Source organism: Pseudomonas sp. P5_109 (assembly GCF_034009455.1).
GTDB lineage: Bacteria > Pseudomonadota > Gammaproteobacteria > Pseudomonadales > Pseudomonadaceae > Aquipseudomonas.
This window is the reverse complement of the sequence record NZ_CP125380.1, coordinates 5,606,655-5,721,003: the sequence shown is the minus strand read 5'-3', so window position 1 is coordinate 5,721,003 and position 114,349 is coordinate 5,606,655. Positions and strand designations below refer to the sequence as shown.

At 60.0% G+C, this 114,349-nt stretch carries 101 protein-coding genes and 1 pseudogene (2 of these 102 only partly in view); 49 read left to right on the top strand and 53 right to left on the bottom strand.

What is annotated here, in order from left to right; translation table 11 throughout:
• Window positions 1-132, top strand: the final stretch of a protein-coding gene (locus tag QMK54_RS25360; RefSeq protein WP_110660662.1) for an argininosuccinate synthase. 1,086 nt of this gene lie to the left of the window's left edge; 132 of the gene's 1,218 nt are visible here — the last part of the coding sequence; its start codon lies off the left edge, out of view; it ends in the stop codon at window positions 130-132.
• A 149-nt stretch (window positions 133-281) separates the two neighbouring features.
• On the opposite strand, the gene QMK54_RS25355 is transcribed toward QMK54_RS25360, so the two are convergent.
• Window positions 282-992 (bottom strand): hypothetical protein, encoded by a 711-nt coding sequence (locus QMK54_RS25355; RefSeq protein ID WP_110660663.1) that lies wholly within the window; start codon window positions 990-992, stop codon window positions 282-284.
• Between the two features lie 526 nt (window positions 993-1,518).
• On the opposite strand from QMK54_RS25355, the gene QMK54_RS25350 reads away from it, so the two are divergent.
• Window positions 1,519-2,145 carry a response regulator transcription factor gene (locus QMK54_RS25350; RefSeq protein WP_110660664.1) on the top strand — a complete coding sequence of 209 codons (627 nt, stop codon included), beginning with the start codon at window positions 1,519-1,521 and terminating at the stop codon, window positions 2,143-2,145.
• Window positions 2,146-2,227: 82 nt separating this feature from the next.
• Here QMK54_RS25350 and QMK54_RS25345 read toward each other — a convergent pair whose 3' ends face one another.
• The 8 genes from QMK54_RS25345 to metG all read right to left on the bottom strand — a co-directional run bounded on the left by QMK54_RS25345 (window position 2,228) and on the right by metG (window position 9,190).
• Window positions 2,228-2,407: a PA3496 family putative envelope integrity protein gene (locus tag QMK54_RS25345; RefSeq protein WP_110660665.1), complete on the bottom strand. Its 180-nt coding sequence runs from the start codon at window positions 2,405-2,407 to the stop codon at window positions 2,228-2,230.
• 106 nt (window positions 2,408-2,513) lie between these two features.
• A complete protein-coding gene (nth, locus tag QMK54_RS25340; protein WP_223591682.1) occupies window positions 2,514-3,152 on the bottom strand; it encodes an endonuclease III in 639 nt (212 codons plus the stop codon).
• A 25-nt stretch (window positions 3,153-3,177) separates the two neighbouring features.
• Window positions 3,178-3,762 carry an Rnf-Nqr domain containing protein gene (locus QMK54_RS25335; RefSeq protein ID WP_110662581.1) on the bottom strand — a complete coding sequence of 195 codons (585 nt, stop codon included), beginning with the start codon at window positions 3,760-3,762 and terminating at the stop codon, window positions 3,178-3,180.
• Window positions 3,755-4,366, bottom strand: coding sequence for an RnfABCDGE type electron transport complex subunit G (locus tag QMK54_RS25330; protein WP_110662579.1), 612 nt, complete (start codon window positions 4,364-4,366; stop codon window positions 3,755-3,757). Before QMK54_RS25330 ends, QMK54_RS25335 begins: the two co-directional genes overlap by 8 nt.
• The gene (locus tag QMK54_RS25325; RefSeq protein WP_110662580.1) at window positions 4,363-5,349 is read right to left on the bottom strand and encodes an RnfABCDGE type electron transport complex subunit D; all 987 of its coding nucleotides are present in this window, start codon (window positions 5,347-5,349) and stop codon (window positions 4,363-4,365) included. Before QMK54_RS25325 ends, QMK54_RS25330 begins: the two co-directional genes overlap by 4 nt.
• Complete coding sequence (gene rsxB, locus QMK54_RS25320) at window positions 5,336-6,349, bottom strand: electron transport complex subunit RsxB (protein WP_320401524.1); 1,014 nt, start codon at window positions 6,347-6,349, stop codon at window positions 5,336-5,338. The genes QMK54_RS25325 and rsxB overlap by 14 nt, the downstream gene beginning before the upstream one ends.
• Window positions 6,346-6,915 (bottom strand): electron transport complex protein RnfA, encoded by a 570-nt coding sequence (locus QMK54_RS25315; protein ID WP_110660412.1) that lies wholly within the window; start codon window positions 6,913-6,915, stop codon window positions 6,346-6,348. Before QMK54_RS25315 ends, rsxB begins: the two co-directional genes overlap by 4 nt.
• Before the next feature lie 223 nt (window positions 6,916-7,138).
• On the bottom strand, window positions 7,139-9,190 hold the full coding sequence (gene metG, locus QMK54_RS25310) for a methionine--tRNA ligase (protein ID WP_110660411.1): 2,052 nt from the start codon (window positions 9,188-9,190) through the stop codon (window positions 7,139-7,141).
• A 333-nt stretch (window positions 9,191-9,523) separates the two neighbouring features.
• Between metG and apbC the strand changes: the two genes are divergently transcribed.
• Window positions 9,524-10,618 (top strand): iron-sulfur cluster carrier protein ApbC, encoded by a 1,095-nt coding sequence (gene apbC / locus QMK54_RS25305; protein ID WP_110660410.1) that lies wholly within the window; start codon window positions 9,524-9,526, stop codon window positions 10,616-10,618.
• 133 nt (window positions 10,619-10,751) lie between these two features.
• Here the strand turns inward: apbC and QMK54_RS25300 are convergent, their stop codons facing one another.
• Window positions 10,752-11,510 (bottom strand): SDR family oxidoreductase, encoded by a 759-nt coding sequence (locus QMK54_RS25300; RefSeq protein WP_320401523.1) that lies wholly within the window; start codon window positions 11,508-11,510, stop codon window positions 10,752-10,754.
• A gap of 152 nt (window positions 11,511-11,662) precedes the next feature.
• On the opposite strand from QMK54_RS25300, the gene QMK54_RS25295 reads away from it, so the two are divergent.
• From QMK54_RS25295 to groL, 4 genes are all read left to right on the top strand, one after another.
• Window positions 11,663-12,394: a HugZ family protein gene (locus QMK54_RS25295; protein WP_320401522.1), complete on the top strand. Its 732-nt coding sequence runs from the start codon at window positions 11,663-11,665 to the stop codon at window positions 12,392-12,394.
• 66 nt (window positions 12,395-12,460) lie between these two features.
• Window positions 12,461-12,937, top strand: coding sequence for an FxsA family protein (locus tag QMK54_RS25290; protein WP_320401521.1), 477 nt, complete (start codon window positions 12,461-12,463; stop codon window positions 12,935-12,937).
• A 248-nt stretch (window positions 12,938-13,185) separates the two neighbouring features.
• The gene (locus QMK54_RS25285) at window positions 13,186-13,479 is read left to right on the top strand and encodes a co-chaperone GroES (protein WP_007985847.1); all 294 of its coding nucleotides are present in this window, start codon (window positions 13,186-13,188) and stop codon (window positions 13,477-13,479) included.
• Window positions 13,480-13,528: 49 nt separating this feature from the next.
• A complete protein-coding gene (groL, locus tag QMK54_RS25280; RefSeq protein ID WP_008053540.1) occupies window positions 13,529-15,175 on the top strand; it encodes a chaperonin GroEL in 1,647 nt (548 codons plus the stop codon).
• Window positions 15,176-15,403: 228 nt separating this feature from the next.
• On the opposite strand, the gene QMK54_RS25275 is transcribed toward groL, so the two are convergent.
• Together QMK54_RS25275 and QMK54_RS25270 are read right to left on the bottom strand one after the other, a co-directional pair.
• The gene (locus QMK54_RS25275; protein ID WP_110662839.1) at window positions 15,404-16,147 is read right to left on the bottom strand and encodes a phosphatase PAP2 family protein; all 744 of its coding nucleotides are present in this window, start codon (window positions 16,145-16,147) and stop codon (window positions 15,404-15,406) included.
• Window positions 16,148-16,200: 53 nt separating this feature from the next.
• Window positions 16,201-18,150 carry an LTA synthase family protein gene (locus QMK54_RS25270; protein WP_223591692.1) on the bottom strand — a complete coding sequence of 650 codons (1,950 nt, stop codon included), beginning with the start codon at window positions 18,148-18,150 and terminating at the stop codon, window positions 16,201-16,203.
• A 202-nt stretch (window positions 18,151-18,352) separates the two neighbouring features.
• On the opposite strand from QMK54_RS25270, the gene colR reads away from it, so the two are divergent.
• From colR to QMK54_RS25245, 5 genes are all read left to right on the top strand, one after another.
• Window positions 18,353-19,036: a two-component system response regulator ColR gene (gene colR, locus QMK54_RS25265; RefSeq protein WP_110663084.1), complete on the top strand. Its 684-nt coding sequence runs from the start codon at window positions 18,353-18,355 to the stop codon at window positions 19,034-19,036.
• Window positions 19,026-20,300 carry a HAMP domain-containing sensor histidine kinase gene (locus QMK54_RS25260; protein WP_320401520.1) on the top strand — a complete coding sequence of 425 codons (1,275 nt, stop codon included), beginning with the start codon at window positions 19,026-19,028 and terminating at the stop codon, window positions 20,298-20,300. Before colR ends, QMK54_RS25260 begins: the two co-directional genes overlap by 11 nt.
• A gap of 154 nt (window positions 20,301-20,454) precedes the next feature.
• Window positions 20,455-21,123: a class I SAM-dependent methyltransferase gene (locus QMK54_RS25255; protein ID WP_110661179.1), complete on the top strand. Its 669-nt coding sequence runs from the start codon at window positions 20,455-20,457 to the stop codon at window positions 21,121-21,123.
• 4 nt (window positions 21,124-21,127) lie between these two features.
• The gene (locus QMK54_RS25250) at window positions 21,128-21,841 is read left to right on the top strand and encodes a lipopolysaccharide kinase InaA family protein (protein WP_110661175.1); all 714 of its coding nucleotides are present in this window, start codon (window positions 21,128-21,130) and stop codon (window positions 21,839-21,841) included.
• Between the two features lie 2 nt (window positions 21,842-21,843).
• The gene (locus QMK54_RS25245; RefSeq protein WP_110661176.1) at window positions 21,844-22,071 is read left to right on the top strand and encodes a hypothetical protein; all 228 of its coding nucleotides are present in this window, start codon (window positions 21,844-21,846) and stop codon (window positions 22,069-22,071) included.
• 189 nt (window positions 22,072-22,260) lie between these two features.
• Here QMK54_RS25245 and QMK54_RS25240 read toward each other — a convergent pair whose 3' ends face one another.
• The 7 genes from QMK54_RS25240 to QMK54_RS25210 all read right to left on the bottom strand — a co-directional run bounded on the left by QMK54_RS25240 (window position 22,261) and on the right by QMK54_RS25210 (window position 34,226).
• A complete protein-coding gene (locus tag QMK54_RS25240; protein ID WP_320401519.1) occupies window positions 22,261-25,296 on the bottom strand; it encodes a multidrug efflux RND transporter permease subunit in 3,036 nt (1,011 codons plus the stop codon).
• Between the two features lie 13 nt (window positions 25,297-25,309).
• Entirely contained in the window at window positions 25,310-26,458 is a 1,149-nt protein-coding gene (locus QMK54_RS25235; RefSeq protein WP_320401518.1) for an efflux RND transporter periplasmic adaptor subunit, read from the bottom strand.
• Window positions 26,459-26,659: 201 nt separating this feature from the next.
• On the bottom strand, window positions 26,660-27,760 hold the full coding sequence (locus QMK54_RS25230; RefSeq protein ID WP_223591700.1) for a DUF1513 domain-containing protein: 1,101 nt from the start codon (window positions 27,758-27,760) through the stop codon (window positions 26,660-26,662).
• 14 nt (window positions 27,761-27,774) lie between these two features.
• Window positions 27,775-28,839: an imelysin family protein gene (locus tag QMK54_RS25225; RefSeq protein ID WP_110660831.1), complete on the bottom strand. Its 1,065-nt coding sequence runs from the start codon at window positions 28,837-28,839 to the stop codon at window positions 27,775-27,777.
• A gap of 27 nt (window positions 28,840-28,866) precedes the next feature.
• Entirely contained in the window at window positions 28,867-30,294 is a 1,428-nt protein-coding gene (locus QMK54_RS25220) for a di-heme oxidoredictase family protein (RefSeq protein WP_223591705.1), read from the bottom strand.
• Between the two features lie 280 nt (window positions 30,295-30,574).
• Entirely contained in the window at window positions 30,575-31,921 is a 1,347-nt protein-coding gene (locus QMK54_RS25215; RefSeq protein ID WP_110660833.1) for an imelysin family protein, read from the bottom strand.
• Window positions 31,922-32,174: 253 nt separating this feature from the next.
• Window positions 32,175-34,226 (bottom strand): putative bifunctional diguanylate cyclase/phosphodiesterase, encoded by a 2,052-nt coding sequence (locus QMK54_RS25210; protein ID WP_110660835.1) that lies wholly within the window; start codon window positions 34,224-34,226, stop codon window positions 32,175-32,177.
• A 1,512-nt stretch (window positions 34,227-35,738) separates the two neighbouring features.
• Between QMK54_RS25210 and QMK54_RS25205 the strand changes: the two genes are divergently transcribed.
• On the top strand, window positions 35,739-36,002 hold the full coding sequence (locus QMK54_RS25205; RefSeq protein WP_110660838.1) for a DUF6124 family protein: 264 nt from the start codon (window positions 35,739-35,741) through the stop codon (window positions 36,000-36,002).
• Between the two features lie 175 nt (window positions 36,003-36,177).
• Here QMK54_RS25205 and QMK54_RS25200 read toward each other — a convergent pair whose 3' ends face one another.
• From QMK54_RS25200 to QMK54_RS25190, 3 genes are all read right to left on the bottom strand, one after another.
• Window positions 36,178-36,774 (bottom strand): superoxide dismutase, encoded by a 597-nt coding sequence (locus QMK54_RS25200; protein WP_103396359.1) that lies wholly within the window; start codon window positions 36,772-36,774, stop codon window positions 36,178-36,180.
• 164 nt (window positions 36,775-36,938) lie between these two features.
• Window positions 36,939-37,541, bottom strand: coding sequence for a LysE/ArgO family amino acid transporter (locus tag QMK54_RS25195; protein WP_110660839.1), 603 nt, complete (start codon window positions 37,539-37,541; stop codon window positions 36,939-36,941).
• A gap of 6 nt (window positions 37,542-37,547) precedes the next feature.
• Complete coding sequence (locus tag QMK54_RS25190) at window positions 37,548-37,949, bottom strand: ACT domain-containing protein (RefSeq protein ID WP_320401517.1); 402 nt, start codon at window positions 37,947-37,949, stop codon at window positions 37,548-37,550.
• A 96-nt stretch (window positions 37,950-38,045) separates the two neighbouring features.
• On the opposite strand from QMK54_RS25190, the gene QMK54_RS25185 reads away from it, so the two are divergent.
• From QMK54_RS25185 to QMK54_RS25170, 4 genes are all read left to right on the top strand, one after another.
• A complete protein-coding gene (locus QMK54_RS25185; protein ID WP_103396362.1) occupies window positions 38,046-38,945 on the top strand; it encodes a LysR family transcriptional regulator ArgP in 900 nt (299 codons plus the stop codon).
• Window positions 38,946-39,041: 96 nt separating this feature from the next.
• Window positions 39,042-40,034, top strand: coding sequence for an NAD(P)-dependent oxidoreductase (locus QMK54_RS25180; RefSeq protein ID WP_320401516.1), 993 nt, complete (start codon window positions 39,042-39,044; stop codon window positions 40,032-40,034).
• A gap of 119 nt (window positions 40,035-40,153) precedes the next feature.
• Window positions 40,154-41,026, top strand: a complete 873-nt coding sequence (locus QMK54_RS25175; protein ID WP_110660842.1) for an ATPase — start codon at window positions 40,154-40,156, stop codon at window positions 41,024-41,026.
• A 248-nt stretch (window positions 41,027-41,274) separates the two neighbouring features.
• Complete coding sequence (locus tag QMK54_RS25170; protein ID WP_320401515.1) at window positions 41,275-42,123, top strand: cache domain-containing protein; 849 nt, start codon at window positions 41,275-41,277, stop codon at window positions 42,121-42,123.
• A 123-nt stretch (window positions 42,124-42,246) separates the two neighbouring features.
• On the opposite strand, the gene QMK54_RS25165 is transcribed toward QMK54_RS25170, so the two are convergent.
• Entirely contained in the window at window positions 42,247-43,764 is a 1,518-nt protein-coding gene (locus QMK54_RS25165; protein ID WP_110661617.1) for an MDR family MFS transporter, read from the bottom strand.
• Window positions 43,765-43,842: 78 nt separating this feature from the next.
• A complete protein-coding gene (pobA, locus tag QMK54_RS25160; protein ID WP_320402947.1) occupies window positions 43,843-45,027 on the bottom strand; it encodes a 4-hydroxybenzoate 3-monooxygenase in 1,185 nt (394 codons plus the stop codon).
• A gap of 190 nt (window positions 45,028-45,217) precedes the next feature.
• Between pobA and QMK54_RS25155 the strand changes: the two genes are divergently transcribed.
• The gene (locus tag QMK54_RS25155) at window positions 45,218-46,114 is read left to right on the top strand and encodes a helix-turn-helix domain-containing protein (protein ID WP_110661613.1); all 897 of its coding nucleotides are present in this window, start codon (window positions 45,218-45,220) and stop codon (window positions 46,112-46,114) included.
• 9 nt (window positions 46,115-46,123) lie between these two features.
• Here QMK54_RS25155 and QMK54_RS25150 read toward each other — a convergent pair whose 3' ends face one another.
• Window positions 46,124-46,300, bottom strand: a complete 177-nt coding sequence (locus QMK54_RS25150; protein ID WP_007986083.1) for a hypothetical protein — start codon at window positions 46,298-46,300, stop codon at window positions 46,124-46,126.
• Window positions 46,301-46,509: 209 nt separating this feature from the next.
• Window positions 46,510-47,415, bottom strand: a complete 906-nt coding sequence (locus QMK54_RS25145) for a LysR family transcriptional regulator (protein WP_206606793.1) — start codon at window positions 47,413-47,415, stop codon at window positions 46,510-46,512.
• Between the two features lie 214 nt (window positions 47,416-47,629).
• Between QMK54_RS25145 and QMK54_RS25140 the strand changes: the two genes are divergently transcribed.
• Both QMK54_RS25140 and QMK54_RS25135 read left to right on the top strand, forming a co-directional pair.
• Window positions 47,630-48,514 carry an MBL fold metallo-hydrolase gene (locus QMK54_RS25140; RefSeq protein ID WP_223596011.1) on the top strand — a complete coding sequence of 295 codons (885 nt, stop codon included), beginning with the start codon at window positions 47,630-47,632 and terminating at the stop codon, window positions 48,512-48,514.
• Between the two features lie 209 nt (window positions 48,515-48,723).
• Entirely contained in the window at window positions 48,724-49,338 is a 615-nt protein-coding gene (locus QMK54_RS25135; protein ID WP_110662166.1) for an NAD(P)-dependent oxidoreductase, read from the top strand.
• A 97-nt stretch (window positions 49,339-49,435) separates the two neighbouring features.
• Here QMK54_RS25135 and QMK54_RS25130 read toward each other — a convergent pair whose 3' ends face one another.
• Window positions 49,436-50,317: a LysR substrate-binding domain-containing protein gene (locus QMK54_RS25130; protein WP_110662167.1), complete on the bottom strand. Its 882-nt coding sequence runs from the start codon at window positions 50,315-50,317 to the stop codon at window positions 49,436-49,438.
• Between the two features lie 159 nt (window positions 50,318-50,476).
• On the opposite strand from QMK54_RS25130, the gene QMK54_RS25125 reads away from it, so the two are divergent.
• From QMK54_RS25125 to QMK54_RS25100, 6 genes are all read left to right on the top strand, one after another.
• Window positions 50,477-52,114, top strand: a complete 1,638-nt coding sequence (locus QMK54_RS25125; RefSeq protein ID WP_320401514.1) for a 5-guanidino-2-oxopentanoate decarboxylase — start codon at window positions 50,477-50,479, stop codon at window positions 52,112-52,114.
• Window positions 52,111-53,559, top strand: a complete 1,449-nt coding sequence (locus QMK54_RS25120; RefSeq protein ID WP_320401513.1) for an aldehyde dehydrogenase family protein — start codon at window positions 52,111-52,113, stop codon at window positions 53,557-53,559. Before QMK54_RS25125 ends, QMK54_RS25120 begins: the two co-directional genes overlap by 4 nt.
• A 296-nt stretch (window positions 53,560-53,855) precedes the next feature.
• Window positions 53,856-54,959 carry an extracellular solute-binding protein gene (locus QMK54_RS25115; protein ID WP_095942819.1) on the top strand — a complete coding sequence of 368 codons (1,104 nt, stop codon included), beginning with the start codon at window positions 53,856-53,858 and terminating at the stop codon, window positions 54,957-54,959.
• 194 nt (window positions 54,960-55,153) lie between these two features.
• Entirely contained in the window at window positions 55,154-56,062 is a 909-nt protein-coding gene (locus tag QMK54_RS25110) for an ABC transporter permease (RefSeq protein WP_103396376.1), read from the top strand.
• Complete coding sequence (locus QMK54_RS25105; RefSeq protein ID WP_110661886.1) at window positions 56,059-56,907, top strand: ABC transporter permease; 849 nt, start codon at window positions 56,059-56,061, stop codon at window positions 56,905-56,907. The genes QMK54_RS25110 and QMK54_RS25105 overlap by 4 nt, the downstream gene beginning before the upstream one ends.
• Before the next feature lie 18 nt (window positions 56,908-56,925).
• Window positions 56,926-57,981 carry an ABC transporter ATP-binding protein gene (locus QMK54_RS25100; RefSeq protein ID WP_110661887.1) on the top strand — a complete coding sequence of 352 codons (1,056 nt, stop codon included), beginning with the start codon at window positions 56,926-56,928 and terminating at the stop codon, window positions 57,979-57,981.
• Between the two features lie 135 nt (window positions 57,982-58,116).
• Here the strand turns inward: QMK54_RS25100 and QMK54_RS25095 are convergent, their stop codons facing one another.
• Window positions 58,117-59,046 (bottom strand): AraC family transcriptional regulator, encoded by a 930-nt coding sequence (locus QMK54_RS25095; RefSeq protein ID WP_110661888.1) that lies wholly within the window; start codon window positions 59,044-59,046, stop codon window positions 58,117-58,119.
• Window positions 59,047-59,385: 339 nt separating this feature from the next.
• Between QMK54_RS25095 and QMK54_RS25090 the strand changes: the two genes are divergently transcribed.
• Together QMK54_RS25090 and QMK54_RS25085 are read left to right on the top strand one after the other, a co-directional pair.
• The gene (locus QMK54_RS25090) at window positions 59,386-59,739 is read left to right on the top strand and encodes a putative quinol monooxygenase (protein WP_110661889.1); all 354 of its coding nucleotides are present in this window, start codon (window positions 59,386-59,388) and stop codon (window positions 59,737-59,739) included.
• A gap of 41 nt (window positions 59,740-59,780) precedes the next feature.
• Window positions 59,781-60,011 (top strand): hypothetical protein, encoded by a 231-nt coding sequence (locus QMK54_RS25085; protein ID WP_110661890.1) that lies wholly within the window; start codon window positions 59,781-59,783, stop codon window positions 60,009-60,011.
• Window positions 60,012-60,014: 3 nt separating this feature from the next.
• On the opposite strand, the gene QMK54_RS25080 is transcribed toward QMK54_RS25085, so the two are convergent.
• The 7 genes from QMK54_RS25080 to QMK54_RS25050 all read right to left on the bottom strand — a co-directional run bounded on the left by QMK54_RS25080 (window position 60,015) and on the right by QMK54_RS25050 (window position 72,491).
• Window positions 60,015-60,638, bottom strand: a complete 624-nt coding sequence (locus QMK54_RS25080) for a flavin reductase family protein (RefSeq protein WP_320401512.1) — start codon at window positions 60,636-60,638, stop codon at window positions 60,015-60,017.
• A 185-nt stretch (window positions 60,639-60,823) separates the two neighbouring features.
• Window positions 60,824-61,015, bottom strand: a complete 192-nt coding sequence (locus QMK54_RS25075) for a hypothetical protein (protein WP_110663357.1) — start codon at window positions 61,013-61,015, stop codon at window positions 60,824-60,826.
• A 260-nt stretch (window positions 61,016-61,275) separates the two neighbouring features.
• Complete coding sequence (locus QMK54_RS25070; RefSeq protein WP_223592561.1) at window positions 61,276-62,595, bottom strand: MFS transporter; 1,320 nt, start codon at window positions 62,593-62,595, stop codon at window positions 61,276-61,278.
• A 291-nt stretch (window positions 62,596-62,886) separates the two neighbouring features.
• The gene (locus QMK54_RS25065) at window positions 62,887-64,212 is read right to left on the bottom strand and encodes a sigma-54-dependent transcriptional regulator (RefSeq protein ID WP_223592563.1); all 1,326 of its coding nucleotides are present in this window, start codon (window positions 64,210-64,212) and stop codon (window positions 62,887-62,889) included.
• The gene (locus QMK54_RS25060) at window positions 64,206-65,972 is read right to left on the bottom strand and encodes a sensor histidine kinase (protein ID WP_320401511.1); all 1,767 of its coding nucleotides are present in this window, start codon (window positions 65,970-65,972) and stop codon (window positions 64,206-64,208) included. The genes QMK54_RS25065 and QMK54_RS25060 overlap by 7 nt, the downstream gene beginning before the upstream one ends.
• A gap of 152 nt (window positions 65,973-66,124) precedes the next feature.
• Complete coding sequence (locus QMK54_RS25055) at window positions 66,125-70,759, bottom strand: SpvB/TcaC N-terminal domain-containing protein (protein WP_223592567.1); 4,635 nt, start codon at window positions 70,757-70,759, stop codon at window positions 66,125-66,127.
• Window positions 70,760-70,967: 208 nt separating this feature from the next.
• Window positions 70,968-72,491 carry a fumarate hydratase gene (locus QMK54_RS25050; protein WP_160389258.1) on the bottom strand — a complete coding sequence of 508 codons (1,524 nt, stop codon included), beginning with the start codon at window positions 72,489-72,491 and terminating at the stop codon, window positions 70,968-70,970.
• 508 nt (window positions 72,492-72,999) lie between these two features.
• Between QMK54_RS25050 and QMK54_RS25045 the strand changes: the two genes are divergently transcribed.
• From QMK54_RS25045 to QMK54_RS25035, 3 genes are all read left to right on the top strand, one after another.
• On the top strand, window positions 73,000-74,106 hold the full coding sequence (locus tag QMK54_RS25045) for a GGDEF domain-containing protein (protein WP_320401510.1): 1,107 nt from the start codon (window positions 73,000-73,002) through the stop codon (window positions 74,104-74,106).
• On the top strand, window positions 74,099-75,034 hold the full coding sequence (locus tag QMK54_RS25040) for an iron-sulfur-binding ferredoxin reductase (protein ID WP_110662205.1): 936 nt from the start codon (window positions 74,099-74,101) through the stop codon (window positions 75,032-75,034). Before QMK54_RS25045 ends, QMK54_RS25040 begins: the two co-directional genes overlap by 8 nt.
• Window positions 75,035-75,180: 146 nt before the next feature.
• Window positions 75,181-75,930, top strand: a complete 750-nt coding sequence (locus QMK54_RS25035) for an enoyl-CoA hydratase-related protein (RefSeq protein ID WP_223592571.1) — start codon at window positions 75,181-75,183, stop codon at window positions 75,928-75,930.
• A 208-nt stretch (window positions 75,931-76,138) separates the two neighbouring features.
• Here the strand turns inward: QMK54_RS25035 and pyk are convergent, their stop codons facing one another.
• On the bottom strand, window positions 76,139-77,590 hold the full coding sequence (gene pyk / locus QMK54_RS25030; RefSeq protein WP_056726085.1) for a pyruvate kinase: 1,452 nt from the start codon (window positions 77,588-77,590) through the stop codon (window positions 76,139-76,141).
• A gap of 205 nt (window positions 77,591-77,795) precedes the next feature.
• Between pyk and QMK54_RS25025 the strand changes: the two genes are divergently transcribed.
• Window positions 77,796-78,179 (top strand): tetratricopeptide repeat protein, encoded by a 384-nt coding sequence (locus QMK54_RS25025; RefSeq protein ID WP_110660910.1) that lies wholly within the window; start codon window positions 77,796-77,798, stop codon window positions 78,177-78,179.
• 232 nt (window positions 78,180-78,411) lie between these two features.
• The gene (locus tag QMK54_RS25020) at window positions 78,412-78,771 is read left to right on the top strand and encodes a PilZ domain-containing protein (protein WP_110660911.1); all 360 of its coding nucleotides are present in this window, start codon (window positions 78,412-78,414) and stop codon (window positions 78,769-78,771) included.
• Window positions 78,772-78,808: 37 nt separating this feature from the next.
• Here QMK54_RS25020 and QMK54_RS25015 read toward each other — a convergent pair whose 3' ends face one another.
• The 6 genes from QMK54_RS25015 to QMK54_RS24990 are packed head-to-tail and all read right to left on the bottom strand — an operon-like array spanning window position 78,809 to window position 85,522.
• Entirely contained in the window at window positions 78,809-80,137 is a 1,329-nt protein-coding gene (locus QMK54_RS25015; RefSeq protein WP_320401509.1) for a DUF58 domain-containing protein, read from the bottom strand.
• Window positions 80,134-81,135 (bottom strand): MoxR family ATPase, encoded by a 1,002-nt coding sequence (locus tag QMK54_RS25010; RefSeq protein WP_320401508.1) that lies wholly within the window; start codon window positions 81,133-81,135, stop codon window positions 80,134-80,136. Before QMK54_RS25010 ends, QMK54_RS25015 begins: the two co-directional genes overlap by 4 nt.
• On the bottom strand, window positions 81,132-82,274 hold the full coding sequence (locus QMK54_RS25005; RefSeq protein WP_181432084.1) for a DUF4350 domain-containing protein: 1,143 nt from the start codon (window positions 82,272-82,274) through the stop codon (window positions 81,132-81,134). The genes QMK54_RS25010 and QMK54_RS25005 overlap by 4 nt, the downstream gene beginning before the upstream one ends.
• Window positions 82,275-82,291: 17 nt before the next feature.
• Window positions 82,292-83,836 (bottom strand): DUF4129 domain-containing protein, encoded by a 1,545-nt coding sequence (locus QMK54_RS25000; protein ID WP_110660906.1) that lies wholly within the window; start codon window positions 83,834-83,836, stop codon window positions 82,292-82,294.
• Window positions 83,823-84,800 carry a stage II sporulation protein M gene (locus QMK54_RS24995; protein WP_223592590.1) on the bottom strand — a complete coding sequence of 326 codons (978 nt, stop codon included), beginning with the start codon at window positions 84,798-84,800 and terminating at the stop codon, window positions 83,823-83,825. The genes QMK54_RS25000 and QMK54_RS24995 overlap by 14 nt, the downstream gene beginning before the upstream one ends.
• The gene (locus tag QMK54_RS24990) at window positions 84,797-85,522 is read right to left on the bottom strand and encodes an RDD family protein (protein WP_223592592.1); all 726 of its coding nucleotides are present in this window, start codon (window positions 85,520-85,522) and stop codon (window positions 84,797-84,799) included. Before QMK54_RS24990 ends, QMK54_RS24995 begins: the two co-directional genes overlap by 4 nt.
• 187 nt (window positions 85,523-85,709) lie before the next feature.
• Here QMK54_RS24990 and sbcB point away from each other — a divergent pair, with 187 nt between their 5' ends.
• A complete protein-coding gene (gene sbcB, locus QMK54_RS24985) occupies window positions 85,710-87,140 on the top strand; it encodes an exodeoxyribonuclease I (RefSeq protein WP_223592603.1) in 1,431 nt (476 codons plus the stop codon).
• A gap of 100 nt (window positions 87,141-87,240) precedes the next feature.
• Here the strand turns inward: sbcB and mvaT are convergent, their stop codons facing one another.
• Entirely contained in the window at window positions 87,241-87,618 is a 378-nt protein-coding gene (gene mvaT, locus QMK54_RS24980; protein ID WP_007933316.1) for a histone-like nucleoid-structuring protein MvaT, read from the bottom strand.
• A 324-nt stretch (window positions 87,619-87,942) separates the two neighbouring features.
• Here mvaT and purU point away from each other — a divergent pair, with 324 nt between their 5' ends.
• Window positions 87,943-88,791: a formyltetrahydrofolate deformylase gene (gene purU / locus QMK54_RS24975; RefSeq protein ID WP_223592605.1), complete on the top strand. Its 849-nt coding sequence runs from the start codon at window positions 87,943-87,945 to the stop codon at window positions 88,789-88,791.
• A gap of 86 nt (window positions 88,792-88,877) precedes the next feature.
• Window positions 88,878-89,117: a hypothetical protein gene (locus QMK54_RS24970; RefSeq protein WP_223592657.1), complete on the top strand. Its 240-nt coding sequence runs from the start codon at window positions 88,878-88,880 to the stop codon at window positions 89,115-89,117.
• Here QMK54_RS24970 and QMK54_RS24965 read toward each other — a convergent pair.
• The 4 genes from QMK54_RS24965 to QMK54_RS24950 form a co-directional block, all read right to left on the bottom strand.
• On the bottom strand, window positions 89,098-90,093 hold the full coding sequence (locus QMK54_RS24965; protein WP_110660426.1) for a lysylphosphatidylglycerol synthase transmembrane domain-containing protein: 996 nt from the start codon (window positions 90,091-90,093) through the stop codon (window positions 89,098-89,100). The two genes, QMK54_RS24970 and QMK54_RS24965, sit on opposite strands and share 20 nt — an antisense overlap.
• A complete protein-coding gene (locus QMK54_RS24960; protein ID WP_320401507.1) occupies window positions 90,090-90,866 on the bottom strand; it encodes a polysaccharide deacetylase family protein in 777 nt (258 codons plus the stop codon). Before QMK54_RS24960 ends, QMK54_RS24965 begins: the two co-directional genes overlap by 4 nt.
• Window positions 90,859-91,971 (bottom strand): glycosyltransferase family 4 protein, encoded by a 1,113-nt coding sequence (locus QMK54_RS24955; protein ID WP_223592617.1) that lies wholly within the window; start codon window positions 91,969-91,971, stop codon window positions 90,859-90,861. The genes QMK54_RS24960 and QMK54_RS24955 overlap by 8 nt, the downstream gene beginning before the upstream one ends.
• A 162-nt stretch (window positions 91,972-92,133) precedes the next feature.
• Window positions 92,134-94,023: a methyl-accepting chemotaxis protein gene (locus QMK54_RS24950; protein WP_110660429.1), complete on the bottom strand. Its 1,890-nt coding sequence runs from the start codon at window positions 94,021-94,023 to the stop codon at window positions 92,134-92,136.
• Window positions 94,024-94,211: 188 nt separating this feature from the next.
• Between QMK54_RS24950 and QMK54_RS24945 the strand changes: the two genes are divergently transcribed.
• Window positions 94,212-95,699 (top strand): helicase HerA-like domain-containing protein, encoded by a 1,488-nt coding sequence (locus QMK54_RS24945; protein ID WP_110660433.1) that lies wholly within the window; start codon window positions 94,212-94,214, stop codon window positions 95,697-95,699.
• Window positions 95,700-95,820: 121 nt separating this feature from the next.
• Here QMK54_RS24945 and QMK54_RS24940 read toward each other — a convergent pair whose 3' ends face one another.
• Window positions 95,821-96,276: a DUF721 domain-containing protein gene (locus QMK54_RS24940; protein ID WP_110660430.1), complete on the bottom strand. Its 456-nt coding sequence runs from the start codon at window positions 96,274-96,276 to the stop codon at window positions 95,821-95,823.
• A 307-nt stretch (window positions 96,277-96,583) separates the two neighbouring features.
• Here QMK54_RS24940 and secA point away from each other — a divergent pair, with 307 nt between their 5' ends.
• The 4 genes from secA (at window position 96,584) to QMK54_RS24920 (ending at window position 102,406) form a co-directional block, all read left to right on the top strand.
• Window positions 96,584-99,319 carry a preprotein translocase subunit SecA gene (gene secA, locus QMK54_RS24935; protein WP_320401506.1) on the top strand — a complete coding sequence of 912 codons (2,736 nt, stop codon included), beginning with the start codon at window positions 96,584-96,586 and terminating at the stop codon, window positions 99,317-99,319.
• 122 nt (window positions 99,320-99,441) lie between these two features.
• The gene (argJ, locus tag QMK54_RS24930; protein ID WP_223592624.1) at window positions 99,442-100,659 is read left to right on the top strand and encodes a bifunctional glutamate N-acetyltransferase/amino-acid acetyltransferase ArgJ; all 1,218 of its coding nucleotides are present in this window, start codon (window positions 99,442-99,444) and stop codon (window positions 100,657-100,659) included.
• Between the two features lie 173 nt (window positions 100,660-100,832).
• Window positions 100,833-101,465, top strand: a complete 633-nt coding sequence (locus tag QMK54_RS24925) for a glutathione S-transferase (protein WP_320401505.1) — start codon at window positions 100,833-100,835, stop codon at window positions 101,463-101,465.
• Window positions 101,462-102,406 carry a Nudix family hydrolase gene (locus tag QMK54_RS24920; RefSeq protein WP_110662882.1) on the top strand — a complete coding sequence of 315 codons (945 nt, stop codon included), beginning with the start codon at window positions 101,462-101,464 and terminating at the stop codon, window positions 102,404-102,406. Before QMK54_RS24925 ends, QMK54_RS24920 begins: the two co-directional genes overlap by 4 nt.
• 116 nt (window positions 102,407-102,522) lie before the next feature.
• Here the strand turns inward: QMK54_RS24920 and QMK54_RS24915 are convergent, their stop codons facing one another.
• From QMK54_RS24915 to QMK54_RS24905, 3 genes are read right to left on the bottom strand one after another with little or no spacing between them, the layout of a single operon-like run.
• Entirely contained in the window at window positions 102,523-103,104 is a 582-nt protein-coding gene (locus QMK54_RS24915; protein ID WP_223592637.1) for a cob(I)yrinic acid a,c-diamide adenosyltransferase, read from the bottom strand.
• 2 nt (window positions 103,105-103,106) lie between these two features.
• Window positions 103,107-105,143, bottom strand: coding sequence for a HAMP domain-containing sensor histidine kinase (locus QMK54_RS24910; protein ID WP_223592655.1), 2,037 nt, complete (start codon window positions 105,141-105,143; stop codon window positions 103,107-103,109).
• 45 nt (window positions 105,144-105,188) lie between these two features.
• Window positions 105,189-106,106 (bottom strand): putative 2-dehydropantoate 2-reductase, encoded by a 918-nt coding sequence (locus QMK54_RS24905; RefSeq protein ID WP_320401504.1) that lies wholly within the window; start codon window positions 106,104-106,106, stop codon window positions 105,189-105,191.
• Between the two features lie 134 nt (window positions 106,107-106,240).
• Between QMK54_RS24905 and QMK54_RS24900 the strand changes: the two genes are divergently transcribed.
• Window positions 106,241-106,726 (top strand): YajQ family cyclic di-GMP-binding protein, encoded by a 486-nt coding sequence (locus QMK54_RS24900; RefSeq protein ID WP_053155306.1) that lies wholly within the window; start codon window positions 106,241-106,243, stop codon window positions 106,724-106,726.
• Window positions 106,727-106,863: 137 nt separating this feature from the next.
• On the top strand, window positions 106,864-107,706 hold the full coding sequence (locus QMK54_RS24895) for a mechanosensitive ion channel family protein (RefSeq protein WP_320401503.1): 843 nt from the start codon (window positions 106,864-106,866) through the stop codon (window positions 107,704-107,706).
• Between the two features lie 141 nt (window positions 107,707-107,847).
• On the opposite strand, the gene QMK54_RS24890 is transcribed toward QMK54_RS24895, so the two are convergent.
• On the bottom strand, window positions 107,848-109,176 hold the full coding sequence (locus QMK54_RS24890; protein WP_110662386.1) for an OprD family porin: 1,329 nt from the start codon (window positions 109,174-109,176) through the stop codon (window positions 107,848-107,850).
• A gap of 912 nt (window positions 109,177-110,088) precedes the next feature.
• Between QMK54_RS24890 and QMK54_RS24885 the strand changes: the two genes are divergently transcribed.
• Both QMK54_RS24885 and QMK54_RS24880 read left to right on the top strand, forming a co-directional pair.
• Window positions 110,089-110,514 (top strand): HIT domain-containing protein, encoded by a 426-nt coding sequence (locus tag QMK54_RS24885; protein ID WP_110662385.1) that lies wholly within the window; start codon window positions 110,089-110,091, stop codon window positions 110,512-110,514.
• 3 nt (window positions 110,515-110,517) lie between these two features.
• Window positions 110,518-110,724, top strand: a complete 207-nt coding sequence (locus QMK54_RS24880; RefSeq protein WP_007977339.1) for a SlyX family protein — start codon at window positions 110,518-110,520, stop codon at window positions 110,722-110,724.
• A 64-nt stretch (window positions 110,725-110,788) separates the two neighbouring features.
• Here QMK54_RS24880 and QMK54_RS24875 read toward each other — a convergent pair whose 3' ends face one another.
• A complete protein-coding gene (locus QMK54_RS24875; RefSeq protein ID WP_317851671.1) occupies window positions 110,789-111,391 on the bottom strand; it encodes a cold-shock protein in 603 nt (200 codons plus the stop codon).
• 352 nt (window positions 111,392-111,743) lie between these two features.
• Between QMK54_RS24875 and QMK54_RS24870 the strand changes: the two are divergent.
• The 4 genes and pseudogenes from QMK54_RS24870 to aspS all read left to right on the top strand — a co-directional run.
• Window positions 111,744-112,167 (top strand): annotated as a pseudogene (locus QMK54_RS24870) (Dps family protein).
• Between the two features lie 266 nt (window positions 112,168-112,433).
• On the top strand, window positions 112,434-112,769 hold the full coding sequence (locus QMK54_RS24865) for a ribbon-helix-helix domain-containing protein (RefSeq protein WP_223592644.1): 336 nt from the start codon (window positions 112,434-112,436) through the stop codon (window positions 112,767-112,769).
• 136 nt (window positions 112,770-112,905) lie between these two features.
• The gene (locus QMK54_RS24860) at window positions 112,906-113,127 is read left to right on the top strand and encodes an FmdB family zinc ribbon protein (RefSeq protein ID WP_007977333.1); all 222 of its coding nucleotides are present in this window, start codon (window positions 112,906-112,908) and stop codon (window positions 113,125-113,127) included.
• 108 nt (window positions 113,128-113,235) lie between these two features.
• Window positions 113,236-114,349 carry the 5' portion of an aspartate--tRNA ligase gene (gene aspS / locus QMK54_RS24855; RefSeq protein ID WP_110661921.1) on the top strand. Its footprint extends 662 nt past the window's final position, so the window shows 1,114 of its 1,776 coding nt (coding positions 1-1,114); its start codon is at window positions 113,236-113,238; its stop codon lies off the right edge, out of view.

Here is a 114,349-nt window from a genome sequence, read left to right as displayed (position 1 = left end):
TTGTTCGATGCCAACATTGCCACTTTCGAAGAAGATGGCGGCGCGTACAACCAGGCGGATGCCGGGGGCTTCATCAAGCTCAACGCCTTGCGCATGCGCATTGCGGCGAACAAAGGTCGTAAGCTGTTCTGAAACCTTTGAGGTCGTGATGGATGCCTGATCTCGTCCTGGACGAGGTCAGGCACCTGAAAACGGGGTGTGATGCCTGTTCCTGCGTTGTCTGTTGTTTTCGTTTGCGCTGACGAATTCCTGTTTTTCTCCTGCCAGCATCCTGTCCTGTCCTACACGTTGTTGTTTGCCGGTTGTCCGGCTTGATCAATGACCGTCAACCTGTGCGAGCCCGTATTGTAGGCGATGTAAAAGGCCGGATTGCGCTTGCTGGTCTGCTGTGAGTGCTTTAGCACACTGGCTTTCAGTAACGCCTGCGAAACGACACTAGTGACAAATAGAATCATGTATGGCGTCTTTTCCCGTGGCCTCTGGATTTTTTCCAGCAGCGCTCCAAATTCGACCTCCTTGCTCATCCAGCGTGCATCAATGATGTACAGGTCTTTTACAAAGTCCGGTAACTGAAGTTGATGCTGAACGAAGGCAGTGGTGAATAGGCCGATCTCCGATGGCGGGTCCTGTGCGCCGCAAGGTGTCCTGGTTGACGGTTGGTCATTCGTTGAGGTTTCCAGAGTGGGTGCCTCAGGCGCCTTCAGGGAAGCCTTCTTTTCCGAGCGCCCAGCATCATCCATGGCCTTCATGAAGTGTTTTCCCTTTTCAAAGTCGGAAGGCGCATACAGTGATTTGTAGTTGAAGTTCAGTGTCGCGAAAAAAAGCAAAAGTAAATAAAACGGAAAGCTGATCAGAAACCAGACATAAAGTTCTTTTTCCTCTTCGCCAAGGAAAGGTAGCGAAACAGCGGCTGAGGTTTCAGAGAGCGTTGCGAATATGGCAATGATTGTCATTGGGTTGGTAATTCGTTTTCTCTCTTGTTCTGTGCTCATGTTGAATTCTCTTTTTTGAATGGGGTCTCAAGTTTGTTTGAAGTATTTCTCATTATAGTTGCTTTTGATTTTTGTTGGCTTTAGTGAGTGTTATTCGTTATTTGTTGCTCTTCGATTTTCTTGGAGGTGGTGGTGTTTAATGATTGCGCAAAAAATAATATTTGCTGTAAGAGTAATTGGATGCTTGGTGTGTGATATTTCTGGTGTGAATGCTGGAAGCGAAAATATCAGTTACGTTTTAACGGGGGAGTAGATGTTTATGTTCGTCAGGGCGCGGTCGTTCAGCCAGGATTCTGGAAAATTTTGGTGGTAAATCGATAGGGTCGATTGCTGGAAACTGCGACACCATGACGCTGTTACAGTTTTCAACTCATTCCGTTCGACGGATTTTTGTAGGAGGAATCCGCGTTGTTTGTAGGGGATGTCTCTTGGTGCAGGTGGTTGGAAGGGGCGACATGCCATGGGTGAAACGACTAGGCTATTGTGCGGGCTCTAAAAATTCGAACAGCGAAAATTGGACTTGCCCATGAATAAAGTGCTGATCGTGGATGATCACCCCGTCATTCGTCTTGCGGTACGTATGCTAATGGAACGTCATGGCTACGAAGTTATTGCAGAAACCGATAATGGTGTGGATGCACTGCAACTAGCCCGTGAACTTATGCCGGATATTGTCATTCTGGATATCGGGATTCCGAAGCTGGACGGATTGGAAGTCATCGCGCGTTTGTCTTCGACTTCAATGCCAATGAAAGTGCTGATCCTGACTTCCCAGGCGCCGGGGCATTTTTCCATGCGTTGCATGCAGTCCGGTGCGGCCGGTTATGTCTGCAAACAACAAGACCTGACGGAGTTGCTCAGTGCAATAAAGGCTGTTTTGTCAGGCTACAGTTACTTTCCTAATCAAGCCTTGCATACGGTGCGTTGCAATCTGGGCAACGCCAGTGAGGCCGACATGGTTGATCGGTTGTCGGGGCGGGAAATGATGGTCCTGCAACAGTTGGCCAGAGGAAAGACCAATAAAGAGATTGCCGATGGGATGTTTCTCAGCAATAAAACAGTCAGTACTTACAAGACCCGCCTGCTGCTCAAGCTGAATGCGAGGTCTCTGGTCGATTTGATAGAACTGGCACAACGCAATGGTCTGGTGTGATCAGGTAACTGTGCGACAAGGGGGGCGTCTACCGGAGTATGGCACTTAAAAAAAAGCCTCCGCTTCGGGAGGCTTTCAGGTGTCATAAGTCAAAATCGTAATCGGCCAATTGCTTTTGCAGTCGGCGCTCCTCCAGCAGATTGTCGATGGTGCGGCGTTTGCTCAGATTAGTTTTCGCTACTTCAACCACCGGCTCGGTGTCATCGGTTTCGGCGGTGGTGAAGTCGTCTTCTACGTCCAATTGCTCTTTGCCAGTACTCATTTAGCTACTCCAGGCTAAGAAGGCCTTTGGCGCTCCTTATATCGACAATCTCCCGGCGGGTAAAAAAGATTTTTTCAATCGATAATTCGATAAACCCAATAGCGGCTCAATCGTCGGAGGTTTTGTGCTTGTATTCGCACAGGTCCTCGATCCGGCAGCTTCCGCATCGCGGCTTGCGGGCCAGGCACACATAGCGTCCGTGAAGGATCAGCCAGTGATGAGAGTCGAGCAGGTACTCCTTGGGCACGAATTTCATCAGCTTTTTCTCGACTTCCACCACATTCTTGCCGGGCGCAATGCCAGTTCGGTTGCTGACTCTGAAAATATGCGTGTCGACGGCCATGGTCAGCTGACGAAATGCCGTATTGAGCACCACATTGGCGGTTTTGCGGCCGACACCGGGCAGCGCTTCCAGCTCTTCACGGGTTTGCGGCACTTCGCTGGCGTGGCGCTCGACCAGCAGGCGGCAGGTTTCGATCACGTTTTTCGCTTTGCTGTTGTACAGGCCGATGGTCTTGATGTACTCCGACAGGCCCTCGACACCCAGGGCATGGATCGCTGCCGGGGTATTGGCGACCGGGAACAGCTTGGCTGTGGCCTTGTTGACGCCGACATCGGTCGACTGCGCCGAGAGAATCACGGCAATCAGCAATTCGAACGGTGAGGAATAGGCCAGTTCGGTCTTTGGCTCCGGGTTGTCCTCATGCAGTCTGCGGAAAATTTCCAGACGTTTTGCGGCATTCATGGGCAGTGCGTTTCCTCAAAGGCAATCAAAGTGTGGGCGTGGGGCGCCAGGCCTGCCAGGCGGCGATCAGCAGTCCGAGCAGAATGAATCCGCCGGGGACCAATGTGGCCAGGCGCAGGCCGCCATCAGCCACCAGCACCCAGCCTTGCCAGTCAGTTTGCGTTGCGCCGATCAGCCACGATAGATGGTTTCCAAGTGTTCCGTTGCCAATGAGTTCGCGCAGCAGGCTCAGCGCGATCATCAGCGTGACAAACAGGCCATTGAGTCGCAGGCGTTGCCGCCAGTCGTTCTGAAAGAACCCGGTGTATTCCAGTACGACGCATTGCAAGGCGATCAAGGCGCCATAGAACCCCAGATGCTGCTGCCATTGCAGCGACCAGGCTTGTGCCATGAGTTCCGCGCAACTGGTAAGCGTGGCGGCCAACAGGATGCTGGCCAGCAAGCGGGCCGTCGGGACCAGTCTGGATCGCAGGGCGCCCATGACCAGACTGAACAACTGGGTCACCAGCATGAACATCAGGCACAGGCCAAGTGCGGCCGTCAGCGAGTGGGTGGCGCCGATCAGCGGAGTCAGCATCAAGCAATTGCGCAGAGTCGATGAGTTATCCATGGGCAGGTTTTCCGAGCAGTTGTTGCCGGTGTTCATCGAAGTAGCGCAAGGCATCGTGGACAGCATTGATCACCGCTCTTGAGGTGATGGTTGCGCCTGCGATCTGATCGAACTGCCCCTGATCCTTTTTCAGCGCCCAGCCGCTTTCGCCGGGTTCTGTTCGAGATTTGCCGGAAAAAATCTGCAGCCATGAATTAGGCCAGTCGGCGATCCGTGCTCCCAGTCCTTGTGTTTCTGACTGTTTGAGGGTTTTGACGCCCAGCAACCTGCCATTGGCATCGACAGCGACCAGCAGGTCGATGGCACCGGCGTAGCCAATGGTTTGACTGCGCAGCAAGACCGCGACGGGTTGATCGGCCTGGGTCGCCAGATAACCACCGAGCACAGTGCTGTTGGTCAGGGCGGTTGCTTCGAACTTGATGGGGTGTTCGAGTGGTTGATTGTCGTAGCTTTCCGGCGCGATCAGGTCCAGCAGATTACGGCTGTCGATCAGGCGCTGTTCGGCGGCAATGCGCGACGCGCTGCCGAGTTGCACGAAGTACGTCACACCAAGGCCAAGTGCGGCCAAAAGTACCAGAAGCGCAATGCTCGATGACCGGCTCATGGTGCCTCCGGCTGTTGTCTGGCCGCCACGAACCGCTCCAGCGCCGGTACGCACAGGTTCATCGACAGAACGGCAAAGGCGATGCCGTCCGGATAACCGCCCCAGGTACGAATCAAGTAAGTCAGGAGCCCGACGCCGACGCCGAACAGAAGTTTTGCCCCGGGGCTTCTGGCACCGGATACCGGTTCGGTGATGATAAAGAACGCCCCCAGCATCGTCGCGCCGGTCAGCAGGTGAAACAGGGGTGAGCCATGGGAGTCGGAGCCCGAACCGTTCCAGCACAGCAGGCTGATGATGAACAGGCTGGCCAGCATGCCGACCGGGGCATGCCAACTGATGACCCGTCGCTGCAGGAGAAACATTCCGCCCGCCAGGAACGCCAGGTTCATCCATTCAACACCCCGGCCGCCGTAGTGGCCGAATGCGGGGTTGGCGGCAAACAGTTCATCCATGGTCAGGCTTTTGTTGATCCGCAGACTATCCAGTGCCGTGGCCTGCACCCACGCATCCGGTGCCTGGCCGACACCAAACACTTGCTGCAAGCCACTGAGCAGGTCCATGCCATGGGGCGATGGCCAATGGGTCATGGCTTGGGGAAAGCTCACTAGCACCAGAGCAAAACCGAGCATCGCCGGATTGAAGGGATTCGAGCCGACGCCGCCATACAAGTGCTTGCCAAAGACCATCGCAAAAGCGCCAGCACTGAGAGTCAGCCACCATGGGCAGTAAGGCGGCAGCGCCAAGGCCAGCAAGGTGGCACTGACCAGCGCGCTACCGTCGCTCAGGGTGGGTCTCAGGGGGTGCTTGCGCCATTGCACGACGGCGGCTTCGACGGCCACCGCCGCTGCGGTCGCCAGGACCAGATTGATCAATACACCCCAGCCGTACAGCCAGAACGCCGCGAGCACTCCCGGCAGGGTGGCCAGCAGCACCAGCTTCATCGCCTGCTGCAGGCGACCATCGACTGCTTCAAGGGCCGGCATGGGCGTTCACCTGGCGTTCGGCCTCGCCGAGTGCGCGCTCCAGGGCTTCGATTTGTTCCGCCGGTGCTTCGTTGGCCTGAGCCTTCTTCAGTTCGGCGCGGCGCATGGCCAACTGGATCTTGGCCCGTTTCAGCTCGGCATCATTTGATGGCACGGCGGTGATCGTCGGCGCAGGGGCTGGCGGGGCGGCGCTTTCCAGTTGCGCCAGGTTTTTTTCGGCGGCTTCAAACTGCTGTTGCAGGACGATCAGCTGCGATTGCTGCTCGAAGGTCGGCGGATGCCCGAAGGCCTTCAGCGATTTGTGCAGTTGTGCCCGACTCATCGCCACATCGATCTTGGCCTTTTTCAACGCGGCATCGGCATTGGCGGCTTTCTGTGCGCGGACACGCTCGAGAGCGGCCTGTACCGGGTCGACTGCTGTTTGCGCAGGTTGCGCGACTCGTTGTCGGGCCTGGCGCTCGGCGATTTTCTGTTGCTCCTCACGCAGCAAGCGGGCATTGCGTTGTTCGAAGCGGCGCCGCGCGTGATCGCGCTTGAGGGTGCGGGCCTGCCGCGCTTGCGGTGTCAGGGCCAGGCCGCCGACAACGGGCAGTACCGTATTGGCCAGCAATGGGCGCATTTCGATGCAGTCCACCGGGCACGGCGCCACGCACAGATCGCAACCGGTGCACTCATCGATAATGACCGTATGCATCAGCTTGGCTGCGCCGACGATGGCATCGATCGGGCAGGCCTGGATGCACTTGGTGCAACCAATGCACTCGGCTTCGCGGATGTAGGCGATCTGCGCGGGTGCCGAGCCGCGAGTGATGTCCAGTTCCAGCACCGGCACCTTCAGCAGTTCGGCCAGTGCCGCGATGGTTTCGTTGCCGCCGGGTGGGCACTTGTTGATCGGCTCACCGTTGGCGATGCCTTCGGCGTACGGCTTGCACCCGGGGTGGCCGCACTTGCCGCATTGGGTTTGCGGCAAGAGTGCGTCGATGCTTTGAATCAGACTCATGTTTTGATCAGTCCGCTGAATCCGAGAAAAACCACTGCGATCAGGCCGGCACCGATCAGGTCGATCGGCAGGCCGCGAAAGGGCAGGGGCACATCGTTGTCGGCCGTGCGCTCACGCAAGTCAGTGAACAGGCTCAACACCAGCCAGAAGCCCAACCCCGCACCGAGGCTCAAGGCCGTGGCGTGAAGCAAGCCCTTGTCCTCTTGAGCATTGAACAAGGCCACGCCGAGTACGCCGGCATTGCCCAGTAGCAACGGCCAGAGGCCTTCGAACGGCAGTGTCGAAAACACCCGTGGCAGCAGATTCAGCAACGGGCCAATCAGCAGTACGCTCAATGGCAGAAACACAAAAAGACGCAGCGCCGTCAATTGCAGGGGCACCAGCAGCCAGTGATAGAGCGCGTAGCCGAGCATGCCCACGATCAGCATCAGGCACGTTGTCGCAATGCCCAGGGCATGGACCTGACGGCGCTGGCCGGCCAACAGCGGATCGACGGCCAGCGGCCAGTGCAACACGAGGTTGTTGATCAGGGCGGCGCTGATAAGCGTAAGCAGGATTTCGGTCATTGTTCATGCCGGCAGGAACAGTTGTTGTAGGAGCGAGCTTGCTCGCGATGGACTCAAGAGCGCCGCGTTCAACCTGTGGGCACGCATTATCGTTGACGACCATCGCGAGCCAACTCGCTCCTACAGGAGCTTAGGCATTATCCGGCAAGGACGGAGGGTGGGCCAGACATGAAAATCCCACAGCCGCGCCAGGCACGACTGTGGGATCGATTTGCCGCAGGCCTTACTTGATGCGCTGGCCCGGCTTGGCGCCGCTGTCAGGGCTGAGCAGGTAGATCTCTTCACCGCCAGGACCGGCCGCCATCACCATGCCTTCGGAGATGCCGAACTTCATTTTCCGTGGCTTGAGGTTGGCGATCATCATGGTCAGGCGACCATCGAGCTTCGATGGGTCCGGGTAAGCGCTCTTGATCCCGGAGAACACGTTGCGCGTCTCGTCGCCGATGTCCAGGGTCAGGCGCAACAGCTTGTCGGCGCCTTCCACGTGTTCGGCCTTGACGATCAGGGCGACGCGCAAATCGACCGCGGCAAAGGTGTCGAACTCGATTTCCGGCGACAACGGATCCTTGGCCAGCTCGCCGTTGCCGGCCGGTGCGGCTTCGCCGGTGTCGGTCTGGCTGGCGGTCAGGTCTTCTTTCGAAGCGTCGGTCATGGCCTGTACCTTGACCGGATCGATCCGGGTCATCAATGGCTTGAACTCGTTCAATTGATGATTGCTGAGCAAGGTCGCGTGGTCGTTCCAGGTCAGCGGCGCGACATTCAGGAACGCCTCGGCATCGGCGGCCAGCAACGGCAGCACAGGCTTGAGGAAGATCACCAGTTGGCGGAACAGGTTGACGCCGGTGGCGCAGATGGCCTGGACTTCGTCCTGCTTGCCTTCCTGCTTGTTCAGCGACCACGGTGCCTTGTCGGCGATCCAGGCGTTGGCGCGGTCGGCCAGGCCCATGATCTCGCGCATGGCGCGGGCGAAGTCGCGGGCTTCATAGGCGTCGGCGATGCTTGGCGCGGCGGCCAGGAATGCGTCGGTCAGTTCCGGCGCGGCGTTGGTGTCGACCATCACGCCGGCGTTGCCTTTATTGATGAACCCGGCGCAACGGCTGGCGATGTTGACGACCTTGCCCACCAGGTCGGAGTTGACCTTCTGCACGAAGTCTTCGAGGTTCAGGTCGAGGTCATCGACGCCCCGGCCCAGCTTGGCCGCGTAGTAGTAACGCAGGTATTCCGGCGACAGGTGGTCCAGGTAGGTCCGGGCCTTGATGAAAGTGCCACGGGACTTGGACATCTTCTGGCCGTTGACGGTCAGGTAGCCGTGCACGTTGATCCCGGTCGGCTTGCGGTAGCCCGCACCTTCGAGCATGGCTGGCCAGAACAGGGCGTGGAAGTTGACGATGTCCTTGCCGATGAAGTGGTACAGCTCGGCGGTGGAGTCCTTGCCCCAGAACGCGTCGAAGTCCAGCTCCGGCGTGCGGTTGCAGAGGTTCTTGAAGCTGGCCATGTAGCCGATCGGCGCATCCAGCCAGACGTAGAAGTATTTGCCCGGCTCGTCGGGAATCTCGAAACCGAAGTACGGCGCATCGCGGGAGATGTCCCACTGTTGCAGGCCGGCATCCAGCCATTCGGCGATCTTGTTGGCGACGGCATCCTGCAGGGTGCCGCTGCGGGTCCAGGTCTGCAACATGGCCTGGAAGTCAGGCAGCTTGAAGAAGAAGTGCTGGGAATCCTTGAGCACCGGGGTGGCGCCGGAGATTGCCGACTTCGGATCCTTCAGGTCGGTCGGTGCGTAGGTCGCGCCGCATTTTTCGCAGTTGTCGCCGTACTGGTCTTCAGTGCCGCATTTCGGGCAAGTGCCCTTGATGAAGCGGTCGGCCAGGAACATTTTTTTTTCCGGGTCGAAGTACTGGGTGATCGAGCGCGTGGCGATGTGCCCGGCGTCACGCAGCTTCAGGTAGATCTGGCTCGACAGCTCACGGTTTTCTTCGGCGTGAGTGGAGTGGAAGTTGTCGAAGTCCACCAGGAAGTCGGCAAAGTCGGCGCTGTGTTCAGCCTGGACGTTGGCGATCAGTTGTTCCGGGGTGATGCCTTCCTTTTCCGCGCGCAGCATGATCGCCGAACCGTGGGCGTCGTCGGCGCAGACATAGATGCATTGATTGCCGCGGTGCTTCTGGAAGCGCACCCACATATCGGTCTGGATGTATTCCAGCATATGGCCAAGGTGAATCGAACCATTGGCATAGGGCAGGGCGCTGGTGACGAGGATCTTGCGTGGCTCGGACATGGGGCTCGGCTACTTGATGAAACGGAGGTCGGCCACTATAAAGCGCTGGCGCATATTTTTCACCCTGTGAGCCTGTTTCCGGATGCATAGCCGGTGAAACCTGTGGCGAGGGGGCTTGCCCCCGTTCGACTGCGCAGCAGTCGTAATCAAGCTGATGCGATTAGTCTGCAGGAACCGGGCTGCCGGAATTGGGGCGGCTTCGCCACCCAGCGGGAGCAAGCTCCCTCGCCACAGTCATGCATTGGCAACAAATGATCTACAAGCATGCCGCCTCGGGCGCGGAACAGGTACGATACCTGTCATCTTTTCCAAGTCCTGTTTTCGGAGTTGCCCATGAGCGCCGTCAATCGCGCAGCGGTGGAAGCCGTCCTTCGCCAATACACCGACCCTTACCTGAACCAGGACCCGGTCAGCGCCGGGTGCGTGCGCAACATCGAGATCCAGGGCGACCGCGTCAGCGTTCAGCTCGAACTGGGTTACGCCGCCGGTCTGTTCAAGAGTGGCTGGGCGCAGATGCTGGAAATGGCCATTCAGGGGTTGGATGGCGTGGCCAGTGCCCGTGTCGAGATCACTAGCGTGATCGCTGCACACAAGGCCCAGGCACAGATTCCGGGGCTGGCCAACGTCAAGAACGTGGTAGCCGTGGCCTCCGGCAAGGGCGGCGTGGGCAAGTCCACCACGGCGGCCAACCTGGCCCTGGCCCTGGCTCGTGAAGGCGCCAAGGTCGGGATTCTCGATGCGGACATCTACGGTCCGAGCCAGGGCATCATGTTCGGCATCCCCGAGCGCACCCGTCCCGAGGTCAAGGATCAGAAGTGGTTCGTTCCGCTCAAGTCCCATGGTGTGGAAGTGATGTCCATGGCCTTCCTGACCGACGACAACACGCCGATGGTCTGGCGTGGTCCGATGGTCTCCGGTGCCTTGCTGCAACTGGTAACCCAGACGGCATGGGGCGACCTGGATTATCTGGTCATCGACATGCCGCCAGGCACCGGTGATATCCAGCTGACCCTGGCGCAGAAAGTGCCGGTGGCCGGTGCGGTCATCGTTACCACCCCGCAGGACCTGGCATTGCTGGACGCGCGAAAGGGCGTGGAAATGTTCCGCAAGGTCAACATTCCGGTGCTGGGCGTGGTGGAAAACATGGCCGTGCACATCTGCTCGAACTGCGGCCATGCCGAGCATCTGTTCGGCGAGGGTGGCGGCGTGAAGCTGGCCAACCAGTATGGCGTCGAACTGCTGGCTTCGCTGCCGCTGGCGATGACCATCCGCGAACAGGCCGATGGCGGCAAGCCAACGGTGATCGCCGAGCCTGACAGCCCGATCGCCCTGGTTTACCAGGAACTGGCCCGTCACGTTGGCGCGCGGATTGTGTTGCAGGAAGCGTTGACGCCGGCGATGCCGAACATCAGCATCAGTGACGATTGATATTCTTCAGATAAATACTGACCAAATGTGGGAGCGGGCTTGCTCGCGAAAGCGGTGTGTCATTCAACCAATAAGTTGACTGATCTATCGCCTTCGCGAGCAAGCCCGCTCCCACATTGGTTTTGTGTCAGGGTTAGATCCGCAACCCGCCATCCATCTCCAGAATCCGACCGGTGTAATAGTCGTTCTCGAAGATGTACGCCGCCGAATGGGCGATCTCTTCCGGCTTGCCCATGCGCTTGAGCGGAATCCCGGCGGTCATTTTCTCCAGCGCTTCAGGCTTCATGCCCAGGGTCATTTCGGTTTCGATGAAGCCCGGTGCAATGCCGGCCACGCGAATGCCATAGCGCGCCAGTTCCTTGGCCCAGGTCACGGTCGCCGCCGCGACACCGGCCTTGGCCGCCGAGTAGTTGGTCTGACCGACGTTGCCGGCGCGGGAAATCGACGAGATATTGATGATCGCGCCGCTGTTGTTCAGCTCGACCATTTTCGCCGCGACTTCACGGGTGCACAGGAACACGCCGGTCAGGTTGACGTCGATGACCGCCTGCCACTGGGCCAGGCTCATTTTGGTCATTTCGCCATCCTTGACCTTGAGCAACAGGCCGTCGCGCAGGATCCCGGCGTTGTTGATCAAACCGTGGATCGCGCCGAAGTCTTCGGCGACCTGGGCGACCATGTGGGTCACCTGTTCTTCATTGGCGACGTTGCACAGGTAAGCGCGCGCTTCGACACCCTTGGCCTTGCAGGCCGCGACGGCGTCGTCGAGTTTTTCCTGATTGAGGTCGACCAGTGCGAGCTTCGCGCCCTTGCTGGCGAAATACTCGGCCATGGAGCGACCTAAACCCTGGCAACCGCCAGTGATAATGATTACTTTGTCAGTGAGTTGCATTCGCATGCCCCGGTAGGTCTGGGTGTTTTCTTATTAGGCATCTTCTCTTTCACGCCTACCTTGGCACTTGAGAATTGCCCCCAATGGCGTGCTGGTACTTTTACCAGTGGCCGATCCGTTTTTTTGACGGATTCTAATTAAGGAGTCATAAATTGAGCGTTGAAGTGGCCAAGCATGCACGAGAATTGCTTCTCAAGGAATACCGTGGGGTACTCTCGACGCACTCCAAATCGATGCCCGGTTTTCCGTTCGGCTCCGTGGTTCCGTACTGTCTGGACGAGCTGGGCCGGCCGCTGATCCTGATCAGTCGCATCGCCCAGCACACGCATAATTTGCAAAAAGATCCGAAGTGCTCGCTCTTTGTCGGCGAGCGCGGGGCTGAGGACGTGCAAGCTGTCGGTCGCCTGACCTATCTGGCCGAGGCTCATCAGATCGAAGACGAAGCCGCCATCGAGGCCGCCTCCGAGCGTTACTACCGCTACTTCCCGGAGTCGCAGGGTTATCACCAGGCCCACGATTTCGATTTCTGGGTGCTCGAGCCTGTACGCCATCGCTATATCGGTGGTTTTGGCGCGATTCACTGGGTCAACGACCTGGCCCTGGCCAACCCGTTCGCCGGCAAGGCCGAGGTGAGCATGGTCGAGCACATGAACGCCGATCATGCCAAAGCCATTGCCCACTACGTGGACCTGGCGGGCCTGCCGAAAACTTCGCCGGCGCAGATGGTCGGTATCGACACAGAAGGCATGCACTTGCGTATCGGTCAAAGCCTGTACTGGTTGCCGTTCCAAGCGCCTTGTAATACCCCGACACAAGTCCGCGAAGCCTTGGTTTCTCTGGCTCACGCCGAACATTGGCCGAAAAATGAAGTGGCCGACGCTTGAAATCACGAAACGGCGACGTCATCTAAGGTGAACTGGCAAGGCATTCTTGCGTTGAGGAACCATTTGATGCGCCCTTTTTTGTTGCTCTTTCTGCTGTTCCCGGTGTTGGAGCTGTTCGTATTCGTCAAGGTGGCAGGGTCTATCGGGTTTTTCCCGGCCCTGCTGCTGATCATTCTTGGCTCGATGTTCGGTGTGTTCGTGCTGCGTGTCGCCGGCCTGGCCACGGCCCTGCGTGCCCGTGAAAGCCTGAGCCGCGGCGAACTGCCGGCCCAGACCATGCTCGAAGGCCTGATGCTGGCATTGGCTGGTGGCCTGTTGATTCTTCCGGGTTTCATCAGCGATGTGATCGGCCTGTTCATGCTGCTGCCGTTCAGTCGTCGTCTGCTGGCCAATAAAATGCGCCAGCGCGCCGAAGAGCAGGCCATGCGTCAGCGGGCGTTCGCCGATGACCTGCAGGCCCGTGGCGGCCCGGCCCCGCGCGAGCCGCTGGGCCGCGAGCCCAACGTGATCGAAGGCGAGTTCGAACACCGCGATACCAAGTAATACACAGATCGACACGGCACCTTCGGGTGCCGTGTTCGCTTGCGGAGCCTCGATCTGAAAAATTTTCGAGCCCCGCCCTTGTAATAAGCTTATGCGCCCTTATGTAACGGTCACCGCAAGGTTTCTGGCGATCACGCCAGACAGACTTCCGCGGTTCGCTTGACGAACCGCAACCGGCAACGCCGGCCTTTGTTAAACCCGCCGGGACTACACCGGCCGATGAAAACCACAATTAGGAGAGATCGACAATGAAGCTTCGTCCTCTGCATGACCGCGTCGTCATCCGTCGCAGCGAAGAAGAAAAGAAAACCGCCGGCGGTATCGTCCTGCCAGGTTCGGCTGCTGAAAAAGCCAACAGCGGCGAAATCCTCGCTGTAGGCACCGGCCGCGTACTGGAAAACGGTGAAGTGCGTGCACTGTCCGTGAAAGTGGGCGACAAGGTTGTGTTCGGTCCTTACTCCGGCAGCAACACTGTGAAAGTCGACGGCGAAGACCTGCTGGTAATGAGCGAGAACGAAATCCTCGCTGTTATCGAAGGCTGATACCCCCGTTCATTTTCCACTACTACAAAGTATTTAAGGAATATCGATCATGGCTGCTAAAGAAGTTCTGTTTGGCGATTCCGCCCGTAAAAAGATGCTCAAGGGCGTCAACGTCCTGGCTGACGCAGTAAAAGCGACCCTGGGCCCGAAAGGCCGTAACGTGATCATCGAGAAGAGCTTCGGCGCTCCGACCATCACCAAGGACGGCGTTTCCGTTGCCAAAGAAATCGAACTGGAAGACCGTTTCGAAAACATGGGCGCGCAGCTGGTCAAAGACGTTGCCTCCCGTGCCAACGATGACGCTGGTGACGGTACTACCACCGCTACCGTTCTGGCTCAGTCGATCGTCAACGAAGGCCTGAAAGCCGTCGCTGCCGGCATGAACCCGATGGATCTGAAGCGCGGCATCGACAAGGCGACCATCGCCATCGTCAAAGAGCTGAAAAACCTGTCCAAGCCATGCGCTGACACCAAGGCAATCGCTCAGGTAGGTACCATCTCCGCCAACTCCGACAATTCCATCGGCGACATCATTGCCGAAGCCATGGAAAAAGTCGGTAAAGAAGGCGTGATCACCGTTGAAGAAGGCACTGGCCTGGAAAACGAACTGTCGGTTGTAGAAGGCATGCAGTTCGACCGTGGCTACCTGTCCCCGTACTTCGTCAACAAGCCGGAAACCATGGTTGCCGAGCTGGACAACCCGCTGGTTCTGCTGGTCGACAAGAAGATCTCGAACATCCGCGAAATGCTGCCAGTGCTGGAAGCCGTTGCCAAAGCCGGCCGCCCACTGCTGATCGTTTCCGAAGACGTTGAAGGCGAAGCCCTGGCGACTCTGGTCGTGAACAACATGCGTGGCATCGTCAAGGTTGCAGCCGTCAAGGCTCCAGGCTTCGGCGACCGTCGCAAGGCCATGCTGCAGGATATCGCCGTTCTGACTGGCGGTACCGTTATCTCCGAAGAGATCGGCCTGAGCCTGGAAGCCGCTACCCTGGAAAACCTGGGCAGCGCCAAGCGTGTGACCATTTCCAAGGAAAACACCATCATCGTTGACGGTGCTGGCGTAGCAGGCGACATCGAGTCCCGCATTGCCCAGATCCGTGCCCAGGTTGCCGAAACTTCCTCGGACTACGACCGTGAAAAACTGCAAGAGCGCCTGGCCAAGTTGTCCGGTGGCGTTGCAGTGATCAAGGTTGGCGCTGGTTCCGAAGTTGAAATGAAAGAGAAGAAAGCCCGCGTTGAAGACGCCCTGCACGCAACCCGTGCAGCCGTTGAAGAAGGCGTGGTACCTGGCGGTGGCGTTGCGCTGATTCGCGCTCTGCAAACCCTGAACGATCTGAAAGGCGACAACGCTGATCAGGACGTCGGTATCGCAGTTCTGCGCCGTGCCGTTGAAGCACCGCTGCGTCAGATCGCTGCCAACAGCGGTGACGAGCCAAGCGTTGTGGTCAACGAAGTCAAGAACGGCAAAGGTAACTTCGGTTACAACGCTGCGACTGGCGAATACGGCGACATGATCGAAATGGGCATCCTGGACCCAACCAAGGTCACCCGTTCCGCTCTGCAAGCTGCATCGTCGATCGGCGGTCTGATCCTGACCACCGAAGCTGCTGTTGCTGATGCACCGAAGAAAGACGGCGGTGCTGGCGGCGGTATGCCAGACATGGGCGGTATGGGCGGCATGGGCGGCATGATGTAAGCCAGCCTTACCCCTGTACGAAAAAACCCCGCCTGCGCAAGCAGGCGGGGTTTTTTATTGTCCGGATTTCAATGTTCACATCGATCCAGTGTGAGCGGGCTTGCTCGCGAAGGCGGTGCATCAGTCAAAATAGTCCTCGACTGACAGTCCGCTTTCGCGAGCAAGCCCGCTCTCACAGGTTATTGCGTAGTTCCTGTGGGAGCGTGGCTTGCCCGCGAAGGCGTCAGTTCAGGCACTGACCGGTTCCGCCTTTGTCTCCTGCACAACCTTCAACGCCGGTCGATACAGAACGTAGTAGTACGACCCCAGGCAAATCAGCCAGCAGAACACCGCCGTCCACACGTTGTGTGAGAAGAAGTGCGCGCCCTGCATCATTCGCCCGATGGAGAACACCGAGCCCAAGGCAAAGGCGAAGACTAATGCTGCCCGAGCCATGCGTGGGCGACGGTCACGCAAGACGAAAAACAGCGCAAACAGGGTAAAGCCGGTGGCTGCATGGCCGCCAGGCCAGCAACGTCCCGGTTTATCGGTATGCGGGCGAGGGCTCAACAGTTCACTGTACGTTTCATGGCCGCCGAACTGCTCGAGGCTCCACGGGCACTGCACCGCGGTCACCGCTTTCATGGGCGTGACAAAGGAGGTCGCCAGGCCCAGGGACAGCACCAGGCAGCCTAGCTCGCGCTTGAGCGGTTTGAGCCTGGTCATGAAGAACGAAGCGATATAACCGAGGATGGCAAACACCGAGAAGGCGATGACCACTTGCTTGGCGCGATCGTGCAGGATGTTTTCCAGGAAGTAACTGTGCCGACCGATGAAGTCGCCCGCGACCGGGTCATAGAATAGTTTGGCGAGGTCCATGTCCAGTGAAGTCAGTTCGAGCAACACCAGAATGATCGCCGCAACGGCGGGAACCCCCAGGCACACCCAGAAGTTGAGTGGACGAGGAACGGGGCGGACAGCGGTTGATGACATGGTGGATCCTGAACAAAGGAAAAGCCCCGGGGCATCAGCCCGGGGCGATTCGGTTAACGTTCGCCGACTTGACCGACACCCTCCTTGGGCGCCTTCCAGCCAAGCAGCTGTTGCTTGAAGCCATAACTGGCGGTTTGGTAATAGCTGATGGCGCGAGTAATCAGCGGGTCATCGGCACTGGACCGGGATTCGCGGCTTTCGGTCAGCGCTTCATCATGACGACGCAATCCCTGGCGAGGACTCAAAATTGCCAGGTCCTTGCCGTCGAACAACCCGAGGTGCTGATAGTTGCCGACCACCACCCGTGGTGGCAGCGGGTTATCTTGCAACAGGTTACGTCCAAAAAATGTCGATTCATAATCCAGATTGAGCAGTCCCAGCAAAGTAGGCGCCAGATCGATCTGGCTGGCCAATTGTGCCGTTTCCCGGGCTTCGATCAACTTGGGTGCATAGATGAACAGCGGAATCTGATAGTTGGCGATAGGCAAGTCTTCCTTGCCGGCGCTGCCTGCGGTGTGATCGGCGACAAAGATGAAGATTGTATTGTCAAACCAGGGTTTTTGCCGCGCCTGATCAAGGAACCGACCAATCGCGTAGTCGGTGTATTTCACTGCGCCGTCACGGCCGTTGCCCGACTTGATGTCGATCCGGTTGTCCGGATAGGTGTAAGGGCGATGGTTGGATGTCGTCATCAATTGCAGCAGGAATGGCTGCTGCTTGGCGTAGTCGGCATCGGCCAGTTTCAGTGTCTGATTGTAGAGATCCTCATCAGCCATGCCCCAGGCATTCTTGAAGTGAATCTCCGACTCCTCAACGCTGCTCTGGTCCACGATGCGGTAGCCGTTACCGCTGAAGAACGCATTCATGTTGTCGAAGTAACCGCGCCCGCCGTAAACAAATACGCTGTCGTAGCCCACGGCATTGAGTTGCTGGCCAAGGCTGGCAAAGCCGCTTTCACGACCCACGCGCTTGACGATCGAGCGGCCTGGCGTCGGCGGAATCGCCAGGGTGATGGCTTCCAGGCCGCGGTCGGTGCGGGTGCCGGTGGCGTAGAAATTATTGAAGTACAGGCTCTGCTTGCGCAAGGCATCAAGATTGGGGGTCAGGTTACGGGTGTCGCCGTTGCTGCCCATGTACTTGGCGCTGAAGCTTTCAATGGTGACCAGCACGATATTGGGTTTGCGCGGTGCGCCGGGGTTATCGATCTGCCGGCGTATGTCCTGCGGGTCTTCACCCACGAAGCGGGCATTGGGCTCGGCCAGTTCAGCGCGAATCTGTTGGGCAGCCACGGCCGACGGCAGTGTGCTGTAGAACTGCGGGTAATCCAGTTCGTTGTTACGGAATGCCGCGAAGAACTGATAAGGGCCATTGCTCGCCAGTTCATTCTGATAGGCGTTGCCGCCCTGGGCGCGCGGGGCATCCTGGCTGAGCAACTGCAGGCTCAGGCCGGCGACGATCAACAAGCCGAGTGCATTGAGCAGGCGGCCACGCAGCGGCGGCAACGGCGCATCGAGTGCAGCTTTGAAGGGTTTGCGCAATGCAAAACTCAGGACCACGGCCAGCACGGCGAGGATGCTCAGCAGCGTGCCGATCGGGTATGACTCCAGCAGGTTGTTCAGTACTTCGTCGGAATACACCAGGTAGTCGACGGCGATGAAGTTGAAGCGAACGCCGAATTCATCCCAGAACAGCCACTCGGCCACCGAGGTGAACAGCATCGCGAACAGGCTGACGGTCAACAGACCTTGAAGAAACCAGCGATGGCCACGAGTGCGCCAAAGGGCCGGCGGGCACAGCAACAAGTAGAGGCCCATGGGCAGTGCCGCGTAGGCAATGAAACCCAGGTCGTAGAGCAGCCCGATACCAAACACCGACAGGAAGCCGCTTCCGGCCTCATCCAGGTGTGTGAGGAGCAGGACTGTTCGAGTCAGAAAAAAAATTGCCAGCCAGGTGCCGGTCACCAGCAGCAAAAAACGCATGGGTGCCGTCTTCAAAGAGTCCATTTTCTACATTCCTTATTATCAATCGCGTGACAGTCTTCATCATCCGCTGTAGTCAACGTGTGATTCGATAGTGAAAAACTTGTCAATCTTACCTTTTGGTTGAACGAATTGATTCACTCATAGCCTTCCCCTAGCCGTGAGCCACACTTGGCCTTAAGCTGCGCGGGCCATGACGGCCATTACTGTGGACGGAGAGATACCCATGCGAATTCTATTGGTTGAAGACAACCGCGATATCCTGGCCAACCTGGCCGATTACCTGGGGCTCAAAGGCTATACCGTGGATTGCGCGCAGGATGGTTTGTCTGGCCTGCATCTGGCGGCCACCGAGCACTACGATTTGATCGTGCTCGATATCATGTTGCCCGGCATTGATGGCTATACCCTGTGCAAGCGCCTGCGCGAAGATGCCCGCCGCGAGACGCCGGTGATCATGCTCACGGCGCGAGATCAACTGGATGATCGTCTGCAAGGCTTCAAGTCCGGTGCTGATGACTATTTGATCAAACCATTCGCCCTGTCTGAGCTGGCAGCGCGTATCGAAGCGGTCATGCGTCGTACCCAGGGCGGTGGACGAAGGACCTTGCAGGTCGGCGACCTCAACTATGATCTCGACACCCTGGAAGTCACCCGCGAAGGACGGTTGCTGAAGCTCAACCCGGTCGGCCTGAAATTGCTGGCGGTGTTGATGCAGAAAAGCCCGCATGTGTTGCGCCGTGAAATTCTTGAAGAAGCACTCTGGGGCGATGACTGTCCGGACAGCGACAGCCTGCGCAGCCATGTCCACCAGCTGCGCCAGGTGATCGACAAGCCGTTCGCCAAGCCGTTGCTGCAAACCGTGCACGGTGTGGGGTATCGCTTGGCAGAGGGGCGTAATGGAGTTTAAGCAGAGCCTTTCTCAACGCATCATCATTGCCTTTGCACTGATGAGCGCGCTGGTGGCAGGTGCCTTTGCCATGGGCATCGTGGCAACCGTGCACCTGGTGGAGGAAAAACTGATTTCGGCAGGCCTGGGCGGCGATTTGCAGCGCCTGTTGCTGATGGACAATGTCACGGACTGGAGCCATCGACCCGAGCCGGACCAATTGTTCTACTTCAGCAGCGGTCCGGGTGATTTCAGGTTGCCCAAGGATCTGCGGCACCTGGAGCCGGGTTTCCACGAGGTGTTCCGGGAAAACCTGTCGTACCACGCCATGGTCGAAATCGTCGACGGCCGACGGTACGTGCTGTTGCAGGATCAGAGCGACTTTGAAGAGCGTGAGCGGGTGCTGTTTGCCGTGGTGCTGGTGGGTTTCGTGCTCAGTCTGGCGTTGGCGGTGTTTCTCGGCTGGGTCCTGGCCCGCAAGGTGATGGCACCGGTGGTGCGCCTGGCCCGCCAGGTACGCCATCGCGATCAACTGCTGGGTTTGGCTCCGCCCTTGGCCCCGGATTATGCCGCCGACGAAGTGGGCGAACTGGCCGTGGCCTTCGACGCCACCCTCGGGCGCTTGCGTCAAGCCCTGACCCGCGAGCGGTTGTTTACCAGCGATGTCAGCCACGAATTGCGTACACCCCTGATGATTCTGGCCAGTTCCTGCGAGCTGTTGCTGGAAAACCCCGGTCTCGATCAGCGCGGCCGCGCCCAGGTCGAGCGCATCGGCCGAGCCTGTGAAGAAATGCGTGAGCTGGTGCAAACCTTCCTGATGCTGGCCCGAGCCCAGCGCGAAGACGCCAGCATGTCGCCACAGCAGTCCCTGGGCCAGGTGGCCGAGGGCCTGCTCGGTCTGTGGCGCGAGCCCATTGAAAGCAAAGGGTTGAAGCTGAACTTCGAGCCGGGCAAGCCTGGGGCCGAAGTCTACAATGCAACGCTCTTGCATGCGGTAATGGGGAACTTGCTGCGCAATGCCCTGCATTACACCGAGCAGGGCTTCATCCGCCTGACCCTGACGGGCACGGGCTTTCTGGTCGAAGACAGTGGTGTGGGCATTCCCGAGGAAAAACGCGAGGCGATGTTCGAACCGTTCGTTCGTGGCACTGAAAAGCGCGGGGAAGGCTTGGGCCTTGGGCTTTCACTGGTACAGCGGATCTGTGAAAACCAGGGCTGGAGCGTCAGTCTGACAACCATGGAACCCAGTGGCTGCCGTTTTCAGGTGGAGTTGTCCCGAGCTTGAATCCATTGGGCCATGCGTCCGGGAAGCCCTATCATTTCTGTAAAACCCTGTAATACTTCTAGGTTTCCTTAACAAATTTTTCACAATTGGATCACCTGTAACCGACACCACGAAACCTAAGGTAGTTGTTATCAGAAGTTCAGGAGACCTGATGATGGACGGCCCGATCAAACTCGATTTTTCCGAAAAGTACGACGATCAACACGCACAGCGTTATCTGCGTAAGCACCAGGACGGTCTCGGCCGTAAATTGTCTCACTGGCGTGACCTGCAACTGGCACGCAAGGCGCTGGCCCTGGTGGGCGAGCCTGGCCTGGTCCTCGACTTGCCGTGCGGTGCAGGGCGTTTCTGGCCCATGCTGGCCGAAAAGCCCAACCGCGTGATCATCGGCGCCGATAACTCGGAGTCCATGCTGAAGATCGCCACCCAGGCGCAACCTGCCGATGTGGTGAAACGGGTACAACCCTTGCACACTTCTGCATTCGACATCGCCTTGCCGGACAACGCCGTCGACAGCATTTTTTGCATGCGCTTGCTGCACCACATCGGTGAAGCCGAGCATCGCATGGCTATTTTGCGCGAATTCGAGCGCGTTTCCCGTGACAGCGTGATCCTTTCGTTGTGGGTCGATGGCAACTTCAAGGCCTGGAAACGCAAGCGGTCGGAGAAAACACGTGGGCAGGAAGGTTACCAAAACCGGTTTGTGTTACCGGCCGCTACCGTAGAAAAGGAATTTGAGCAGGCGGGTTTCCGCATCCAGGAACAACTGGACTTTTTGCCGCTCTATGCCATGTGGCGAGTTTACGTATTACGCAAGAGGTAACAGGATGGCAGTGCAGTGTGCAGCAGAAACGGAAGTCGCTCCCCAGGACCGCTTCGATTACTTCTGGAATCAGCGCGGTGAATGGGTAGAAGAACCCAACGTCCGTCGCGGCGGGGAAAGCGGCGTTCAACGCGTTATGGGCAGTGATGGTCAGCTGCTCTACGTCAAGCGTCAGACCGGGCATATCCATCGCAGCTGGCTGCACCCTTTCGGGCGGCCTACGGTGCTGCGCGAGCAAGCTGCCCTCACCGGTGTAACTGCGCTTGGTGTACGGGTTCCGCAAATCGTTTTCTGCGGCGCACAGCGCGATCCGGTGCACAAGTGGCGTGCATTGCTGGTCACCAAGTCACTGGATGGCTTCGAGGAAATCGAGCACTGGTACGCTGGTGGCGGCCGCGAACGTCATGGTGAAGCCGTAAACGACCGTGTGCTCAAGGACCTGGCTGAAAACCTGGCCCGCATGCACAAGGGGCGCTGGCAGCACAGCTGCATCTACATCAAGCACGTATTCGTTCGCGTGACCGGGGAGGGCGAGTCGGCCAAGGTCGAAATTGCCCTGATCGACCTGGAGAAATGCCGACAGCGTTTGACCGCCTATCGCGCTGCTGCCCATGACATGAAGCAATTGCGTCGCCACTCGTCGTTCAGCGATGCAGACTGGAAAAAGCTCGTCTATTTTTATGAGACGGCGTTTGGCAGCGCTATCAAGGGTTTATAGCGATGAAACTCGAAATTGCACGAGGTTTGTTTCTGGTAGGAGCCTTGGCAGTTGCATCAATCGCGATGGCAGCCTGGGAGCAACCGCGCCCCCAGGTTCTCAGCTCGATAAGCGCAGAAGAACATTGTCCATTGCCACGGGTTGCCAAGGCATCCGTGGCCACTCAACCCGATCATGACTTGTTGCTGTTCATGTTCGGACTTTCTCAGGGATTGAGGCCGCAAAGTTGAACCGATTGAAGCCCAAATGAAAGGCCTCGCATTAGCGAGGCCTTTTTTTTCGGGCTTTCATTGGTTTGGTCACGGTCCCTTGTAGGAGCCGGCTTGCTGGCGATGGTCGTTAACGATAACGCGTATGAACTGGATAAACGCGGCGCACTTGAGCCCATCGCCAGCAAGCCGGCTCCTACAGTTATTGAGTTATGTTTCCCGAGGTTTATCGGGCTTGGCCAGCAGCGTGTACACGCAGGGCAACACAAACAGGGTGAACAAAGTGCCGATCGACATGCCTGTTGCGATGACCGTGCCGATGTCGAACCGGCTGACCGCGCCAGCACCGGTGGCGATGATCAATGGCACCATGCCGAACACCATCGCCGCGGTGGTCATCAAGACCGGACGCAGGCGGATGGCCGCCGCTTCCTCCACCGCTTCCCGTGCCGTCAGCCCCTTGTCCTTGCGTAGCTGGTTGGCGAACTCGACGATCAGAATGCCGTGCTTGCTGATCAGCCCGATCAACGTCACCAGCCCGACCTGGGTGTAGATGTTCATGCTCGACCAACCCAGGAACAGCGGAATCAATGCGCCGCAAATGGACAGGGGCACGGTGACCAGGATCACCAACGGGTCGCGGAAGCTTTCGAACTGGGCCGCCAGTACCAGGAAAATGATCGCCAGTGCCAAGGCAAAGGTGACCCAGAGGGCACTGCCTTCCTGAACATACTGTCTCGACGCGCCGGCGTAGTCGAAGGAAAAACCGACGGGCGCCTCTTCCCGGGCGATCTGGCGCACGAGGTCGATGGCTTCCCCCATGCTCACAAGCGGCACGCCGGACAGGATGGCCGAGTTGAGTTGCTGGAACTGGTTCAGTTGGCGTGGTCGGGCACGGTCGGTGATGGTGATCAGGGTCGACAATGCCAACAGTTCGCCCTTGGTGTTTTTCACGTAGTAATTGTTCAGCCAGTCCGGATTGTCGCGAAACGGCCGCTCGACCTGGGCGATGACCTTGTAGCTGCGACCTTCAATGGTGAAGCGGTTGATCTCGGCCTCGCCCAGCAGGGTCGCCAGGGTTCCTCCCAGATCCTGCATGGAAACCCCCATCTGCGCGGCCTTGGCGCGGTCGATATCCACCACCACTTCCGGTTTATCGAAGGCCAGGTCAACGTCGACGAAGGCAAACTTGCCGGATTCCATCGCACGTTTTTTAACCCGGTCGACCACCTGCAATAGCAATTCGTAATCGTTGGCGGAGTTGATGACGAACTGGAACGGCAGGCCTTCGCCGGTGCCCGGCAGGGACGGCAGGTTGAAGCCGAAAATCTGCAACCCGGGGATACTTTCCAGTTTGCTTTGAACCTCGGGCAGGATCGCCATCTGGGTACGGCTACGCTCGTTCCATGGCTTGAGCAGGAAACCGCCGATGCCCGATTGCACGCCGTTGAAACCGTTGATCTGGAACGACGAGTAGTACTCGGGAAAGGCCTTGAAGATCGAGATGAACTCGTCGGTGTAGGCGTTCAGGTAGTCCAGGTTGGTCGGTTGCGGGGCGTTGGCCAGCATGAAAATGATGCCCTGGTCCTCATCCGGAGCCAGTTCCGATTTGGTGAACTTGAGGAAGACCGGAATCAGGCACAGCACGATCACAGCGAACACCAACACCACCGGCCGGGTGTTGAGGGTGCCGTGCAGCATGCTCTGGTAGCGGCGCTTGAGGCTTTCGAAAATCATGTCCAGGCGATGGGCCAGGCCACTGGGATTTTCATCGTGGCGCAGAAGAAACGCACACATCATCGGTGACAGGGTCAGGGCGACGATACCGGAAATCACCACCGCGCCGGCCAGGGTCAGGGCAAACTCCTTGAACAGCGCCCCGGTCAGGCCGGTCAGGAAACCGATCGGTGCATACACCGCCGCGAGGGTAATGGTCATCGACACCACCGGCATGGCGATTTCCCGGGCTCCTTCAATAGCGGCATCCAGCGGTGTCTTGCCTTCCTCGATATGGCGATGAATGTTTTCCACCACCACGATGGCGTCATCCACCACCAGGCCGATGGCCAATACCATCGCCAGCAGGGTAAGCAGGTTGATCGAGTACCCCATCATCTGCATGAAGAACATCACGCCAATCATCGACAGCGGGATGGTCACCACCGGGATCACCACCGAACGCAGGGCGCCGAGGAACAGGAACACCACCACGATCACGATCAGCACCGCTTCGAACAGGGTTTTCACCACTTCGTCGATCGAGGCCTGGATGAACAGGGTGGCGTCATAGGCAATTTCACCCTTGAGGTTCGGCGGTAGCTGGGCCTCAAGGTCCGGCATGATCTTGCGCACTTCCTTGATCACTTCCAGCGGGTTGGCGCCGGGCGTCGCCTTGATGCCGATGTACACCGAAGGGGTGCCACCGAACGAACTGATGGTGTCGTAGTTCTCCGCGCCCATTTCGACACGCGCCACATCGCGCAGCAGCACACGGCTGTCGCCGTCGACCTTGAGCGGGATTGCCCCGAACGCTTCGGCGGACTTGAGTTCGGTATTGGCGTTGATGCTGGTGACCACGTATTCGCCTTTCACCTCGCCAGCGGCCGAGAGGAAGTTGTACTGGCGCACCGCGTTGGTCACATCGCTGGCGCTGAGGCCGAAACCCGCGAGCTTCACCGGGTCCAGCCACAGGCGCATGGCAAAGACCTGGTTGCCGAGGATCTCGGCCTCGGCCATGCCGGGCAAGGTCGCCAGTTTCGGCTGGATCACCCGTGACAGGTAATCGGTAATCTGCGGGTTGTTCAATTCCTTGCTGAAGAAGCTGATGTACATCAACGCTGATGCATCGGCAGATTCTTTGCTCAGTACCGGGTCTTCGGCGTCCTGGGGCAGCTGGTTCTTGACCTCGTTGGCCTTGGCCAGCAGTTCGGTAAACAGGCGGTCGCTGTTGGAGCCCACGCGTGCGTAGATCGAGATCACCGAAAAGTTCTGGCGACTGACCGAGGTCATGTAGTCGATGCCCTCGGCGCTGGCCAGGCTTTGCTGCATCGGTTGAGTGATATAGCCCTGGATGGTCTCGGCGTTGGCCCCGGGGTAGGCGGTGGTCACCGTGATCAGAGCGTTTTCCATTTGCGGATACTGGCGCAGCGGCAGCTTGCTCCAGGCCTGGAAGCCCAGCAGCACAATCAGCAGGCTGACGACGGTTGCGAGAACCGGGCGGCGAATGAACGGATCGGTAAAAGCCATGGGGATTCCTTGATCAGTTCGCGCGTGGCGCACTGTTCTGCTCGGCGAGGGTCTTGTCGTCGCTGATGGCGATGTGTGCACCGTTATCCAGTTTGAGCTGGCCGGCGGTCACCACAGTCTCGCCGTTCTGCACGCCCTTGGTGATCATCACTTGCCCATCGCGGCGTTCGCCGGTTTCGACAAAACGCCGTTCGGCGATCAGCACTGGCTGGCCCTTGTCGTCTTTTTCCAGGCTGCCATCTTCGGCCTTCTTGGGTACGGCCACGTACACCGAGTTGCCGTAGAGCGTGTAGCTGATCGCGCTTTCCGGTACCACGATGCGCGGCTGCGGGTTGGGCAGGAGCACCTGGAGGCTGGCGAACATGCCGGGCAGCAACTTGCCATCGGGGTTGGACAGGGTGGCGCGGACCTGAACGTTACGGGTGCTGTTTTCGACTTTGGGGTTGATTGCACTGATGGTGCCGGGGAACGTCTGGGTCGGATAGGCCGAAACGATGATCTGAACCGGCTGGCCGATGGCGACTTTCGGTACCGATTGTTCCGGGACGAAGAAGTCGACGTAAAGGCTGCTGAGGTCTTGCAGGGTGGCGATCATGGTGCCGCTGGCCACGTAGTCGCCGACATCCACCTGGCGAATGCCGATGGTGCCGCTGAACGGCGCGATGATGCGTTTTTTCTCGAGCGCCGCCTTGAGCTGGTTGACCGTGGCCTTGCTCTTTTTCAGAACGGCCGAGAGCCGGTCGAACTCACCCTTGGAAATCGCCTGGCTGCCCACCAGCTGGCTGCCACGGCTGTAATCCACCTGGGCCAGCCCGAGGTCGGCCTGTGCGGTTTCCAGGAGGGCGGTTTCCACGGCGCTGTCTAGTTGCACGATCGGCTGGCCGGCCTTGACCTTCTGCCCTGACTCGAACTGCACGTCGGTGACGGTACCGGCAATTTCCAGGCTCAGGTCGACACCTTGCAGCGCCTTGAGGGTGCCGACCGTGGGCAGCCGGGATTGCCACGGACGTTCGGTGGCGGTGGCCACAGCGACATTGATGGGCGGTTTGGGTGCGGAGAAGCCTTGAATCATCGTATAGACGGAGAAGGCTTTGTACGCGCCCAGGACCAGCACAATCAGCAAAACAACACCCAACATGATCAGCATGCGGCGACGCAGCATATTCCAGTTCCTTGGAGAAAATCAGGTGAGACAGTCGGGCACATTACTCCGACTGGGAAAGGGATTCCAATGGCTGTTTATTGGAACCCCATAACCTGTAGGAGCCGGCTTGCCGGCGATAGTGCCGTTGAATTTACGCTGTTCTCGAGATTGCCATCGCTGGCAAGCCAGCTCCTGTAAGGGGATGCGTTTGGCGGGTGTTTACGCCATCAGATGCAGATGGTTGTCCCAGAGCCCTGCGGGTAGCTCCAGCGGCTTTGCAACAAGATTTGTCTGGCGGCAGTCGTAGTAGCGGCAACGTCCCTGGCCCGAGGTCACGACAAAACCATCGGCCACGGCGCCAACCCCGGCGCAATCAGGCAGTGGCGCATCCAGGCGTACTTCGCCGCTGTCCAGGTCCCAGATGAAAAACCGGTTGCCCCGTGGTGCAGTCAACGCCACCAGGCGCAAGTCGTTGTGTACCGCGACGCTGGCGGTGTAGTGCCCCATGGCTTGCAACTGGTGCTCGGGCACCGGGAACGCCACGAAAGGCTGGCCGGGACGCTTGATCGCCAGCAGCTCCGATGACTCGTGGGCCGCGCCCATGAATTGCTGGCTGGCAACGATGGTGCCGTCGCTGGCGATGGCCAGATGGCGCACGCTGTTCATCTGCTGGGCGAGGGTTTCCTTGCTCAGCAGGGTGCCATCACGTTGCATCAGGACCAGGCTTGGTTCCATGGCGTTGAGGTTCATCTCCACCCGGCTTTCGGCTTCGGTGCGAATCCCGCCGTTGGCCACCACCAGGGTTTCGCCATCGGGCATCCACGACACCTGGTGCGGACCGAGGCCGTGGGTGGATATCTCACCGCTGTGCACCAGCCGTTCACCTTCGAATTTGTACACGCCGAGCAGGCCACGACCCGGATCGGTGGTGTCGTTTTCGGTGGCGTACAGCCAGTCGCCGCTGTGGTGGATGACGGCGTGTCCGTAGAAGTGCCGGTTTGGCTGCGACACCACGGTTTGCAGGAGCGCGCCGTCGCGCAGGTCGATCAGGTAGCTCTCGGTACCCGGACGGCGGGCGACAAACAGCGCAATCGGCTGTGTCGGGTGGTTGATGATGTCGTGGCAACGCTGGCCGACCCGGGTGGCGAACACCTGGGTGCCATCGAGCCGATAACCGACAGCGTAATGCTGGCCATCGGTATCGTCCCGTGCCGAAAGCAACAACGGACTCTTGTCCTTTTGCTTGAACAGCTTCCAGCCGCCCAGCGTCACCGCACCCAGCAACAAACTACCCAAGGTCAGAGCCTGGCGTCGCAGCATGGAACTCGCCCCCATCAGTCGCCGTCGTTGGCGTTGAAGCCCAGTTGGATGCCCAGCGCCTTGGCCAGATCAGCCTCGTGCAAGCGATGGACAACGTTGAGGCTGTCGTACAGATCGTTGAGTTGCTGGCGGCCGGCGTCGTCACCGAGCATGTCGGTCAGCGAGCGCTGGTTGCCGGCGAACAGTTTCAGCGAGGCGGCATAGGCGGCATCGATCTTGTCGGCCAAGGGTTTCTGCTCGCTCGGCAACAGGCTGCGCAGGCCTTTGTTGTCCACACCTTCCCAGACTGTCTTGGCGGCCGCGAGGCTGGCCTCGAGGCTGGTCAGGGACGACTGGCTACGCCATGCGTCGGCCTGGAACGGTTGCGGCACACCCTTGCTCTGGCGACCCATCGGCGTGCCGAGCTTTTTCTTCAGGGTGTCGATGGCCGTGACTTGTACGCGCAGCAGTTCGGCGATCGCTTCGTGGGAGTCCGCGTAACGCTGGTTCGGGAATTTGCTCATTTGCGCGAGCATGCCGTCGGTGTTGTTCCAGGTTTGCAGAATCTCTTCGGCCAATTGCTTCTGGCGTTCGCCGATGGCGACCAGCAGCGGGCAGTACTTGCTCTTCTGCTCAGCGTTGGCCACGTCAGGCTTGCTGTCGAACAGAATGTATTCGTAGGCCGAGAGACCCTGTACCACAACGCTGGACTTGGCCAGTGCGGCGGCATCGATTTGCGGCTGGGCGGTGACCAGTTGCTCGACCTGCCGGCCGACCAGGTTTTTCTTGTCCGGCCAGAACTGCACCTGCCACGAACGGTTGCCTTCGGCCAACGGCCCGATCAGCAGGGGTTGCAGCTCGGCCCAGGCTTTTTGCGCATGCAGGAAGTCGGCGCGGGCCGTTTCCAGGGTTTCCTTGCCTTCGCAGTAGGCAAGGGCGCTGACCGCCAATTGACGGTCGGCTTCAACCCAGCGGGTGTAGGTCGGCAGGATCACCGATTTGGCGATGGCCGCCGACGTGACTGCTTGCGGATCCTGCGGCGAGCAGGCGCCCAGGGCGAGTGCGGCAAGGCTGGTGAACAACAGTTTGGGACGGAACATGTTGGGCTCCCGCGAGTGGAATGCGTGTTAAAGGGAATTCAGGAACGCCAGCAACGCGCTGCGCTGCTCGGCATTGAAAGACAAAACCTGTTGCTGCGCCGCTGTCGCCTCGCCGCCATGCCAGAGCACCGCTTCGAGCAGGTTGCGGGCGCGGCCGTCGTGCAGGAACTGGGTGTGGCCGCTGACCGCCTGTGTCAGGCCGATGCCCCACAATGGCGGGGTACGCCATTGGCGGCCGCTGGCCTGGAATTCTGTACGGTTGTCGGCCAGGCCGTCGCCCATGTCATGCAGCAGCAGATCGCTGTACGGGCGGATCACTTGATTGGCCTGTTCAGGTTCGGCCGCGTTGGCGGCGGTGGTGTATTTCGGCGTGTGGCAGGATTGGCAGCCGGCCTGATAGAACAAGGTTTTGCCGGCCAGCACTTCAGGCGCGTTGACGTCGCGACGGGCCGGGACGGCAAGATTGCGGCTATAGAACAGCACCAGGCGCAGGATGTTATCGCTGACTTCCGGCTCGCCATCCGGGCCGATGCCACTGGGTGCCTGTTTGCAAGCCGTTTGCGCGTCCGTGCAGTCATCAACGGGTCTCAGGCTGGTCGTGAGGCCCATATCGCCTGAAAACGCGTGAACATTTTGTTGATTGAGGTTCGGTTGTCCGGCTTTCCAGCCAAACCTGCCCAACACGGTCTTTTGCTGGGCGTCGTCCCACACCTGGTTCGGGCGTCCGGCAATGCCGTTTTTCGCCTTGGCCTGTGCCTCGGCATTGGCCAGGATCGCTTCGTCTGGAATCGCTTCGAGCAGGCCAAGGCCAATCATTGGCGGCGCTACACGTGCCGAGAATCGAGTGTCGGGGTGCATCGGGCCGTAGCCCAGCTGGGTGATGTTCAGGCTTGGTTTACGCAACTCGACTTCGGTGCCGTCCTTGAAGCGAACCGGCACGGCGGCGTAATCGACCCGCACTTTGCCTTCGGGGGCCACACCGGGTACGGCCATGTCCTGGAACTGTCCACCGTAGACAGGCTCCGGCACCACGCCGAGCTGTTCGATGACCTTGGCATACGCCGGGGCGTCGGGAATCGACAGGCGTACCAGCATCGATACGGCGTTCACATCGTCCGGAGTTGGCGGATGGCCGCGGCCGTCCTTGATGTGGCAGCCCTGGCAGGCATTGGTGTTGAACAGGGGACCGAGGCCATCGCGGGCGGTCGTCGTCGAAGGGGCGATCACCCAGGGGCTGCGGAAGAAACTGTTGCCGACGCTGAAATCCACACGCCGTGACGGCGGCAGGTTCGCCGAAGGCATGGAAAACGCATTCTGATCGGTCTTGCGCACCGTCGCACTGCCGCCAGAGCGGGCTTCACCGGGTTCGGCCTGGGTGAATTTCGGGGCGTCATCGCAGGCACTCAGGCCCAGGGCCAGAAACAGTGCGGACAAGCGAAGAGGCAGCGGGGGCATCAGACATCCTGCAAGACGAGCAAAACAAGGGCGCAAAGTCTAACAGGGGATAGGAAATTGAATAAGAGGAATTATCGTTTGCTTGATGTGGGGCAGGTAATTTGGCTTACCCATAACCCCCCTGTGGGAGCGGGCTTGCTCGCGAAGGCGGTGTGTCAGTCACCACAATTGTTGAATGTGACGCCGTCTTCGCGAGCAAGCCCGCTCCCACACCGGGATGTGTGCAGCAGATATGAAAAAGGCGACCCGAAGGTCGCCTTTTTCACTCAGCCAGCGTTGATCAGAATTCGTGATCAGCGTTGTCCGGGTTCAGGTCGGAGATACCCAGTTTGCCAGCGGCGGCTTCGATCGAACCGGTCTGCTTGACCAGGGATGCGATGGCGTCACGGACGATCTGGTTGCCTGCGGTGTTGCCGGCAGCGATCAACTGGTCGTAGTGCTCACCCTTGTTGGCGTGATCAACCATGATCTGGATCTTGGCTTCGGTGGCGGCCAGGTCGTCTTTCAGGGCGGTGTCGGCAGCCGGGTCGGCCTTGGCCACCAGGGACGACAGGCTGGCGCCGGTCATTTTGGTGCCGTCGACACGGGTGTATTCGCCCAGGTACACGTTACGAATGCCCTTGGCATCGTAGAAGTGCGAGTTGTGGGTGTTGTCGCTGAAGCAATCCTGTTCGTCTTCAGGAGAGTTGGCTTCCAGGGAAACCTTCATGCGCTCGCCCGCCAGTTCGCCCAGGGACAGGCTGCCCATGCCGAACAGCATTTTGCGCAGGCCGGATTCAGCCGGTTCGGCTTCCAGGGTGGCGCGGTAGTTGTCGGCCACGTTCGGCTTCCAGTTACCGACCATTTCTTCCAGGTCGCTGACCAGCAGCTGGGTCACGGACTTCAGGTAGGCACGACGACGATCATTGTGACCGCCGGTAGCGCCTTTGCCTTCCAGGTAGTCCGAGGCCGGACGGTTGCCGGCGCCAGGGCCGGTGCCGTTCAGGTCCTGGCCCCAGAGCAGGAATTCGATGGCGTGGTAGCCGGTGGCAACGTTGGCCTCGGAACCGCCCAGTTCGTTCAGGCTGGCGAGTTTCTCCGGGGTGATGTCTTTGACATCGACCTTGTCTTCGCCGATCTGTACTTCAGTGTTGGCGATGATGTTGGCAGTGGCACCCGGGTTGCCCAGGGCGTGTTCGTAGGACTTGTCGACATAGTCGATCAGGCCTTCGTCCAGCGGCCAGGAGTTCAGCTGACCTTCCCAGTCGTCAACGATGGTGTTGCCGAAGCGGAACACTTCGCTCTGCAGGTAAGGCACGCGAGCGGCAACCCAGGCAGCCTTGGCGGCTTTCAGGGTGTCGTCGTTCGGCTTGGCGAGGAAGGCGTCAATTGCGGTTTGCAGGGTCTTCGCGGTGGATTCGGCATCGCTGTAAACGGCGAACACGATGTCGGCGTAATGGGCGACAACGGCTTTGGCGGCAGCTTCGTCGACTTTACCGGCAGCGGCAGGCGCAGCAGCCGGGGCAGCCGCAGTGCTGGCAGCTGGCGCAGGCGCGGCAGCTTTTTCTTTGTCTTTACCTTCGCCACAACCGGCGAGGGAAATAGCGATGGCCAACAGACTGGCGGTAGCCAGAGGCATACGAATCATGGCGAACATCCTGCTTCGAAAGGGGGTGGATTCGTGCTGTGCGCACGCAAAACTGCGACATAATGCAAATCTTTCGCATTATGTGTAAAGAGTTGTAGGTGGAAATATTTCGTATTCACGGAAGGTGGCTCGCAACCTTGTAGGAGCGAGCTTGCTCGCGAAGGACTTCAAGGCGACGCGTTTTTTCAGGTTGCCCGCGTCATCGTTCACGATCATCGCGAGCAGGCTCGCTCCTACAGGAGGGTTGTGTTTTTTACAAAATAGCGGCATTGCTGCGTTGGGCCTGTTTCAAATAGGCACCCAGCTCCCGTGCCGGCAACGGCTTGCTGTAGTGGTAGCCCTGACCTTCGTGGCAGCCTTCGGAAATGATGTAGGCCTCTTGCTCGGCGGTTTCCACGCCTTCGGCAATCACCTGCATGCCCAGGCTCTTGCCCAGCTGGATAATGGCGCGAACGATGGTCGCATCGTCGTCGTCATCGAGCAGGTCCTGAACGAAACTCTTGTCGATCTTGATCTTGTCCAGCGGCAGGCTCTTGAGATAGCTCAAGGACGAATAGCCGGTTCCGAAGTCGTCGATGGCGATCAACGCGCCGGAGCGGCGCAGGCTGAGCAGGTGCTGGGCGGCGGTGCTGATGTCTTCCATCAGGCCGGTTTCGGTGACTTCCAGCTCCAGGCTGCGCGGTGGCAGGCGATACATCTGCAGCAGGTTGTTGACCACCCGCGGCAGTTCGGCGTGGTGCAATTGAACCGTGGACAGGTTCACCGCCATGCGCAGGTCGCTGAAACCCTGGTCATGCCATTCGCGTAACTGTTTGCAAGCCTGGTCCAGCACCCATTCGCCGATGGCAATGATGGTGCCGTTCTGTTCGGCCAGCGGGATGAACAGGTCTGGCGGCACCAGGCCGTGCTCGGGGTGTTGCCAGCGTATCAGGGCTTCGACGCCCACCACGCGGTTATCGCGATAGCTGATCTGCGGCTGGTAGACGAGGTAGAACTGGTTACGGATCAGGGCATCGCGCAGGTCTTTTTCCAGCTCGCGGCGGCGACGCATTTCGGTGTCGACGCTGGCGATATAGAACTGATAGCGGTTGCGCGAGCGGGTCTTGGCCAGCGTCATCGTCTGCTCGGCCTTTTGCAGCAACTTCTCGGTGCTGTCGCCGTCCTCGGGGAACAGGGTGATGCCGATGGTGGCGCGCAGGCGGATCTCCTGATGGTCGAGGGCAAACGCCGCTTCCAGATCATCAAGAATGCTTTGCGCCAGCTCGGCGGCTTCGTAGGGTTGTTCGATATCGGCCTGGACCAGGGCGAACTGGTCGCCACCGAGGCGGGCGAGGGCACCCAGGCGACCGCTATGGCCGCGCAGGCGATCGGCCAGGGCCAGCAGCAACTGGTCGCCAGTCTGGTAGCTGAACTGCTCGTTGATGCCCTTGAAGTCATCGAGGCCGACACACAACACCGCGACCCGGCGTTGCAGTCTGCCGGCGTCGACGAGGATCTTGTCCAGTTGCTGCTGCAATTGCTGGCGGTTCGGCAGTCCCGTGAGGAAATCGTACTGGGACATGCGCAGCAGGCTGTTTTCCGCTTCATGGCGCAGATGGGTATTGCGTTCGATGGACTCGAGCAACTGGTTGGCGGTGTTGATCCAGATGCCCAGTTCGTTCTTCTCGTGCCCCTTGAGCAGCGGGATCTTGTGTTCGCTGGGACGATCCGGGTTGATTTCCGTGAGGTGCTCGATGATCCGCGACAGCGGCTTGGTCAGCAGCCAGTGATAGACCAGGTACAACACCAGCCCCATGGCGAGCGCGCGCAGTACGCCGGAGATGAAGATGATCACCGAGCTGACAATGAATCCCTGGCCGTAGGTGGCGGTGTCGAGGGTGATGCTCAGGTCGCCGTAATACTCGCTGTAAGGCCCGCGACCGACCAGTTGGGTGGTGAAGGTGCGTTCCTTGCCAAGAATCAGGTCGGTCAGCCAGCGGCTGCTCGATTGCTGCAGCTCGCGGGATTTTTGCGCGAGCATGGCTTCGTTGGGATGGCCGATGGAGGCCTGGCGCACGGCGTCGTCCTGGAACAGGCCTTCGATCACCTGCATGCCCATTTCCCGGTCCAGGCTGTAGACGGCCTGGGTCGAGGGGTCGCGAAACATGTCGAGGATGCGCTCGGCATCGCTGGCGACGGCCTGGCGTGTTTTATAGGCATCGAACACGATCTGCGCGCAGCTCAAGACCACGCCGACGATCAATGCCGACAGGAGCACGACCCGGAGCAACTTCACCGACAAGCTGTTCTTGAGTTCCAGCTTCAAAGGGTTATTCCTTGTTCCGTGCGGGTAGCATCAAGTTGCCATGAGTATTGGCAATCCGGTGATGGCAGTCAAAGGGACAATCATCCTTGGGGGATTTTGCCTGCTGCTTGGCCGATTTGCAGTTGTCTTGACGAGTTAGGCTATTAGCACTGTGTCGGTTGTCGAGTCCTTCAACTTGAGGGGCGGGGTGTAGATATTTTCCTTTTGTTTGATGTTAGCTGTCTGTGGTGGTGGGGCAAGGTGAGTGGGTTTGGGTTTTTAACGGAGTGCATATCCGTTTCTGCGGTAACGGCCACTTATGGTTTCGCCCTTACGGCGAGTCCCTTTTGTCAAACGACACAAAAGGAACCAAAAGGTCTCGCCCCTTGCGTACGGCCCCTCGCTTAGGCTCGGGGTTCCTTCGCTCCGGCATTCATCCGGGGGCATCGCCCTCCGGTTGGCTTCGCTGGCACCTACATGCGATGAGTTCGACTGCGTCGAACGGCGCTGCGCGCCAATCCCCGGATGAACACCGGAACGAGGCCTTCCGAGGGGGCGGGTGGATCAAGATCAAGAGCTGCAGGCGAGCTAACGCTCGGCCTGATGAGTGGTGAAGAGCGGCGGGTGTACGCGGCTTTTGTCTTTGCTTTTGCTTTTCTGTAGGAGCTGGCTTGCCAGCGATAGCGGCCTGCCAGCCAACCAATATCTCCCAGACATACGTCGATCCCTTGTAGGAGCTGGCTCGCTAGCGATGGCGGCCTGCCAGCCAACCAATATCTCCCAGACATACGTCGATCCCTTGTAGGAGCTGGCTTGCTAGCGATGGCGGCCTGCCAGCCAACCAATATCTCCCAGACATACGTCGATCCCTTGTAGGAGCTGGCTTGCTAGCGATGGCGGCCTGCCAGCCAACCAATATCTCCCAGACATACGTCGATCCCTTGTAGGAGCTGGCTTGCTAGCGATGGCGGCCTGCCATCCAACCAATATCTCCCTGACATACGTCGATCCCTTGTAGGAGCTGGCTTGCTAGCGATGGCGGCCTGCCAGCCAACCAATATCTCCCTGACATACGTCGATCCCCTGTGGGAGCTGGCTTGCCTGCGATGGCGGCCTGACAGCCGACCAATCTCCCACGCCTCTAAGCTGATTGTTTCCACGCCTGCGCGTGGGAACGCTGCCAGAGAAGCTCCGCGTTACGTTTTTGCGGGTTGACACGGTGTAGGAAAGCGCCAGAAGTTTCCCACGCAGTTTTCAGGTTGCCCGTCGGAAGCGGGCTGAATAGCCTTTGGCTGTCGCTGAAAACTCAGCGATCGGGTGTGAGAACCCGGCAAGTCATAGTCATCCAGTGCCAGTGTCCGCATAATTGCCGCCAGCTTATACGCTGTCTGTAAGTGCGTTATGGCGGCTGTGTGCGGGCAGACTTATGTCTGGCCGGGTGCCTATGACCGGTTTCTCACCTCGCACATAGCTGCCACCTCTTTGCCGTGTGAGAACGGCAATGGGCGGCACCCACCGCATAGGAATCTTTCAGTGGATAAGTTAATCCCCGATCCCCCCAACAACACCACCAAACCCTACACCCCCAACACCATGTTCATGATCGTCCCGGACATGGATACCGAATCCCTGCTGGCCCACGCCTGTGAATCACTGGCTTCGGCCAATGTCATGGCGAGTGATTTCGCCACCTTCCTGACCGGCCCTCAGCGCAACATGGCGTTGGCCATTGCGCAGATCATCATGCTGGCGGAGCTGGCGGTGAATCGTGCGTTGGATAACGTCGATCCACGGTAGTTGGCAGGCTGACCGCGTTATCGTTCTTCGCGAGCAAGCCCGCTCCCACAGTGGTCCGGTGTAGACCGACCCAATGTGTGGGGGCTTGCTCGCGAAGGGGCCCAGCCGAACGCTGAAAATCCCGGGCAATAAAAAACCCGGCTAAAAAGCCGGGTTCTTTTGACTGGCGTCGAGATTAAGCGGTGAAGGTTTTGCCTTCGAACTGCTCAGCCACGAACTTCCAGTTGACCAGGTTCCAGAACGCTTCGACATACTTTGGACGAACGTTGCGGTAGTCGATGTAGTAAGCGTGTTCCCAGACGTCGCAGGTCAGCAGCGGAGTGTCGCCGTTGGTCAGCGGGTTGCCGGCGCCGATGGTGCTGGCCAGGGCCAGGGAACCGTCAGCCTTTTTCACCAGCCAGCCCCAACCGGAACCGAAGGTGCCAATGGAAGTCTTGCTGAACTCTTCCTTGAACTTGTCGAACGAACCGAAAGCAGCGTTGATGGCTTCAGCCAGCGCGCCGGTTGGTTGACCGCCAGCGTTTGGCGCCAGGCAGTTCCAGTAGAAAGTGTGGTTCCAGACCTGAGCGGCGTTGTTGAAGATACCGCCCGAGGAAGTCTTGACGATTTCTTCCAGGGTCTTGCCTTCGAACTCGGTGCCTGGCACCAGGTTGTTCAGGTTCACGACGTAGGTGTTGTGGTGCTTGTCGTGGTGGTATTCCAGGGTTTCCTTGGAAATGTGCGGCTGCAGGGCATCGTGTGCGTACGGCAGCGGCGGCAATTCGAAAGCCATGATGATTCTCCTAATCAGGTCAGTTGCGGTGAGCGCAAGGCCGATCACGGGCGGCCAAACAAGCGCCGGGGAGTTTGTACTCTTTGCGGCGCAGGGAGTCGGATCATAGCACCGGGGGGGCGGCATAACCACGCAACAACTGTGTGGAATAGAGGTTCCGCGAATCAGATGGCCGTGATCAACTGCAGCGCTACGGCAAACATCATCACCGCCACCAACAGATCGAGAATTCGCCAGGTACTGGGGCGGGCGAGCCAGGGTGCCAACCATGCCGCACCCAGGGCCAGGGTGAAAAACCACAGCAGCGAGGCACTGGCCGCACCCACTACATATGCGCCGGGCTCGGTTTGTTGTGCGCCCAGGGAGCCGATCAGCAAAACGGTGTCCAGGTACACATGCGGATTGAGCAAGGTCACTGCCAGCGCACTGAGCATCACTGCCCGCAGCGAACGTACGGTCTGGCCCTCGCCCTGCTCAAGGCTTTGTTTCGAAAAGGCCCGGCGCAGTGCCTGGCTGCCGTACCACAACAGGAACGCTGCGCCACCCCAGCGGGCGATCGCCAGCAGTGTCGGGTTTTGCGCCAGCACCGTCGCCAGGCCGAATACGCCGGCGGCCACTAACAGGGCGTCGCAGGCCACGCAGAGTGCCGCCACCGGCAGGTGATGTTCACGCCGCAGGCTTTGCGCCAGGACAAACGCATTCTGGGTGCCGATCGCCATGATCAGGCCGAAGGCCACGAGCAGCCCGTTCAGATAACTTTGCCACATGATTTTTTACTCCGCGTTGGCTGCCAGATCCCGCAGCACTTGCAGGGCACGGTCGGCGTCGGCCTGACCGACAAACAAATGGTCGTGGTAGTAGCCGGCAATCACGTTGCAGCTGATGCCGGCCTTGCCCAATGCCGTGGCGAACGCGGCGGTCAGGCCGACCGCTTGGAGGGCCGAATGCACGTTCAGGGTGATCCAGGCGGCGATGTAGTCGAAGCTCAATCCGGCTTTTTCGGCGAGGGAACGTTCGAGGATCACGGTCAAGCCTTCCTGTTCGCGGAAGCTGCCGACAATCTCCAGATCCGCAGGCAACTTGCCGTCGCGCAAGGTGCAGAACACGTATTCGCCGGCGTTAAGTTGCGGGCTCATGCTGCGCAGCAGCGTTGCCAATGAAGTTTCGCCAGCCATGTGGGTGATCCTTGTTCAAGAGTTCTTGCTGGTCATTGTCCTTGTGAAGGCTGTATAAGAAAAACCAATCTTGCTGATCGCTCATTAGGAAAACTGATGTTCGACTATAAATTGCTTTCTGCTTTGGCGGCCGTGGTCGAGCAGGCGGGTTTTGAACGGGCGGCCCAGGTGCTGGGCTTGTCGCAATCGGCGATTTCCCAGCGCATCAAGCTGCTGGAAGCACGGGTTGGCCAGCCAGTGCTCGTGCGGGCCACGCCACCAACGCCGACGGAAATCGGTCGGCGACTGCTTAACCATGTGCAGCAGGTGCGCTTGCTTGAACGGGATTTGCAAAGCCTGGTGCCGGCGCTGGATGAAGAGGGCCTGCCGGAACGCCTGCGGATCGCCCTGAACGCCGACAGCCTGGCCACCTGGTGGGCGCAGGCGGTGGGCGAGTTTTGCGCCGAGCAACATCTGTTGATGGATCTGGTGGTCGAAGACCAGACCGTCGGCCTCAAACGTATGCGCGCCGGTGAAGTGGCGGCCTGTGTCTGTGCCAGCGAACGCCCGGTGGCCGGCGCGCGCAGCGTGTTGCTGGGGGCCATGCGTTACCGGGCACTGGCCAGTCCGGCCTTTATTGCCCGGCATTTCCCGCAAGGCGTACGTGCTGATCAGTTGGCCCGTACCCCGGCGCTGGTGTTTGGCCCGGACGATTTCCTGCAGCACCGCTACCTTGCTTCCCTCGGCGTCGAGGGTGGTTTCGAACACCATTTATGTCCGTCCTCCGAAGGTTTCATTCGTCTGACGGAAGCTGGACTCGGCTGGGGGCTGGTGCCGGAACTGCAAGTGCGCGAGCAACTGCAAAGGGGCGTATTGCAGGAGTTGCTGCCAGATAAGCCGATCGATGTGCCGCTGTACTGGCATCATTGGCGCAATGGCGGCCAGTTGCTGGGGTTACTCACCGATCAATTGGTACGCGCGTCGAAACAATGGCTGGTGCCCTTGGAGCAGCCTTGAGCGTCAAGCTGCAAGTCGCAAGTGAAGCGCTTGCGCACTCGATTTAACTTGCAGCTCATGGCTTGAAGCTTGTAGCTGCATCTGTAGGAGCAATTCATGAAGATTCTGGTTACCGGCGCAAGCGGCTTCATTGGCGGGCGCTTTGCGCGTTTTGCCTTGGAGCAGGGCCTGGACGTGCGGGTCAACGGTCGCCGGGCCGAGAGTGTGGAGCATCTGGTACGCCGCGGAGCCGAGTTCATCCCGGGGGATTTGAGCGACCCGGAACTGGCGCGTGAGCTGTGTTCGGACGTCGAGGCCGTGGTGCATTGCGCCGGTGCCGTCGGTTTATGGGGACGTTATCAGGACTTCCATCAGGGCAACGTCCAGGTCACCGAGAACGTGGTCGAAGCCTGCCTCAAGCAACGGGTTCGGCGGCTGGTGCATCTGTCGTCGCCATCGATCTATTTCGATGGTCGCGATCACCTGGGCCTGACCGAAGAGCAGGTGCCCAAGCGTTTCAAACATCATTACGCCGCCACCAAGTACCTGGCCGAGCAAAAAGTCTTCGGTGCCCAGGAGTTCGGCCTCGAAACCCTGGCCCTGCGCCCGCGTTTCGTCACCGGGGCCGGCGACATGAGCATCTTCCCGCGCCTGTTGAACATGCAGCGCAAAGGGCGCCTGGCAATCATCGGCAACGGTTTGAACAAAGTGGATTTCACCAGCGTGCAAAACCTCAACGAGGCGTTGCTCAGTAGTTTGCTGGCCAGCGGTTCGGCGCTGGGCAAGGTCTACAACATCAGCAACGGCACGCCGGTGCCCTTGTGGGACGTGGTCAATTACGTCATGCGCAAGATGGAAGTCCCACAGGTCACCCGATACCGCGCCTACGGCCTGGCCTACAGCGTGGCGGCGCTCAACGAGGGGGTGTGCAAGTTGTGGCCGGGGCGTCCGGAGCCGACGCTGTCGCGGCTGGGCATGCAGGTCATGAAGAAAAATTTCACCCTGGACATCAGCCGCGCCCGGCATTATCTGGATTACGATCCCAAGGTCAGCCTCTGGACGGCTCTTGATGAGTTCTGTGGCTGGTGGAAGGCGCAGGATATTCGCTGATGAAGCTCAAACCGCGCCCCCATTTCTGAACCGGATACGGGCTTCGGGGTCAATGGTTGCGCCTGTGGGGTTATACTGCGCGGCATAAAGCCATTATGTGATTCATTAGGGTTGATTCAATGTCCATGCGAAACGATGCCAACGACGACTTCGACGATGTACCGAGCTTGCGTGCAGACGTTCTCGATGACGATTATCCGCCCACTGTCCGCTCGGTCGTGCATCCGCGCACGGCGCCGGTGGTGAAGGTCAAGGCGGCGAGCACCGGTCCGCTGTGGGCATTGGTCGGGGCGTTGTTCTTTGCGTTCGCGGGCCTGGCCTGGTGGAGCTTTCAGCAGATTTCCCTGATGGAACAGCAACTGGTGGCAACCCAGGAAAGTTTCGCCCGTATCAGCGAGGAAGCGGCCGGGCGCCTGCAGGATATTTCCGGCAAGGTGGTTGCCAGCCAGACCAGTGTCACCACCGACAGCGAAGCCCTGAAGCTGCAAATCCGCCAGCTGGAAAGCAAACTCCAGGACCAGAGCGCCCAGCAGCAAGGGGTTGCCGGCCAGGCCTCGGATCTGGACAAGCGACTGGCGCAAATGACCGCGCAAACCAGCGAAGTGGACAAGCGCCTGGTGCAGTTGACGGCTCAGGACAGCGAACATCAGGCGGCCAATACGCAGTTGCAGGCCGAGGTCAAAGCCTTGAGTGCTGAATTGGTCGCCCTGAAAAATGCGCCGTCCGACTCGGAGAAATTCGATGCACAGCTCAAGAGCCTGGGCGCCGATATCAGCGCGCTGAAGAAACAAGGCAACCCGAGCGCTGCCATCGAACGTCTCGAACAAGACATGATTGTGGTCAAGAGCGTGCAGGATAACCGTCCGGCCCCCGCACAGGGCTCGACCAACACTGCCGAATTCGATGCGTTCCGCAGCCAGGTCACCCGCAACATCAATACCCTCCAGGCGCAGATCCAGAACCTGCAGCAGCAACTGCGCGCCAAGCAGTAATCCGACCATTTGTGGCGAGGGGCTTTTGTGGCGAGGGGGCTTGCCCCCGTTCGGCTGCGCAGCAGTCGCAAAACAAGTAAACGCGGTGTGCCAGACCATCACCGGTCGCAGGTTTTAGCGCCGCTTCGCAGCGCAACGGGGGCAAGCCCCCTCGCCACAAAAGCCGCACGCTGCGTTTTCCTGAATATCCATACATCCCCCATTGCCGTCTACGCTCTTGAAACACCATCAGGAACGAGGGATGCGCAATGGGGTTTTTGCATAGGTTCGCCTTGCTGTGCGGCGTGTTTTTGTTGTGCCTGGGCCAGGCGCAAGCCGCCGGGACGGAAAAGGACGACAGCAAGGCGGCCATCGCCCTGCTGGAAAAAGCCCTGGCGTACTACCACGAGCATGGCGACAAGGCCTTTGCGGCGTTCAGCCGCCAGGGTGAGTTTGTCGACAAGGACCGTTATGTCTTCGTGCTCGACACCAAGGGCGTGATGCTTGCCAGCGGCGGGCCGTCGTCGGCGCTGATTGGCCGGGACGTGTCTGAAGTGCTTGGGCCGGACTTGCAGAAAACCTTCAAGGACGCCCTGAAAGTGCCAGAGGGCAATGGCATTCAGCAGGCGGAGTATCGCTGGCAGAACTGGAGCGACGGCAAGGTCGAGCGCAAGCATGTCTACTACCAGCGCATCGGCCAGCGGATTCTGGCGGTCGGTTATTACCTGCCCCGGGCTTCCGCCGAACAGGCCATGGCCCTGCTGAACAAAGCGGCAACCGATCTGGCCAAGGACGAGAAGGGCACCCTGACGGCGATCAATTCCCTCAAGGGCGGCTACCTGCAGGATGACCTGTATGTATTTGTCGTCGACCTGGACACCCGGCGTTACGTGGCCCACGGCACCAATCTGCGGCTGATCAATACCGACTTCAGCAAGATCGAGGATCCGGAAGGCAAACCGGTGGGCGAGCCGATTCTGGCGTTGATGGCCAAGCAGGATTACGGCGACTATGAATACCGCTGGAAAAACCCGGTGACCGGCAAGGTCGAGAACAAGCATGCCTATTTGAAGAAGGTTGGGCATTTCCTGGTGGCGGTCGGGTATTACAGCCCTTGAATGGTAGTGACTGTTAGTCCGCCTTCGCGAGCAAGCCCGCTCCCACAGTTGACCGCGTACCAATGAACAACCCGGTCTAATGTGGGAGCGGGCTTGCTCGCGAAGGCAGGCGACGCGGTCTGTCTAGCGAACCTTGTCCTCACGTCCACGCAACAACATGTTCGGCATGGCAATCGCTGCCGCCAACCCCAGCAACGACACCGCCGCACTGACCGTCAGCAAATGCCGGAACGTCAACAACAACTCGGCACGCAGGGCGTTTTGCGCGTCACCTGGCGCGGCGTTCAAGCCGTCCAGCAACACATTCCCCGAACTGCCTTCGGCAATCAGCGACGAGCCGGCCAGGTGCGCGAAGCTTGAATCCTGCAACAGCGCCAGCAGCAGCGCCGACATCAATGCCACGCCGACCGCGCCGCCCAGCGAACGGAACAGATTGGTGGTGCTGGTGGCCACGCCGATATCCCGCTGGTCCACCGAGTTCTGCGTACCGACCAATGACGTCGGGAACTGCATGCCGGAGGAAATCCCGCAGAGCAGCATGAACAGGCTGCTCACAACGAATGCCTGCGGTGGGCTGAACGCCATGCCGACAATCGCAATGGGCATCAGTGCAGCGCCGGTGAGGATCATCGGTTTGTAGCGCCCGGTCACGGAAGTGCGACGACCCGCGAAATACGCACCAATCGGCAAACCCATGGCCAGCGGCAGCAGGTGCAGGGCGGCGCTGTCCGCACCGGCGCCGGTCACGCTCTGAAAGCGTAATGGCATCAGCACGATCAGCGAGATGGACTGGAAACTGGTGAAGAAAATCGTGCACCAGCACAGGATCGCATTGCGGTTGGCGAACAGATGCATCGGCAGTAACGGCTCCCGCGCCCGCCGCTCATGGACGACGAACAGGCCCAGAAGGAGCACTGCACAAGCCAGCAGCGCCAGTACTTCGGCGCTGCGCCACGAATGGCCCTGGCCGACCTGGGTGATGCCCAGCAACAATGCTGTCAGCCCGATGATCATCAACACGGTGCCCAGGTAATCGATGACCGGTTTGCGTTGCGGAATCGGCAGGCCCACCAGCGTGCGACAGGCCACCAGCCAGGCGCCCAGGCCCAGCGGCAGGTTGATCAGGAACACCCAGCGCCAGGACAGGTATTCGGTCATGTAGCCGCCGAGCACCGGACCGGCCACGCTGGCCACTGCGTACATGCTGCTGAAATAGCCCTGATACCGCCCGCGTTCCCGTGGCGGCACGATGTCACCGATGATCGCCTGGCTCACCGAGATCATCCCGCCGGCCCCGATGCCCTGGAGAATCCGCGCCAGGACCAGTTGCTCCATGCTCTGCGCCATGCCGCAGAACACCGACGCCAGGGTGAACAGGCCCATGCCGAACAGCATCAGCTTGCGCCGGCCGTACAGGTCGCCCAGTTTGCCGTAGATCGGCACCGCCACGGTCATTGCCACCATGTAGCCGGAAATCACCCAGGCCAGCAGGCTGACATCCTTGAACTGCGCGGAAATGGCCGGCATCGAAACAGCGACGATGGTCTGGTCCAGCGCGCCGAGAAAGATCGCCAGCATCAGCGCGATCAGCACGCTGCGGATGGCGGGTTTGGCTGTTTCAGGCTGGTGGAGATTGGTCACGGGAAAACCTGCGGGCAGTGATTGACCCGCACGAGGCAAGGCGAGCGGGAATGCTCGCCAGTGTAAGTCGATAGCAAGCTATTCGATAGCCTCGTAGGGAAGTCCTACGTAGTTTTCTGCAATGGTCTTGCGACCCGCCTCGGAGCCGACAAAATACTCCAGCTCCGATTCGGCAATGCGTTGGCTGAAGGCATCGTGGTCATCGAAACGGTGCAGCATCGAAGTCATCCACCAGGAAAATCGCTCGGCCTTCCACACACGACGCAGACAGATCTCCGAGTATTTCTCGAGCAAATCAAAGCGATCTTCACGGTAAACCTTGACCAGGATGTTGAACAGCGTGCTCACGTCACTGGCCGCCAGGTTCAGGCCCTTGGCGCCGGTGGGCGGTACGATGTGCGCGGCATCGCCAACCAGGAACATGCGACCGTATTGCATCGGTTCGACCACGAAGCTGCGCAGTGGCGCGATGCTCTTTTCGATGGACGGGCCGGTGACCAGGCTGTCCGCCAGTTCTTGCGGCAATCGCGACTTGAGTTCGTCCCAGAAGCGCTGATCCGACCAGTTATCCACATGATCGCTGGTGGGCACTTGCAGGTAATAACGGGTGCGCGTCGGAGAGCGCATGCTGCACAGGGCAAAACCGCGCTCATGGCGGGCATAGACCAGTTCTTCGTGTACCGGTGGGGTATCGGCCAGAATCCCGAGCCAACCGAAGGGATAGATCCGTTCGAAGACTTTCAGGCTGTCGGTGGGAATCGATTGACGCGCCACCCCATGGAAGCCGTCGCAACCGGCGATGTAGCCGCAATCGAGTCGCCAGGTCTCACCGTCCTTCTCAAAAGTGACAAAGGGTTCATCGGTTTTCATGCCGTGGGGAACGACGTTGCTGGCTTGGTAAATCGTCTGCGCGCCGGCCTCCCGACGAGCGGCCATCAGGTCGCGGGTGACTTCGGTCTGGCCGTAGATCATCACGGTTTTGCCACCGGTCAGGGCGTGCAGATCGATGTGTATCCGGCGCCCGTCGAGGGCCAGTTCAAAGCCATCGTGAACCAGTCCCTCGGCGTCCATGCGCTGGCTCACGCCGGCCTGGCGCAACAGCTCTACCATGCCTTGTTCAAGCACGCCGGCGCGGATTCGGCCGAGTACATAGTCCGGGGTCTGGCGTTCGAGAATGACAGTGTCGATGCCGGCGTTATGCAGCAGTTGGCCGAGCAACAGGCCGGAAGGGCCGGCGCCAATGATGGCGACCTGGGTTTTCAGCGTTTTCATTGTTTTTATGACTCGCAAGCTTCACGCGACCAGGGCCGGTGAATGATTTTTATGGATCGAGTGCTTGCATTTTTCCCTTGCGGGTCTGTCAATTGAAGGTGAAAACTGAGCCGATAGCTGTACATTCTGCCAATCGGGGCGATTATCGCCCGTCATCTACTCCGAGACCTGGATTGAAGTGATGAACAAGCCTGACCTGCCTTCGATTCCGGTGTTCAAGCTCTACGGTGAAAGCCTGGACTGGCCGACCCCGGACTTGCTGCACTGTGAAACCATTTCCATACGCAGCCGCGAACATCATTGGCAAATCAAACCCCACCGCCACGCTGATTTGTGCCAGTTGCTCTTCGTATTCAAAGGTCAGGCAGAGCTTGAAATCGAAGGCAAGCGTACGCAACTGGTGGAACCGGCCATTCAGATCCTGCCACCGCTGTCGGTGCATGGCTTTCGCTTTTCCGAAGACGTGGAAGGCTTTGTCGTGACCCTGGCCGCGCCGTTGATCGCCCACTTGCAGATGCAACTGGGGCACTCGGTCAATGCCCTGGCCCAGTCCGAAAGTTACCCGGCAGGCAAGGACGCCGAGTACCTCAACAGCCTGTTCAGTGCCTTGCAGAACGAATACACCAGCCATCAACCGGCGCGGGAAATGCTCATGCATTCGCTGGTCAGTGTGATCGTGGTGTGGGTCAGCCGCCAGGTGATCCAGCGTCGCACCGCCATGGCGCGACCGCAGCGGGCCAGGGAATACCTGAACGGTTTTATTCAACTGGTGGAAGAAACCTATCGCCAGCACGTCAAGGTCGAGGACCTGGCGCACCGGCTGGGGATTTCCGTGTCCCACCTCAACGGCACCTGTCGCGAGTTGGCGGGGCAACCGGCGTTGCAGATCATGCATGAACGGCAATTGCTGGAGGCCAAGCGTTTGCTGACCTACACCAGCATGACCATTTATGAAATGTCCGACGTGTTGGGGTTTTCCGATCCGACCAACTTCACGCGTCTGTTCCGGCGTCGAGTGGGCATTTCGCCCAAGGCGTTCCGCGACCGCTTGAAGGCCGATCAGGACAACGAAGCCTGACCCCCTTCGTTACCGCAGGGCGTTGAGGGTGGCGTTGTGGGGAATGCAGCGCTCGAAGTTGCAGCTGGCGTATTCACGGGGCAGGTTGCGCAATTGCTCGACGCGCCAGGCGGCAGCGCCGTACAGCCCGAGCGTGACCGCGCAGGTGATGAAAATCGCGAGGTATCTTCTTGTTCTGATGTTCATGGCGTTGACCTCTGAACGAATACCTTTCGGTATTACTTTGAGCATAGGTCAGCGCCGGTGAGTTGCCAGCATAACGCGCCATTCAGAGCGCTTATGCGCTCCCCTTGTGGGAGCGGGCTTGCTCGCGAAAGCGGTATTTCGCGCGCAAAATCTACGTCGGATGTACCGACCTCTTCGCGAGCAAGCCCGCTCCCACATTTTTGCTCCGGTTACATCCCGATATCCCACTCCGGTTCTTCGGGGAATCTCACCACCAGAAAATCCAGCAAGCTGCGCAACGCCGCCGGCATGTGCTTGCGCGAGGCATATACCGCATACACGTTCATTTGCCGGGGTTCGGCTTTCGGTAACAGGCGAATCAATTCGCCGCTGTGAATGTGCACGCCGGCCTGATAGGTGGGCAGCATCGCCACGCCGGCACCGGCGATCGTGGCGCGCAACAGCGTGCTGGCCTCGTTGGCGCTGATGTTGCCCTGCACCGGTACTGAAACCTGCTCGCCGTCCTGCTCGAAATGCCAAAGGCTTTTGCCGAAGTAGGAATGGGTCAGGCAATTGTGCAGGTTCAGGTCCTCGACCCGTTGCGGCGCCGGATGTTCGCGCAAGTAAGCGGGGGAGGCGCAGATCACCGAGCGGCAAACCGTCAGGCGACGGGCAATCAGGTTCGGATCCAGTTCGTTGCTGGTGCGGATCGCCAGGTCGATACGTTCATCCACCAGGTTCACGGTGCGGTCGAGCATTTGCATGTCGATGCTGACGCCGGGGTAGCGCTTGACGTACGCGGCCATGGCATCGGCCAGTTGCGCCTGGCCGAAGGAGGTGCTGACGCTGATCCGCAACAGCCCGCGCGGTGCATCATCCGGTTCGCTGACGGCGGCTTGCATGTCGGTGGACAAGTCGAGCATTTGCCGGCAGCGCGGCAGGATTTCGTTGCCCGCGGCGGTCAGGCTCAACTTGCGCGTGGTGCGGTGCATCAGGCGCGCGCCGACCCAGTCTTCCAGTTCCGCCAGATAACGCGACACCACCGGTCGTGAAAGCTCCAGATGATCGGCGGCGGCCGACTGGCTGCCGAGGTCGACCACGGTGACGAACACGCGCATTGCTTGAAGACGATCCATGATTTGCCCGCTTTCAGAAACAAACTATGTTCAAGCATCGCATTTTTTGTACCGAGTCAGACAACTAAGCTCTGTTCCACTGTAGGAGCGAGCTGGCTCGCGATGGTCGTTAACGATGATGCGGGTTACCGCTTGAACGCGGCGTCTTCGAGTCCATCGCGAGCAAGCTCGCTCCTACAAAAGGGCAAAAGCCATTCGGAATATGGAGCAACAAATGATCGGTTTCACCACTTTCAAACGCGTATTACTGGCCAGCGCCGCCCTCGGTTTCGCCGCCCATGCAGCCGCCTCGAGCCTGACCCTGGATGTCTACAACCCCGGCGAAAAAGCCATCTTCCCGGTGACCTCGGTGCTGGTCAGCGGCGAGAAGGAAGCGATCCTGGTGGATGCGCAATTCGGCAAGTCTCAGGCCGGAGAGTTGGTGGAAAAAATCCGCGCCAGCGGCAAGCAACTGACCACCATCTACATCAGTCACGGTGATCCGGACTACTACTTCGGCCTCGACACCCTGACGGCCGCGTTCCCCAAGGCCAGGGTCCTCGCCTCGCAGCCGACCGTCGACCATATCAAGCAGACCGTCGACGGCAAACTGGCGTTCTGGGGCCCGAAAATGGGCGCCGATGTGCCGGCCAAAACCATCGTGCCGGACGTGCTCAAGGGCGACAGCCTGATTCTCGAAGGGCAGAAGTTGCAGGTGGTGGGGCTCGAGGGCCCGCAGCCGGATCGCAGCTTTGTGTGGATTCCGTCGATCAAGGCCGTGGTCGGTGGTGTCGTGGTCGCGCAAAACATTCACCTGTGGATGGCTGACACGCAAACTGCGCAGTCCCATGCCGATTGGTTGGCTACGCTGCATTCCATTGAAACCCTGAAACCACAGACTGTAGTGCCCGGTCATTACCTCGGTGAGGGCGACCGTTCACTGACCGCTGTGCAGTTCACTGCCGCTTACATCAAGGCCTTCGACGAAGAAACCGCCAAGGCCAAGGATTCTGCCGCGTTGATCGCCGCGATGAAAAAACGCTACCCGACCCTGGGTGATGAAAGCTCCCTGGAGCTGAGCGCCAAGGTCGCCAAGGGCGAGATGAAGTGGGGTGAATGAGTTTAAGGGCTAATGGGAATTCCTGTGGCGAGGGAGCTTGCCTGTGGCGAGGGGGCTTGCCCCCGTTGGAGTGCGAAGCACTCCCCGGCATTCCTTCAGTCACACCCTAAGCACAGGTTTTACGACTGCTGCGCAGCCGAACGGGGGCAAGCCCCCTCGCCACAATAGGCTGCGTTGCTTTTCAAGTTTGTTATCCACTGGAGAACGTCATGAGCAACATCGCAATCATCGGTGCCACCGGTCGTGCCGGTAGCCAACTGCTGGAAGAAGCCCTGCGTCGCGGTCACAGCGTTACCGCGATCGCCCGCAACACGGCAAAAATCGGTCAGCGTGCCGGTGTGATCGCGCGCAACGTCGATGCACTGGATGCCAGTGCCTTGCAGGTGGCCATCGAGGGGCACGACGTGGTCATCAGCGCGGCCCATTTCGCGACCTTGCCTGCCAGTGCCGTGATCGGGCCGGTGAAGCAGGCCGGAGTCAAGCGCTTGCTGGTAGTCGGCGGTGCGGGGTCGCTGTTGTTGCCTGATGGTACGCGGGTGATCGACAGCAAAGGTTTTCCGGATGCGTACAAGGCCGAAGCCAGTGCCGGAGCGGAGTTCCTAGCTAATCTGCGTCAGGAAAAGCAACTGGACTGGACCTTCCTGTCGCCATCGGCCGAATTTGTCGAGGGCGAACGCAGCGGGAAATTCCGCGTCGGCCAGGATGATTTGCTGGTGAGCAGCGAAGGGCGCAGCTGGATCACGTTCGCCGATTATGCGATTGCGCTGCTCGACGAAGTGGAAGCACCGAAGCATTCGCGGCAGCGGTATACAGTCGGTTACTGATCAACACCTGTAGGAGCTGGCTTGCCAGCGAAGACGGCATGCCTGACACACCGCATCGCCTGATTCGCCAGTTCAAGCCGGCTCCTACAAGGGCTTTTCAGCGACTCTGCGCCTGCTCCACCAACCACCCCATCAGTTCCCGCAACTTCGGCGATGGTCCGGGTTTTTCGGGGAACACCAGGTAATACGCCAGCCCCGTTGTGACCTTCAAATCGAATGGCATGACCAACCGCCCGGCGTTCAGGTCATCGCCAATCAGCGACCAATCGCCAATCGCCACCCCCGTTCCCTGGGACGCCATCGACATCGCCAGGTCCAGTGTTTCGAAATGCTGGCCCTTGCCGACATTGCTCAGATTCACTTCCGCGGCTTTCAACCAGGCCTTCCAGTCCCGTTCATCGCGGGTCGGGTGCAGCAGCAGGTGTTGTTGCAGATCGGCAGGCGTCTGCAGGGGCATGGGGCCTTCGAGCATGGGCCTGGAACACACCGGCGTGAGTTGTTCGTCGAAGAGTTTTTGCGACATCAATGAATCGTCCGGCGGTGTGCCGTACATCACCGCCGCATCGAACTGCTCGCGATGAAAATCCACGCCGTGCTTGACCGTGGTGGTCAGTTCCACCGGTACGTCCGGGCGCTCCCGTTGCCATTGCAACAGGCGCGGCAGCAACCAGCGCATGACGCAGGTCGGTGCCTTGAGTTGCAGGGTTTCGCGCTTCTCGCCGATCTGCTCCACCGCCTCGTCGATCAGGCCGAAAATCTGCTGCACCCGTGGCAGCCACTCCCGTCCTTCGGCCGTCAGGTCCAGGCCTCGGGCCTGGCGAATGAACAGCTCATAACCCAGATGATCTTCCAGCCCGGCGATCTGTCGGCTGACCGCGCCCTGGGTGATGTGCAGTTGTTCGGCAGCCCGGGTGAAGTTGCAGCACTGCGCGGTAATCAGAAAGGTGTGCAGCGCCGGCAGGGGAGGCAGTCGTTTCATTGGGATCCAAGGTATGACGTGAGGACATGGCTAGTATGACTTTTTATCCATTGTTGCGGCTACGTGTCGCCCGTTCCAATGAGGCCATTCCCGGGCCTGCGAATCCATCATAAACACAGCGCATGCCCGGCGTCTCAAACGAACAAGAAGGGCAAAGACATGGCGACGTGCGGCGAAGTATTGGTCAAGTTACTCGAAAACTACGGAGTCGAGCAGGTGTTCGGCATTCCCGGGGTGCATACCGTGGAGCTGTATCGCGGGCTGGCCCGTTCGAGCATCAACCACGTCACGCCGCGCCATGAACAAGGCGCCGGCTTCATGGCCGACGGCTATGCCCGCACCAGCGGCAAACCGGGTGTGTGCTTCATCATCACCGGCCCTGGCATGACCAACATCACCACCGCCATGGGGCAGGCCTACGCCGACTCGATCCCGATGCTGGTGATCTCCAGCGTGCAATCGCGCAGCCAGTTGGGCGGCGGTCGCGGCAAGCTGCATGAGCTGCCGAACCAGGGCGCACTGTGCGCCGGTGTCGCGGCGTTCTCCCACACCCTGATGTCGGCGTCGGAGTTGCCGGGCGTGTTGGCCCGCGCCTTTGCGTTGTTCCAGGCTGGCCGTCCGCGTCCGGTGCACATTGAAATTCCGCTGGATGTGTTGGTTGAAGACGCTGACGACTTGCTCGCCAGCCTGCCGGTCAACATCGACCGCGCCGGTGCTTCGCCGAGCGCCGTGTCGCGCATGACCGATTTGCTGGCTGGCGCCAAGCGTCCGCTGATCCTCGCCGGTGGCGGTGCCATCGATGCCGCTGCCGAACTGACTGCACTGGCCGAGCTGCTGGATGCGCCGGTAGCGCTGACCATCAATGCCAAGGGCATGCTTGCCTCCGGCCACCCGTTGCTGATCGGTTCGACCCAGAGCCTGGTCGCCACCCGTGCACTGGTCGCCGAGGCAGATGTGGTCCTGGCCATCGGCACCGAACTGGCCGAGACCGACTACGACGTGACTTTCGCCGGTGGCTTCGAGATTCCAGGCCAACTGCTGCGTGTCGACATCGACCCGGACCAGACCGTGCGCAACTACCCGCCCCACGTGGCGCTGGTGGCCGACTCGCGTAACGCTGCCCAGGCCTTGCTCAGCGCCCTGTCGCACAAATCCCTGGCCGAGCGCCGCAACGATTGGGGCCAGGTTCGTGCCGCTCGTCTGCGTGAAGACCTGGCTACTACCTGGGACGCACCGACCCTGGCCCAGACCCGATTCCTGGAAACCGTGTTGCACGAACTGCCGGATGCGGTGTTCGTCGGCGATTCGACCCAGCCTGTGTACACCGGCAACCTGACGTTCAACCCGGAGCGCCCGCGTCGCTGGTTCAACTCGTCCACCGGTTACGGCACCCTCGGTTACGCCTTGCCGGCGGCGATTGGTGCCTGGCTCGGCGGCAGCACTGAAAACGGTCAGCGCCCGCCAGTGGTGTGCCTGATCGGTGACGGCGGCCTGCAATTCACTTTGCCGGAACTGGCCAGCGCCGTTGAAGCGCGCACCCCGGTGATCGTGCTGCTGTGGAATAACCAGGGCTACGAAGAGATCAAGAAATACATGGTCAACCGCGCCATCGAGCCGGTCGGCGTGGACATCTACACCCCGGACTTCATCGGTGTGGCCAAGGCACTGGGTTGCGCTGCCGAAGCGATCGACAGTGTCGAGCAACTGCGCGGCGCATTGCGCGTGGCGGCGGATCGCCAAGGCCCGACCCTGATTGAAATCGATCAGGCCGAGTGGATGAAGGCGGTGTCGAAATGACTTTCCCGACGACTCTGGATGGCCTGTACATCAATGGCCAATGGTCGGCCGGTAACGAACACCTGCGGGTAATCAACCCGGCGACCGAAGCCCTGTTGACCACGGTCAATGGCGGCGATGAGCGCGCTGTTGATCAAGCGGTGGGCGCGGCGACCCAGGCGTTCGCCGACTGGTCGAAAACCACGGGTGCCGAGCGCGGCGCAATCCTGCGCAAAATCGCCGCTGGCGTGCAGGCCAATCGTGAAAAATTGATGCACCTGCAGTCGAGCAACAACGGCAAGCCGCAATTCGAAGCGGCGATCGACGTCGATGACGTGATCGCCACGTTCGAGTACTACGCCGGTCTGGCCGAAGGGCTGGATGCGAAACAGGACAGCGCAATTGAGCTGCCGACTGACGACTTCAGCGCTCGTTTGCGCCGTGAACCGTGCGGTGTGGTCGGGCTGATCGTGCCGTGGAACTTCCCGATGGTCACCACCGCGTGGAAACTCGCCCCGGCCCTGGCCGCCGGTTGCTGTGTGGTGCTCAAGCCCTCGGAAGTGACGCCACTGCCGGAGCTGGAATTGGCGGCAATCATTGCCGAAGCAGGCTTGCCCGCCGGTGTATTGAACGTAGTGTGCGGCACCGGGCTGGCCGTTGGCGCGCCACTGTCGGCTGACCCGCGTATCGCCAAAATTTCCTTCACCGGCAGCAACGCGGTGGGTGTGCAGGTCATGCAGCGCGCAGCAGAAACCGTCAAGGGCGTGAGCCTTGAACTGGGCGGCAAATCTTCGCTGTTGGTGCTGGCCGATGCCGATCTCGAGCTGGCGGTGGAAGTGGCTTGCGGCGGTGGTTTCTTCAACGCCGGGCAAATGTGTTCCGCCACCAGCCGCGTGCTGGTCGCCGATGAATTGGCCGATGAATTCCTGACCCGCGTGAAGGCTCGTGCCGAAGCGATTCGCGTGGCCGACCCGTTCGACCCGGATGTGGAAATGGGCGCACTGGTCAATCAGGCGCAATACCAGCGCGTGCTCGGCCACATCGATCGCGGCCTGAGCGCCGGCGCCAAGCTGGTTTGCGGCGGTAATCGTCCGGCCGATCTGCCACGCGGATATTTTTTGCAGCCGACAGTTTTCACCGAAGTGCCCCTCGACAGTGCGCTGTGGTGTGAGGAGATTTTCGGCCCAGTGATCTGCGTGCGCAGTTTCGCCTCCGAAGCCGAGGCGATTGCCTTGGCCAACGACAGTCAGTTTGGCCTGGTGGCCAGCGTGGTGACGCGCAATGCACAGACCGCTGACCGCGTCGCCAACGCTTTGCAGGCGGGGCTGGTGTGGATCAACGCGCCGCAGGTGATCTTCCCGCAGACCGCCTGGGGTGGATACAAGCAGAGCAGCATCGGCCGTGAATTGGGGCCGTGGGGCTTGCAGGCTTTCCAGGAAATCAAACACGTGATCCGGGCCGTCTGACGCCAATCTCTGTAGGAGCGAGCTTGCTCGCGATGGACGTAAACGATGACGCGGGCTGCCTGAAAGTACGCGGCGCCCGTGCACCCATCGCGAGCAAGCTCGCTCCTACATGAGGCATGCGCTGGCGTCATGGCTTCAATGAGTTTTTATCGATAGTCAGGTGTTTTACACGACCTCAGGATGAACTCACTGGTTCAACCAACCCCCCGAAAATAGAGGGGCCAACGCTGATCCAGTCGCGCGGATGCAACAAGTTTCGACCTGCCTCATACCTACAAAAACAAAGGGAGTCCGTAATGGGCGAGCATGATCTGAACAGACGTCAATTCATCAAGACCGTGGGCGTAGCCTCGGTGGCAGCAGCGGCGATGAGCATGCCGTTCATCAAGGCCAATGCCAGCGACACACGCTTTGCGGGCAAAACCCTGCGTTTGCTGACCTGGTCCGACGACACCGGCCTGGCTGCACTGCGCAACATCGCCGCAACCTTCGAAGACAAGTACGGCTGCAAGGTCATCGCTGACCGCACCGGCAGTACCTCGGAAATGGTTGCCAAGCTCAAGGCCGGCGGTGATCGTCCGCAGTACGACATCATCACCCTGGCCGGCGTCGGCGCCGAAGGTCTGGCCGCCGCCAACCTGCTGGAAAAACCCGACCTCAACCGCATTCCCAACCTGGTCGACGTACCGGAAAAATACCGCACCGGCGCCAATGGCCACGGTATCGGTTACCTGCTGTGGTGCAACAGCCTGGTCTACAGCACCCGCACCCAGAAAGAAGCTCCAACCAGCTACGCCTCGCTGTGGGACGCCGACGCGGCGCCGAACATCTTCCTGCCTCCGCCGAACTGGACCGAGGCCATGGACCTGATCATCATCGCCGCCAAACTGGCCGGTGGTGACGAGCACAACATCGAGCCGGGCTTCAAGAAACTCGCCGAGCTGAAAGATCGTGTGGTGACCCTGGGTGAAAACCCGAACCAGATCGCCGAGCTGTTCCGCACCGGTTCCCTGGACATGGGCGGTCTGTACGCACCCGCCTTCTTCCCGAAACAGATCCGCGATCCGGCCTACGGCCTGGGCGCCACCTTCGGCATGAAGGAAGGTTTCTACACCGACCTGATGCTGTCGGTGATGCCGAAGAATCGTCCTGGCGATACCGACATGGCCTACGCCTTCATCAACCACTCCCTGGACCCGCTGGTGCAGGGCAAGATGGCTGAAGACATCTACAACGGCCCGGTCAACGCCAAGGCGATCATCTCCGCCGAAGCACGCAAGAGCCCGTACATCCTCACGCCGGAGCAGATTGCCGAGAAGGCGATCATGCACGACAACGCCTTCCTGGCTACTGTGCATGACCAATGGATTCGTCGTTACACGGAAATCTTTTCTTCTTGATCGAGTGACTTACACAAGCCCGTAAAGCACCACAAATCAAATGTGGGAGCGGGCTTGCTCGCGAATGCAGTGTGACATTCAACATTGATGTCGGCTGACACGGCCTCTTCGCGAGCAAGCCCGCTCCCACATTGGACCTCGGTGTCGTCAGGTCTTGTGTCTGTCAGCTGCTTTCCATTGACGAGACCTTTGCTATGGAACACCAACCTCTGACCCATCCGGTGAGTGCCGCCCCCGTGCGCGCTGCTCAGGGTGTTTCACCCACGACGCGCGCCTGGCTTTTCCTCTCGCCGTCGATGCTGTTTCTTGGCGTATTGATTGCCGCAAGCCTCTTGGTACTGCGCATGAGCGTGGGCACCAAGGGCGCGGAATGGTCCGGGTTCAGCCTGGCCAGTTACGCCCAGTTGCTGGAACCCTATTACCTCAAATCCCTGATGCTGACCCTGCGCCTGGCGCTGATCAGCGCGGTGATCGCAGTGATCCTGGCGATCCCGGTGGCCTACACCATGTCGCGCCTGACCTCGCCGTTCGTGCGGCGGATCTTCCTTGCGGCCGTGTTGCTGCCGCTGCTGGTCAACCTGCTGCTGCAAAGCTACGGCTGGCTGGTGATCCTCGGTCCTGGTGGCATGCTCAACCAGACCTTGATGGGCCTGGGCCTGATCAAGCGCCCGATCATGCTGCTGTACAACCAGAACGGCGTGTTGATGGGCCTGGTGCAAACCGCCTTCCCGCTGGCTGTGTTGCCGATTGCCAGCGCCATGCGCGGCGTCGCTCGTAGCTATGAAGAGGCCGCGGCCACCCTCGGCGCCAGTCGCTTCCAGGTGTTCCGCCAGGTGGTCTTGCCGATGAGTCTGCCGGGGATCATTACCGGTGCGACCCTGGTGTTCGCCTACAACGCCAGCAGTTTCGTGGTGCCGTTGCTGCTCGGTGGCCGTCGCGTGCCGATGCTGGCGGTGATGGTGCATGACCAGATCGCCCCGCTGATGAACTGGCCCGCCGCATCCGCTGCCGGTGTGGTGCTGATCGTCACCACCCTCGCGATCATGACCCTGTCCGAATACATCACTGGCCGTCGTCGCCGCATGCTGGAGGCTTCGCAATGAGTACCCTGACCAAGAAGCGTTATGGGCTGTTGCCTGGCGAGACCGGCAAGTTTGCCGGGATCCTCTCGGGCTTCATCCTGCTGTTGGCGGTGTTGCCGATCCTGACCATGATCGTGATGTCGTTCAGCGGCGCGTCGAACCTCGACTTCCCGCCGAGCAGCTACAGCCTGCAATGGTACAAGGCCGCCTGGAACACCTTCGTGTCACCGGATTCCAGTGACGTCCTGAGCCTCGGCCAGGCCATGACCACCAGCCTGATGGTGTCGTGCCTGACCATGGTTTTCGCCACGATCATCGCGGTGCCGGCGGCCTACGCCCTGACCCGCTGCGAGTTCCGCGGCAAGGCCGTGGCGATGCAACTGATGTCGTTGCCACTGGTGTTCCCGATGGTGGTGTTGGGCCTGGCATTGCTGCTGGTGTTCGACAGCCTGCCGTTCCACATGACTACCTCGCGCCTGGTGATTGCCCACGTCATTCTGGCGTTGCCATTCGTGGTGAAAAACTGCACGGCGGCGATGCTCTCCATCGGAACTGAGGTCGAGGAGGCTGCGCAAATGCTCGGTGCTTCGCCGATGCGGGCGATTGTCGATGTGGTGGTGCCGTTGATGAAGTCGGGGATCCTGGCGGGCATGCTGCTGGCGTTCATCGTCTCGTTCAACGAATTCACCGTGACCTACTTCCTCTACACCATCGATGTGATGACCGTGCCGATCTGGATGTACAGCCGCACCGTGTCTTCGCTCGACCCAACCGTATTTTCGTTTGCCGTGCTGATCGTGCTGATCGACTTCGTCCTGATCTGGGCGCTGGAGAAGCTGGTTGGTGAAGGTGGCGTTTCGTTCTGATTTCTTGAGGTGCTTCTTATGTCTGGTCTGATTCTGGAAAACGTCGAGAAACATTACGGCTCGGCCTGCGCGGTAAAAGATGTGAACCTGCATTTGCCCGAGGGCAAGCTGGTGTGTTTCCTCGGCCCTTCGGGCTGCGGCAAGACCACGTTGCTGCGCATGATTGCCGGCCTTGAAACCCTGACCGGCGGCGAGATCCGCCTGGATGGCGAAGACATCGGCCACACCCCGGCGCACCTGCGCAACTTCGGCATGGTGTTCCAGTCCCTGGCGCTGTTCCCGCACATGACGGTAGGGGAGAACATCGCCTATCCGCTGAAGCTGCGCGGGGTCAGCAAGGCTGACCAGCAGGCGCGGGTGGTGGAACTGCTGGAACTGATCCAGCTGCAACCCATGATCAATCGCCCGGTGGCCAAGCTGTCCGGTGGGCAACGCCAGCGCGTGGCGATTGCCCGGGCGATTGCCAATCACCCGAAAATCCTCCTGCTCGACGAGCCGTTGTCGGCGCTGGACGCCAAGCTGCGCGAGTCGATGCAGGTGGAAATCCGTCAACTGCAACAACGCCTGAACATCACCACCATCATGGTCACCCACGACCAGCGCGAGGCCATGACCATGGCCGATATCGTGGTTGTGCTGGGTGAACATCGGGTGCAGCAAGTGGGCACGCCGATCGAGATCTACCGCCATCCGGCCAACGAGTTCGTCGCGGACTTCATTGGCTCGGGCAACATCTTCCCGGCCACGGTGCTGGGTAACGGCAAGGTCAGCCTGCCGGGTGGCGATGCGCTGCAAGTGCCGATCTGCAGCAGCATTGTGGTGGGTGAAAAGGTGAAGATGCTGATTCGCCCGGAAGACCTGCAGTTGTCCGCTCCGCAGGCGACGGCGGGCAACCGCTTGCTGGGCAAGGTGACGTTCGTGCGCGATATCGGCGCGACCATCGAGACCACGGTGGAGTGTTCCGGGGTGTCGTTTACCGCGCTGAGCACGCCGTGCCAGGGGTTCGGTTTGAGCGTTGGGCATCCGGTATCGGTGACCCTGCCGGTGGAGGCTTGCCGGGTACTTGGCGCCTGATCCAAGGCTTGTATTGCCTGAACTGGCCTCTTCGCGAGCAAGCCCGCTCCCACACTGGATTTGTGAACGCCACAAATCAAATGTGGGAGCGGGCTTGCTCGCGAAGGCGTCAGCCGCCGCACCACTGGACCAGGATCAAACCGTCAACCGCAACCGCGCCAAATCCCGCAACGGCGGCGCCCCGAACAACCGGCTGTACTCCCGGCTGAACTGCGACGGGCTTTCATAGCCGACCCGATACCCCGCCGCCGAAGCCTCCAACCCTTCGGCCAGCATCAACCGCCGCGCTTCCTGCAGGCGCAACTGCTTCTGATACTGCAACGGACTCATCGCCGTCATCGCCTTGAAGCGGTGATGCAGGGTCGACACGCTCAGGTTCACTTCCTTCGCCAGATCATCAATACGCAACGGCTGTTCAAAATTGCCGTTGAGCCACTTGATCGCCTGGCTGATGCGATGGCTCTGACTGTTGGCGATGGCGATTTCATACAAACGATGCCCCTGCTTGCTGCGCAACAGTCGATAGAGGATCTCCCGGCGAATCAGCGGCGCGAGCATGGCGATGTCTTTCGGTGTGTCCAGCAAACGTGCCAGGCGCAACACGGCGTCGAGCATGGCGGTGTCGAGTTTTTCGACATACAGCCCGCGTCCGGTCGGCCGTGTGGGCACGCCGAGGGGGCCGGCATCGGCGATCAGCGCGGTGATTTCCGCCGGATCGATGTCCAGGCGCAAGGCCAGGATCGGTTCCTCGGCCGAGACATCCACCACCCGTCCACTCAGCGGCATCGAGACCGAGACCACCAGGTAGTTCAACGGGTCGTAGTTGAAGTACTCATTGGCCAGCTGAACTTCCTTGCGCCCCTGGGCCATGATGCACAGCGCCGGTTGCGCGAGCACCGGTGCGAACTCGTGGGACTGGCTGTGGCGGGACATGAACAGCGAGCCGATGGCCGTGGCATAACTGCCATCTTCGGCGGTGTTGCGGCGGATGATCGCCGCCAGTTCCGCGCGCTGCTTTTCCATGTCGGTGTCCAGCGGGGCTTGAAAGTGATCGAGCGACGACATGCGCGGCATCCTCGGCAAGGCATGGAAGGAATGGAGCAGAGCATATGTTTGTGCAAGTGACAGCGGTAGACACATCCTGCCGGATGCTTGCCTGATTCTGCCCGGGGTCGACCGGCGGTGTTGTCACTAGAGCCGTGTACCTGCAGAACTTGCTTGAAACTCGCATGGCAGAACCGTGACAGGGTTTTACAGCTTGTTACAGGCTTGTCATGCAGTTTCGCAGGATTGTGCAACGCCCCGGCAGGAATCGACTAACCAGACAGGCGTCGCGGCCCTTAACCTTTGATCCTGTCGCAGCCCGTCCCCCGGCTGCCACGCGACTCCCCGGGAGGGTTGAACATGTCCAAGCAAATCCCCGTCAGTCATATGGCCTTCGTTCGAGCGCGCGCCGGGCGCTCGGCGGAACTCGGTGTGCGCCTCAGCGCCCTGATCGAACCGTCCCGCGCAGCACCAGGCTGCCTGAGCTTTGCCTTGCAGCATTCGCAGTGCGATCCGCAGCTGTGGCTGGTGTCCGGCTTCTGGAGCAATCAACAAGCCATGACCGCGTACTTCAGCACGCCGGCGATGGAGGTGTTTGCCGAGTTGGTGCAGGAACTGGTGGTCGACAGCCTGGACTTCCACACCTTCAAGGAGGTTTCGGCAGCGCAGGCCCTCGGTCAGTCAGGTGCGGCGGTACACAAACTGGCCGGTTGAGGGTTTAATGACGGCATTCTCAACCAGCCAGGATTCGCGACATGGCACGTAAAGCCTTTGATCACTTCGAAGCTGTTTCCGCTGTAGTACCGGGCGAGGGCGGTTACCACGCCGCTATCGCCGTCAAAGCGCTGGGTGGTTCCGGCGCCCCGCGTTTTCACAAAGTGCTGGAAGGCCAGACCTTCAAGACCGCTCACGAGGCCGATGATGCGGCCGCCAAGGAGCTGACCCGCCTCAAGGACGTCAAGGAAAACACCGACCTGCTCTGGTGATTCTCACCGCCCCGGGCGGTACATCTTGAATAACGCCTCAGGCCCCAGCTGGAAATAATCCGCTGGCCCGCCGCCGCGCAGAATCGGTTCTGCCGCGGCGGTGTCGTATACCCCGTCTTTCAACAGCCACTTGGCGATATACACGGCGACCACTTCGCCGAGGATCAGCCAGCTAGGCACCACATTGCCATCCGCCCGCTGCAACTGAATGATCTGCGTGACCTTGCACTCGAAGGACACCGGGCTTTGTGCCACCCGTGGCACCTGGATGACCCTGGAGGCAACGGTCGTCAGACCGGCCAGTTCGAATTCGTTGACCTCAGGCCCGACCATGGCGCAGCTCTGGTTCATCTGCTCGGCCAGCGGCCGGGTGGCCAGGTTCCAGGCGAACTCGCCGGTTTGCTCGATGTTGTTCAGGCTGTCTTTGCGCCCGATGCTGGAAAACCCGATGATCGGCGGAATGTAGTTGAAGGCGTTGAAAAAACTGTAGGGCGCCAGGTTCAAGCGGCCCTCGGCATCCTGCGAAGAAATCCAGCCGATGGGGCGCGGGCCGACGATGGCGTTGAACGGATCGTGGGGCAGGCCGTGGCCGTTGGAGGGTTCGTAGAAGTGGATGTCGTCGGACATGGAAATTTCCAGAGCTTGCGGGGAGACGTGCATGGTGCAAGCACGCGCCGCATATTTCCAGTCGGATGACGATCACTGTAGGAGCGAGCCTGCTCGCGAAAAACTCAAGGGCACCACATTTCTCCAGGATTCGCGCGTTATCGTTGACGTCCATCGCGAGCAGGCTCGCTCCTACAGGTTTGAGGTCAGCCGATGGCTTCAGCGCTACCGGTTTTATCAAAACCGTCAGAGGCATAGGTGCGGGACTGGCTGTGTTCGATGGCAGCACTGGCGCCGGAACCGAACGAGGCCGAACCGGTTTTGTCGTAACCGTCGGCCGCAAAGGCATTGGCCGCCAGCACGGAAAGGGTCAGGGCAAGGATCAATCGGGTTTTCATGACAGGTACTCCAGGTACGTTCGCTGTGGGTACGTTCAGACACTCCTTCGAGGCCTGTAACGGATATACGTGCGTCCTGTTGATTTGGATGCAGTCAGCAGCAGGGTGCTGCCGGTGCATTAACCGATGATTAGCTTGCTGGAGGGGGAGACGAATGGTGCCCTTCGCGAGCAAGCCCGCTCCCACACTGAAGCCATGCGGTCAGTGTGGGAGCGGGCTTGCTCGCGAAGAGGCTAGAGCTGCGAGCCTCGATTTGCCGATCAGTCAGTGACGATCCGCGAGTGCTTGCGGGTGTCCTTCATGGTGACGTACACCAGCAACGACACGGCAATACACGCGGTCACGTACCAGTAGTAACCCGTTTCCATGCCGATGCTCTTGAACCACAGCGCGATGTATTCAGCGGTGCCGCCGAAGATCGATACGGTCAGTGCGTACGGCAGGCCCACGCCCAGGGCGCGGATTTCGGTCGGGAACAGTTCGGCTTTGACCACGGCGTTGATCGAGGTGTAGCCGCTGACGATGATCAGCGCCGCCATGATCAGGAAGAACGCGCCCCACCAGGTCGTGACGGTGTGCAGGGTGGTGAGGATCGGCACGGTGAACAGCGTCCCGAGGATGCCGAAGGCAATCAGGATCGGCCGGCGACCGATTTTATCCGACAGCCCGCCGACGATCGGTTGCAGGCACATGAACAGGAACAGCGTGGCGGCGGAAATGGTGGTGGAGTCGGAAATGCTCATGCCGACGGTGTTCACCAGGTATTTCTGCATGTAGGTGGTGTAGGTGTAGAACGCCAGGGTACCGCCCATGGTCAGGCCGACCACGGTCATCAGTTCCTTGGGGTGGCGCATCAAGGTGCGCATTGCGCTTTCCTTGGCCTTCTCTTTCTTGGTGAAGGACTCGGTTTCTTCCATGCCACGACGCAGGTACAACGCCACCACGGCACACAGCGCGCCGATGGCGAACGGAATGCGCCAGCCCCAGGCGTAGAGCTCCTCGGTGGTCAGGAAGTTCTGCAGGACAATCAGCACCGCCAAAGCGATGAGCTGGCCGGAGATCAGGGTCACGTACTGGAAGCTGGAGTAGAAGCCGCGACGCTCCTTGGTGGCCATCTCGCTGAGGTAAGTGGCCGAGGTGCCGTATTCGCCACCCACCGACAGGCCTTGCAGCAAGCGCGCGAACACCAGCAGGATCGGCGCGCCGATGCCGATGACTTCATAACCCGGGCTCAGGGCAATCAGCAGCGAGCCGAAGCACATCAGGTACACCGAGGCCATCAGGGCCTTTTTGCGCCCGACCTTGTCGGCATACAGGCCCATTAGCCAGCCACCGATCGGACGCATCAGGAAGCCCACGGCGAAGATCGCGGCGGTGTTGAGCAGTTGGGCGGTGGTGTCGCCCTTGGGGAAGAAGGTCTTGGCGAAGTACAGGGAGAAGGCGGCGTAGACGTACCAGTCGTACCACTCGACCATGTTGCCAACGGAACCGCTGAAGATCGATCTGATGCGGCTGGAAGTGGTTCTTTCCTTGGCCGGCACGGCAGCCGACCCAAGCGGCAGGGAGTTGGAGTTATCCATTGAAGGATCCTTCATTTAATTGTTTTTGTGGAGCGCGATTAAACGCAGCCTGCAGGGGCTATAGCAGGAGCTGTGCCAACGGGGAGAGGGCCGGTCTAGAGGGGTGAGGGTGTTTTGGTGAGCGGAAATCCGCCTATAAAAGTTTGGTGGTGAGCGGAAAACTGCTGATTCGATTTGTGGATTTGCAATGCCCGCACTGGCCTCTTCGCGGGCAAGCCCGCTCCCACAGGGGGGTTGTGTACGCCGAACATTGTGGGAGCGGGCTTGCTCGCGAAAGGGCCAGTTCAGACGCTACAGGAACATCTCCCTGCTCAACCCATGCCGCTGCATCTTTTCATTGAAGGTCCGGCGCGGCAGTTGCAGTTCTTCGAGCACCGCTTTCACATCGCCCTTGTGCCGGGTCAATGCCGCACGCAGGCATTGCGCCTCGAACGCTTCCTGCTGCGCCGCCAGCGACTGGCCGGGCTCGATGCCGATTGGCTCCGGTTCACCCAAACCCAAGACCTGACGCTCGGCGACGTTCGCCAGTTCGCGCACATTGCCCGGCCAGTCATGGCTCAGCAGGTGACTCAACTGCGCGCCGCTCAACGGTGGAAATTTACGTCCCAGCCGTTCGGCGGCGTTTTGCGCAAAGGATTCGAACAGCAGCGGAATGTCTTCGCGGCGTTCGCGCAAGGGCGGCAGGCGCAGTTCCGCGACGTTCAAACGATAAGCCAGGTCTTCGCGAAAACGACCGGCCCGCGCTTCGTCGAGCAGGTCCGGCTTGGTCGCGGCAATGATGCGCAAATCCACGCGGATGCTCTGGTTCGAGCCCAGTCGCTCGAGTTTTTGCTCTTGCAACACCCGCAGCAGTTTCACCTGCTGGGCCAGCGGCATGCTTTCGATTTCATCGAGAAACAGCGTGCCGCCGTCGGCGTATTCGAGCTTGCCGATGCGCTTGCCGGACGCCCCGGTGAACGCGCCGCTCTCGTGCCCGAACAGCTCGGCCTCGAACAGTTGTTCGGGGATGGCCGCGCAGTTGAGCGCGACAAACGGCTTGTCGGCCCGCGGCCCGAAGTCGTGCAGGCAACGCGCGACCAGCTCCTTGCCGCTACCGGTTTCCCCGCGAATCAGTACGTTGACCGGCAGGGTTGCCAGGTCCAGCACCTGCCGGCGCAGAGTCTGTAAACCCCGGGACACGCCGAGCAGCGTGGCATCCAGCTTGGCGCGGTTGTCCGCCTGCTCGTGCAAGGCGCGGTTTTCCAGCACCAGCCGGCGCTTGTCGAGGGCGCGGCGCAGGCTGCCGAGCAGGGTTTCCGGGCTGAAGGGTTTTTCCAGGAAGTCGTAGGCGCCGTCGCGCATGGCCTCGACGGCCATCGGTACATCGCCGTGGCCGGTCAACAGGATCACTGGCAAATCGGCATCCCGGCGTTGTACTTCGGCCAGCAGTTCCAGGCCGGTCATGCCGGGCATGCGCACGTCGCTGAGAATCACCCCGGCAAAGTGCCTGGGCAACTGCGCCAGGCACTCATCGGCGCGGCTGAACAACTGCACCTCGAAACCCGACAGGCTCAACCATTGCTCGACGGCACTGCGAATGCTGCTTTCGTCATCGACCACGATCACTGAGTTCAGCATGGTGCATGCACCTCCAGGTCGATGGGCAGGGTCATGGTAAACACGGCACCTTTGTCATGATTGTCGGCGCTCAGGCGCCCGCCAGACTCGTGAACGATGGCAAACGATACGGCCAGACCGATCCCCAGGCCATCGCCCACCGGTTTGGTGGTGAAGAATGGGTCGAACACCTTGGGCAGGTTCTCTTCGGCGATACCGCCACCGTTGTCGATCACGCTCAGGCGCCACAATTGTTCGTCGGCTTCGAGGCGGATTTCCAGGCGTTTGCAGGGTTTGTCCTGCATCGCGTCGAGGGCGTTGCGCAGCAGGTTGATCAGCACCTGCTCCAGGCGAATCGCATCGCCGCGCACCCAGGCCGGTCGGGTCAGGTGCAACACCGTGCTGACCTGTTCGTCGCGCAACCTTGTGTCGAGAAGTTGCAGCGACTGGTCCACCACCGCCGCCAGGTCCAGGCGCTCGCGCAAACCGCTGGGGCTTTTGCGGGCGAAGGTTTTCAGGTGGCCAGTGAGGGCGGCCATGCGCGTGAGCATTTCGTCCACCGGTTTGAGCGCCTTGTAGGCGTCGTCGACACGGCCGTGGTCGAGCAGAAGCCTCAGAGTAGCAAGCTGCATGCGCTGGGCGGTGAGCGGCTGGTTGATTTCATGCGCGAGGGCGGCGGACATCTGCCCCAGCGCCGCGAGCTTGGCCGATTGCACCAGGCCTTCCTGGGCGGTGCGCAGGTCGCGGGTGCGCTCCTCTACAAGCTGTTCGAGTTCTTCACGACTGCGCTGGCGCAGTTTGGCCAGGCGCCAGCGCTGGTTGAGAAACAGCAGCAGGAACACCAGGGTCAACCACAACCCGGCCGCGGCAAGCGCGGCGTTGCGGCTCTCTTCGAAGGCGACTTGCGGGCGACGCAGCAGGTGCAGGGTCCAGCCTTCAGTCGTCAGCGGCAGGGATTCCCACAGGTAATCCGCCTTGCCGTCCGGGCCATCGACCCGGGCCAGGTCGCTGTTGTCGTCGAAGCGCCGCAGCGATTGAAACCCGAGCGGCGTCAGCGGCTGCTTGTCGTACTGGCGGGTGGTCTTGAGTTCGGCGTGATCGCTGTCGCTCAGCGGTTTGAGCAGGCGATAGCGCCAGCCCGGCTGGTTGGCGATAAAAATGATCCCCCGCGCATCGCTGACCAACAGCGTGTCGCTGCCCTGACGCCACTCGCGTTCCAGTTCGGGAAACTCCAGCTTCACCACCATGGCGCCGAGGAACTGGCCGTCGTCATCGGTGACCGCGCTGGAGAGGAAGTAGCCAGGAATCCCGCTGGTCACGCCCACCGCGTAAAAACGCCCGGTGCCCTGGGTGCGGGTCTGGTTGAAATAAGGGCGGAAACCGTAGTTGTGGCCGACATAACTGCTGGGCAATCGCCAGTTGCTCGCCGCCACGGCGAGGCCGGTGCGGTCGAGCAGTTCCAGGGTCGAGGACTCGGCCGCGCCGTTGATCTTTTCCAGTTTGCGGTTCAGCGCATCCTGCTGCTCGGGACTCACCGCGCCCTTGAGCGCCGAGCGCAACTCCGGGTCCAGCGCCAGCACGGCGGGCAGGGCGCGGTAACGTTCGATCAGGGTATGCAGGGACGTGGCGTACAGCGCCAGTTGTTGATTGGCACGGGCCGCGTCTTCGACCATGGATTGGCGCACGGCGTGGCGCATGGCCAGGGTGGCGGCGATGGCGGCGCCGGCGATGATCAACAGAATATACAGCGACAAACGCACGTTACGGGAAATCGGCAGCATGCTGGCACAAACAGGTAGAAAGTCGGGCGGGCACGATAGCATGGCGCACCCGCTTGAAGAGACAAGGGTTGCAGGAGATCCGCCGCCCCGCATCAGCCAAGGTTGTGTTTGACAACCTCGGCCATCCCATTGCTCAACGACTTGTCAGGCGTTCAATGGATTGTCCAGTTCGTCTGCCGTTTTGCGTGCGGCGGATCAAACAAGTCGTTCTCATCAAAGGCAATGTTGTACCAGGTGCGATAGCGTTGTTCGCGGCGCAACGGTTTCTCTTGCGGTGGATGGCCCTGCAACATTTTTTTCGCCAGAACGGTGTGTGTCGGGCGGCCGGCGGCGTCGTAGAACTGTTGGTCGTGGTAGCCCGATTCGCGAATCGAAGCGTCGTTGATGTAGCGATAGGCGCTGGCAAAGTAAGGGCGATAGATCCGCACTTTCTCACCTTTGTTGTTGTATTCGACCCGTTCGCTGACTCGCCAGCGCCGCTCTGCCTGTGCTTCCTTGGGGCGGCCGTAGTTGTCGAGTGTCAGTTCGCCATTTTCGTGCACCCACCAGGCCAGTCCGGGTTCGACTTCTTGCTTGGTTTGCAGGGAACGGCCGAAACCGTCCCAGCAGGCGATGGCCGCGCGGATTTGCAGCTCCGGATCGCCGGGATAACGGTCGGCCTGCAAGGTGACGACATGTACGGGTTCGCGATGAGCATTCTCGATGTAGCGCTGCAGCCGCTGCTCGTCCGCTGAAGGATTTTGCAAGCCCTCGAGATGCACGCGAGCCCGGCTACAGATATGGCCGTCGGGCAATACAAAACCTTCGTTGCGAGCCCAGCGCAGCCATTGCGTGGGATCGATCGCGGGGACTTTGCCCATCCAGCTGAAGGGCGCAGAGAATGTGGCAGTGGCGTAGTTGCCGATGGCTTTGTGCTTGTCGGCGATAGCGCCCGCTGGCGTGCGGTCTTCCGGTGGCTGGTAGCCGCTGAGCGGGTAGAAACCGACCTCGACACCCAGTTCCGTGCCGTGGAAGCTGGTCACCAGCACTTCGCCGAACGCGTTGTAGCGAGCCTCCTGGGTGTTTTGATTGGGGTCGATGATGCCTGCGGGCAGGAACGATCGGTAGTCGACATCGAGAATCCGTGTCGTGCAGCCATCCGGCAGGGTGACGGCGGTGCTCAGGCACCAGTGTTTGTCATAGGCGACCGTGGTGATGCCATGGCTCTTGGTCTGCTGGAACTTCTCGACGTTATAAAAACTGTCCAGGCCATGGTACGTGGGGAAGCTTTTGCGCACGGACCACAGAAAGCTCTTGGCATTGGTCGGGTCCTTGGGTTCACCTGCAGGAGCGTCTGGCAAGAACCGATCAATGATGTGATAGCCGACTTCTGGGGATTCGAGTTTCTCCTTGAGGTTGAACGGCATGTTGCCGTCCGCGTCCTTGAGTTTGTCGTAGGCGCTCAGGGCGGTGGCATCCAGTTCGGCGGTTTCCGTGTAGTCGGGCAGGGCGCTGAAGACCAGTTTATCCGGGTCCAGTAACTGGCCTGAGGCCGGATCCTGATAGCGTTGCAGCGACAAACGGGTCAGCACCGCCCGGGTTGCCCAGGCTCCGCCGTCGACGGCCCGCTCGAGGAAGTTTTCGTGGTGGATGTCGACAGGCTTGAGTTCGTCCTTATCCAGCACCAGCGCATTGCCGCGCTGACGATAGGGGATGCCCAGACGCCAACCGTCAGGATTTTCCAGATGGCGGTACTCGGCCTTGGCTTCGGTCAGGTACCAGCACTGTTGTGCTTCGTCATGGGCGTCCAGCCACCATCTGTTCTCGTAGTCTTCATCGCTTTCGTCGCCAGGCGTTTCGACGGCGAAGGGCGGACTGTCCTTGTCGGTCTTGCGCCGGGCGTAGTGCACGACAAAACCGTGGGTGAGGCTGCCGAACTTGTCCCACTGCAGGTTGAGTGTGTGCTGGACCAATGGGTCGTCGGCCACCTGCGGCTCGTATTGGTAAGCGATGCTTTCCAGCGCCAGTGATTGCAGCACGGCATAGGGATGATGTTTGCCCTTGGGGCGCAACTGGCGAATGAGCGCGCGGTTTTCCTGCACGGAGTAGGGCACGGCCGTTTCGGGATCGTCGTCGGCGGCAAACACCTCCGCGCGCAGCACCGAGCCGCTGAGGGTACGAGCTATTTCGCGGGCGAGGTCTTCGTCGGGATCAATCACACGACCCGCTGCGTCGTTGAGGTGATACTCGTGCACAAGCGTCGGGCGCAGTGGCACTGCCTTTGCGTCGCCGGCGTAGTAACCGTCGTCGCGCATGTCGATGGCGCGGCCGGTGTGAAACCAGGTTTTGCTCAGGATCGGCGCGGTGAAACCCAGGCTTGAGCGTTCAGCCGCCGAAGCTTCGGTATCGGTCTGCAGCAGCAGGCCGAACCCCCTGAACTCGCGCTCGTAACTGTCGTAAAAACCCTGGCGATAGGTGAAGCACTGGGTCAGCCGGTTATCGGTGATTTCATCCAGCTGAGTCTGCCGGCTGACCAGGTGCATGGCGAACGGCAGGTGTGAAACAGGCGCTTTGCCGGCCGCGATCAGCTCGGCTTTTTCGTCCAGCCATTCCTGGGCCGAACTGCGATAACTCACGCCTGTCACGGCGCCCATGTTGTTGTGGCTGGCATTGACCAGATACGGTTTGGCGTTGACGAAGTCATAGCGCCAATGCTGGGGCTTCATGTGAGGCACGGTGAGGATCAGACTGGAACAACCCAGCCCTTGCACGTCAGCGATGCTCACTTGGCAGAAGCGGTCGTAACGCACTCCTTGCGGCCATGGCATTTTCACATAGTCATTTTCGAAGCCTTTGCCGCCATGATTCATGTATACCCGGAAACCGTCGGACTCCAGGTAGATCAGGTCTACCGCGCCCGAGCCGTCCAGGTCCGCCAGCCGCACCCGCGACGAATCGAACTCTGCATACTTGAAATCCAGCTGGCAAAGGATGAAACCCTTGCCGAATTTTCCATGCCCCAGATTCGGCCAGACTTTGACTTCGTTGTGGCGGATGCGGATCAAGTGTTGTGTCGCGCTGCCCAGCGGATCGCTGAAAGCCACCAGTTCGGTCTGGGTGCTGCTCAACAAGGGGAGCGAGTCGTCGTCATGAGGCACGTTGGTCCCATGGCTGAACCCGACGGCGCGACGGCTTGAATACAGGCGCACGCTACGCGGGCCGATCAAGGCCAGGTCGGTCAGGCCGTCACCCACCAGGTCCGCCAATTGCGCCATGGGATGAAAAAACTCATTGGGACACGCCAGGTAGGCCACGAAGTTCGACCAGCTTCGGTCAGGATTCAGGGTGAAAAAGCCGGACAGGCCGGGGCGGGCGATTACCCAGTCGAGCTTGCCGTCGCCAGTCAGGTCGCTGAGGGACTGGCGAATGGGCTTGCTGCTATCGGCCACGGGAATACCGGGCAATAACTCCCAGTCGCCATAACTCACGTCGTTGCCACCACTGTCGGCGCGCAGCGGTTCTCGGTAGTACCAGGCCTTGTCGCTGCTGAACAGCACGCCGGGCATGCCCTCGCCATACAAGTCCACCAGTTGATAGCGCTGACCGTCATTGAGCCCCGGCATCTCGGGGAACTCGCTGTAACCTTCGCGCGTGGGGTCAAGTTCAAACGGGTTGTAGAAAAACTCCATGGGCGGGCGACTTTCCATCTGCCCCTGGTTGTCATAGGCCTGGATGTGCGCGGCGGTCAGGTGGTTGTAACCCAGCGTGCTCGGGCGATGTTCGAGCAGCAGGCGCTGGACCAGCACCGGGTCGTTACCCAGTTCTTCGGTGAACTGGTGAAACATCAGGACCTGACGGCACAGGCGCCGGGAACCCAGTTCGAACCCGTAGGCGTAGTTCCAGAAGGGGTCCTTGCGCGGTGCGCCCCACTCGCCGCGTTCTATGCCGGGCAAGTCGTAAACCGGCACTTGCGTCAGGTCGGCACTGCGTTCGCCGTAGTCAAACAGCAGGTGGAAATGCCAGGTCGCGTCTTTCCAGCCATCGGCTTTCCATGCATACAGGTTGGCGTTGGCCTGGGCATTACCGTACAGAACCCGACGCAGGTAACGCTGGCTGCGGAAGTCGCGGAACTGCGGGGCGGTCGGCGCTTCGACTTCCGCCTGGTACAGGTACACCACATGTTCACCGCGCAGGTTCAGGCTTTCATCGATCAGCCAAACACCGACGTGGGACTTTTCGATCGGATCGGCCCGGCGTGACGCTTCGGTTTTGCCGTAGCAGTGCAAGCTGCCGTCCGCACCATGGATCAGCCAGAAGCCCGCTGGATTGTCGGCATCACCCTCTTTGGTCCAGTGCTCGATCAAATCGAAAGCGCCTTCGACCCGCGGCCAGTAGCGCACGACCTGGTGAGCACCTAACTGAACGCCGTTGTATTCGGATACCAATTTTGAAATGACTTTGCCATCGTCATTCTTCTCGGGCATCCACACATCACCACCGGGGCCGACCACCTGATCGTTGCCGTCATACTTCGGCACACCCTTGACGGTGCGCAGGGTGATGGCATTGGTGGTCAGGTGCCAGCCGATGCCGAACGGACTGTTGCCGACGTCGCTGCTGTAACCCAGGCTCAGGGGCGGAACCAGGCCACGATTGGGTGCCTTGCTGATTGGCAGCGGCAGTTCCTGTGATGCGGTTCCTTTGCTACCGACACCACCCGAGCCCTTGCCGATGCTCTGGATGGCACCTCCGCCCTTGGGGAGGGCGGGGGCGTTGATTTCAATGGTGCCTTGCTGTTCAGTTGCCATGGAAGTGTCCGCCGTGACAGAGAGTGCATCGAGTGCATTCAAGCTATCAGCGACACTGATGGCTGTAACCTGTCAGATCTGACAGGTCAGCCCGGTGTTTTCAGATCAAATGATGCGCAGGTTCGAGCCTTCGATCACTTTTTATCAGGCGTAAAAAAACCGGTCTGCCGTTGCTGGCAGACCGGTTCTCATGGAGCCCTGTCAGCGTTTACTGCACTTCCACCGCCAAACTTTCACTGATCTTCTTCTGCCAGATGGCAGGACCAGTGATGTGTACCGACTCGCCCTTGCTGTCGACTGCAACGGTGACCGGCATGTCCTTGACTTCGAACTCGTAGATCGCTTCCATGCCCAGTTCGGCAAACGCCAGCACCTTGGACTTCTTGATCGCCTGGGCGACCAGGTAAGCGGCGCCGCCGACGGCCATCAGGTACACGGCCTTGTTGTCCTTGATCGCTTCGATCGCGGTCGGGCCGCGCTCGGATTTGCCGATCATGCCCAGCAAGCCGGTCTGCTCGAGGATCTGGCGGGTGAACTTGTCCATCCGCGTCGCGGTGGTAGGACCGGCCGGGCCAACCACTTCGTCACCGACCGGATCAACCGGGCCGACGTAGTAGATGAAGCGACCCTTGAGGTCTACCGGCAGGGTTTCGCCCTTGTTCAGCATCTCGACCATGCGCTTGTGCGCGGCGTCGCGACCGGTGAGCATCTTGCCGTTGAGCAGGACGGTTTCGCCCGGCTTCCAGCTTTGCACGTCTTCCGGGGTCAGGGTGTCGAGGTTGACGCGGCGGGCCGACGGACCGGCTTCCCAGACGATTTCCGGGTAGGCGTCCAGCGGTGGCGCTTCCAGCGAAGCCGGGCCGGAGCCGTCGAGCACGAAGTGTGCGTGACGGGTGGCGGCGCAGTTCGGGATCATGCACACCGGCAGCGAGGCTGCGTGGGTCGGGTAGTCCATGATTTTTACGTCGAGCACGGTGGTCAGGCCACCGAGGCCCTGGGCACCGATGCCCAGCTGGTTGACCTTCTCGAACAGCTCCAGGCGCATTTCTTCAATGCGGTTCTGCGGGCCACGGGCCTTGAGCTCGTGAATGTCGATGGATTCCATCAACACTTCCTTGGCCATAACGGCGGCTTTCTCGGCGGTGCCGCCGATGCCGATGCCGAGCATGCCCGGTGGGCACCAGCCGGCGCCCATGGTCGGAACGGTCTTCAGAACCCAGTCGACGATCGAGTCGGACGGGTTGAGCATGGCCATCTTCGACTTGTTCTCGGAACCGCCGCCCTTGGCCGCCACGTCCACTTCCACGGTGTTACCCGGAACGATGGAGTAGTGGATAACGGCCGGGGTGTTGTCCTTGGTGTTCTTGCGAGCGCCCGCCGGGTCGGCGAGGATCGAAGCACGCAGGACGTTTTCCGGCAGGTTGTAGGCGCGACGCACGCCTTCGTTGATCATGTCGTCCAGGCCCATGGTGGCGCCATCCCAGCGCACGTCCATACCCACGCGGACAAACACGGTGACGATACCGGTGTCCTGGCAGATCGGCCGGTGGCCGGTGGCGCACATGCGCGAGTTGATCAGGATCTGTGCCATCGAGTCACGGGCCGCTGGCGATTCTTCGCGCAGGTAGGCTTCGTGCATTGCCTGGATGAAATCCACGGGGTGGTAATAGGAAATGAACTGCAGGGCGTCGGCAACGCTCTGAATCAGGTCGTCTTGCTTGATCACGGTCATGAGTCGCGCTCCTCTAAAAGACGGGAACATTCAATAAGGTGCTTGCAGCTTGGGTGCATCGGTCGGTTGCAAGCACCTTTCAAGGCACGCCGGGCAAGCTGGCGCGACGCTAAAAAGGCGCGGCAGTATACCGCGCATCAAAGGCAGGCACACGCGCCGGTAGTCAATCGTTGGTCGCATAGGAGCAGCTATTGGCGGCAAGTTTGAAGCGGCAAGAGGCGTGCGTGGCTTTTGTGGCGAGGGGGCTTGCCCCCGTTCGGTTGCGAAGCAACCGCAAAACCGGTGAAAACGATCCACCTGATTCAATGAGTTGTCTGTTGCCGGGACTGCTTCGCAGTCCAACGGGGCGATGCGGCGGTCCGACAAGCCCCCTCGCCACAGGTTCGTGCAAGGCTCAGTCCGTCCATCCCGAAAATTGAATGGTCATTTATAGGCCACGCCACTAAAGTGACATACGGTCTGTAGAGTAGGACGCTCTGTCAGTCTCTTTCATTTGGTGAGTCAACGATTGACCCATAACGCCATCCAGCGCCTGTTGCTCAAACGTTTCGCCCTCGCGGCCGGCACCTATGCCCTGGCACTGCTGTTGTTGTGGCTGGCTTTTTTTACCGGTCACTACGACGCGCCGCTGTCCAGTGTCGCCACCGGCAGCGCACTGGTCGTAACCAGCCAGGTCATCCTGTTTGCCGTGTTCTACAGCGGCTGCAACCTGCGTTTCGCAGATCCCAGCCTGACCGAGGCGCAAGTGTTGCTGGGGCTGGGCTGGCAAACCTGGCTGATCGCCCATCTGGACGAAGCCCGAGGCGCGTTCCTGGTGTTTTACGTGCTGATCCTGCTGTTCGGCCTGTTCCATCTGTCACGCCGGTCCTTTGTGCGTTGCGCACTGCTGGTGTTTTTCAGCTTCAGCGCGATCACGCTGTGGGAGGGCTATCACTTCCAGTTACCCGACCCGGCCATGGCGGTGTTGCAGGTTTGTGTGCTGTTCATCGTGCTGGTGTGGCTGGTGTTGTATGCACGTTACGTCCAGGCCTCGCGGCAGCGTATGCGCCAGCGGCGTTTTGCCTTGCAGGCGCACCAGGACACGTTGCGCGGGATGATGCGCCAGCTAGAAGACCTGGTGGCCACCGACGAGCTCACCGGTCTGTTCAATCGCCGGCACTTCCTGCGCCTGGCGTCGCGCGAATTGCACGCCATGGACGCCGATGTCGTGCACGGCCTGGCGCTGATCGACCTCGACCATTTCAAACGCATCAACGACCTGCATGGGCATGCCGCTGGCGATCAGGTGCTGCAAGCCTTTTCCGGCGTCGCGACCGCGTGCCTGCGTGACGGTGACGTTCTGGCCCGTTACGGCGGTGAAGAGTTCGTGGTGCTGCTGCCCGATTGCGATGCCGACAGTCTGACCTCGTGCTGCGAACGGCTGCGCATCGCGTTCACCGATGTCGAGTTGATCGGTCTGAATGTGCGCAACCTCAGCCTGTCCGCCGGCATGACCCTGCTGGAACTGGGCGATGACCTCGATGACGCACTGCAACGGGCCGATCAGGCGCTCTATCGCGCCAAGCGTGACGGCCGCAACCGATGCGCGGCAGCGTGGGAGAACGTCGATGCCTGAACTGCGGGTCGGCGAGCGCCACTGGTCGGTGGCGGCGGGCAGCAACCTGCTCGACGCGTTGAATCAGAACGGCGTGCCAGTGCCTTACAGTTGCCGCGCCGGCAGTTGCCATGCGTGCCTGGTGCAGTGTGTACGGGGGCTGCCGAGCGACAGCCGCCCCGATGCCCTGAGTGCTCAGCAGCGTGAACAGGGCTGGCGGCTGGCGTGTCAGTGCCAGGTGATTGAGGACTTGCAGGTGCATGCCTTCGACCCGCAAACCGATGGCCGACCGGCCGAAGTGGCTGCCGTCGATTGGTTGAGCGCCACGGTCCTGCGTCTACGCGTAATCCCCCAGCGACCGTTGCGCTACAGCGCCGGCCAGCACCTGGTGTTGTGGGCGGGCAGCGTGGCGCGGCCATATTCCCTCGCGAGCCTGCCGCAGGAAGACCGATTCCTGGAGTTTCATCTCGATTGCCGCAAGCCCGGGGAATTCAGCGATTCCGCCAGGCAACTGCGCATCGGCGATGCGATCCGTCTCGGTGAGCTGCGCGGCGGCGCCTTGCATTACGACCCGGACTGGCACGCCCGGCCGTTGTGGTTGATGGCCGCCGGTACCGGGTTGGGGCCATTGTTTGGCGTATTGCGCGAAGCGTTGCGGCAGGATCACCAGGGCGCCATCCGCGTCATTCACCTGGCCCATGATGCGGATGAGCATTACCTGGCCAAACCGCTGCAAGCCATGGCCGCCAGCCGTCCGAACCTGAGTGTCGAACTGTGGACCCCGGCCGAGTTGCCAGCGGCTTTGGCGCAACTGCGCCTTGTTTCGCGGCAAACCCTGGCCTTACTCTGCGGAGCCCCCGACAGTGTCGACGCCTTTGCCCGGCGCCTGTACCTGGCGGGATTGCCGCGCAATCAACTGCTGGCCGATGTGTTCCTGCCCCGTGGTTGAGCGCTGAAACCGCTGTTGTGGCGAGCGAGCTTGCTCGCGCTTGAGTGCGCAGCGCTCACAGGTTTTTAGGGCCGCTGCGCAGCCCGGCGCGAGCAAGCTCGCTCGCCACAATGAAATTTTCTGACCTCGCACCGCCGAGACCTGCCATGACCGATGCCATCCAAGTTGAACGCGAACGCGGCCTGTTGACCCTGCGCCTGAATCGCCCGGACAAGAAAAACGCCCTGACCCGCGCCATGTACAGCCATCTGGCCGAGGCGTTGAAACAGGCTGACGCCGACCCCGAGATCAACGCCGTGCTGATCAGCGGTTCCGCCGAATGCTTCACCGCCGGCAACGACATCGCCGATTTCGTCCAGCAACCGCCGACCGGCCTCGACAGCCCGGTGTTCCACTTCATGCTCAATCTGCTCGAATGCCGCAAACCGGTGATCGCCGCCGTGGCTGGCGCGGCGGTGGGCATTGGTACGACGATGCTGCTGCATTGCGATCTGGTCTATGTCAGCCGCGATGCACGGTTGCGCATGCCGTTCGTCAACCTTGGCCTGTGTCCTGAGTTCGGTTCCAGCCTGATCCTGCCGCGCTTGCTCGGGCAGGCGAAAGCGGCGGAGTTGCTGCTGCTCGGTGAGGGTTTCAATGGTGAACAGGCTGCGGCGTGGGGCATCGCGTCCGAAGCCTTGGGCAGTGGCGAAGAGGCCTTGGCCAAGGCTCGGGAGATGGCGTTGCGCTTTGAGTCGCTGCCGCCGGAAGCGGTGCGCATCAGCAAGCAATTGATGAAGGCGCCGGACCGGGAGCTGTTACGCAAGGTGATTGAAGAGGAGGGGGCGTTGTTTACCCAGCGGCTGAGATCGCCGGAGGCGTTGGCGGCGTTGACCGGGTTTATCAAACGGCATTGAATTTGTGGTGACAGGGGCGGCCCCTTCGCGAGCAAGCCCGCTCCCACATTGACCGGGGTTGTTCACAAATCATGTGATCAACACAAAACCCTGTGGGAGCGGGCTTACATCGCGAAGAAACCGGATCAGCCAATACACCTTCCGGATCAGAAAGCAAAAAGCCCCGCCATTCACATGGCGGGGCTTTTGTTTTTCAGCAAGCGGTCACTCAGACCATCGGATCGCCAACGTGCAGGATCTTCATGCCGTTGGTGCCGCCGGTGGTGTGGTAGCTGTCGCCCTTGGTCAGGATGACCCAGTCGCCTTTCTGTACGACGCCGCGCTTGACCAGCTCGTCGATCGCCTTCTGGCTGACTTCGTTCGGCGCCAGCGAAGCCGGGTCGAACGGGATGGTGTACACGCCACGGAACATTGCCGCGCGAGCCTGGGCTTCGCGGTGCGGGGTGAACGCGTAGATCGGCACCGAGGAGCGGATGCGCGACATGATCAGCGGGGTGTAGCCACTTTCGGTCAGGGCGATGATCGCCTTCACGCCCGGGAAGTGGTTGGCGGTGTACATGGTCGCCAGGGCGATGCTTTCGTCGCAGCGCTCGAACTCTTTGCCGATGCGGTGGCTGGAGGTCTTGCTGGTCGGGTGCTTTTCGGCGCCGACGCAGATACGCGCCATGGCCTGAACGGCTTCCAGCGGATACAGGCCAGCGGCACTTTCGGCCGAGAGCATCACGGCGTCGGTGTAGTCGAGCACGGCGTTGGCTACGTCGGACACTTCGGCGCGGGTTGGCATCGGGTTCTGGATCATCGACTCCATCATCTGGGTCGCGACGATCACTGCCTTGTTGTGGCGGCGTGCGTGCAGAATGATTTTCTTCTGGATGCCCACCAGCTCGGCGTCGCCGATTTCCACACCGAGGTCACCACGGGCAACCATCACCGCGTCGGACGCCTTGATCAGGCCGTCGAGGGTTTCGTCGTCGGCCACGGCTTCGGCGCGTTCGATCTTCGCCACCAGCCAGGCGGTGCCGCCGGCTTCGTCGCGCAGTTGGCGGGCGTATTCCATGTCGGCGGCGTCACGCGGGAAGGAGACTGCGAGGTAGTCGACTTCCATTTCCGCGGCGAGCTTGATGTCGGCCTTGTCTTTTTCAGTCAGGGCCGGAGCGGTCAGGCCGCCACCGCGACGGTTGATGCCTTTGTGGTCGGACAGCGGGCCGCCGATGGTCACGGTGCAGTGCAGTTCGGTGGCCGTGGCGGTATCGACGCGCATCACCACGCGACCGTCGTCGAGCAGCAGCTCGTCGCCTACGCCGCAGTCCTTGACCAGATCCGGGTAGTCGATGCCGACCACTTGCTGGTTGCCTTCGGTCAGAGGATGGCTGGTGGAGAAGGTGAATTGATCACCGATCTTCAGCTCGATCTTCTTGTTGGCGAATTTGGCGATACGGATTTTCGGGCCTTGCAGGTCACCCAGCAGGGCGACGAAGCGGCCATGCTTGGCAGCCAGGTCACGCACCAGCTTCGCGCGAGCCTTGTGCTCGTCGGGGGTGCCGTGGGAGAAGTTCAGGCGGGCGACGTCCAGGCCAGCCAGAATCAGCTGTTCGAGAACTTCCGGCGAGTTACTGGCCGGGCCAAGGGTGGCGACGATTTTGGTACGACGGACGGACATGCAAAGACTCCTGAGTTCAAGCGCTGAGTGAGGCTACTATGCTCCGAAGGTGTAGTCATTGTTCGTATGCACTACTTTTCGTGAAGAGCTTGGTTTTTTCGAAGAACCTGGTTATTGCCTTCTTTATTGATCCTGGCAACTTTGTATCTGGCACCTGAAGATTTTCGCCCACGGGTCGATACAGCGTTCAAGACAGGAGATCCCCATGCGATTCGTACTCATTGCTGCCCTTGCCGTCGGCGCCCTCAGTGCCACGGGCTGCACCCGTTGGGCAATGAACCATCACTTGAACAATGCCTACAGCGCCTATGACCGGGGCAATTGCGAGCAGGTGATGCTCGAACTGTCCAAGGTCGAGCGCGACAGCCGCGCGCGGCCTTACGTGTGGCCGGAAGTGTCGATGATGCGCGGCCAGTGCCTGGAGCGGCAGAAGATGTTTATCGACGCGGCCCAGACCTATCAGTTCATTATCGCTGCCTATCCGCAAAGCGAATACGCCTACCGCGCCCGTGCCCGCCTGGAAACCTTGCAGAGCCTGGGCCACTACCCATTGCGCAGTGCCGCGACGGTAAAGCCGACGCAGTTCTGATGGCAGTTGCCATGCAATCGCTGGCTCCCAGGCGGTGGTGAGCTATAGTCCAAGGAACCGGTTTTAGAGCCTTGCCTCTGAGCCGGGGCAACACCTGTGACCGGCATAAGCAGGACTCAGCGCTGTATGGACTGGCGCACCGGGAGCGGGGAGAGCGGGCCAAGACTCATGCACACCCGTTCCGAAGCAGTAGTGCGGCTCTGCTTAAGAGCCTTGCATGGCGAAATTGCACATGTTCACCGACCGCCGAATCGAGCGGCATCAACTGCCGTATTTCCTCAAAGTGTTCAACGGAATCACCGGCAAACCCATTGGCTATCTGGGCAATGTCTCCGAAGACGGACTGATGCTAATCAGCCACCTGCCGATGATGATCGGCGCGGACTTCAACCTGCGCCTGAAAATTCCCGCCAGCGAAGGTGGCCAGCGGATCATCGATCTGCAGGCCTGTTGCCTGTGGTGCCACGAAGACGCAACCCCCCGACATTACGACGCCGGGTTCAGCCTGCAACGGGCGCCACCGGAATATGGGCAACTGGTGCAGGCGCTGAAGCAGTATTTCAGTTTTCTGCCGCTGCCGGCTTCGGCCTGAGATCAATGGGCGTTCGGCTGTAAGTGACTGCCCAGGCTCAAAGTCCGGTTCTTTTCCAGCCCAGGTACCGAGTCACCAGCTCTGCCCCCAACTCGCCGGGCCGTGCATCCATCACCAACACGCCATGAGCGCTCAAGCGCTCATGGAGTTCTGCGCGTGCATTCAGGTAGTCCACGGTCCCGCAATAGGCCAGCGCTTCGGGCAAAGTCTGCACGGGTGACTGGCGCAGGGTGTCGAGCACGTCTTCGCGCAGGCTCGCGACCAGTACCTGATGTTGCTGACTCAGGCGCTTGACCGCCGGGAGCAACTCATCGTCGTCTTCTTCGCGCAGGTTGGTCACCAGCACCACCAGTGCCCGGCGTTTTTGCCGTGCCAGCAGTTGCGTGGCCGCGGCTTGATAGTCGGCGCTGCGTTGGCTGCTGTTCAAGTCATAGACGCTGTTGAGCAGGGTGTTGAGATGGCTGGTGCCCTTGACCGGCGCGAGGTGGCGCGGTTGTTCGCTGGCGAATGTACTCAGGCCCACCGCGTCGCCCTGGCGTAGCGCGACATAGCTGAGCAACAGACAGGCGTTGAGGGCATGGTCGAAGTGCGACAGCTCATCATCCTGGCTGCGCATGTGCCGGCCGCAGTCGAGCATGAAAATGATCTGCTGATCGCGTTCGTCCTGATACTCCCGGGCAATCGGCGTGCGCTGGCGCGCTGTGGCTTTCCAGTCGATCTGCCGCAGGCTGTCGCCCTCGCGAAACTCGCGCAGTTGGTGAAATTCCAGGCCCAGGCCGCGCCGCTGTTTCTGGCGGACGCCAAGCTGGCTGAGCCAGTTATCCACCGCCAGTAATTGCCCCTCATAGAGACGGGCGAAGTCGGGGTAGACGCGGGTGGCGTCCGGTAGTTCGAGCAAGCGTCTGTCCGACCAGAGCCCCAAGGGACTTGGCAGGTCGATTTCGCAGTGTTCGAAGTTGAAGTGACCACGCTGGAGCGGACGCAGGCGATAACCGGCCTGGCTGTGCCGGCCGGGTTGCAGCTCGACCGTCAGGGGCAGGTGTTCGAAGCTCAGGCCCGTTGGCACGTGGTCGAAAACCTCTACGTTAAACGGTTGGGTAAAGTCGTGTTCCAGGTTCAGTTGCACCTCGCTCCATCGACCCAGTGCCAGGCTGCCGGGCAACTGGCGTTTCAGCCGGGGTGAAGGCAGGCGTTTGACGCGAACGGCATCCAGCAGGGCCAGGGCCAGCAGCGCCAGGAGCAGTCCCCAGTTGATCGCCATGAGATTCGCCGGAACCGCGAATTCCAACGCGCGCAAAGTACCCGACGCAATGCCGCAGGCCAGCAGGACCAGCAGCCAGGCGAGCATCAGGCGCGAGGGCTTCACAGGCGCGGCGCCGGCACTTGGTCGAGCATCTGCCGGAGCACCTGATCGACATCCAGTCCCTCGATGTCCAGCTCCGGCGCGATGCGCACACGATGGCGCAGCACGGCCAGGGCGCAACCCTTGATGTCATCCGGAATCACGAACTCACCACCGCGCAGCAACGCGCGGGCGCGAGCACAACGCACCAGCGCAATGGACGCGCGTGGGCCGGCGCCGAGGATCAAACCGGGCCAACTGCGGGTGGCGCGGGCCAGGCGCACGGCGTAATCGAGCACCTGATCGTCCAGTGCCAGGTCGCTGGCAATGCGTTGCAGGGCCAGTACATCCTTGGCCTGCAACAATGTGCGCATTGGCTGGACATCGAGCATGTCGGCCCGAGTCGAGCGGCTGACCTGACGCACCATGTTCAGCTCTTGCTCGGCGTCGGGGTAATCCATGCGCACTTTGAGCATGAAGCGATCCAGTTCGGCCTCCGGTAACGGGTAAGTACCTTCCTGCTCGATCGGGTTTTGCGTGGCAAGCACCATGAACGGTTGCGCAATCGGCAATGGTTGGCCTTCGAGGGTGACTTGCCGTTCCTGCATGGCTTCGAGCAGCGCCGCCTGGGTTTTCGCCGGGGCGCGGTTGATCTCGTCGGCCAGTAGCAGATTGGTGAATAACGGCCCCTTGCGCAGCTTGAATTTCTCGGTCTGCAAGTCATACACCGCGTGCCCGGTGACGTCGCTGGGCATCAGGTCCGGGGTGAACTGGATGCGTGCGAACTCACCGCCGAAACAACGGGCGAGGGCGCGCACCAACAAGGTCTTGCCCAGTCCCGGCACGCCTTCGAGCAACACGTGGCCGCCGGCGATCAACGCCGTCAAGACGTCGTCGATCACGCTGTCCTGGCCAATCACTGCTTTTTGCAATTCCTTGCGTACGGCCTGGGCCAGATGGCCGGCACGCTGACGCTGCTGAGCGGCATGGCTCGCTGCGTCGGTTTCGATCGGTTCACTCATAAGGCGTTCCTCAGGGATTGCAGGTGGGCGACCTGACGGCTGAATTCAACGCTGGAAAGCCGTTGCTTCGGTCGCGGGCTCATGGCCTGGCTGATAGCGCGTGTGGGTTGGCCGGTCAGGCGTGCGAGCACCAGCCATTGTTCGGCGACGCCGAGTTGTTCGAAGCCGGGGTGGCGACGGCGCACGCGCCGCAGAATGTCCTGCTGCAAGGCTTGCAACAGGCCGGCCTGACCATTGCGGCGCAACAGGAAGTCGGCACTGGCGCGCAGGTGTTCCTGCAGTTGCCGGCGCGCTTTCGGTGCCGGTTCCAGCAAGGGACCCCGACGCACGCCGAAATGCCAGGAACCCAGGCCGAGCAAGGCGAGCAAGGCGACCAGTGCCTGGGGGAAATAACGCAGCAGCAAGGTCGGCACGCTGTCGTGATCGGTGTTGAAGATCAGTGTCACGCGGGTGTCGGCGGTCAAGTACCAAAGCAGCCAGGCGTTGTCGTATTGCTCGATGGCCGGGGTTTTCCACAAGTCGGCATCGGTGACCACGATGATCGAGCCGAGGCCGTAACTGAGTTGCATCATGTGCGTGGCCCTGGCGCTGTTGGCCCAGGCCTGGGCGAGGTTCTTCGGGTCTTCGAGGTGGAACGCGGTATCGAAACCGGCATAGGCCGGGGCGTCTTCGTCTTCCAGATAGAGCTTGGTCAGGTGCGGGTACGGATCTTCGCCGACATTGGGTGGCGGCTCCTTGAGGTCTTTGCTCAGGGACTGGCGCAGTTGCACCCGATCAAGCAGCAGGTCATTGCTGTGGCCGAGTTTTTCATCCCACAACGATTCGGCAACGAACAGCAGTCGCCCGCCAGCCCGGGTCCAGTTCATCACCTGGTCGATCTGTCGTGGCGTCATGTTGTAGCGGTCCCCGAGCAACAGCAGGCTGTGCTGATGGGGGTCGAGACTGGGCAGGATGTCGAGGCCGTTGGCGTGGCCGACATTCAGGCCATGCTTGCGTAAAAAGAGCTCCGCCGCCAGATAAGGGTTGGCATTGGCTTCGGGGGAGGGACCGTGGTCGATTTCGCTCTGGTAGGGGACGGCCTTGAGGTACAGATAAAGGCTGAGCGCAGCCAGCAATACGGCGACCAACGCACCGGCCATCGCCCCCTGGCGCCGACTCAATGGACCGCCCCCGCGTCGAACAACACTCGCCAGCCATCACACAGTTCCTGTTGCACCTGTTCGGGTGGCAAGCGGTGACCATAGGCCATGTTTTGCCAGTGCCCGGTCAGGTTTTTGCTGTAGGCCAGCAAGGCTGGTTGCTGTAACAACTCGACACTGCGCAGCACCTGTCCTTCGGTGTCGGCGGCTTTGAGCGCGATGTTGAAGTCGTGCAACAGGCGGCTGAGCAGGGCGCGATAGAGCAAGCCGAGGGCTTCGCGCGGCTGGGTCTGCCAGAGGCTTTCAGCGCGGGTGGCAATGTCGGCGGGCAGGGACTCGGGCTTGAGGTCCAGGCCGAACGCCTGCTGCGGTAATGGTCGGGGGGCTTTGACCTTGAGCGTCGGTTGCCGGCTGACGAACGCCTGCAACCAGTCGCGATAGCGCCAGATCAACAGGCCGATGCTGGCGATGACGGTGCCCCACAGCGCGATTTCAATCAGTGTCGCCAGTGCCCCGAAGTTCTGCCCCTCGAACAGCTTCAACAGCGCCTTCAACCATTGCGGTGTCTGGCCGGCGTCCGAGGCATCAACGCCCGGTTTGTCGTCGCCCAAGCGATAGCGGGTCACCGTTTCCCGGTTCTTGAAGGGCGGCTGTTCGAGGATCGTCTTGATGCTGTCCCTGGAGGCCTGGCTGGTCAGTGGCTGGTCCAGCAAGCGCGGGCTGTCGAGTGAATGGGCCGGTTCTGCGGCCCACACGCTGTGTGTGGCTGGCATCAGCACAATCACGGCCAACAGCAAGACAGCGCCTGTATTGACCAGGCGTTGGCGCATTCGGCGGAACACCAGTTCGATATCCCAGGCCTCAAGCACGGTGCGCCGGTTCAGGTAAAGGCTGAAGCCGCAGGCGACATAGATCGGCTCCCAGACCACCAGCACCAGTGCATAAAAGGCATTGGTCAGGTGTTCCAGCCAGCGCCAGTCCTGGTTGGCCGCCGAGATCAGCGACTGCCAGCTCCAGTCGAGCGCGACCTGTTGTGGCAGCAGCAGATAGAACAACACCATCAAGCCGATCCACAACGCGCCTTCCAAGTGCGTACCGATGATCGTCAGCCAGCGTGCGGCACCAGCATCTCGCTGCAAAAGCACCTGTAGACGTTGCTGGCGTTGCGCTCCGTCGAGGCCTTCGAGTTGCACCACCGGCATCACGAAACTGCGGTACAGGCTCAGGCGGCGCCAGGTCAGGCTGGCCAGCAATTGCGGTTTGAGCAGGCGTGGCCATTGTTGCAGGGCCTGCTTCAGCGTGGGCGTTTCACCGAACATGGCTTTGGACAGGATGTACAAGGGCAGGCGTTCGAACGCTGGTTTCAGCCACCAGAATATGAACAGGGCGAGGGAAGGTGAATCCCAGAGTCCCCAACTGAGCAGCGCGAAAATGGGCAAGGTGATCATGGCCCAACTGGTCAGCAGCAGGCGTCGGTGGCGCTGGCTCAGGAGCACGCCGAGGTCCATGGCTTCCCAGGTCGAGCGCGGGCGAATCACCACGGTGGCGTCACTCAGGCGCATGGCGGCGACGTCCGGCAAACACGAGATAAACCACCACCAGCAACCAGAGCGCCGCGCCAACCAGGTACTTGGTCTGGTACGACGGGCCAGTCATTGATGACCAGTAGGCTTCGATAAACGCTGCAATCAACAGAAACAGCATGACCCCGCAGATCAGCAGCACACTCTTGCGCGCCGCCAATCGCAAGGCCTCGGCGCGTGGCAGGCGTCCCGGGGCGATCAGCGCCCAGCCCAGCTTCAGGCCGGCGGCACCGGCCAGGGCGATGGCGCTGAGTTCGAAGGCGCCGTGGCCGATCACGAATGACCAAAAGGTTTGCCCGTAGCCGACGTAGGTCAGGTGCCCGGCTACCGCACCAATCATCAGGCCGTTGAAAATCAGGAAAAACACACTGCCCAAACCAAACAGCAAACCGCTGGCGAAGGTCTGAAAGGCAATGCCGATGTTATGCATGATGTAGTAGCCGAACATCGCCCAGTCTTCGCTGGCTGCCCGTTCGACCGTGCGCCCGAGGTGACCGGCAACGGGGTCGTACATGCTTTGCATCTCGCTGACCTGTTCGTTGGGGATCAGGTTGTAGACCAGGTCCGGGTACAGGTACACCAGCAGCGCGAAACCGGCCAGGCTGCCAAAGAACATCAGGCTGGCGGCGAGGACGAAACGCCACTGCTCACGCACCAGTCGCGGAAAGTCGGCCAGGATGAATGCCAGCACGCTGGCGCCCAAACGGCTGCGGTGACGGTAGAGTTGCTGGTGTCCGCGCAGGACTTGTTGCTGCAAGGAGTCGATCAGAAAGCTGCTGTAGCCACGCTCTCGTGCCAATGCCAGGTGTTGGCAGAGGCGTCGGTAGTCCTTCGGGAAGCTGCCGGCATCGGTGGCTTTGCCGTCCCGTTCCAACCGCTCGAGCAGGGCGCAGAAGCGTTCCCATTCGGCTTTGTGCCGGCTTTCGAAAAGGCTTTGTTTCATGTCGGCCCCAACAAGCCGCGGGCGATGCCGTTAAGCTCGTTCACCGCCTGCGGGGCCGGGACTTGCAAGGGTTGGGCGAGAATCACGGCCAGCTCATCGGTCCGCGCCTGGGAGAGTTCGCCCTGGCGCTCGGCAAACCCGAGAATGGCCCGTTGTTCGGCGAGTGTCAGGGCAAAGGGCGGGCGGCGGGGCTGGGCTTCAGGGAGTTCGGGGCGGGTGTGCGATTGTTCGCGATAGATCACCAGGGTCCCGGCGGCGAGATCGCCGAGGCGCTTGAAGTGGGGGTGTTGCAGGCAACTGATGGCCCCGAGGAAGTAACCGAAGGGTAGCAGGTCGACAACGCGCAGCAGGTTGCGCAGCAGGGACGCGGACCACCCGACCGGGGTGCCATCGTCGTGTACCACGCGCAATCCCATCCAGTGCTTGCCCGGCGAACGGCCCTGGTTCAGTACCTCGAACAGCACCATGTACCACCAGCTCACCACGAACAGCAGGATCGACCCGAGCCCGGCACCCAGTTTGCCGAGCATGGCCAGCACAATGAACAGCACGCCCAGGATCAGGCCGCGTAAACCCAGGTCAATGGAGAACGCCAGCGCACGGACCATCAACCCGGCTGGGCGCAGTGGCAGGTCGACACCTTCTGGCGTTTCGACTTGATACCGCGTATCCAGTGGCGGTGACAGCGGCGCATTCCCTGGCAGTGCTGTGGTCTCGAGCATGGGCAACCTGATGAATGTGGCCTGGATCGGGATTCTGTGTTCATCCGATGCTAGCAGCCTATGCGGGGGGAAACGATATAACTGTGTATTGCCTGGTGAGTCGCACAAGGTGTTTGAATGACAAGACACTGGTCGGGGTGGGAGGTGAACGCCTAGACTTTGCCGATCTTCAGTTCAGGAATCGCCCGTGACCTCCATCTTCTGGTACGACTACGAAACCACTGGCATCAATCCCCGTCGCGATCGTCCATTGCAAATGGCCGGCCTGCGCACGGACTTCGATCTCAATGAAATCGACGAACCGGTCAATCTTTACTGCCAGCCCAGTGACGACATCCTGCCGCACCCGGCCGCCTGTGCGATCACCGGCATCACCCCCGGGCAACTGCAGGCGCAAGGCTTGCGCGAAGCCGACTTCATGACCCGGGTGCATGCCCAGCTCGCGGCGCCGGGCACCTGTGGCGCGGGGTATAACACCTTGCGTTTCGATGACGAGATGACCCGCTACAGCCTGTACCGAAACTTTTTCGACCCTTATGCGCGGGAGTGGCAGGGTGGCAACAGCCGCTGGGACCTGATCGACGTGGTGCGCGCCGCCTATGCCTTGCGCCCCGATGGGCTGGTCTGGCCGACCGATGACGAGGGACGGGTCACGCTCAAGCTCGAACGCCTGACCGCTGCCAACGGCATCGATCATGGCAATGCCCACGAAGCGCTGTCGGACGTGCGCGCGACGATCGCCCTGGCGCGCCTGATACGGGAAAAACAGCCGAAGTTGTACGACTGGTTGTTTCAGCTACGCAGCAAGCAAAAAGTCATGGACCAGATACGCCTGCTGCAACCGCTGGTGCATGTTTCCGGGCGCTTTTCGGCCGCGCGCAGCTATGTGGGTGTGGTGTTGCCGCTGGCCTGGCACCCGCGCAACAAGAACGCCCTGATTGTCTGTGACCTGCACCTCGATCCCCAGGGCCTGTTCGATCTGGATGCTGAAAGCTTGCGCCAGCGCCTGTATACCCGCCGCGACGAACTGGCCGAAGGCGAGCTGCCAGTGCCGTTGAAGCTGATTCACATCAACAAGTGCCCGGTGGTGGCACCGTTGTCGGTACTTCGCCAGGAAGACCAGCAACGCCTGGGGCTGGATATGGCGCTGTATCAGCAGCGGGTGTTGCGGCTAAATGACGCGCAGAAAGTTTGGCTGGATAAAGTCCTGGCGGTTTATGCCCGAGAAGATTTTTCCCAGAGCCAGGATCCGGAGCAACAGTTATACGATGGATTTATCGGTGATCGGGATCGGCGATTGTGTGAACAAGTCAGAACCGTGGATCCGCAGCAATTGGCACAAGAGCAGTGGCCTTTCGATGACGAACGTTTGCCTCAATTGCTGTTTCGATATCGCGCACGCAACTTTCCCGAGACATTGAATGCCGAGGAGCAAGAACGCTGGCGAATATTCTGTCAGAAACGTTTGTCAGAACCCGAGTGGGGTGCACCCAATACCCTTGAAAGTTTTGTAGAGGCCGCGGCCCAGTTGAGCGTTACAGCTACTCCGCTTCAGCAGGGGGTGCTCGGTGAGTGGCAGGATTATGTCCAGGGACTGCGCCAGCGTTTGTGTCTTTGAATTCGAACATGCCGGGGCTTAAATACGGTGCATAAAAAAACGCCAGCATTTGCTGGCGTTCTTTTTTTGTCACGGATCCATCTGCGACAAGCTCTGAGGCTTAGCCCAGCAGGGTAGCCCAGCCTTCCACCACGTCACCGCCCCACTTGGCTTTCCACTCTTTCAGAGTCTTGTGGTTGCCACCTTTGGTTTCGATGACTTCGCCGTTGTGCGGGTTTTTGTATTGTTTAACTTTGCGAGCACGCTTGGTGCCGGTAGTTTTCACTGCACCGCCGCGTGGTGCCTTGGTTTTGGATTCTGGGTCCAGCAGCGCGATGATGTCACGCAGGGACTTGGAGTATTCACCCATCAGGGTGCGCAGTTTGCCTTCGAATTCCAGCTCGGTTTGCAGTTTGTCGTCTTGGGACAGGTTCTTCAAACGGGCTTGCAGCTCTTTGATAGCTTCTTCGGTGGCGCGATATTCGTTGATCAAGGACATGTGGACTACCTTATGTTTGCGCTGGATGGCAGGGTGACAGTGCCGCAATAATAGTCACGGTGTTTCATCAAGTAAACATTTAAGCCAACTTTATTTAATTTAGTTTCCGTGTCTTTGGCGCACATTGGTAGTGCAGTTATTGTCGGTCAGATATACATAAATTAACAATTGAGCGGCATCGCTAGAGCGACGGTGCTAACAAGCATGGGTGTTGTCCGACCTGCCGCACCGACCTTCCGGCAGGGCGAAACGTCAACAATACTGCAGTTTTGCTGCGCAATCGCTAGAATGGCGGCCTTTGCGAAGTTCTGGAGTTTCCCCCTCATGCGCACTTTTCGTCTGGTGATTTCTTGCCCGGACCGTGTTGGCATCGTTGCCAAAGTCAGTAACTTTCTGGCATCACACAACGGCTGGATCACTGAAGCGAGCCATCACTCGGACAATCTCAGTGGCTGGTTCTTCATGCGTCACGAAATCCGTGCCGACTCCCTGCCATTTGGTATCGAAGCGTTTCGCGAAGCCTTTGCGCCGATCGCCGAAGAGTTCTCGATGGACTGGCGCGTCACCGATACCGAACAAAAGAAGCGCGTGGTCCTGATGGCCAGCCGCGAGTCGCACTGCCTGGCCGACCTGCTGCACCGCTGGCACAGCGATGAACTGGACTGCGAAATCTCCTGTGTGATTTCCAACCATGATGACCTGCGCAGCATGGTGGAGTGGCACGGCATTCCGTACTACCACGTCCCGGTCAACCCGCAGGACAAGCAACCGGCCTTCGCCGAGGTTTCGCGCCTGGTCAAACAGCACGATGCCGAAGTGGTGGTGCTTGCCCGTTACATGCAAATACTGCCGCCGGAGTTGTGCAGCGAATACGCGCACAAGGTGATCAACATTCACCACAGCTTCCTGCCGTCGTTCGTCGGTGCCAAGCCGTATCACCAGGCCTCCCTGCGGGGCGTGAAGCTGATCGGCGCGACCTGCCACTATGTGACCGAAGAGCTGGATGCCGGCCCGATCATCGAACAGGACGTGGTGCGCGTAAGCCACAGCGACAGCATCGAAGACATGGTGCGTTTCGGCCGTGATGTCGAGAAGATGGTGCTGGCCCGTGGTCTGCGTTATCACCTGGAAGACCGGGTGTTGGTGCACGGCAACAAAACCGTCGTCTTCTGATAGACGAACACCGCGGTTGAAATTCGAAGGGCCTGGGCGTTCAATCGCTTCAGGCCCTTCGCCGTTTCTGCACCGAGGACAAGACCATGGCCGATCCACTGGACAAAGCCACAGCCAAGGCGCCCGCCACACTGGGCGAGGGTTGCCTGAGCCGCTACGACCCGGATGACATGGGGCCTGAAACGGGTACGGAGTTTCCGGATGCCGCGCAATTGTGGGAGGAATTGAACGCAGGAGCCGGCTTGCCGGCGATAGAGTCCCAGGCTTGCAGTGATTTCCAGGGCCCTATCGCTGGCAAGCCAGCTTCTACGGATAGACGTTCTTGATCAATTTCTTGAGCAGCGGCCGGCCGAGCATCAGCAAAAACACCGGCCCACCGATCAGCAAGTAGAAGTAATACGTCACTGCCCGCCAAATCAGAATCGCCGCCGCCGCTGTGGATTTCCCGACCATGGGCGCCAGCAACGCCGCCGACGTCAGCTCCGCAGCACCGGCTCCGCCCGGCAGAAGGCTGAATTGCCCGGCACTCAGCGCCAGCATCTGGATCAGAAAACTCCAGGCCCACTGCAAATCCGCGCCGAGCCCGCGCAACGCCAGATAGAGCACGCTGTAGCGCAAGACCCAATGCACGCAGGTCAGGGCAAATACCTTGATCAAGGTCTGCACGGGTAATTTCAGCGTGTCGGTAAACGCTGCGAGAAACTGCAGGAGCTTGCGCGCCCAGCGCATTCGCGTGGCGGTTTGCACATTGGCTCGGGCGAGCCAGCGGCCACTCAGGCGAATCAAAGAGCGGTGATAGCGCGCCACCACGACGCAACTGATCAGGCCACCGAACAGCGAAACGGCGCTGACGGTCAGCATCCATTCCATGCGCTGGCTGAGGTGCTGGAACAGGGCGTAAATCAGAATCCCGCTCAGTGCACAGAGGAAAAACAGCAAGTCGCTCAACTGATCCATGGCGAACACCGCGCTGCCCCTGGCCGGGCGCACGCCGTGACGCGCCAGCAACGCCATGATCGTCAGAGGCCCGCCGCTGCCGCCAGGCGTGGCGCAGTAGGCAAATTCGGCGGCCATCACCACGCCGAGGCTTCTGAGCGGGCTGACCTTGTCGCATTGGTCCCCCAGCAACAAGCGCAATCGCAAGGTATTCACGCCCCAGCACAGCAGGATCATGCCAAACATGATCAATAGCCAAGGCAGCGGAAAGCTGGTCAGCCGGGACCAGGTCTCGCTGCCGCCCAGCAGTGTCGGAATCAGCACCGCCGCGAGCAGGCCGAGAATCAACAGCAGTCCGCGACTCATGCGGCACAGCCCATTCGGTCGTTTTGCAGCGCCAGCCACTGGGCCTTGGTCATCGGAACGCGTCCGCCATCGAGCAGGCGCTCGAGGGTTTGCAGCCAGTATCGACGGGAAAACTCATGGCGCATGTCCACCGGGTGCAGGCCCAGGCGAATCACCGGGGCGTGCTGCCAGCATTGTTCGCGGCGGTCGCTGACCAGCTTCGATACGCCCCGGCGCCAAGCGCTGCGCGCACTCCAGACCAGACCTGGCGCCTCGATCGCGGTGAAGTCCGGCAGCCGGTATAAATGCTGCGAGTCGCTGGTGTAACTCAGCGGCAATTCGCGCAATGCCTGGCGAGTGCCTTGGCTCATCAGCCAGGCGGGGGCGACGAATCCTTCCAGCGGCCAGTCATGGCGGTGGAACATCTCGATGCCCGAACGCAGGCGGGAGAGGGCGGCTTCTCGCGATAAACGGTAAAACTCGCCTTCATGGGTATAGATCCGACGCATGAACCAGTCGCGGGGATTGCGCGTTATTGGCCCGTCGTCGCAATGGAAGTAGCCATGCAATGCCAATTCGTCGCCCCGGGTGACCCGTGCAGAGAGCTGGCGGCAAAATTGCGGATGGGCGTCCAGAGGGTAGTGTTTATGGAAATCCGGCACCACCAGCCAGGTCATCGGTACATTACCCAGGGTGTCGACGGCTCTGACGAACGGCTGGTAGTCGGCCCAGGTTGGCGGAGCCACGTCGTGCAGCACCAGCAGTAAAAAGGGGCTGTTCATGGGTTCAACCATTGGCCGTCAGCGGCCACTGGCTGCCGAGCACAGCGTGGTAGTGGCGCAGCAGGCTGTTGACCACGGTGTCCCAGGCGTAATGCCGTTCGACATGCAACCGTGCCTGTTTGCCAAGCGCTGCGCTGCCCGAGCCGAACAATTCTCGAACGGCGGTGGCCATCGCGGCGGGGTTGTTCGGTGCGCAGAGCCGGCCGCAGTCCTCGCTGACGATTTCCTCGAAAGCCCCGGCCGCTACGGCTACTACGGGAATGCCACTGGCCATGGCTTCGAGTATCACCAGGCCAAAGGTTTCCTGATCGCCGGCGTGCAACAGTGCATCGGCACTGGCCATGAGGCGGGCTACCTGCGCGGCGGGGCAGAATTCGTCGATCACCGTCACGTTGGCCGGCACGGCCGTGGGCATCGACGAGCCCACCAGAATCAGGTGATAGCGTCGGCCCAGGCGCTGCATGCAGTCGAGCAGCACCGGCAGGTTTTTTTCCTTGGAACCGCGCCCGGCGAAAATCAGCAGGCGGGTGTTTTCGTCCAGACCCAACTCGGCTCGCAGCCCCGGGTCCCGGGCATCTGGATGGAAGGTTTGCAGGTCGACGCCGAGCGGTTGCACGAAGACATTCCTGACCCCAAGCCCGGTCAATTTGTCGGCCATGACCCGACTGGGCGCCAGGACCCGGTCGAAGTTGCCGTAGAGCTTGCTGACATAGGCTTCGACGTTGTTGGTCACCCAATTGCCCATGCGGTTGCGGACCAGCAGGGGCAGGTCCGAGTGATAGAAGCCGATGACCGGCACGTCGAGTTGGCGCCGCGCGTCCAGTGCTGCCCATGCGGTGAGATAGGGGTCGCCGACTTCGATCAGGTCGGGCTGCAAGTCCTGCAGGACATTGCGCCAGGGTGCGAGGCGCAGCGGGAAGCGATAGCCCTTGCCGAAGGGCAAGGCGGGGGCCGGGACGGTGAAGATGCCATCCTGCTCGCTAAAAGAGGATCCGGGGATCAGCAAACTGTGGCGAATGCCCGGCTTGATGCCCAGGCGACGATGCTTTGCATCCAGATAAGTGCGTACGCCACCGCTGGCAGGGGCGTAGAACATGGTGATGTCAGCGATATGCACGATGAACGATCCTCCGGTCCCGGTACTCCCTTGGTTGACCTTTATGAAGGATAGATGTTCGGTTGAGGTTATGTGCTGGCCTCATCGCCGGCAAGCCGGCTCCTACAAGAGCGCGATCCACCTGTAGGAGCTGGCTTGCCAGCGATGAGGCCGGTTCAGACGCTAGATACGGAAACTGCCTACCAACTGCTTCAACCGCGCCGCCTGCTGTTCAAGGTCCGAACACGCGCGCAAGGTCGATTGCAGGTTTTCCACACCCTCCTGGTTCAGCGTGTTGATCTCGGTGATGTCGACGTTGATCGACTCCACCACGGCGGTCTGCTCCTCGGTTGCGGTGGCCACCGACTGGTTCATGCCGTCGATTTCACCGATACGCAAGGTCACGCTGTTCAGGCGCTCGCCTGCGAGGTTGGCGATTTCCACGCTGTCCTGACTGTGGCGCTGACTGTCGCTCATGGTGCTGACCGATTCCCGGGCGCCGACTTGCAGTTCCTCGATCATGGTCTGTACCTGTTGCGCCGATTCCTGCGTGCGGTGTGCCAGATTGCGCACCTCGTCTGCCACCACGGCAAAACCGCGACCGGCCTCACCGGCGCGCGCAGCTTCAATGGCAGCGTTGAGCGCCAGCAGGTTGGTTTGTTGGGAAATGCTGGTGATCACTTCGAGAATCTGCCCGATGTTCACCGTTTTACTGTTCAGCGATTCGATGTTGGTACTCGATGCGCTGAGCATGCTCGACAGTTGATTCATCGCCACGATACTGCGGTCCACCACTTGCTGGCCGTCTTCGGCCAGGCTGCGGGCATCGCTGGCCTGGCTCGAAGCCTGAGCAGCGTTGCGGGCAATTTCCTGGGCGGCGGCGCCCAGTTGGTTGATGGCGGCCGCGACGCTGCTGGTGCGCGAGGCTTGCTGGTCGGAGTTGAACATCGACGAGTTGGAAGCGGCCACTACACGCAACGCCACTTCGTTGACTTGCCCGGTCGCCGAGGACACTTCGCGGATTGAACCGTGAATGCGCTCGACGAAGCGGTTGAACGCGGTGCCGAGGGTACCGAATTCGTCGTTGTTCTGGATGGTCAGGCGCTTGGTCAGGTCGCCTTCGCCATCGGCGATGTCGGCCATGGCGCGGGTCATGACGTGCAAAGGCTGGATCAGGATGCGAATCAACATGCCCAGCAGGGCGATGATGATCGCCACCGCAATGATGGTCGCAACCACAGCAGAGGCGCGGAATTTGCTGAGCATCGAGTAGGCTTTTTCTTTGTCGACCGACAGACCGATGTACCAGTTGACCGAAGGCAGGCCCTTGATCGGGGTGAAGCTGACGATGCGCGTCTTGCCATCGACGTCCACTTCGCTGAAGCCGTTGCCGATGCGCGGGGTGTCTTTCGGATACGCCTCGCTCAGGGACTTCATCACCAGCGCTTTGTCCGGGTGAACCAGGATCTTGCCGTCGGCGCTGACCAGGAACGCGTAACCCATGCCATCAAAGTCGCGGGCACTGAGGGTATCGATCAGGGTTTGCAGGCTCAGGTCGCCGCCTACCACTCCCACGCTCTGGCCGGCCTTTTTCGAAGCCGTGGCCATGGAGATGATCAATTGGCCGGTTGCCGCATCGATGTAAGGTTCGGTCAGGGTCGGCGTACTGCTGCTTTCGGCGCCTTTGTACCAGGGGCGAACACGCGGGTCGAAACCGTCCGGCATCTTCGCGTCCGGACGAATGGTGAAGTGCCCGGTGGCGTCACCCAGGTAGGACGCCATGAACGTCGACGTCAGGGTTTTCTGCTCAAGCAGGCTGGCGACGTTGCTTTGTTCCGGGTTGATGGCGATGTTTTGCGAGAGGTTCTCGATCAACAAAATTCGCCCGGCCAGCCAGGTCTGGATGTTGTTGGCGGTGACGTCGCCCATCTCGTTGAGATAGTTATTGAGGTCTTCGCGGATGGCGTTGCGCTGTAGATAGTCGTTGTACAGCGTGAATGAAGCGAAGGCGGCAATCACAATGAGGGCGGCGGCAAGCAGGATTTTATGGCTGAAACGCAGATTTTTGTTCATGGCTTGGGGTTCCGCTAAGGTCTTAATGTCCAGCGCGTGCTTTTATAAAGAGGCGCATTACGGGCAAGTTTGAAAGCAAGTGAATTTTCCGACTCTCCTTAGGGAAATTTCCGACCAGATCGTGTCTGACTGCTTTGTCGTTATCTCTATCGGCCGTGTAGGACCAAAGATTAATCATGGGTGACCAAATGCCTGACTCACTGCAACTCGTTATCGGCGCCGATCTCACAGGACAGCCGATTGCCCAGGCCATGCGCCTGGCGAACCGCCACGGTTTGATCGCGGGCGCGACCGGCACCGGCAAAACCGTCACTTTGCAACGATTGGCCGAAGCCTTCAGCGATGCCGGCGTAGCGGTGTTCGCCGCCGACATCAAGGGCGACCTGTGCGGCCTGGGTGCCGCCGGCAACCCTCAGGGCAAGATCGCCGAGCGGATTGCCGGGATGCCCTGGCTCAACCACAAGCCTCAGGCTTATCCGGTGACGTTGTGGGACGTACACGGTCAGTCCGGTCATCCTTTACGTACTACCTTGAGTGAAATGGGGCCGCTGCTGCTGGGCAGCCTGCTGGAACTGACCGACAGTCAGCAGTCGGCACTGTACGCGGCGTTCAAGGTGGCGGACCGCGAAGGCCTGTTGTTGCTCGATCTCAAGGACCTGAAGGCGTTGCTCAATCACCTGCGGGACAATCCCGAGTTGCTGGGCGACGATGCGGCATTGATGACCACCGGCTCCAGTCAGGCGCTGCTCAGACGTCTGGCGACCCTGGAGCAACAAGGCGCCGAAGCCTTGTTCGGCGAGCCGGCGCTGCAACTCGAAGACATCCTCCAGCCCACTGCGGATGGCCGCGGGCGCATTCATTTGCTTGATGCCAGCCGTCTTGTGCACGAAGCACCGAAGGTCTATGCGACGTTCCTGCTGTGGCTGCTGGCTGAGCTGTTCGAGCAACTGCCTGAGCGTGGCGATGCCGACAAACCATTGCTGGCGCTATTCTTCGACGAGGCGCACTTGCTGTTCAACGGTACGCCCCAGGCGTTGCGTGACCGTCTGGAACAAGTCGTGAGGCTGATTCGTTCGAAAGGCGTGGGCGTGTATTTCGTCACGCAATCGCCGGGTGACCTGCCGGATGATGTGCTGGCGCAATTGGGCTTGCGTATCCAGCACGGCTTGCGTGCGTTCACCGCCAAAGAGCAGAAGTCCCTGCGCGCGGTAGCCGAAGGTTTCCGGCCGAATCCGGCGTTCGATACGTTGTCAGTGTTGACCGAGCTCGGGATCGGCGAGGCGCTGGTCGGCACCTTGCAGGAAAAGGGCACGCCGGAAATGGTCCAGCGGGTGCTGGTAGCGCCGCCGCAATCGCGGATCGGGCCTTTGACCGATGCCGAGCGCACGGCGCTGATTGCCGGGTCGCCGTTGCAGGGGCGGTATGACAAACCGGTTGACCGTGAATCGGCCTATGAGGTGCTGATGGCGCGCAAGGGCCTGGCGCCGGCACCGGAAGCGGCACCGGGTAAACCGGCACCCGAGGAGCCAAGCTTCACCGAGCAGGCCGGGGAGTTTCTTGGAACCGCGGCAGGGAAGGCGCTGAAATCGGCGATGCAACAGGCGGCGAACCAGATTGGCCGACAGTTGGTGCGCGGCTTGATGGGCTCATTACTGGGCGGCAGCAAACGCCGCTAACTTGAGCGAGTACAGTCTGACAGTGGAAGCGGGCTTGCTCGCGAGGGCGTCAGCACATTCAACATTGATGTGACTGATGTAGCGCTTTCGCGAGCAAGCCCGCTCCCACAAGGTTTCTGTGTCAGGTTTTGGATTTGGCGTGCGCCGCCAGTCGCTCCAGCGCCGCCCGCAGGTTCGGATCGCTGATCCCGTCGGCCGTGGCCTGAATAGTTGCCGCAGCATCGTGCGACAGGTCCATGGTGTGCCCGGTCGCGCCCCGCTGGACGGTAGGTGGCTGCACCTTGAACAGGATTCGTGTCAGGTTGGCAAATTCGTCGAACATTTGCAGTTGCCGTTGCAGGCGCTTTTGCTGGTAGCGCAGGCGGGTTGCCCAATGACCGTCTGTGACAATCAGCAACAAACTGCCTTCGCGCCAGGAAGCCACATGGCAATGCTCGCGAGCGGCGGGCTGCAGTTGGCTCTCGAGCAAGCGTTGCAGATGACCCAGGCGTTGAGCGTGGCCGAGAATGGCTTTCAGCGGCTTGGCTTCGCGTAATAGAACGGCAGGTACTTTGGCCGTAAGTGGGCGAAATGCCATGATCAGACACCTGAAGTAACAGAGGCGCCATGGTAGCAGAAAGCACCGGATGCACCCGCCCATTGCTTTTGTGGGTGCTTTACCCATTAAATCAACAACTAACTTCTGCCCTCAACGGCTTGAAGTTGAGCAAAACGCCCCTATTTAAAGTGAGCCCCGTCAAAGCGCAGTGCCAGCATCGTGGAATTTCGCCACTTTCCTCACCACCGTTTCCGGGTAGAATGCTCGTTCGCATGCGGCCATGAGGGCTGCACGGGCGACTCACGGGGCCGCCCTCCATCCCTTTAGTGTGGAAGATCCTGCCGATATGTTTGCGCCTTTGTTAAAGAAACTTTTTGGAAGCAAGAATGAGCGTGAAGTCAAACGCATGCTCAAGACGGTGCAACTCGTCAATGCCTTCGAAGAGCAAATGGTGGCCCTTTCGGACGATCAATTGCGTGCCAAGACAGACGAGTTCAAGGCCCGCATCGCCAAAGGGGAAACCCTCGACAAGCTCCTGCCAGAAGCCTTTGCGGTCGCCCGCGAAGCCGGCAAGCGTGTCATGGGCATGCGTCACTTCGACGTCCAACTGATCGGCGGCATGACCTTGCATGAAGGCATGATCGCGGAAATGCGTACCGGTGAAGGCAAGACCCTGGTGGCAACACTGGGCGTTTACCTCAACGCGCTGTCCGGCAAGGGCGTGCACGTTGTGACGGTGAACGACTATCTGGCCCGCCGCGACGCCAACTGGATGCGTCCGCTGTATGAATTCCTCGGCCTCACGGTCGGCGTGGTCACGCCGTTCCAGCCGCCGGAAGAAAAGCGCGCTGCCTACGCCGCCGACATCACCTACGGCACCAACAACGAATTCGGTTTCGATTACCTGCGCGACAACATGGCGTTCAGCATGGAAGAAAAATTCCAGCGCGAACTCAATTTTGCCGTGATCGACGAAGTCGACTCCATCCTCATCGACGAAGCCCGTACGCCGCTGATCATCTCCGGTCAGGCCGAGGACAGCTCCAAGCTGTACATCGAGATCAACAAGCTGATCCCGCGGCTGGAATTGCATGTCGAAGAAGTCGAAGGCGAAGTCACCAAGGCTGGCCATTACACTGTCGACGAGAAGACCCGCCAGGTCGAGCTCAACGAAGCCGGTCATCAGTTCGTTGAAGAGTCGCTGACCTCCCTCGGCCTGCTGGCTGAAGGCGAAAGCCTGTACTCGGCGCACAACCTGAGCCTGCTGACTCACGTCTACGCCGGCCTGCGCGCGCACAAACTGTTCCATCGCAACGTCGAATACATCGTGCAGGACGGTCAGGTCGTACTGGTCGACGAGCACACCGGTCGTACCATGCCGGGTCGCCGTTTGTCCGAAGGCCTGCACCAGGCCATCGAAGCGAAGGAAAACCTGAACATCCAGGCCGAAAGCCAGACCCTGGCGTCGACCACCTTCCAGAACTACTTCCGTCTGTACAACAAACTGTCCGGAATGACCGGTACGGCCGACACCGAAGCGTTCGAATTCCACCAGATCTATGGCCTGCAGGTCATGGTGATTCCGCCGAACAAGCCTTTGGCGCGTAAAGACTACAACGACCTGGTGTTCCTGACGGCCGACGAGAAGTACGCGGCAATCGTGGCCGATATCAAGGAAAGCATGGCCGCAGGCCGTCCGGTCCTGGTCGGTACCGCCACCATCGAAACCTCCGAGCACATGTCCAGCCTGCTCGTGAAGGAAGGCATCGAACACAAGGTCCTGAACGCCAAGTTCCATGAAAAGGAAGCCGAGATCATTGCCCAGGCCGGTCGCCCGGGCGCACTGACCATCGCCACCAACATGGCCGGTCGTGGTACCGACATCCTGTTGGGCGGTAACTGGGAAGTGGAAGTGGCCTCCCTGGAAAGCCCGACCCCTGAGCAGATTGCCCAGATCAAAGCTGACTGGCAGAAGCGTCACCAGCAAGTGCTCGAGTCGGGCGGTTTGCAGGTCATTGCGTCCGAGCGTCACGAATCGCGCCGTATCGACAACCAGCTGCGTGGTCGTGCCGGTCGTCAGGGCGACGCCGGTTCCAGCCGCTTCTACCTGTCTCTGGAAGACAGCCTGATGCGCATCTTCGCCTCTGACCGGGTGAAGAATTTCATGAAGGCCCTGGGCATGCAGCCTGGCGAAGCGATCGAGCACCGCATGGTGACCAACGCCATCGAAAAGGCCCAGCGCAAGGTTGAAGGCCGCAACTTCGACATTCGCAAGCAACTGCTCGAGTTCGACGACGTCAACAACGAACAGCGTAAAGTGATCTATCACATGCGTAACACGTTGCTGGCCGCCGACAACATCGGCGAGACCATCGCTGACTTCCGTCAGGACGTGCTCAACGCCACCGTCAGCGCGCACATTCCGCCGCAGTCGCTGCCTGAGCAGTGGGACGTGGCCGGTCTGGAAGCTGCGCTGCAGAGCGATTTCGGTGTGACGCTGCCGATCCAGCAATGGCTCGACGAAGACGATCACCTGTACGAAGAAACCCTGCGCGAGAAGCTCATGAACGAGCTGATCGCGGCGTACAACGAGAAAGAAGACCAGGCGGGCGCCGAAGCGCTGCGCACCTTCGAGAAGCAAATCGTTCTGCGCGTCCTGGACGACCTATGGAAAGACCACCTGTCGACCATGGACCACCTGCGTCACGGTATCCACTTGCGTGGTTATGCCCAGAAGAACCCGAAGCAGGAATACAAGCGCGAGTCGTTCACCCTGTTCTCCGAGTTGCTGGATTCGATCAAGCGCGACTCGATCCGTGTGCTGTCCCACGTTCAGGTTCGTCGCGAAGATCCGATCGAAGAAGAGCAGCGCCTGCGCCAGGAAGCCGAGGCGCTGGCCGCTCGCATGCAGTTCCTGCATGAAGAAGCCCCGGGCCTGGAGCAACCGGAAGTGTTGGGCGAAGAAGTCGATCTTGCCCTCGCTGCCGCGCCGGTTCGCAACGAGCAGAAGCTGGGTCGCAACGAGCTGTGCTACTGCGGTTCGGGCAAGAAGTTCAAGCATTGCCACGGGCAGATCCAGTAAAACCCGTTTCAATCGCTGAAATACCCGCGCCGCGACCGGCTTCTGCCGTCGCGGCGTTTTACCATTCGAACCACCGTTTTTGCTGAAACGGTTGCTGACATCATTTTTAGAGGAGCGCATTCATGGCTGTTGGTCTTGGTCCTTTGCCAACGTTGCACCCGGTTGCCGGTTTTGAACTCGGTATTGCCTCGGCCGGCATCAAGCGCCCGGGGCGCAAGGATGTTGTGGTCATGCGCTGTGTTGAAGGCTCCACGGTTGCCGGCGTGTTCACCTTGAACGCCTTTTGCGCCGCACCGGTGATCCTGGCCAAGCAACGCGTGCAAGGCCCGGTGCGTTACCTGCTGACCAATACCGGCAATGCCAACGCCGGCACCGGCGAGCCAGGCCTGGCTGCTGCCGAGCGCACCTGCGCCAAGCTGGCCGAGCTGACGGGTGTCGATGCCAGCCAGGTGCTGCCGTACTCCACCGGCGTGATCGGCGAGCCGCTGCCCGTGGAAAAAATCGAAGGTGCGCTGCAAGCAGCCCTCGATGATCTGTCGATCCACAACTGGGAAGCTGCCGCCACCGGCATCATGACCACCGACACCCTGCCAAAAGGCGCGAGCCGTCAGTTCCAGCATGACGGCGTGACCATCACCGTCACCGGCATCAGCAAGGGTGCGGGCATGATTCGCCCGAACATGGCGACCATGCTCGGTTATATCGCCACCGACGCCAAGGTTTCCCGCGACGTGTTGCAAAACCTGATGCTCGATGGCGCCAACAAGTCGTTCAACCGCATCACCATCGATGGTGATACCTCGACCAACGACTGCTGCATGCTGATCGCCACGGGTCAGGCCGCGCTGCCGGAAATCACCCGTGCCGAAGGCGAGTTGTTCGCCAAGCTGAAGCAAGCGGTATTCGAAGTGTGCATGGACGTGGCCCAGGCCATCGTGCGCGACGGCGAAGGCGCGACCAAGTTCGTCACCGTTGAAGTCAACGGCGGTGGCAATCACCAGGAATGCCTGGACGTCGGTTACACCGTGGCTCACTCGCCGCTGATCAAGACCGCGTTGTTTGCTTCCGATCCGAACTGGGGTCGTATCCTGGCCGCGGTTGGTCGTGCCGGCGTACCTGACCTGGACGTGAGCAAGATCGATGTGTTCCTCGGCGACGTGTGCATTGCCAGCCGTGGCGCGCGTGCGGCGACCTACACCGAAGCCCAGGGCTCGGCGGTGATGCAGCAGGAAGAAATCACGATTCGTATTGAGCTGGGTCGTGGCGATTGCAGCGAAACCATCTGGACCACCGACCTGTCCCACGAGTACGTGAAGATCAACGCCGAGTACCGTACTTAATACGCGGCTCAAGACCGAGTCGTCCCATTGGTGAGCAAGCCCGCTCCCACAGGTTCAGTGGCGTACACAAACGTTGTGTTCAACGCGATCACTGTGGGAGCGGGCTTGCTCGCGAAGGCTGACGACCAGACGCCAGAGATTTTGGCCTGTCCCCTCATCAAAAGGTCCCGAACATGAGCCTGCACCTGATCATCGGCGACAAACTGCATTCCTCCTGGTCCCTGCGTGGTGCCCTGGCCCTCGATCTGGCTGGCGCCGCCTATACCGAAGAACTGATCAAGCTGAACCAGCCCGACACCCGCGAGCGTCTGCTCAAGCATTCGCCGACCGGCAAGGTCCCGCTGCTGAAAACCGAACACGGCACCATCGCCGACTCCCTGGCGATTGCCGAATACCTGGCGGAACAGTTCCCGGCCGCCGGCCTCTGGCCCAAAGACACCGCCGCCCGCGCCCAGGCGCGCTCGGCGTGTGCGCAGATGCACAGTGGATTCTTTGCCATGCGCGGCAACATGCCGTTCGACCTGAGCCATGATGCCCCTTTGTCGCCGATCCCGGCTGACGTTCAGGCCGACATCGAACGCATGTCGGCGCTGTGGGCTGAATGCCGTGCCGCCGCGACTGAAACCGGGCCGTACCTGTTTGGTCATATCAGTCTGGCTGACGTGTTTTTTGCGCCGATTGCCGTGCGCTTGCGCACCTATCAGGTAAAACTGTCTGCCACTGACGAAGCCTATGTCGATACCCTCTACCAATGGCCGGCGTTCAAGGCCTGGCAGAAGGCCGGACTGGAGGAGTTGGAAAAGTGAAACGAGTGCATGTCGCCGCCGCCGTCATCCGCGATGGCAGTGGCCAAATCCTGATCGCCCGCCGTGCTGATTCACAGCATCAGGGTGGTCTGTGGGAGTTTCCCGGGGGCAAGGTCGAGGCCGACGAGTCGGTCGAAACCGCACTGGCCCGCGAACTCCATGAGGAACTGGGCATTGTGGTTGGCGCGGCGCGCCCGTTGATCAAAATTCGGCACGATTACCCGGACAAGCAGGTGTTGCTGGATGTCTGGGAAGTCTCGGCGTTTTCCGGCGAGCCCCATGGTGCCGAGGGACAACCGCTGGCCTGGGTGGCACCTCGTGATTTGTCGAATTACGAGTTCCCGGAGGCCAATCAGCCGATCGTCGCGGCCGCGAAATTACCCGCTCAGTACTTGATTACCCCGGAAGATCTGGAAACACCGGCCTTGCTGCGGGGAATCCAGAAAGCCATCGCGGGAGGCATCAAGCTGATCCAGTTGCGTGCACCGAACGGTTACGATCCGAAGTATCGCGACCTGGCTGTCGATGCGGTGGGCCTGTGTGCCGGTAAGGCACAGTTGATGATCAAGGGGCCGTTCGAATGGCTGGGCGACTTCCCGTCCGCGGGTTGGCACATTACCTCGGCGCAGCTGCGCAAGTACGCCGCGGCTGGGCGACCGCTACCGGCGTCGCGTTGGCTTGCGGCGTCGTGCCATAACGCTGAAGAGCTGGCACTGGCCGAACAGATGGGGGTGGATTTCGTGACCCTGTCGCCGGTTCAACCGACTTTGACGCATCCTGGTGCCGAGCCGTTGGGTTGGGAGCAGGCTTCAAGCTTGATCGAAGGGTTCAGCAAGCCGGTGTTCCTGCTCGGCGGTGTTGGCCCGGCCGAGGTCGAGAAAGCCTGGGCGGCGGGTGCGCAGGGTGTGGCGGGGATTCGGGCGTTTTGGCCTGAGGCCTGATTTTGTAGCGCTCCTGCTGGCCTCTTCGCGGGCAAGCCCGCTCCCACAGGTTTTGTGAGTGCCACAAATCCACTGTGGGAGCGGGCTTGCTCGCGAAGGGGCCCGAGAGGCGCCGACTAAACCTCAGGTTTCGCCGCAGGCTGCCAAAGAATCTCCGTCACTCCCTGACGCTTGGCAATCAGCCGCGCCACCACAAACAGCAAGTCCGACAATCGATTGATGTACGCCAGGCCAACCCCGGCCAACGGCTCAATCGCATTGAGTTGCTGACACCGCCGCTCTGCGCTGCGGGCCAGGCTTCGACAGACATGAGCCTGGGCAATCAGCGTCGAGCCGCCAGGCAAGATGAAGTTTTCCAGCGGTCCCAACTCTTCATTCCATACATCGATCGCGGCTTCCAGGCGTTCGATTTCCGCTGCATTCAACGCTTGATACACCGGCATCGCCAGTTCGCCACCCAGATCAAATAACCGATGCTGGCAGGGAGCCAATACCTCGATCACTTCGTTCAAGCCTGGAAACCGGGCGGTTTCTGCCGCCAGCCCGGCCAGGAGTACCCCAACCTGGCTGTTCAGCGTATCGACCTCACCGATTGCTTCAATGCGCGGGTGATCCTTGGGTACGCGGCGTCCGTCGCCCAGCCCGGTCTCGCCTTTGTCGCCAGTGCGGGTGTAAATCTTCGACAAGCGAAAGCCCATGGTTACCTCGATAGCAGATTGAGTTCTTGCGAGACAGGTGGCGTGCTCGCCAGGGGCAGGCGCAAGGTGAAGCACGTGCCTTGGCCCAGGGTCGATTGCACTTCCATCTGCCCCTTGTGGTTGTTGGTGATGATGAAATACGACACCGACAGTCCAAGGCCGGTGCCCTGGCCGATTTCCTTGGTCGTGAAGAACGGCTCGAAGGTGCGTTTGCGCACGCTTTCGCTCATGCCGATGCCGTTGTCCTCGACCTGGATTTCCGCCCATGGCGGATTCAGCCGGGTGCGCAGAATGATCCGCCCCGGCTCGCTGTCGTCTTCGCGCTGGTGGATGGCTTGCGCGGCGTTTTTCAACAGGTTGAGCAGCACTTGCTCCAGTTCGTTGGCGGTGCCGGGTACCGGACCCAGCGCCGGATCGAACTGACGAATGATGGCCTGGCCCTTGAAATCGAAGCCGATCGCCAGGTCGAAATCGTTGCCGGCAATCTCTACCGCCTGATCGATCAGGGCGGGCAGATCGCACGGGGCCATTTGACGGGTGCTGCGACGGCTGAAACTGAGCATGTGGGTGACGATTTTGGCGGCCCGGGCGCCGGCCTGCTGGATGCCGTCGAGCAACTGCGGCACTTCGCGGATTTGCAGGTACTGATTGACCGTCGCCAGTTCGATTGCGGCCTGTTCGGCTACTTCCAGGTTCTTCGGCAGATCGGGGGACAGGCGTCGGCGAATGTTTTGCACGTTGTGCAGTATCGCACCCAGTGGGTTGTTGATCTCGTGGGCCATGCCGGCGGCAAGACCGCCAACCGAGAGCATTTTCTCCGACTGCACCATCATCTCTTCCAGGGACAGGCGCTGGGTGATGTCGTCGATCCGGATCACCACACCACGCCCGGCGCCGCCCATCAACGGGTAGAAAGTCAGGGCGTAGTGGCGGGGCTCTTCGTCCTTGAGCCAGGTGACACGTTCGATCTTGGCCACCGTGTGTTGTTCGACCGTTTGCTTGAGTTGCGGCAGGAACGGCTTGAGCGGTTCGAAGGCAAGGAAAATCGGCTGGTTCAGGGCTTCGTCGAGGCGAGTGCCGGAAAGGGCGCTCGCTTCCTGGTTCCATTGCGTCACATAGAGCTGTTCGTCGAGGGCGATCAATGCCGACGGCATGGAGTCAATGATGCTGTTGAGGTAGTTCTGGAAGCCGGTGAGCTTTTTCTCGATCTTGCTGCGCACCTGGACTTCCAGCTCCAGCTTGCGGTTGGTATGGCGGGTTTCTTCCGCCAGGCCCTGGGCCTGGTCGTAGGCAGCCTGGGAGTCGTCCCGGGCACGTTTGAGTTGCTGCTCCCGGGCCTCGATACGCGAGAGCATGGTGTTGAACGCCTCGGCGAGGCTGCCGATTTCATCGTGGTTGCCTCGCGAAGCACGCAGTGCGTAGTTTTCTTCACGGGTTACCTGGCGGGACAACTCTTCGAGCTGATGGATCGGCCGGGTAATCAGGCGCTTGATCTGGCGGGCGATGATCAGCCACAGCAGCACACTGAAAATCAGAATGCCCAGGCTGGCCGTCAGGGTCCCGGTGTAGAACGCCACTGGCAGTTCACTGCTGGCGACCAACAGCAAATGCCCTGGTGCGGTTCCGGGGCGGGGCAGGGTGATGACCTGGTTGCTGCGAAACTCGGTCACCTGCCAGTCTTCGATATGCCGGAACCGTTTCGGCAACTCCAGTTTGTCGCCGCGCTGCAGTTGCGCCAACTGTTCGCCCTTTCCGTCATACAGGACTGCTGCGCGCAGCGGTGAATAACTGTTGAGTTCGTTGAGCAGGCGCTCGGCGCTTTGCGGCGATTCCAGGGCTTCGGACACCAGGCTCGGGTTCGATACCAGTCGGCCGATGGTCTGCAGGGCCTGTGGCGCCATGCTTTCCTGGGATATGTAGTAGGCGGCGCTGATAAAGGTCAGGTTGGCAACCAGCAGGACGGTGACCATCAGTACCAGCAGGGCGGCCAGCAGTTTCTGGCCGACGGGCAGGTTTTCAAGGCGCTGGCGCAATGGCATCGGATTCATCGCAGACAAGGAACAAGTGGCCAGCGTAGCCGCTGCTCAGTCGCTGGGCAATCCAAGGCTTTGCAGGCGGGCAATCAACCTCGACTCAAGCTGATTGAGGTGAGGCAGGTTCAGTTGATGGCGCCCGGCCACTTTGCAGGCGTAGCCCAGCAGGTAGCTGATTTCTGTGCGGCGCTGGCTCGTGACGTCCTGATGCATCGAGGAGTAGTTGGCTGCAGTGGCGTGAATCACCCGTTCAACTTCCTGTTGCAGGTTTTCGGCGGCAGCCGGTTGACCGCAACGCTCAAGCAGCTCCACCAACTCGCCGCACAGGGTGGCGACTTCGCAGTGATGTTGCTGCAAGCCGCCGTTGCGGCAATCGTGTAGCACCGTCAGCGGATTGATCGCACAGTTGAGGGCGAGTTTGCGCCACAGCCGGGTCAGGATTTCGGTGCTCCACTCGTGGGGGATACCGGCAGCGCTCAGGTCGTCGAGCCAGATCGGCGCGACCGGATGGCTCGCGTCCCCCAGCCAGGTGAAGCCATGCCCGGCAAACACCACGCGCCAATCACCGTCGCGAAAGGCACCTTCGGTGCTCGACGCATAGATGCAGCGTGCTTGCGGAACCTGTGCGGCCACCGCGTCCTGGCTGCCCAGGCCATTTTGCAGCAGGATCAGCTCGGCACCGGGGACCAGGCGCGGCGCCAATCGGGCCACCGCGCTTTCGGTGTCGTAGGCTTTACAGGCCACCAACAGGCGGTGGATCGGCTGTGTGCTGTCGGCTGTCTCGGCGGGTACGGCATAGTGTTGCGCCTCGCCGTGTTCCACCAGTGTCAAACCACCGGCCGCCTCATAGGCCTGTAGTCTCGCGGTGTCCCGCAGGATCAGCCTCACTGGTACGCCAGCCCGTGCCAGGCGTGTTGACCATAAAGTGCCGAGGCTGCCGGCGCCCAGAACATGCCAGGTGGTGGACATCAGCTTTTTGCTCTCTTTAAGGCGTGCATCGGCAGCTCACAGTGAATGATGGGAAAGACCCGTTATAATCAGCGCGGATTTTAACCGCAAGCCAGGCGTGCTCCATCGGCGCGCCTTTATATTGGAGAGATTACATGCCGTCGTTCGACGTGGTATCCGAACTGGACAAACACGAAGTCACCAACGCGGTCGAGAACGCCGTCAAGGAACTCGATCGTCGTTATGACCTGAAAGGCAAAGGCAGCTTCGAGTTCAAGGAAAAAGACCTGACCGTCAACCTGACAGCGGAAGCGGACTTCCAGCTTGAAGCGATGATTGAGATCCTCAAGCTGGCCCTGGTCAAGCGCAAAATCGACGTGCAGTGCCTTGAGGTCAAGGACGCCTTCGCGTCGGGCAAGTTGATGAAGCAGGAAGCCGTCCTCAAGGAAGGCATCGACAAGGAGTTGGCGAAGAAAATCGTCGCTCACGTCAAGGATGCCAAGCTCAAGGTCCAGGCTGCCATTCAGGGCGAGCAGGTGCGGATTACCGGCAAGAAGCGTGATGACCTGCAGGAAGCCATTGCTGCGCTGCGAGCCAAGGAATTCGGTATGCCGCTGCAGTTCAACAACTTCCGCGACTGACTTGAAAGCGGGAACCTATCGGCGTTTGTGACGTCGGAGGCCCAAGCAACGGCAGAAACGATTGAGCCCGTCGCGGTTCGATCTTTCTGCCGCTTTTTTTTATGCATGCCGGATAGCCGGAAAACAGGAGCAAGTAGATGGACTTAAATGCTGAGGTAGACAACCTGGTCAAGGTTTCCCAAACCTGGATCCCGATGATCATGGAGTACGGCAGTCGTGTACTGCTGGCGGTCATCACCCTGGCCATCGGCTGGTGGCTGATCAACAAAGTCACGAAAAAGCTCGGCGGCCTGATTGCATTGCGTAATGCCGACCTTGCGCTGCAAGGGTTTATCAGCAGCCTGGCGAACATCATCCTCAAGATCCTGCTGATCGTCAGCGTAGCCTCGATGATCGGTGTGGAAACCACTTCGTTTGTCGCGGCGATTGGTGCGGCGGGTCTGGCCATCGGCCTGGCCTTGCAGGGCAGCCTGGCAAACTTCGCCGGCGGCGTGCTGATCTTGCTGTTCCGTCCATTTCGTATCGGTGACTGGATCGAGGCTCAGGGGATCGCCGGCACTGTCGACAGCATCCAGATTTTCCATACCGTGCTGCGTACCGGTGACAACAAGACCATCATCGTGCCCAACGGTAATCTGTCGAACGGCATCATCACCAACACCAATCGCCAGCCGACCCGCAAAGTCGTGTTTGATGTAGGCGTTGATTACGAAGCGGACTTGCAGAAAGCCCGTGAAGTATTACTGGAACTGGCCAAGGATCCCCGTGTATTGACTGACCCGGCACCTCAGGCAGTCATTTCGACATTGGGTGACAGTTCTATCACTGTTTCCCTGCGTGCCTGGGTGAAGACGGCCGATTATTGGGATGTGATGTTCATGTTCAACGAACTGTCCCGTGATCACCTGAGAAAGGCTGGTATCGACATTCCATTTCCACAGCGGGTTATTCGCGTGGTTCAGGAGTCCGCAGTGCAGTGATAGACCTTGCCATACATGTCTGACTTTTCGGTCAGGCATGTAGGGCGATTGTTCAATAATTGAACAATTTGCACAGACAACAAAAAAGGCCCATCCGAAGATGGGCCTTTTGTTTTGTTACCGCAAACTAACTGGATGCGATTACAAAACCGACAGCGGGTAGTCGACGATGAAACGGAACTCTTTCACGTCGCCTTCACCTTCGTCAGCGTTAGCGAAGTGCCATGCTTGACGAATACGGAAGGACAGGTCTTTTGCCGGGCCAGACTGAACAACGTACTTGGCTTCGAAGTTGGTTTCGTTGTGCTTGCCGTCTTCGCCATACAGACCAGCGTAAGGGCTGCCTGCTGGAGTTTTGGTGCCGTCGATGTCCCAGCCTTTAACGTAACGGGTCATGAAGCTCAGACCTGGAACGCCGTACTCAGCCATTTTCAGGTCGTAACGAACCTGGGCAGACTTCTCGCCAGGGGCGTTGAAGTCAGAGTACTGGATGGAGTTGGCGAGGAAGATCGAGTCGCCGCCGCGGTTGTTTTTGCCCACGCCGATGTAGTCGAACGGAGTGTCACCGTTAACCTTCTGGAAGGCGAGGGTGATGGTGTGTGCTTTCATGAACGAGAAAGCGGCTGCCAGGGAGTAAGCAGTGTTGCTGATCTCGCCTGCTTTGGCATCACCAGTGTCTTTGGTGTTGTAGATGTTACCGTCCAGGTTCAGCGACTCGTCGCCGCCCATCGGGATGGTGTAGTTCAGGTTGGCGTAGTACTGGTTCCAGATGTCTTCCAGCTTGGCGCCGTACAGCGATGCCGACAGGTTGTCGGTGATGCCGTATTTGCCACCGAAGTAGTCGATGGAGTTGGCTTCTACGCCAGCGTAGGTTGCAAACAGGCCGCCGTCACGAGCGTTACGGTCCTGGCTGGTCGCCGAGTAGAAGTGACCGGCTTCGAGGTCAAGGTCTTTGACTTCGCTGCTCTGCAGCTGGATGCCGCTGGCAGTTTGAGGAAGGATACGGGAGCCGCCAACTGCAAACACTGGAGCAGTGCTTGGCTGCATGTCGCCGACTTTCAGCTCGGTTTTGGATACGCGGAATTTAACAGCGCCACCGGCTTTGCCCTGGCTGTTGTTGACTTCGCCATCGGCGTCGCGGCTCATGTTACCGGTGCCGCCGGTGCCATCACCGCCGTCCAGTTTGATTGCCAGGTAACCGAATGCATCAACACCAACACCGATCAGACCCTGAGTGTAACCGGAGCTGAAGTTGCCCCAGATGCCTTGGGTCCAGTCTTTCTGGTCGGTTGCGCCATCTTTGCGGTCGCGGTTGAAGTAGTAGTTGCGAACCAGCAAGTTCAGCGTGCTGTCTTCAACAATACCTTTGGCTTCAGCCTGGTCACTTACGAAAGGGGCGGCCGTAGCCAATTGGGTACTGGCTGCTGCTGCAACTGCCAGTGCGATCATGCTCCACTTCATCACGCGCATCGTGATTTGCTCCTTTGGTTTTAGAAGAGTACTGCCGTCCCACCTGTTTTATTATCTGGGCGGCTCTTTCTTTTTGTGTCGGCGCAAACTTATATCACGCCGACAATGTTGGCGATACTTGCGTATCTAACCTTTCGCGTTCTTTACGACCCTGTCGCAAACAGCGAGGTAGATGTCGCAAATTTCGAGCTCCGACGCAACCGGGCTGACAACTTTAATGCTGTTTTCTGAGCCTCGGTGTCGGTAAAAAGAGTCCTGGTGAAACGTTTGAATCTCCATCGGGCTACCTTGCCACTGTCTTTTTTTGCCTGAAGGTCCCCACTTCCAGCGGGTGTCACTCAGGTGATGTTGGGTATCAATGCAACAAGCGTGCACAAAATCGGATTTTGTTACGCTTTTTTTCCAACTGATTGCCTGGGGTTGTGAAAACCTCGTGAAACCGGGGGGTTCAAGCGCCTCTGGTTTGGACTTGACGCCTTGCCTGGCTTCGTGTTGCGTCCCGCTGGTCGATTGCCTGACAACCAAAAATGTTACCCGTTCACCCCGTGAGTGAGTAAACGGCGGATGTCGAAGCGTTCAGCGTAGACCCACTGTTCGGTTTTGGTGCAAAAAATTTTTATCCAGGTGTTGAACTCTGGCCTGTTGATCGCGTGTCCGGCGAGAACTCTTCGTTGTTAATCAGTCATTTCGGTGCTTTTTCTCATGTAGTCGGTTCTGTAATGGTGCGTGGCAGCAAAAAGTGTCTCATCCGGGGGCGGTCTGCCGGTTTTTTGTTGGTGCTCTTCACCACTGTGCAAGGTTCGCCGTGAAGCGTGCGCCGTTCACAGGTATGCTGCCGTCCGGTCGCTTGGTGCGCTGTCCCTCTGGATGGGCGCTAAGCTGAAAAATGATGACCCGGCGGGAGTACGCGCAGTGTTCGCTTTAGATCCACGACTTCAACAAGACACGTTACCGATCGGGGACTTTCCGCTCTGCAGGTTGCTGCTGTCCAACGATTCGAACTATCCCTGGTTCATCCTGGTACCTCGTCGTGAGGCTATCAGTGAGATATTTCAGTTGGATGTCGCAGACCAGCAGCAGCTTTGGCGCGAGACAACGGCGCTTTCGCAGGTGCTCAAGGACTCGTTCGACGCGGACAAGTTGAATGTTGCGGCGCTGGGCAATGTCGTCAGTCAGTTGCACATGCATGTGATCGTGCGCAAGCGCGAAGATGCCGCCTGGCCAGCGCCGGTTTGGGGTAAGCATCCGGCAAAACCCTACAGTTCGGAGCAGATTGCCGCCATTCGCGAGCGTTTGCGTCTGATTTTGACCGATGATTTTACGTTTCTGGAGGGCTGAACCATGAGCCTGGAAGAACGCGTTACCGACCTTGAAAGCCGCCTGGCCTTTCAGGATGACACCATCCAGGCATTGAATGATGTGCTGGTCGCGCAGCAACGGGTGGTTGAGCGTCTGCAGCTGCAAATGGCTGCGTTGCTCAAGCGGCAGGAGGAAATGGTCGGCCAGTTCGAGTCGTTCGAAGAAGAAGCGCCACCGCCGCACTATTAAGCAATATGCAGGCATAAAAAAACCGCGGGCAGCCAGGCTGTCCGCGGTTTTTTTTAGCCTTGAATCAGCGGCGTGGCAGTGCGGCGATCACATCTTCGGCTTGCAGGCCCTTGTCACGATTCATGACAGAGAACTCCACGCGCTGGCCTTCTACCAGGACGCGGTGGCCTTCACCGCGAATGGCCCGGAAGTGAACGAAGATATCGTCGCCGGAGTCGCGGGAAATGAAGCCAAAGCCTTTGGACGTGTTGAACCACTTGACGGTGCCGGTATCGCGGTTGCTCATGTCGTAGCTAGGCGAAGCGGCGGCCGGTGACGATTTGTAGAAGCTGACACCCAGGTGCAGGGCAACAGCGATCACGGCTGCGACCAGGCTGAACAGAACGGCCGGTTGGCCGGCAATGACCGGCATCGGTGCGATCAGCGTCAGGGTTTGCAGGACTACCGCCAGCACCAGCAGGGCACTGACCAGATTCTGCAGTTGGTGGCGCGGACCTTTGTTCCAGTAAGGGATGACAGGTGCAAGCGTGAGGTTGAGCAGGCCGAAAAAGGCCAGGTACAGCGCGTCAGGTTGTTGCAGGTAAGGTAATGCTTCGGAGTGCAGGCTAGGGATGAAGGACAGCAGCAAGGCCGCTGTGCCTATCAACAGGTGGACGATTTTCAACATTTTAATTAACTCACGTTAAGACAACTCACAAGGAAGAGCTGATGGCGCACGGTTCGCTTCAAAACAATTAAAGAGGCGTTGGACACGTACCCGGTATCAGCCTATGCGCCACACCCGGGAAAATAGGCACTGACGACACGCTGTCTATTTAACAGCAAAGCCGCAGGCTACTCAAATCAGGGCGTCCGGCGGCTCTTTGCGGGCGATTTGCCGCAGGTTGCGCGAAGTTCCGGGGCTGCGGCAAGGCGGCAGGCTTGCTAGAGTGGGTGGGCACCTGCTGGCTGAAATTCATCACCGTTAGGGGAAAAACATGGCAATCGATATCGGTATCAGTGAATAGGACCGCAAGTCCATCGTCGACGGGCTTTCGCGCCTGCTGTCGGACACCTACGTACTTTATTTGAAAACCCATAATTTCCATTGGAACGTCACCGGTCCGATGTTTCGGACTTTGCACCTGATGTTCGAAGAGCAATATAACGAACTGGCCCTGGCGGTCGATTCGATTGCCGAGCGCATTCGCGCTCTGGGGTTTCCTGCTCCCGGCGCCTATTCCGTTTATGCGCGGCTTTCCTCCATCAAGGAGGAGGTGGGTGTGCCTGCCGCCGAAGACATGATCAGGCAATTGGTCGAGGGGCAGGAGGCGGCGGACGGCGCGGGGGATTTTCCCCTTGCTCGACAAGGTTAGCGATGAACCTACGGCGGACTTGCTGACCCAGCGTATGCAGGTGCATGAAAAAACGGCGTGGATGCTTCGCGCTCTGCTGGACCAGTAACGCTCGCTTGCGCGGACGACACATTAAGGTGTCGTCCGCGCTCTTCTTTCCTACGCCATTCAATCAGGTGCTTCTGAAGGGGACATTACTTCGCTGCGTGGGAAAAAGTCCGGAGTAGGACGCTCTCCGGGGTCTGCCAACAGTTGTTGGCTTATCCTACGTCGAAGACCATAAAGTCATCTGGATATACCTTTGTACCTGCGTTTTTATAAGTCGACACACAGTTGCGCTTATGGAAGCCAGGATGGCAAGGGAGTGTCAGCGTTATGCTTTATGAACGGCAGGAAGGGGTGCGATACGGTTCGCACAAGGATGTAAGGGTCGATCCGTTTGTTCGCGAGTTCGATATGGGGTTGGCCCAACCCTTGTCCCGCTCGGTACGACTGAATGGCTTCGCCACCTGTTTGCGGCTTGAACAGGTTTACTGGGATATTTTGGGGGGAATGGCCCGGGCCAATGATTGCTCGGTCAGTAGCCTGTTATCCCACGTGGATCGCGAAGTTCACCTGCGTCACGGCGGGGTGAGGAATTTCAGTGGGTTGGTGCGGGTTGTCTGTGTCGTACACAGCCTCAAGGAAGGAGGTTGCATCGTCACGGCCTAGTCTGGGCGGCGAAAACAGCAGAGTGTCGGTCTGTGCAGTCTTACGGCTGCACAGGCCGCATTTAATGGATATAATCCCGCTCTTTGCCGCAAAACCCAGCGTGTGCGGTAGCAATCTGATCGCCGAGACAACCTCCATGCCGATGTACGATTATCAATGTGCTTCCTGTGGTCATCAGTTGGAAGCCATTCAAAAGATCAGCGATGCACCGCTGGTCGACTGCCCTGCCTGTCAGGCGCCAGAGCTGAAAAAAATGCTGTCCATGCCGGGCTTCCGCCTCAGCGGCACCGGTTGGTACGAAACCGATTTCAAGACCGGTTCCAAGAAGAACCTGGCCGGCGGCGACAAAGCTGACTAAGGTCCTGGACCTGAATTGAACGACACGCGCGAGTTCTTGCAGCATCCCCAGCGGATGTGCCCAGGGCCTCCAACCGAATTTCGAATTACGAGAAGTGAAACCACGACCATGATGCGCAGCCATTATTGCGGCCAACTGAACGAAAGCCTGGACGGCCAGGAAATTACCCTTTGCGGATGGGTCCATCGTCGCCGTGACCACGGTGGGGTGATTTTCCTCGATATCCGTGATCGTGATGGTCTGGCCCAGGTCGTGTTCGATCCAGACCGTGCTGAAACCTTCGCCGCAGCCGATCGCGTGCGCAGCGAGTACGTCGTGAAGATCACCGGCAAGGTTCGCCTGCGTCCGGCCGGTGCGACCAACGCCAACATGGCGTCGGGCATGATCGAAGTCCTCGGCTACGAGCTGGAAGTGCTGAACGAATCGGAAACCCCGCCGTTCCCGCTGAACGAGTTCTCCGACGTCGGTGAAGAAACCCGTCTGCGCTACCGCTTCCTCGACCTGCGTCGCCCGGAAATGGCCGAGAAGCTGCGTCTGCGTTCGCGCATGACCACCAGCATCCGCCGCTTCCTGGACGAGAACGGCTTCCTCGACGTCGAGACGCCGATCCTGACCCGTGCCACCCCTGAAGGTGCGCGTGACTACCTGGTGCCGAGCCGTACTCATGCCGGTTCGTTCTTCGCCTTGCCGCAATCGCCGCAGCTGTTCAAGCAACTGCTGATGGTGGCCGGCTTCGATCGTTACTACCAGATCGCCAAGTGCTTCCGTGACGAAGACCTGCGTGCCGACCGTCAGCCGGAATTCACCCAGATCGACATCGAGACCAGCTTCCTCGATGAAAAAGAGATCATGGGCCTGACCGAGCAAATGATCCGCAACCTGTTCAAGGAAGTGCTGGATCTGGAATTCGGCGATTTCCCGCACATGACCTTCGAAGAAGCCATGCGCCGCTACGGTTCCGACAAGCCAGACCTGCGTAACCCGCTGGAACTGGTGGACGTTGCCGATCAGCTCAAGGAAGTCGACTTCAAGGTGTTCAGCGGCCCGGCCAACGACCCGAAATGCCGTATCGCCGCCTTGCGCGTACCTGGCGGCGCGAGCATGCCGCGCAAGCAGATCGACGACTACACCAAGTTCGTCGGCATCTACGGTGCCAAGGGCCTGGCGTATATCAAGGTCAACGAGCGTGCTGCCGGTGTTGACGGTCTGCAATCGCCGATCG

Coding starts and splice junctions, on each gene's coding strand:
- QMK54_RS24900 (WP_053155306.1), top strand. CDS start 106,241: ATGCCGTCGTTCGACGTGGTATCCGAACTGGACAAACACGAAGTCACC.
- QMK54_RS25275 (WP_110662839.1), bottom strand. CDS start 16,147: ATGTCATCAACCGCTGTCCGCCCCGTTCCTCGTCCACTCAACTTCTGG.
- QMK54_RS25005 (WP_181432084.1), bottom strand. CDS start 82,274: ATGGCCGGTGCGTTGGTCGCCGTATTGCTGGCTGCGCTCAGCCTTTAT.
- QMK54_RS25150 (WP_007986083.1), bottom strand. CDS start 46,300: ATGAACATCAGAACAAGAAGATACCTCGCGATTTTCATCACCTGCGCG.
- QMK54_RS25175 (WP_110660842.1), top strand. CDS start 40,154: ATGTCCATGCGAAACGATGCCAACGACGACTTCGACGATGTACCGAGC.
- apbC (WP_110660410.1), top strand. CDS start 9,524: ATGAGCGCCGTCAATCGCGCAGCGGTGGAAGCCGTCCTTCGCCAATAC.
- QMK54_RS25315 (WP_110660412.1), bottom strand. CDS start 6,915: ATGACCGAAATCCTGCTTACGCTTATCAGCGCCGCCCTGATCAACAAC.
- QMK54_RS24960 (WP_320401507.1), bottom strand. CDS start 90,866: ATGGTTGAACCCATGAACAGCCCCTTTTTACTGCTGGTGCTGCACGAC.
- QMK54_RS25145 (WP_206606793.1), bottom strand. CDS start 47,415: ATGGATCGTCTTCAAGCAATGCGCGTGTTCGTCACCGTGGTCGACCTC.
- QMK54_RS24875 (WP_317851671.1), bottom strand. CDS start 111,391: ATGTTGAAAATCGTCCACCTGTTGATAGGCACAGCGGCCTTGCTGCTG.
- QMK54_RS25195 (WP_110660839.1), bottom strand. CDS start 37,541: ATGTGGCAAAGTTATCTGAACGGGCTGCTCGTGGCCTTCGGCCTGATC.
- QMK54_RS25035 (WP_223592571.1), top strand. CDS start 75,181: ATGACCGATGCCATCCAAGTTGAACGCGAACGCGGCCTGTTGACCCTG.
- QMK54_RS25180 (WP_320401516.1), top strand. CDS start 39,042: ATGAAGATTCTGGTTACCGGCGCAAGCGGCTTCATTGGCGGGCGCTTT.
- QMK54_RS25100 (WP_110661887.1), top strand. CDS start 56,926: ATGTCTGGTCTGATTCTGGAAAACGTCGAGAAACATTACGGCTCGGCC.
- QMK54_RS25050 (WP_160389258.1), bottom strand. CDS start 72,491: ATGACCGTGATCAAGCAAGACGACCTGATTCAGAGCGTTGCCGACGCC.
- secA (WP_320401506.1), top strand. CDS start 96,584: ATGTTTGCGCCTTTGTTAAAGAAACTTTTTGGAAGCAAGAATGAGCGT.
- QMK54_RS25240 (WP_320401519.1), bottom strand. CDS start 25,296: ATGGCTTTTACCGATCCGTTCATTCGCCGCCCGGTTCTCGCAACCGTC.
- QMK54_RS25115 (WP_095942819.1), top strand. CDS start 53,856: ATGGGCGAGCATGATCTGAACAGACGTCAATTCATCAAGACCGTGGGC.
- QMK54_RS25125 (WP_320401514.1), top strand. CDS start 50,477: ATGGCGACGTGCGGCGAAGTATTGGTCAAGTTACTCGAAAACTACGGA.
- QMK54_RS25000 (WP_110660906.1), bottom strand. CDS start 83,836: ATGCGCCTGAGTGACGCCACCGTGGTGATTCGCCCGCGCTCGACCTGG.
- QMK54_RS24965 (WP_110660426.1), bottom strand. CDS start 90,093: ATGAGTCGCGGACTGCTGTTGATTCTCGGCCTGCTCGCGGCGGTGCTG.
- QMK54_RS25085 (WP_110661890.1), top strand. CDS start 59,781: ATGGCACGTAAAGCCTTTGATCACTTCGAAGCTGTTTCCGCTGTAGTA.
- QMK54_RS25260 (WP_320401520.1), top strand. CDS start 19,026: ATGGAGTTTAAGCAGAGCCTTTCTCAACGCATCATCATTGCCTTTGCA.
- QMK54_RS25235 (WP_320401518.1), bottom strand. CDS start 26,458: ATGCTGCGTCGCCGCATGCTGATCATGTTGGGTGTTGTTTTGCTGATT.
- QMK54_RS24895 (WP_320401503.1), top strand. CDS start 106,864: ATGGACTTAAATGCTGAGGTAGACAACCTGGTCAAGGTTTCCCAAACC.
- QMK54_RS25215 (WP_110660833.1), bottom strand. CDS start 31,921: ATGATTCGTATGCCTCTGGCTACCGCCAGTCTGTTGGCCATCGCTATT.
- QMK54_RS25140 (WP_223596011.1), top strand. CDS start 47,630: ATGATCGGTTTCACCACTTTCAAACGCGTATTACTGGCCAGCGCCGCC.
- QMK54_RS25245 (WP_110661176.1), top strand. CDS start 21,844: ATGAAACTCGAAATTGCACGAGGTTTGTTTCTGGTAGGAGCCTTGGCA.
- QMK54_RS24995 (WP_223592590.1), bottom strand. CDS start 84,800: ATGAAACAAAGCCTTTTCGAAAGCCGGCACAAAGCCGAATGGGAACGC.
- QMK54_RS25065 (WP_223592563.1), bottom strand. CDS start 64,212: ATGCTGAACTCAGTGATCGTGGTCGATGACGAAAGCAGCATTCGCAGT.
- QMK54_RS25110 (WP_103396376.1), top strand. CDS start 55,154: ATGGAACACCAACCTCTGACCCATCCGGTGAGTGCCGCCCCCGTGCGC.
- QMK54_RS25250 (WP_110661175.1), top strand. CDS start 21,128: ATGGCAGTGCAGTGTGCAGCAGAAACGGAAGTCGCTCCCCAGGACCGC.
- pyk (WP_056726085.1), bottom strand. CDS start 77,590: ATGTCCGTCCGTCGTACCAAAATCGTCGCCACCCTTGGCCCGGCCAGT.
- QMK54_RS25095 (WP_110661888.1), bottom strand. CDS start 59,046: ATGTCGTCGCTCGATCACTTTCAAGCCCCGCTGGACACCGACATGGAA.
- QMK54_RS25200 (WP_103396359.1), bottom strand. CDS start 36,774: ATGGCTTTCGAATTGCCGCCGCTGCCGTACGCACACGATGCCCTGCAG.
- QMK54_RS24970 (WP_223592657.1), top strand. CDS start 88,878: ATGGCCGATCCACTGGACAAAGCCACAGCCAAGGCGCCCGCCACACTG.
- colR (WP_110663084.1), top strand. CDS start 18,353: ATGCGAATTCTATTGGTTGAAGACAACCGCGATATCCTGGCCAACCTG.
- QMK54_RS25220 (WP_223591705.1), bottom strand. CDS start 30,294: ATGCCCCCGCTGCCTCTTCGCTTGTCCGCACTGTTTCTGGCCCTGGGC.
- rsxB (WP_320401524.1), bottom strand. CDS start 6,349: ATGAGTCTGATTCAAAGCATCGACGCACTCTTGCCGCAAACCCAATGC.
- QMK54_RS25090 (WP_110661889.1), top strand. CDS start 59,386: ATGTCCAAGCAAATCCCCGTCAGTCATATGGCCTTCGTTCGAGCGCGC.
- QMK54_RS25135 (WP_110662166.1), top strand. CDS start 48,724: ATGAGCAACATCGCAATCATCGGTGCCACCGGTCGTGCCGGTAGCCAA.
- QMK54_RS24905 (WP_320401504.1), bottom strand. CDS start 106,106: ATGTCCACCACCTGGCATGTTCTGGGCGCCGGCAGCCTCGGCACTTTA.
- QMK54_RS24915 (WP_223592637.1), bottom strand. CDS start 103,104: ATGGGCTTTCGCTTGTCGAAGATTTACACCCGCACTGGCGACAAAGGC.
- purU (WP_223592605.1), top strand. CDS start 87,943: ATGCGCACTTTTCGTCTGGTGATTTCTTGCCCGGACCGTGTTGGCATC.
- QMK54_RS24990 (WP_223592592.1), bottom strand. CDS start 85,522: ATGCTCGAGACCACAGCACTGCCAGGGAATGCGCCGCTGTCACCGCCA.
- QMK54_RS24890 (WP_110662386.1), bottom strand. CDS start 109,176: ATGCGCGTGATGAAGTGGAGCATGATCGCACTGGCAGTTGCAGCAGCA.
- QMK54_RS24910 (WP_223592655.1), bottom strand. CDS start 105,143: ATGCCATTGCGCCAGCGCCTTGAAAACCTGCCCGTCGGCCAGAAACTG.
- QMK54_RS25155 (WP_110661613.1), top strand. CDS start 45,218: ATGAACAAGCCTGACCTGCCTTCGATTCCGGTGTTCAAGCTCTACGGT.
- QMK54_RS25170 (WP_320401515.1), top strand. CDS start 41,275: ATGGGGTTTTTGCATAGGTTCGCCTTGCTGTGCGGCGTGTTTTTGTTG.
- QMK54_RS25010 (WP_320401508.1), bottom strand. CDS start 81,135: ATGAGTGAACCGATCGAAACCGACGCAGCGAGCCATGCCGCTCAGCAG.
- QMK54_RS25070 (WP_223592561.1), bottom strand. CDS start 62,595: ATGGATAACTCCAACTCCCTGCCGCTTGGGTCGGCTGCCGTGCCGGCC.
- QMK54_RS25285 (WP_007985847.1), top strand. CDS start 13,186: ATGAAGCTTCGTCCTCTGCATGACCGCGTCGTCATCCGTCGCAGCGAA.
- QMK54_RS25290 (WP_320401521.1), top strand. CDS start 12,461: ATGCGCCCTTTTTTGTTGCTCTTTCTGCTGTTCCCGGTGTTGGAGCTG.
- QMK54_RS25120 (WP_320401513.1), top strand. CDS start 52,111: ATGACTTTCCCGACGACTCTGGATGGCCTGTACATCAATGGCCAATGG.
- QMK54_RS25080 (WP_320401512.1), bottom strand. CDS start 60,638: ATGTCCGACGACATCCACTTCTACGAACCCTCCAACGGCCACGGCCTG.
- mvaT (WP_007933316.1), bottom strand. CDS start 87,618: ATGTCCTTGATCAACGAATATCGCGCCACCGAAGAAGCTATCAAAGAG.
- groL (WP_008053540.1), top strand. CDS start 13,529: ATGGCTGCTAAAGAAGTTCTGTTTGGCGATTCCGCCCGTAAAAAGATG.
- QMK54_RS25040 (WP_110662205.1), top strand. CDS start 74,099: ATGCCTGAACTGCGGGTCGGCGAGCGCCACTGGTCGGTGGCGGCGGGC.
- QMK54_RS25060 (WP_320401511.1), bottom strand. CDS start 65,972: ATGCTGCCGATTTCCCGTAACGTGCGTTTGTCGCTGTATATTCTGTTG.
- QMK54_RS25075 (WP_110663357.1), bottom strand. CDS start 61,015: ATGAAAACCCGATTGATCCTTGCCCTGACCCTTTCCGTGCTGGCGGCC.
- QMK54_RS25025 (WP_110660910.1), top strand. CDS start 77,796: ATGCGATTCGTACTCATTGCTGCCCTTGCCGTCGGCGCCCTCAGTGCC.
- QMK54_RS25230 (WP_223591700.1), bottom strand. CDS start 27,760: ATGCTGCGACGCCAGGCTCTGACCTTGGGTAGTTTGTTGCTGGGTGCG.
- QMK54_RS24880 (WP_007977339.1), top strand. CDS start 110,518: ATGAGCCTGGAAGAACGCGTTACCGACCTTGAAAGCCGCCTGGCCTTT.
- nth (WP_223591682.1), bottom strand. CDS start 3,152: ATGAATGCCGCAAAACGTCTGGAAATTTTCCGCAGACTGCATGAGGAC.
- QMK54_RS24950 (WP_110660429.1), bottom strand. CDS start 94,023: ATGAACAAAAATCTGCGTTTCAGCCATAAAATCCTGCTTGCCGCCGCC.
- argJ (WP_223592624.1), top strand. CDS start 99,442: ATGGCTGTTGGTCTTGGTCCTTTGCCAACGTTGCACCCGGTTGCCGGT.
- QMK54_RS25350 (WP_110660664.1), top strand. CDS start 1,519: ATGAATAAAGTGCTGATCGTGGATGATCACCCCGTCATTCGTCTTGCG.
- QMK54_RS24860 (WP_007977333.1), top strand. CDS start 112,906: ATGCCGATGTACGATTATCAATGTGCTTCCTGTGGTCATCAGTTGGAA.
- metG (WP_110660411.1), bottom strand. CDS start 9,190: ATGTCCGAGCCACGCAAGATCCTCGTCACCAGCGCCCTGCCCTATGCC.
- QMK54_RS25185 (WP_103396362.1), top strand. CDS start 38,046: ATGTTCGACTATAAATTGCTTTCTGCTTTGGCGGCCGTGGTCGAGCAG.
- QMK54_RS25345 (WP_110660665.1), bottom strand. CDS start 2,407: ATGAGTACTGGCAAAGAGCAATTGGACGTAGAAGACGACTTCACCACC.
- QMK54_RS24945 (WP_110660433.1), top strand. CDS start 94,212: ATGCCTGACTCACTGCAACTCGTTATCGGCGCCGATCTCACAGGACAG.
- QMK54_RS25225 (WP_110660831.1), bottom strand. CDS start 28,839: ATGTTCCGTCCCAAACTGTTGTTCACCAGCCTTGCCGCACTCGCCCTG.
- QMK54_RS25355 (WP_110660663.1), bottom strand. CDS start 992: ATGAGCACAGAACAAGAGAGAAAACGAATTACCAACCCAATGACAATC.
- QMK54_RS25055 (WP_223592567.1), bottom strand. CDS start 70,759: ATGGCAACTGAACAGCAAGGCACCATTGAAATCAACGCCCCCGCCCTC.
- QMK54_RS25330 (WP_110662579.1), bottom strand. CDS start 4,366: ATGAGCCGGTCATCGAGCATTGCGCTTCTGGTACTTTTGGCCGCACTT.
- QMK54_RS24925 (WP_320401505.1), top strand. CDS start 100,833: ATGAGCCTGCACCTGATCATCGGCGACAAACTGCATTCCTCCTGGTCC.
- QMK54_RS24940 (WP_110660430.1), bottom strand. CDS start 96,276: ATGGCATTTCGCCCACTTACGGCCAAAGTACCTGCCGTTCTATTACGC.
- QMK54_RS25020 (WP_110660911.1), top strand. CDS start 78,412: ATGTTCACCGACCGCCGAATCGAGCGGCATCAACTGCCGTATTTCCTC.
- QMK54_RS24865 (WP_223592644.1), top strand. CDS start 112,434: ATGCTTTATGAACGGCAGGAAGGGGTGCGATACGGTTCGCACAAGGAT.
- QMK54_RS25190 (WP_320401517.1), bottom strand. CDS start 37,949: ATGGCTGGCGAAACTTCATTGGCAACGCTGCTGCGCAGCATGAGCCCG.
- QMK54_RS25255 (WP_110661179.1), top strand. CDS start 20,455: ATGGACGGCCCGATCAAACTCGATTTTTCCGAAAAGTACGACGATCAA.
- QMK54_RS25300 (WP_320401523.1), bottom strand. CDS start 11,510: ATGCAACTCACTGACAAAGTAATCATTATCACTGGCGGTTGCCAGGGT.
- QMK54_RS25335 (WP_110662581.1), bottom strand. CDS start 3,762: ATGGATAACTCATCGACTCTGCGCAATTGCTTGATGCTGACTCCGCTG.
- QMK54_RS25130 (WP_110662167.1), bottom strand. CDS start 50,317: ATGAAACGACTGCCTCCCCTGCCGGCGCTGCACACCTTTCTGATTACC.
- QMK54_RS25105 (WP_110661886.1), top strand. CDS start 56,059: ATGAGTACCCTGACCAAGAAGCGTTATGGGCTGTTGCCTGGCGAGACC.
- QMK54_RS25270 (WP_223591692.1), bottom strand. CDS start 18,150: ATGGACTCTTTGAAGACGGCACCCATGCGTTTTTTGCTGCTGGTGACC.
- QMK54_RS25325 (WP_110662580.1), bottom strand. CDS start 5,349: ATGCCGGCCCTTGAAGCAGTCGATGGTCGCCTGCAGCAGGCGATGAAG.